Origin of the sequence: Pacificibacter marinus, from assembly GCF_900109555.1 — a bacterium.
In the GTDB taxonomy this organism is placed as follows: Bacteria; Pseudomonadota; Alphaproteobacteria; order Rhodobacterales; family Rhodobacteraceae; genus Celeribacter; species Celeribacter marinus_C.
The window spans coordinates 286859-381469 of the sequence record NZ_FNZV01000002.1 but is presented as its reverse complement, the minus strand read 5'-3'; the positions used below and the strand labels follow the sequence as shown (position 1 = coordinate 381469).

76 protein-coding genes and 2 pseudogenes (1 of these 78 running past the window's edge) are annotated in these 94611 nt (G+C 51.1%); 27 read left to right on the top strand and 51 right to left on the bottom strand.

The window, feature by feature from the left end:
- The 3 genes from BM025_RS19110 to xth all read left to right on the top strand — a co-directional run.
- Positions 1-242, top strand: a 242-nt coding sequence (locus BM025_RS19110; protein ID WP_090875188.1) for a hypothetical protein, incomplete at its 5' end; no start/stop codon positions are given.
- 147 nt (positions 243-389) lie between these two features.
- Positions 390-1577: a BaiN/RdsA family NAD(P)/FAD-dependent oxidoreductase gene (locus tag BM025_RS04950; protein WP_085847643.1), complete on the top strand. Its 1188-nt coding sequence runs from the start codon at positions 390-392 to the stop codon at positions 1575-1577.
- Between the two features lie 58 nt (positions 1578-1635).
- Positions 1636-2466: an exodeoxyribonuclease III gene (xth, locus tag BM025_RS04945; RefSeq protein WP_085847644.1), complete on the top strand. Its 831-nt coding sequence runs from the start codon at positions 1636-1638 to the stop codon at positions 2464-2466.
- A gap of 91 nt (positions 2467-2557) precedes the next feature.
- On the opposite strand, the gene der is transcribed toward xth, so the two are convergent.
- From der to BM025_RS04930, 3 genes are all read right to left on the bottom strand, one after another.
- Complete coding sequence (gene der, locus BM025_RS04940; RefSeq protein WP_085847645.1) at positions 2558-4057, bottom strand: ribosome biogenesis GTPase Der; 1500 nt, start codon at positions 4055-4057, stop codon at positions 2558-2560.
- A gap of 92 nt (positions 4058-4149) precedes the next feature.
- On the bottom strand, positions 4150-5472 hold the full coding sequence (locus tag BM025_RS04935) for a PQQ-like beta-propeller repeat protein (RefSeq protein WP_085847646.1): 1323 nt from the start codon (positions 5470-5472) through the stop codon (positions 4150-4152).
- Positions 5473-5596: 124 nt separating this feature from the next.
- The gene (locus tag BM025_RS04930) at positions 5597-6508 is read right to left on the bottom strand and encodes a hypothetical protein (RefSeq protein WP_244515471.1); all 912 of its coding nucleotides are present in this window, start codon (positions 6506-6508) and stop codon (positions 5597-5599) included.
- A 275-nt stretch (positions 6509-6783) separates the two neighbouring features.
- Between BM025_RS04930 and BM025_RS04925 the strand changes: the two genes are divergently transcribed.
- Positions 6784-7899 (top strand): efflux RND transporter periplasmic adaptor subunit, encoded by a 1116-nt coding sequence (locus BM025_RS04925; RefSeq protein ID WP_306455973.1) that lies wholly within the window; start codon positions 6784-6786, stop codon positions 7897-7899.
- Entirely contained in the window at positions 7896-11558 is a 3663-nt protein-coding gene (locus tag BM025_RS04920; RefSeq protein ID WP_085847648.1) for an efflux RND transporter permease subunit, read from the top strand. The genes BM025_RS04925 and BM025_RS04920 overlap by 4 nt, the downstream gene beginning before the upstream one ends.
- Before the next feature lie 54 nt (positions 11559-11612).
- Here the strand turns inward: BM025_RS04920 and dusA are convergent, their stop codons facing one another.
- A complete protein-coding gene (dusA, locus tag BM025_RS04915; protein ID WP_085847649.1) occupies positions 11613-12605 on the bottom strand; it encodes a tRNA dihydrouridine(20/20a) synthase DusA in 993 nt (330 codons plus the stop codon).
- A 264-nt stretch (positions 12606-12869) separates the two neighbouring features.
- Between dusA and BM025_RS19440 the strand changes: the two genes are divergently transcribed.
- On the top strand, positions 12870-13010 hold the full coding sequence (locus BM025_RS19440) for a hypothetical protein (protein ID WP_244515469.1): 141 nt from the start codon (positions 12870-12872) through the stop codon (positions 13008-13010).
- Positions 13011-13022: 12 nt separating this feature from the next.
- Entirely contained in the window at positions 13023-13292 is a 270-nt protein-coding gene (locus BM025_RS19435; protein ID WP_306455974.1) for a hypothetical protein, read from the top strand.
- 780 nt (positions 13293-14072) lie between these two features.
- Here BM025_RS19435 and BM025_RS04905 read toward each other — a convergent pair.
- A pseudogene (locus BM025_RS04905) lies at positions 14073-14555 on the bottom strand (transposase); the annotation flags it as partial.
- Between the two features lie 202 nt (positions 14556-14757).
- Between BM025_RS04905 and BM025_RS04900 the strand changes: the two are divergent.
- From BM025_RS04900 to BM025_RS04860, 9 genes and pseudogenes are all read left to right on the top strand, one after another.
- Positions 14758-15501: a FadR/GntR family transcriptional regulator gene (locus tag BM025_RS04900; protein ID WP_244515467.1), complete on the top strand. Its 744-nt coding sequence runs from the start codon at positions 14758-14760 to the stop codon at positions 15499-15501.
- Positions 15498-16649 carry an aminotransferase class I/II-fold pyridoxal phosphate-dependent enzyme gene (locus BM025_RS04895; RefSeq protein WP_085847651.1) on the top strand — a complete coding sequence of 384 codons (1152 nt, stop codon included), beginning with the start codon at positions 15498-15500 and terminating at the stop codon, positions 16647-16649. The genes BM025_RS04900 and BM025_RS04895 overlap by 4 nt, the downstream gene beginning before the upstream one ends.
- A 46-nt stretch (positions 16650-16695) precedes the next feature.
- Positions 16696-17955: an ABC transporter substrate-binding protein gene (locus BM025_RS04890; RefSeq protein WP_085847652.1), complete on the top strand. Its 1260-nt coding sequence runs from the start codon at positions 16696-16698 to the stop codon at positions 17953-17955.
- A complete protein-coding gene (locus BM025_RS04885; protein ID WP_244515465.1) occupies positions 17952-18887 on the top strand; it encodes a carbohydrate ABC transporter permease in 936 nt (311 codons plus the stop codon). Before BM025_RS04890 ends, BM025_RS04885 begins: the two co-directional genes overlap by 4 nt.
- A gap of 10 nt (positions 18888-18897) precedes the next feature.
- Positions 18898-19737: a carbohydrate ABC transporter permease gene (locus BM025_RS04880; RefSeq protein WP_090875186.1), complete on the top strand. Its 840-nt coding sequence runs from the start codon at positions 18898-18900 to the stop codon at positions 19735-19737.
- A gap of 9 nt (positions 19738-19746) precedes the next feature.
- Positions 19747-20826, top strand: a complete 1080-nt coding sequence (locus BM025_RS04875) for an ABC transporter ATP-binding protein (protein WP_085847655.1) — start codon at positions 19747-19749, stop codon at positions 20824-20826.
- A 1-nt stretch (position 20827) separates the two neighbouring features.
- Positions 20828-23215 (top strand): annotated as a pseudogene (locus BM025_RS04870) (transketolase-like TK C-terminal-containing protein).
- Positions 23216-23232: 17 nt separating this feature from the next.
- Positions 23233-24471, top strand: coding sequence for an AGE family epimerase/isomerase (locus tag BM025_RS04865; RefSeq protein WP_085847656.1), 1239 nt, complete (start codon positions 23233-23235; stop codon positions 24469-24471).
- A 659-nt stretch (positions 24472-25130) separates the two neighbouring features.
- Complete coding sequence (locus BM025_RS04860) at positions 25131-26417, top strand: GAF domain-containing sensor histidine kinase (protein WP_085847657.1); 1287 nt, start codon at positions 25131-25133, stop codon at positions 26415-26417.
- 175 nt (positions 26418-26592) lie between these two features.
- On the opposite strand, the gene BM025_RS04855 is transcribed toward BM025_RS04860, so the two are convergent.
- The 3 genes from BM025_RS04855 to BM025_RS04845 form a co-directional block, all read right to left on the bottom strand.
- Complete coding sequence (locus BM025_RS04855; RefSeq protein ID WP_085847658.1) at positions 26593-27219, bottom strand: nuclear transport factor 2 family protein; 627 nt, start codon at positions 27217-27219, stop codon at positions 26593-26595.
- A gap of 69 nt (positions 27220-27288) precedes the next feature.
- Positions 27289-28635, bottom strand: coding sequence for a sensor histidine kinase (locus tag BM025_RS04850; protein ID WP_085847659.1), 1347 nt, complete (start codon positions 28633-28635; stop codon positions 27289-27291).
- Positions 28632-29093, bottom strand: coding sequence for a putative pterin-binding protein (locus BM025_RS04845; RefSeq protein ID WP_170842118.1), 462 nt, complete (start codon positions 29091-29093; stop codon positions 28632-28634). The genes BM025_RS04850 and BM025_RS04845 overlap by 4 nt, the downstream gene beginning before the upstream one ends.
- A 702-nt stretch (positions 29094-29795) precedes the next feature.
- On the opposite strand from BM025_RS04845, the gene BM025_RS04840 reads away from it, so the two are divergent.
- Positions 29796-30212, top strand: coding sequence for a response regulator (locus tag BM025_RS04840; protein ID WP_170842117.1), 417 nt, complete (start codon positions 29796-29798; stop codon positions 30210-30212).
- Positions 30213-30272: 60 nt separating this feature from the next.
- Here the strand turns inward: BM025_RS04840 and BM025_RS04835 are convergent, their stop codons facing one another.
- Both BM025_RS04835 and BM025_RS19100 read right to left on the bottom strand, forming a co-directional pair.
- Positions 30273-30905 carry an acyl-homoserine-lactone synthase gene (locus BM025_RS04835; protein WP_244515463.1) on the bottom strand — a complete coding sequence of 211 codons (633 nt, stop codon included), beginning with the start codon at positions 30903-30905 and terminating at the stop codon, positions 30273-30275.
- A 149-nt stretch (positions 30906-31054) separates the two neighbouring features.
- Complete coding sequence (locus tag BM025_RS19100) at positions 31055-31207, bottom strand: hypothetical protein (RefSeq protein ID WP_170842116.1); 153 nt, start codon at positions 31205-31207, stop codon at positions 31055-31057.
- A 125-nt stretch (positions 31208-31332) separates the two neighbouring features.
- On the opposite strand from BM025_RS19100, the gene BM025_RS04830 reads away from it, so the two are divergent.
- Entirely contained in the window at positions 31333-32682 is a 1350-nt protein-coding gene (locus BM025_RS04830; RefSeq protein ID WP_139204531.1) for a sensor histidine kinase, read from the top strand.
- Positions 32683-32802: 120 nt separating this feature from the next.
- On the opposite strand, the gene BM025_RS04825 is transcribed toward BM025_RS04830, so the two are convergent.
- From BM025_RS04825 to chvE, 9 genes are all read right to left on the bottom strand, one after another.
- Positions 32803-34611, bottom strand: a complete 1809-nt coding sequence (locus tag BM025_RS04825; protein WP_085847663.1) for a sensor histidine kinase — start codon at positions 34609-34611, stop codon at positions 32803-32805.
- Positions 34612-35086: 475 nt separating this feature from the next.
- Complete coding sequence (gene ade / locus BM025_RS04820; RefSeq protein WP_085847664.1) at positions 35087-36796, bottom strand: adenine deaminase; 1710 nt, start codon at positions 36794-36796, stop codon at positions 35087-35089.
- A gap of 10 nt (positions 36797-36806) precedes the next feature.
- On the bottom strand, positions 36807-37787 hold the full coding sequence (locus BM025_RS04815; RefSeq protein WP_085847665.1) for an NAD(P)-dependent oxidoreductase: 981 nt from the start codon (positions 37785-37787) through the stop codon (positions 36807-36809).
- 190 nt (positions 37788-37977) lie between these two features.
- Positions 37978-38910, bottom strand: coding sequence for a Gfo/Idh/MocA family protein (locus BM025_RS04810; RefSeq protein WP_085847666.1), 933 nt, complete (start codon positions 38908-38910; stop codon positions 37978-37980).
- Positions 38911-38932: 22 nt separating this feature from the next.
- Positions 38933-40678 (bottom strand): L-arabinonate dehydratase, encoded by a 1746-nt coding sequence (gene araD, locus BM025_RS04805; RefSeq protein ID WP_085847667.1) that lies wholly within the window; start codon positions 40676-40678, stop codon positions 38933-38935.
- Positions 40679-40686: 8 nt separating this feature from the next.
- Positions 40687-41679 carry an AraD1 family protein gene (gene araD1 / locus BM025_RS04800; RefSeq protein WP_085847668.1) on the bottom strand — a complete coding sequence of 331 codons (993 nt, stop codon included), beginning with the start codon at positions 41677-41679 and terminating at the stop codon, positions 40687-40689.
- 5 nt (positions 41680-41684) lie between these two features.
- Positions 41685-42896 carry a multiple monosaccharide ABC transporter permease gene (gene mmsB, locus BM025_RS04795; RefSeq protein ID WP_085847669.1) on the bottom strand — a complete coding sequence of 404 codons (1212 nt, stop codon included), beginning with the start codon at positions 42894-42896 and terminating at the stop codon, positions 41685-41687.
- An 11-nt stretch (positions 42897-42907) separates the two neighbouring features.
- The gene (gene mmsA, locus BM025_RS04790; protein ID WP_085847670.1) at positions 42908-44425 is read right to left on the bottom strand and encodes a multiple monosaccharide ABC transporter ATP-binding protein; all 1518 of its coding nucleotides are present in this window, start codon (positions 44423-44425) and stop codon (positions 42908-42910) included.
- Between the two features lie 123 nt (positions 44426-44548).
- Complete coding sequence (gene chvE, locus BM025_RS04785; protein ID WP_085847671.1) at positions 44549-45616, bottom strand: multiple monosaccharide ABC transporter substrate-binding protein; 1068 nt, start codon at positions 45614-45616, stop codon at positions 44549-44551.
- A 253-nt stretch (positions 45617-45869) separates the two neighbouring features.
- Between chvE and BM025_RS04780 the strand changes: the two genes are divergently transcribed.
- A complete protein-coding gene (locus BM025_RS04780) occupies positions 45870-46844 on the top strand; it encodes a LysR family transcriptional regulator (RefSeq protein WP_085847672.1) in 975 nt (324 codons plus the stop codon).
- A gap of 306 nt (positions 46845-47150) precedes the next feature.
- Here BM025_RS04780 and uxuA read toward each other — a convergent pair whose 3' ends face one another.
- From uxuA to uxaC, 9 genes are all read right to left on the bottom strand, one after another.
- Positions 47151-48344: a mannonate dehydratase gene (uxuA, locus tag BM025_RS04775; protein ID WP_085847673.1), complete on the bottom strand. Its 1194-nt coding sequence runs from the start codon at positions 48342-48344 to the stop codon at positions 47151-47153.
- A complete protein-coding gene (locus BM025_RS04770) occupies positions 48337-49788 on the bottom strand; it encodes a mannitol dehydrogenase family protein (protein WP_085847974.1) in 1452 nt (483 codons plus the stop codon). Before BM025_RS04770 ends, uxuA begins: the two co-directional genes overlap by 8 nt.
- A gap of 82 nt (positions 49789-49870) precedes the next feature.
- A complete protein-coding gene (gene kduD / locus BM025_RS04765) occupies positions 49871-50614 on the bottom strand; it encodes a 2-dehydro-3-deoxy-D-gluconate 5-dehydrogenase KduD (RefSeq protein WP_085847674.1) in 744 nt (247 codons plus the stop codon).
- Positions 50615-50624: 10 nt separating this feature from the next.
- Complete coding sequence (kduI, locus tag BM025_RS04760; RefSeq protein WP_085847675.1) at positions 50625-51455, bottom strand: 5-dehydro-4-deoxy-D-glucuronate isomerase; 831 nt, start codon at positions 51453-51455, stop codon at positions 50625-50627.
- A gap of 49 nt (positions 51456-51504) precedes the next feature.
- The gene (locus tag BM025_RS04755) at positions 51505-51822 is read right to left on the bottom strand and encodes a cupin domain-containing protein (RefSeq protein ID WP_085847676.1); all 318 of its coding nucleotides are present in this window, start codon (positions 51820-51822) and stop codon (positions 51505-51507) included.
- Positions 51823-51856: 34 nt separating this feature from the next.
- Positions 51857-53137: a TRAP transporter large permease gene (locus tag BM025_RS04750; RefSeq protein ID WP_085847975.1), complete on the bottom strand. Its 1281-nt coding sequence runs from the start codon at positions 53135-53137 to the stop codon at positions 51857-51859.
- Between the two features lie 31 nt (positions 53138-53168).
- Positions 53169-53699, bottom strand: coding sequence for a TRAP transporter small permease (locus BM025_RS04745; RefSeq protein WP_085847677.1), 531 nt, complete (start codon positions 53697-53699; stop codon positions 53169-53171).
- A gap of 111 nt (positions 53700-53810) precedes the next feature.
- Positions 53811-54791: a TRAP transporter substrate-binding protein gene (locus tag BM025_RS04740; protein WP_085847678.1), complete on the bottom strand. Its 981-nt coding sequence runs from the start codon at positions 54789-54791 to the stop codon at positions 53811-53813.
- Positions 54792-54826: 35 nt separating this feature from the next.
- Positions 54827-56236, bottom strand: a complete 1410-nt coding sequence (gene uxaC, locus BM025_RS04735; protein WP_085847679.1) for a glucuronate isomerase — start codon at positions 56234-56236, stop codon at positions 54827-54829.
- 257 nt (positions 56237-56493) lie between these two features.
- Here uxaC and BM025_RS04730 point away from each other — a divergent pair, with 257 nt between their 5' ends.
- The 3 genes from BM025_RS04730 (at position 56494) to BM025_RS04720 (ending at position 60272) form a co-directional block, all read left to right on the top strand.
- On the top strand, positions 56494-57204 hold the full coding sequence (locus tag BM025_RS04730; RefSeq protein ID WP_085847680.1) for a GntR family transcriptional regulator: 711 nt from the start codon (positions 56494-56496) through the stop codon (positions 57202-57204).
- Positions 57194-58099 carry a sugar kinase gene (locus BM025_RS04725; RefSeq protein WP_085847681.1) on the top strand — a complete coding sequence of 302 codons (906 nt, stop codon included), beginning with the start codon at positions 57194-57196 and terminating at the stop codon, positions 58097-58099. Before BM025_RS04730 ends, BM025_RS04725 begins: the two co-directional genes overlap by 11 nt.
- A 154-nt stretch (positions 58100-58253) precedes the next feature.
- On the top strand, positions 58254-60272 hold the full coding sequence (locus tag BM025_RS04720) for a methyl-accepting chemotaxis protein (RefSeq protein WP_085847682.1): 2019 nt from the start codon (positions 58254-58256) through the stop codon (positions 60270-60272).
- Positions 60273-60341: 69 nt separating this feature from the next.
- Here BM025_RS04720 and BM025_RS04715 read toward each other — a convergent pair whose 3' ends face one another.
- The 3 genes from BM025_RS04715 to xylB all read right to left on the bottom strand — a co-directional run bounded on the left by BM025_RS04715 (position 60342) and on the right by xylB (position 64971).
- The gene (locus BM025_RS04715; protein WP_085847683.1) at positions 60342-61856 is read right to left on the bottom strand and encodes an aldehyde dehydrogenase (NADP(+)); all 1515 of its coding nucleotides are present in this window, start codon (positions 61854-61856) and stop codon (positions 60342-60344) included.
- Between the two features lie 374 nt (positions 61857-62230).
- On the bottom strand, positions 62231-63535 hold the full coding sequence (gene xylA, locus BM025_RS04710) for a xylose isomerase (RefSeq protein ID WP_085847684.1): 1305 nt from the start codon (positions 63533-63535) through the stop codon (positions 62231-62233).
- Positions 63532-64971, bottom strand: coding sequence for a xylulokinase (gene xylB / locus BM025_RS04705; RefSeq protein ID WP_085847685.1), 1440 nt, complete (start codon positions 64969-64971; stop codon positions 63532-63534). Before xylB ends, xylA begins: the two co-directional genes overlap by 4 nt.
- Before the next feature lie 333 nt (positions 64972-65304).
- On the opposite strand from xylB, the gene BM025_RS04700 reads away from it, so the two are divergent.
- On the top strand, positions 65305-66468 hold the full coding sequence (locus tag BM025_RS04700) for an ROK family transcriptional regulator (protein WP_244515461.1): 1164 nt from the start codon (positions 65305-65307) through the stop codon (positions 66466-66468).
- On the opposite strand, the gene BM025_RS04695 is transcribed toward BM025_RS04700, so the two are convergent.
- The 11 genes from BM025_RS04695 to BM025_RS04645 form a co-directional block, all read right to left on the bottom strand.
- Complete coding sequence (locus BM025_RS04695) at positions 66457-67308, bottom strand: TolB family protein (RefSeq protein WP_085847687.1); 852 nt, start codon at positions 67306-67308, stop codon at positions 66457-66459. The genes BM025_RS04700 and BM025_RS04695 overlap by 12 nt on opposite strands.
- Positions 67309-67332: 24 nt before the next feature.
- Positions 67333-68940: a glycoside hydrolase family 43 protein gene (locus BM025_RS04690; RefSeq protein ID WP_085847688.1), complete on the bottom strand. Its 1608-nt coding sequence runs from the start codon at positions 68938-68940 to the stop codon at positions 67333-67335.
- A complete protein-coding gene (mgrA, locus tag BM025_RS04685) occupies positions 68940-69980 on the bottom strand; it encodes an L-glyceraldehyde 3-phosphate reductase (RefSeq protein WP_085847689.1) in 1041 nt (346 codons plus the stop codon). Before mgrA ends, BM025_RS04690 begins: the two co-directional genes overlap by 1 nt.
- 168 nt (positions 69981-70148) lie before the next feature.
- Positions 70149-71288, bottom strand: coding sequence for a Gfo/Idh/MocA family protein (locus BM025_RS04680; protein WP_085847690.1), 1140 nt, complete (start codon positions 71286-71288; stop codon positions 70149-70151).
- A 21-nt stretch (positions 71289-71309) separates the two neighbouring features.
- Positions 71310-72065: a sugar phosphate isomerase/epimerase family protein gene (locus BM025_RS04675; protein WP_085847691.1), complete on the bottom strand. Its 756-nt coding sequence runs from the start codon at positions 72063-72065 to the stop codon at positions 71310-71312.
- 97 nt (positions 72066-72162) lie between these two features.
- Positions 72163-72852, bottom strand: a complete 690-nt coding sequence (locus BM025_RS04670; protein WP_085847692.1) for a D-lyxose/D-mannose family sugar isomerase — start codon at positions 72850-72852, stop codon at positions 72163-72165.
- A complete protein-coding gene (locus BM025_RS04665; RefSeq protein WP_085847693.1) occupies positions 72849-75260 on the bottom strand; it encodes a beta-mannosidase in 2412 nt (803 codons plus the stop codon). The genes BM025_RS04670 and BM025_RS04665 overlap by 4 nt, the downstream gene beginning before the upstream one ends.
- Before the next feature lie 126 nt (positions 75261-75386).
- Positions 75387-76469 (bottom strand): ABC transporter ATP-binding protein, encoded by a 1083-nt coding sequence (locus BM025_RS04660; RefSeq protein WP_085847694.1) that lies wholly within the window; start codon positions 76467-76469, stop codon positions 75387-75389.
- Positions 76470-76473: 4 nt separating this feature from the next.
- Positions 76474-77394, bottom strand: a complete 921-nt coding sequence (locus tag BM025_RS04655; RefSeq protein ID WP_085847695.1) for a carbohydrate ABC transporter permease — start codon at positions 77392-77394, stop codon at positions 76474-76476.
- Positions 77391-78320 carry a carbohydrate ABC transporter permease gene (locus BM025_RS04650; protein WP_085847696.1) on the bottom strand — a complete coding sequence of 310 codons (930 nt, stop codon included), beginning with the start codon at positions 78318-78320 and terminating at the stop codon, positions 77391-77393. The genes BM025_RS04655 and BM025_RS04650 overlap by 4 nt, the downstream gene beginning before the upstream one ends.
- 105 nt (positions 78321-78425) lie before the next feature.
- Positions 78426-79658 carry an ABC transporter substrate-binding protein gene (locus tag BM025_RS04645; protein ID WP_085847697.1) on the bottom strand — a complete coding sequence of 411 codons (1233 nt, stop codon included), beginning with the start codon at positions 79656-79658 and terminating at the stop codon, positions 78426-78428.
- Between the two features lie 319 nt (positions 79659-79977).
- Between BM025_RS04645 and BM025_RS04640 the strand changes: the two genes are divergently transcribed.
- The 3 genes from BM025_RS04640 to BM025_RS04630 all read left to right on the top strand — a co-directional run bounded on the left by BM025_RS04640 (position 79978) and on the right by BM025_RS04630 (position 83319).
- The gene (locus BM025_RS04640) at positions 79978-81021 is read left to right on the top strand and encodes a LacI family transcriptional regulator (protein WP_085847698.1); all 1044 of its coding nucleotides are present in this window, start codon (positions 79978-79980) and stop codon (positions 81019-81021) included.
- A 77-nt stretch (positions 81022-81098) separates the two neighbouring features.
- A complete protein-coding gene (locus BM025_RS04635) occupies positions 81099-82154 on the top strand; it encodes a sugar phosphate isomerase/epimerase family protein (RefSeq protein ID WP_085847699.1) in 1056 nt (351 codons plus the stop codon).
- Positions 82155-82179: 25 nt separating this feature from the next.
- Entirely contained in the window at positions 82180-83319 is a 1140-nt protein-coding gene (locus BM025_RS04630; RefSeq protein ID WP_085847700.1) for a Gfo/Idh/MocA family protein, read from the top strand.
- 81 nt (positions 83320-83400) lie between these two features.
- Here BM025_RS04630 and BM025_RS04625 read toward each other — a convergent pair whose 3' ends face one another.
- The 5 genes from BM025_RS04625 to BM025_RS04605 form a co-directional block, all read right to left on the bottom strand.
- Positions 83401-85140 carry a SulP family inorganic anion transporter gene (locus BM025_RS04625; RefSeq protein ID WP_244515458.1) on the bottom strand — a complete coding sequence of 580 codons (1740 nt, stop codon included), beginning with the start codon at positions 85138-85140 and terminating at the stop codon, positions 83401-83403.
- Positions 85141-85207: 67 nt separating this feature from the next.
- On the bottom strand, positions 85208-85624 hold the full coding sequence (locus BM025_RS04620; RefSeq protein ID WP_085847702.1) for a protein tyrosine phosphatase family protein: 417 nt from the start codon (positions 85622-85624) through the stop codon (positions 85208-85210).
- A gap of 78 nt (positions 85625-85702) precedes the next feature.
- A complete protein-coding gene (locus tag BM025_RS04615; protein WP_085847703.1) occupies positions 85703-86596 on the bottom strand; it encodes an MBL fold metallo-hydrolase in 894 nt (297 codons plus the stop codon).
- 22 nt (positions 86597-86618) lie between these two features.
- A complete protein-coding gene (locus BM025_RS04610; RefSeq protein ID WP_085847704.1) occupies positions 86619-87053 on the bottom strand; it encodes a YeeE/YedE family protein in 435 nt (144 codons plus the stop codon).
- A 1-nt stretch (position 87054) separates the two neighbouring features.
- Positions 87055-87489 carry a YeeE/YedE family protein gene (locus BM025_RS04605; protein ID WP_085847705.1) on the bottom strand — a complete coding sequence of 145 codons (435 nt, stop codon included), beginning with the start codon at positions 87487-87489 and terminating at the stop codon, positions 87055-87057.
- A gap of 466 nt (positions 87490-87955) precedes the next feature.
- Between BM025_RS04605 and BM025_RS19430 the strand changes: the two genes are divergently transcribed.
- Positions 87956-89113 carry a Hint domain-containing protein gene (locus BM025_RS19430; protein WP_244515456.1) on the top strand — a complete coding sequence of 386 codons (1158 nt, stop codon included), beginning with the start codon at positions 87956-87958 and terminating at the stop codon, positions 89111-89113.
- 28 nt (positions 89114-89141) lie between these two features.
- On the opposite strand, the gene prfB is transcribed toward BM025_RS19430, so the two are convergent.
- The 4 genes from prfB to BM025_RS04580 form a co-directional block, all read right to left on the bottom strand.
- On the bottom strand, positions 89142-90266 hold the full coding sequence (gene prfB / locus BM025_RS04595) for a peptide chain release factor 2 (protein WP_085847977.1): 1125 nt from the start codon (positions 90264-90266) through the stop codon (positions 89142-89144).
- A 183-nt stretch (positions 90267-90449) separates the two neighbouring features.
- Complete coding sequence (locus BM025_RS04590) at positions 90450-92960, bottom strand: penicillin-binding protein 1A (protein ID WP_085847706.1); 2511 nt, start codon at positions 92958-92960, stop codon at positions 90450-90452.
- 179 nt (positions 92961-93139) lie between these two features.
- Positions 93140-94375: an N-acetylmuramoyl-L-alanine amidase gene (locus BM025_RS04585; protein ID WP_085847707.1), complete on the bottom strand. Its 1236-nt coding sequence runs from the start codon at positions 94373-94375 to the stop codon at positions 93140-93142.
- 105 nt (positions 94376-94480) lie between these two features.
- Positions 94481-94611, bottom strand: partial view of a pyridoxal phosphate-dependent aminotransferase gene (locus tag BM025_RS04580; RefSeq protein ID WP_085847708.1) — the 3' portion only. It continues 1015 nt past the right edge of the window; only the last 131 of its 1146 coding nucleotides appear in the window; its start codon lies beyond the right edge, outside the window; the stop codon is at positions 94481-94483.

Genomic DNA, 94611 nt, shown 5'->3' with positions numbered 1-94611 from the left:
CACAAAACCTCAAATCTTTCGTTGAACTTGACCTTGTGCGCGCCACAACAGACGGCACCGTTGACGTGTACGAATTGACTGCAGACGGCCAAGGCAAATTGCTCGGCTCAGCACCTGTCCACGCTGGCGCGAACCAAGACCTTAAAGTCAGCTTCAAATCTTTGACAAACCAAGATGTCGTTGCTGTTTTGACAACCAACGGCGGCGTGACTGCGACACAAGCTGTCACTGTTTCTGAATAACACCTCAGACTTCAGATTTCCTCCTCCATCGAAAAGGCGGCCCTCAAGGGTCGTCTTTTTTCGTTGGGGGTTGCCCCCTAAAGGTTGGCGCACGAAACACTTGTCTCAACGCGCAATTTCATGCTTTACGGCCCTATGAGTACAGATATGCCCCTCCACTACGACACGATCATTCTAGGTGCCGGCGCCGCTGGTTTGATGTGCGCCAGCTTTGCCAGCGCCAAAGGCGGGCGTGTTTTGGTTGTCGATCATGCCAAACGCCCGGGTGATAAAATCCGTATTTCGGGCGGTGGGCGCTGCAATTTCACCAATATGTACGCAGGCCCCAATAACTTTATCAGCGGTAATAAGCATTTCGCCAAGTCAGCTTTGGCGCGCTACACCCAATGGGATTTCATCGAATTGGTCGCCAAACACGGCATCGCCTATCATGAGAAAACACTCGGGCAGTTGTTTTGCGATGGCAAAGCCACGCAGATCATCGACATGTTGCTGGCCGAATCTCGTGCGGCAGACATCGCGCTTGAGACAACGATTGATGATATCAACCATGACGGCGCTGAATTTCGTCTGATCTTATTGGGCAAACACGTCACCGCGAAAAATATTGTTGTGGCCACAGGCGGGAAATCGATTCCCAAAATGGGCGCGACAGGTGCTGGGTATCAGATTGCCAAGCAATTTGATGTGCCCGTGACTGAGACACGCGCTGGATTGGTGCCCCTCACATTCGGCCCACAAGACCTAGATTGGATTGTCCCGCTGGCAGGCACCGCGCTGGACGGCAGATTGACGGCCAATGGCACCGCATTTGACGAGGCTTTGTTGTTCACCCACCGCGGCATTTCTGGTCCTGCCGTCTTGCAGGTGTCAAATTACTGGCATGAAGGGGACGCAGTGCAAGTCAACCTTATGCCAAACACATCTATTTTCGACGCCCTGCGCAAAGAGCGTGCTGAAAACGGACGTCGCCAGATGAGCACCGCTTTGGCCACGCTTTTTCCCAAAAAACTAGCCACCACTTTGGCCGAGAAATTACAGCTTACTGGCAATTTGGCGGATCAATCTGACAAGGCCTTGCAAGAGGTGTCAGATACCCTGCACGCATTCGCCCTTAAACCCACAGGATCCGAAGGCTATCGCACCGCCGAAGTCACGCTGGGCGGGATTAATACAGACGCGCTGAGTTCGAAAACCATGGAAAGCAAGACAGTCAAAGGTTTGTATTTCATCGGCGAGGTTGTGGATGTGACAGGCTGGCTGGGCGGGTATAATTTTCAATGGGCATGGTCGTCTGCCGCCGCTTGTGGTCGTGCGATTGCAGATCAAGGCTGATCAACGCTTTCCCTCGGGTTCATCCCCGCCTAAACTGATAAAAAATCAAGGATGCGTCATGAAAATTGCCAGCTTTAACATCAACGGAATCAAGGCCCGCATTGACGCGCTGACCGATTGGCTCAAAGAATCCGATCCAGATGTGGTCGTGTTGCAAGAAATCAAATCCGTTGACGAAAATTTCCCGCGCACCCATTTCGAAGACATGGGTTATATCGTTGAAACTCATGGGCAAAAATCATTCAACGGCGTGGCTATTTTGTCAAAATTACCCCTAGAAGATATCACCCGCGGCTTGCCAAATGGCGCTGGCATGGGGCGCGATGGCGCGGATGATATTGAAGCGCGCTATATTGAAGCGACCGTGATGGGCAAAGACAAAGCGGTGCGTATTTGCGGGCTGTATTTGCCCAACGGCAACCCTGTGGATTTGAACGCGGATGGCACCCCTGTTGAAGGGTCGAAATACGATTTCAAACTCAAATGGATGAAACGATTGCACGATCGCGCTGCTGAATTGTTTGCGCTGGAAGAGCCGTTTTTGATGGCGGGGGATTTCAACCTTATTCCACAAGCTGAAGACGCCAAACGCCCCGATGTGTGGCGCAAAGATGCGCTGTTTCGCCTTGAAAGCCGTAAAGTGTTTCGCAGGTTGATGGATTTGGGTTTTACCGATGCTCTGCGTGTCACAAACAGTGCCGAAGAAACCTATACGTTTTGGGATTATCAAGCGGGTGCGTTTGATCGCAATGACGGTATTCGCATCGATCATTTTCTGTTGTCGCCACAAGCCGCTGACACGCTGCAAGACTGTCAAATCGACGCTTATGCGCGTGCCAAAGAAAAACCATCAGATCATGTGCCTATTTGGGTTGATCTGGATCTTTAAACCGTAAATCTAGTGATTTTACGGCCTACGGGTTCTACGATAAAAAACGGCGCGTCCCATCTCAGGACGCGCCGTTTTTATTTAGTCGAATTCAATCAGATCTACGGCGCTTTTTCTCATCTGCGCGGGGTTTACCCAAGTGTTTACGCAGGCGAGATGGCACAGATTTGGTTTTATTCTTATAAGGGTTCGCGTCAGATTGATCACGGAAATACAACCGAATGGGTGTTCCCGGCATATCAAAATCGATCCGCAATCCATTGATAAGATAGCGCTTGTAGCTATCGTTCAATTTATCAGCGTAAGAACACATCACCACGAAACCAGGCGGGCGTGTTTTGGCTTGGGTCATGTAACGCAAACGAATACGGCGGCCACCCGGTGCGGGCGGAGGGTGCGCTTCGGTCATTGCTTTGAGCCAAGAGTTCAAACGTGCGGTTGGCACGCGGCGGTTCCAAATTTCATGCGCTTTCAAAATGGCTTCTTGTAGCTTGTCCAAGTTTTTGCCGGTTTTGGCAGAAACGGTCACAAGCTGTGCACCTTTGAGCTGCGGCAGCAAGCGTGCAAATTCTTCACGCAGTAATTTGGCTTTGTTGGACTTATCGCCCTCTTCGTCCCATTTGTTCACGGCAATGACCACAGCACGGCCTTCGCGTTCGGCCAAATCGGCGATGCGCAGATCTTGCTGTTCAAACGGGATGGAGACATCAAGCAAAACAACCACGACTTCGGCGAATTTCACCGCGCGCAGGCCATCAGACACAGACAGCTTTTCAAGTTTTTCTTGGATCTTGGCTTTTTTACGCATCCCAGCGGTGTCAAACACACGCACGGGGGTGTCGTTCCAATTCATCGTCACAGAGATACTGTCGCGCGTGATGCCCGCCTCAGGGCCCGTGAGCAGACGTTCTTCGCCCAGAAGTTTATTGATCAGCGTTGATTTGCCCGCATTTGGGCGACCGACGACAGCGATCTGCAGTGGCTTTTCAAAGGTAAAATCACGTGACCCACCCAAAGTCTCGCCATCTTCATCGAAATCTTCGTCGGTGAGAATAACATCGGTTTCAGGCGTGTCACGTTTGGCGCGCTCTTCGAATTCTTCTGAGATAGGCAAAAGCATATCATACAGATCAGACATGCCTTCGCCGTGTTCTGCAGACAGGCGCACAGGTTCGCCCAGACCAAGCGAATAGGCTTCTAAGAACCCAGATTCGCCAGCGTGGCCTTCGGCTTTGTTCACGCCCAAAATGACGCGCGCAGATTTACGGCGCAGGATGTCAGCAAACACTTCATCCGCAGGCAAAATACCAGCGCGACCATCCACCAAGAACAAACAAACATCAGCCATGCCAACAGCGCGCTCAGTGAGCGCCCGCATACGGCCCTGAAGGCTTTCATCGGTTGCTTCTTCCAGACCGGCAGTGTCGATCACGGTAAAGGGCATGCCTTGCAATTTGGCTTCGCCTTCGCGCAGATCGCGGGTCACGCCAGGTTGGTCGTCAACCAACGCAAGACGGCGTCCAACCAAACGGTTGAACAGGGTCGATTTGCCCACATTGGGTCGGCCGACAATGGCAAGTGTAAAACTCATGGGTGATCCCGCTTTTCATCTCAAGTCGCCCCGATACACCCAAAGCACCTTTGGGGTAAAGGGGCAAAGCTCATACAGCTCTATCAGGTCGCCTATTGAAGGGCGACCAAAGCCCCAGTTTCAAGCAAAACATACATGATACCGCCCACCACAATCGGATCAGCTGCAGCGCCCGCAGGCAAGGTCACTTGATCGGTCAAAGAACCAGACGTTGGGGCAAAGCCGCGCAACATGCCATCAGACGACGCGACCCAAAGCTTGCCGCCCGCAGCCACAGGGCCGTAGTGAGCAAAGACAGCTTTGTGTTTGCGAGGTTTGTCAGCGGTGAACAAAGGCAACTGCTGCCCCCAAATGCGTTCCCCTGTGGATGCAGACAATCGCACCAATTGTGCCCGGTCCGTGACAATAAACACAGAGCCACCAACAACGGACGCAGGGCTATAAGCCCCTTCACGTGCTGTCCAGCGACGTTCACCTGAGTCCATATCAAAGGCTGCAAAGCGACCCGCTTGGTTGCCCATATAAGCGGTATTGCCCACGATCACAGGATCAGAGGTGATATCAGAAACGTTCGCATAGACGACGCCCGCGCGTTGCCCTGCAAGCGATGCGGACCAAAGCCGCGTGCCGCCTTTGCGAAACAACCCGTACACATCGCCAGAGGCGAAAGGCACAACAGCCAAACGATCATTCACCGCAGGCGCAGGGGCCCCAACGCGCGATGCAATGGTTTCAGGGCCTGAAATTTGCCATTTGACCAATCCTGTAGACACATCAATTGCCCAAAGTTGAGAATCGCCAGCAACAGCATAAACAAGCCCGTTGTGTGCCGTCAGACCAGAGGCACCAGCGGCCTCAATCCGTTGACGCCAGCGTTCTGTCCCACTGGCAAGATCAAGCGCAACAATGTCACCGTAAGCCGTGGCCGCCAGCAGGGTCGTGCCAGAAATCGCCAAAGACCCGCCAGAGGCATCGCCTTTTTTCTCAGAGACGGGCGTCAAATCGCGGGTCCAAACCAGCGCGCCGGTTGTGGCAGACACCACAGAAACAGACGAACCAGCGTCATAGGCCGCGACCAGTCCTTGGGCTGCGACAGGTGGGGAAGTTATGCGCAGTTTACGCGTGTTTCCTTGGCCAATCGGCGCGGACCATGCCAAGCTTGGCGCAGATGCGGTAAAACGGTTATGCCCTGAAGCGTGCGAAGCAGCCCCGCCCGTGTTGGTCCAGTTGGCGCGTGCCACCTGTGTGCCCAAAGAAATTGGCGCAGATTTATTTGGCTGAACGATATCGCTGGCAGCAACGCCGCCGCGCAGGTCCAAACGTTCCCCGGGCAAAATCACCTCTTTGGCGCCGGAACATGCCGACAAACCAACCGCTAAAAGAAAAATCCCTGCTCTACCAGCCTGCGCGATCATGAGATGATCCCCTCATCAAAAGTCATTTACCTTGCGTGCTCTTCGTATGAGACGCTCGACTGAACCAAGCACAGTCGCATTCGGACCCTGAACTGTTTCAGAGCCCCGTTTTTTACAGTGCCGTTTATTGTGGCGCGGTATCGGCCCCAAGTGCAACTATCATTTGCAAGCTTCGGCGGCGCAATGCCTCTGTGGCTTCAACGTCTTGTGAAATCGCACGCAACCCATCAACCGCGGCTTCTATATCGCCCATCTCAACTTGAGCTGTGGCGATTTGTTCTTCGGCCAGCAAACGATACGGCGCGCCGGGTGAGGCGATACCAGCCAACTGCGTGATACGGTCTTCGGGCGTGATCTCTTTCGCCCCGATCATGGCTGTTTTCAAAATGGCCAAATCGCGGTAAATCGCATCCAAAGTTGCATCCACAGTATAAGGTGCCAGTGCAGTGATCGCAGCTTTTGAATCGCCTGCGGCATGCAATTCACCCGCACGGATCATATCCGCAACGATGCGCGCTGAACCGGTGATTCCAGCAGAACCCAGAGCTTCGGCACGGGCCAGTGCTTCGTCACCACTTGCCAAGGCTGCGGTGATCGCATCGCCATTGGCCTGTGCAATAGCTTGGGCTTTGGATTTGGACCACTCATTGTAAGACGCGCCGCCCACAATCGCCACAACACCCACGACAGCGATCCAACCATACCGACGCAAAACGGCGTAAAGTTTGTCGCGCTTGACCTCTTCGGTCACCTCGTCGATGAAACTGTCTGTATCGCTCATATTTGCCCCCAGATCGGTTTTGTCTTGGATCGATGCGCTCAATTGCAGACCGCATGCCTGTGTTTCTCTTTGCGCCACTCTTAGCCTGAACCGCAAAGCCTTGCCAAGAGCAACTGACATCTTGCGTGAGCCAAAGGGGCAATCGAGGCCAAATACTGGCGTCACACGGGATTGCAGCCTTTTATCTTTGACGGACCGCACCCCCTTTACCCAAGCGTCATAGCCGCCACATTTAAAAAAATGTTCGTTTTTCACTCAGAACATCACATATTTTTGGCCAACCAATGCGTACACGCTATATATCGTACGAAATGATATCGTGCCCCCTTGTAATAAAGGGACGGCCTTTCTAAATGGAACACAATGTTAATCCTATTAAGATTGACGCAAAGCCTAGATAAACACTGCCTCATAAAGACACGATCCATGCGATGAACGACACAATTTGTCATCACATGAGGACACGTAAAACAAAACCGGACGGCACATAGCCCGCCAGACCAACGGACACAATATAGACCATGCGCATCATGTCTCTCATCATCGCCTTACTTGTCAGTGTGGCTCTGTATTTCTTTATCTTCGAACGCGACAGATTGACGGGTGGCTCACAATCAGATGCCACAGAGCAAACCATTTCCGCCTCTGAATCTGACGCTGAATTTACCCCCCCCGGTCTGGCAGCTCCAGCAACAAAAGATGCAATTTCGGTTGTGGCGGTGCATTCCAAAGCCCGCGAACTGGACAGCGCAGTGGTGCTACGCGGCGAAACTCAGGCCGCGCGCCAAGTGCAAGTCTCAGCGCAAACTGGCGGGCAAGTCATTTCAGACCCTTTGCGCAAAGGCGCTTATGTCAAACAAGACCAATTGTTGTGTCAGTTGGACCCCGGCACGCGCGCTGCAACTTTGGCCCAAGCCCGTGCAAGTCTGGCCGAAGCTGACGTTGGCTTGAACAATGCGCAAAGACTGTCCGAAGGCGGCTATGCGGCAACCACCCGAGTGCTCTCTGCGGAAGCGGCGTTGGAAAATGCCCGCGCAAGCGTCGCCCAAGCGCAAAAAGACATCGACAGATTGCAAATCACCGCGCCTTTTGCGGGGCTGCTGGAAACAGACACCGCCGAATTTGGCACCACGCTGCAATCTGGATCTGAATGTGCAACAGTCATTCAACTTGACCCCATCAAACTTGTCGGCTTTGCGCCTGAAACCGAAGTCAACAAAATCGAAGTCGGGGCTTTGGCTGGCGCGCGATTGATATCGGGCAAAACTGTCTCGGGCCGCGTCACGTTTTTGTCGCGCTCGGCAGACCCCGCCACACGCACTTTTCGCGTTGAAATCGAAGTGCCCAACACAGACTTTAGCATCCGCGATGGTCAAACCGTTGAAATCGGCATCTCATCAGCAGGGCGCTTAGCGCATCTGGTGCCACAGTCAGCTTTGACGCTCAACAACGATGGGGTGATCGGCCTGCGCACAGTGACTGCAGATCATCTGGTCGCATTCATGCCCATCGAAGTGATCCGCGACACGCAAGACGGCATTTGGGTGGCTGGCCTGCCCGAACAGGCCGACATCATCACAGTTGGGCAAGAATACGTGCGTGAAGGTGTCGCCGTCGATCCGCATTTTAAGGAGACGTCTCAATGACTGGGATCGTCGACTGGGCCGGTGAACGCGCCCGCATGATCATGGCGTTTATCGCGCTCACGCTTGTGCTTGGGACCGCCGCCTATATCAGCCTGCCCAAAGAGGGCGAACCTGACATTGAAATCCCTGCCCTATTTGTGTCCGTTCCCTTTCCTGGAATTTCCGCTGAAGACAGCGAACGGCTTTTGGTTAAGCCGATGGAAACCGAAATGTCGGATCTGGACGGTCTGGATGTAATGTCGGGCACCGCTGCCGAAGGCTATGCAGGTCTGGCCTTGCAGTTTGAATTTGGCTGGGACAAAAGCCAAATCATGGCCGACGTTCGGGACCGGATGACGCGTGTCGAAGGTAAATTCCCCGATGGGGCCGACAATTACTCGATCAACGAAATCAACTTTTCTGAATTTCCCATTCTGATTGTCAATCTAACGGGCGAAGTGCCCGAACGCACCTTGGTACAATACGCCAAAAAACTGCAAGACAGACTTGAGGGACTTGAGCCCATTCTCAGCGCTCAGCTCACAGGCAATCGCGATGAAATGCTTGAGGTCACAATCGATCCCTTGCGACTCGAAGCCTATAACGTCACAGCCGCCGAATTGATCCAAGTTGTGACGCAAAACAACCAATTGGTTGCTGCGGGCGAAGTGACCACCCCAACAGGCACATTTTCTGTCAAAATTCCCGCGTCCTTTGATGATCAACGCGATGTGATGGGGCTGCCAGTCAAAGTGAATGGCGACCGTGTTATCACGCTGGGCGATCTGGCGTCTATCCATTTGACCTTTGAAGATCGCGAAGGCACCGCGCGCTTTAACGGTGTCGACAGTGTTGCGCTGCAAGTCGTCAAACGCAAAGGTTTTCCGATCATTGATACTGTTGATCTGATCAAAACCGAAGTCGGTGCCGAAGTCGCCACATGGCCGCAAACCTTGCAAAACGCTATCAATGTGGGCACCTCAAACGATCAATCCACACAGGTCGCGTCGATGGTCAGCCAGCTTGAAGGCTCGGTTTTGACCGCCATTGCACTGGTGATGATCGTGGTTTTGGCATCGCTTGGCATTCGATCTGCGCTGTTGGTTGGCTTTGCCATTCCAACTTCATTCTTGCTCTGTTTCATTCTGTTGGGCCTTATGGGGATCACCATTTCCAACATCGTTATGTTCGGCCTGATTTTGGCCGTGGGCATGTTGGTGGATGGCGCGATTGTGGTGGTGGAATACGCCGACCGCAAAATGGACGAAGGCCACGGCCCGATGGCCGCCTTTGTTGAAGCCGCTAAACGTATGTTTTGGCCGATTGTGTCCTCAACCGCGACCACGCTTTGTGCCTTTTTGCCGATGCTATTTTGGCCCGGTGTTGCGGGCCAATTCATGGGCATGCTGCCTGTCACCATCATTTTCGTACTGTCTGCGTCTTTAATCGTCGCACTGATTTATCTGCCTGTTATGGGCGGTGTGTCGGGCCGTATTTCACGCCTGTTTGATCGCAGTTCTGCGTTTCTCAAAGCGCGTCTGCCATGGTTTGTGCGCGCCATTTTGGTCGTGCCGTCGACCTATTTGGTCTTCATATCCCTGCGCCAAATGATGAACCCGGGTTACTTGTTTGGCGGCACAGCACCAGACGGCCCCGTCGGATTGATCCTAGGGGGCGTGCTGTTCTTGATCGGGTCGTCCCTGTCCGGCATCACCTTGGCCGCGGTCGCACGAGACAAGAAAGAAAAGAAAATCAACGCGGGCTACAAACGCTCTGCTTTTGGCTGGTTCACCTATGCGATTGCTGGCAACCCCGTCATGCCAGTCGTCACCATCGCGGCAGTAATCTTTGCCGTCGTCAGCATTTTCGGATATTACGGGGCCAACAACAAAGGCGTCGAATTCTTTGCCGACACAGAACCCGAACAAGCCATCGTATACGTGCAGGCGCGGGGCAACCTATCGCTTGATGAAAAAGACGCTTTGGTGCGCCAAGCCGAAGACATCGTGCTCACCCAAGTCGGGGTCGACAACGCCTTTGCCTTTGCTGGCTCAGGTGGCCTGAACGCAAACACCGGCGGTGGCGAAGGCCCCCGTGACACCATCGGCCAAATCCAAGTCGAACTGATCCCATGGGATCAACGCCCAACGGTGACCGAAGACGGGTTCTTGTTTTTTGAAAACACCCATGTCTCTGAGCAATACAACGGCACTTTGGTTTTGGAACAACTGCAAGAGCGGCTTGACCAAATCCCTGGCATCTTTGTTGAAATTTTTGCCCTGTCCGGCGGACCTGCGTCAGCCAAACCAGTGCATTTGCGCTTGATGGGCGATGATTTCGCAACGCTGGAAACCGCCACACAAATCGTGCGGGAAAAATTTGACACCACCAAGGCCTTGACCGATATCGAAGACACCCGCCCCCTGCCCGGCATCGACTGGCAAATCAATGTAGATGTCGCAAAAGCGGGCCGTTATGGCGCGGATGTGGCCACAGTGGGGGCCATGGTGCAACTGGTCACACGCGGGATCACGCTGGACACAATGCGCGTGCCATCGTCTGACGAAGAAATCGACATTCGCGTGCGTTTACCGGAAAAAGACCGCGTAATGTCCACTTTGGACAGTCTAAAAGTACGCACATCAGGCGGGCTGGTGCCGTTGTCCAATTTCATCACACGCGAACCGGTGGCGAAATTGGCGCAAATCGATCGCATCGACCAAAAGCGCTACTATGATGTGAAAGCGGGCGTTGATTCTGACCTAGAAACCGAAGACGGCATCACAATCACCCCCTCAGAACGCATCGAAACTCTGACCGAATGGCTCGATACCGAAACCCCTTTGCCCGAAGGCATCACATGGGAATGGACCGGTGACGACGAAGAGCAACGCGAGACAGGTGCCTTTTTGGGCAAGGCGTTTGGCGCAGCTCTGGCTTTGATGTTCATCATTTTGCTGGCGCAGTTCAATTCGTTTTACAACTCGGTTTTGGTGCTTATGGCCGTGGTGATGTCAGTCGCGGGGGTTCTTGTGGGCCTCTTGGTGATGGACATGACATTCGGCATGATCATGACGGGCACAGGCATCGTGGCATTGGCGGGAATTGTGGTGAACAACAACATTGTTTTGATCGACACCTATCAAGAATACTCGCGCTTTATGCCGCGCATTGATGCCATCGTGCGCACCGCAGAAGACCGCATTCGTCCGGTACTTTTGACCACGATCACAACCATGGCGGGTCTGACACCGATGATGTTTGGACTATCACTGGACTTTATCAGTGGTGGCTATTCGATCAATTCGCCGACGGCTGCCTTTTGGACAAACCTTGCCACAGCTGTGGTGTTTGGGCTTGGGATTGCGACAGTTTTGACGTTGATCTTTACCCCCGCCATGCTGGCCTTGCGGGTTTGGGCTTGGGTCATTTTGCGCTATATCTTCATGCGTCTTGCCGCGATGGCTGGCCGACAAGGCCAGACCGCCCGCGACTTTACTTTGGCGCGCGAAGCCAAGCGCGCGCGTAGTCCCGAATTTGTATGGGGCCTTGAAATGGAACCCTTTGCGCAAAGCGACAGCGAACAAGACGGCGATCTGCCCGAGACGTCGACCAAAGCGGAAACGACAAACCCAGCCGTAAGCAAAGACAAAACCTCAAACATTCGCGCCGCAGAATAAAGAAACCGCCCCCAACCAGAAATCGGGGGCGGTTCTCCATAGCTATTATTGTTTTTAAACGGCTTCGACGGCTTTAAGCGCCTCATGTACCAAAGCAAAATCAGCGCCCTCACGTGGGGCTCCTTCTGACAAAATGCGCCTCCAGCGCCGCGCACCCGGTTGGCCCGCAAACAGACCAAGCATATGTCGTGTGACCTGTCCAAGCTTGCCACCACCACTCAGATGGCGCTCGATATATTCTTGCATAGCAAAGACAATTTCCGCACGGCTCAGCGGGGTACGCGTATCGCCGTAAATCAAAGCATCAGCATTGCCCAAAATGTCATACGGCTGATAATAGGCCGCGCGCCCCACCATAACACCGTCCATTACGTCAAGCTGTTCAAGCATTGCTTCCTCGGTCGCAATCCCGCCATTGATCGACAGATGCAAATCGGGAAAAGCACGTTTCATCGCATGTACCAGATCATAATCCAGCGGCGGAATATCGCGATTTTCCTTTGGCGACAGCCCTTGCAACCATGCCTTGCGCGCATGAATGGTCAGCCGCGTCACGCCAGCAGATTGCATCTTTGTTAGGAAATCCGGCAGGATATCTTCGGCAACTTGATCATCCACGCCGATACGACATTTCACTGTCACATCGACGGAAGACACTGCGCGCATTGCGCTAACACAACGCGCCACAAGATCAGGATCTCTCATCAAAATCGCGCCAAAAGCGCCCGATTGCACCCGATCAGAGGGGCAGCCGACATTGAGGTTCACCTCGTCATAGCCCTCATCGCAACACATCTTTGTCGCTTCTGCCAATTCAACAGGATCAGAGCCACCAAGCTGCACCGCCACAGGGTGTTCTTGGTTTGAGAACGTCAACAAATGCCGCGCACCGCCGCGTACCAAAGCAGGTGCTGTAACCATTTCTGTGTACAAAAGAGCATGATGTGACATCAATCTGTGGAAGGTCCGGCAATGTCGATCTGTCCAATCCATCATGGGTGCAACGGACAGGCGTGACGCATTGCAAGCTGTTGATTTGTTTTTCATATTTACAATATCACATCCTTATCAGTCACTCGCAACAGAGCTTATTTTCGCTTATTTCTGCCCATTAAATGCTATTTGAACAGCTTGAGTTGTTCAAAAGCAAGATGAGTTGTCCAGATGGCGCAGATACAAAAACGAACCCTAAAGAATGGCTCAATATCATATGTTGCAAAGATTGCCATTCGAAAGAATGGTAAATGAGCCTACCGTGAAGCACGCTCTTTTGACAAACTTGCAACAGCTAAAAATTGACATGCAAAGCGCATGAAAGAAATCAACACCGCAGATTTTGAAGACTTATCAAAAAAGCGCGACACTGAAACTCTTTCTAAAGTGATAGACCTGTATATAGCACAGAGCGTCAAAGAGATCGGTCGCATGCTGGTCAAGGATCACCAGTTTTAGGCGATCATCAAATTGCCGTCGGGCGTGTTCCGCCCCGATGCGGGCGTGTCCTGCGCCATCGTGATCTTTACCAAAACCAACAGCAGCGGCACCGAAAACGTCTGGCTTTATGACATGGCCGAGGATGGCTATAAGCTGGATGATAAACGCACACCGAAGCTGGGCATTTTCGCCGCAGGATTAACCTTTGGATGTGATGTAGTTCAGTTCAGTAATCCAGTCCTGCAACTCGGTTTCTTTATTACCAAAGGGGACGACAAACTGTTGTGGGCGTCCATTTGAGTCTATGATGTGAAATCGCAACGAGTTTTGCGTGTTGCTGCTGGCTGTCGATGACAACTTACCAGAGCTGTTCTGGCTTGTGTTGATCGTAGTCGATGTTTTCGTTAGGTGTTCGAAGCGTTGCACCATTGAAAGCGGCACAGCCTCGACATTCCACTTCGTTTTTGCACCATACTGAAACGGCATGCGGGAATTTGAATCCAGCGCATAAAAAGCGAAATTAGATACCAAGCCGCCAAGCTCGAGAACTTGTGTAGGAGACGAAGCAAAATCATCGTTCAACACACGCAGATAATTCTTTCGAATAGACGTTATTAAAATTGAGGATGAAATAGAAAAGAGAACTATACACACAGCATACCCGATGAGTAACAAGACAGCACATAAAATAGCCCAAACTAAGACGATGAATAAAGCCTAATTGCAAATGCATCTGGTCCTGCATTAAATAATTCACGCTTGGCGTTATGGATGCAAAAACCGATACCCCCTAAGCTGGCAACAATGTTGGTGAGCCAATATAGACGTCGCATGATTACTGTGGCCGCTGGCAAAGGTACGTGAACGTGCTCAATGGTATCAACATCGGGCATGAAGTATTCCCCACCATTCTGACCCAATCCATCTTCGCGAAGAGCTTTCGTTCCAGATTAAATTTTTTGTTCGAAATTATTCGACATTTACACTTCCTCAAATAATACAGGATTTCGCTGTCACGCCTGATTATTAAAAACGACTTCAAATGGCTTTTCTATGACAAGATTCACCAAAGCGATTCTTTTCTATAGAGTTCTGTTTATTGGCGTCCGCTTCGATCAAACCGGCATCTGCCGCAAGCCGCTGGCCGCTTACCAAACCATCTGCAATGCACCGCACGACGGTCTTTTCGAACAGATGCCGCAGCAGTTTGCTTTCCCGAAAACGCCCATGCCTATTCTTGGAAAAGGTCGAATGATTTGACACTGGATCAGACAAGTCGTGGTGGAAAAACCAGTGGTACGCGAGGTTCAGATGCACCTCTTCGCACAGCCGACGTTCAGACCTGAAGCCAAAGCAATAACCCACCAACAGCATGCGGATCAGCAGCTCAGGATCGATGGAGGGACGACCGGTGTGGCTTTAGAAGTCCGCGAGATACTGGCTAATGTCGCCCAAATCCACAAACCGGTCAATCGAGCGTAGCAGGTGGACTTGAGACACATGATCTTCAAGCGAGAATTCATAAAACAACGCGCCTTGCGCCTCTTGCTTCGGTCCCATCATCGCCAATCCCCCTGCACTCACAGGTAAATTGAATCAGTTCCAGGCACTGTCTCATCATATTTTCTGCTTCCGCCTGTCAACTTTTTGACAGGTGAATTTTTCAATGTATTGTTTTTATTATATATTTAATGTCATACATTATGTTGATTATGTATGACATTAAATATAGCATTTAGAAAATAACTATTTGGAAAGAAGAAGAGTGAGCAAAGTTTCCGCTTCAAAAATTAAGCCCATAGACGCCGAAATGCTTGAACACCTTGTCGCGTCGGAAAACGGCAGAGATGTCCTTGAGGCACTGACGCTGATGATCGAACGCGCCGGTCTTGGCATTGGTGACAGGCTTCCACCAGAGATCGAGATCGCGAAAAAACTCAATGTTGGGCGTTCGAAAGTACGTGAGGCGCTTATTGCATGGCAAAATATGGGAATTGTGACCCGCAATAAGAAAGCTGGAACGCGCCTTGCTGCTGAAGTCTCATCCAATGATCTTCACATGCCATTGACGTTGAAACTGGAAGCCGAAAGCCTTTTGAGAACCCACGCTGTGCGTCGCCCACTTGAAATTGAAGTCGTCAGGGTTGCTTGCCGAAACGTGACCGAACAACAGGGCCGTGTGATTTTGGCGCGCGCAACAGAGCTGATAGCGGTTTATGAGGCCGGTGAAGACTGGCGCACGGCAGACCATGGTTTTCACATCACAATTTATGAAGCCTCAGGGAATCCTCTGTTTGAGCAATTAATCCGGCAAATCCAAGACGGGTTCAACGCCATCTACGAGGCCCCTTTTGGGCGTGCCCACCTAGGACAAGCGACGATCCCGTTACACCTGCCGCTTGCCAAAGCAATCGTTGCTGGCGAAGTCAAAATCGCAATCGCGTATATGGAGCAAATTATGGACATGGTCGAAGCCGAAGTGCGTGAAGTCATGGAGGAGCAGTCATGATGAATGACCAGAACATTTCCACGTTGATGGCCGAAGTTTTGTCAGACTCAAGTGGGGCAATCACGCCGCCAATCGTACAGACTTCGCTTTTCTCATTTGACACCTACAAAGACTTTGAAGATCGCATGGCTGGTCGCACAAACCAAGCGATCTACACACGAATTCAAAACCCGACAGTCGCTGCATTTGAGGGGCTGATGGCGAAGGCGGAACACGGCGAAGCCGCCGTTGGGTTTGCGTCAGGAATTGCTGCGATTTCGTCAACTCTGCTCGCATTCCTAAAGCCAGGGGATCGCATTGCCTGCGTTGAACATGTTTATCCCGATACCTACCGGTTTATGGAACGCATTTTGCGCCCTTTCGGTGTAGAGATCAGCTATCACTCAGCAGCAGAATTTGAGAACAATGAAGATCTATTAGCGGGTGTGGGAATTGCTTTTCTTGAGAGCCCCAGTTCGGTCATTTTCACCCCACTAAACCTTCCAAAAGTTGCGCAGCTTGCAAAGCGGCACGGCACGCTCACGATGATCGACAATTCATGGGCAAGCCCCGTCTTTCAACGCCCCTTAACTCTCGGTATCGACATCGTCATCCACTCGGCATCGAAATATATCTCGGGTCATTCGGATACGGTTGCGGGCGTCGTGGTATCATCCCAACCCCACATCGCCCGCATCCGTGATCTGACCTTATCGCTTTTGGGCGCAAAGCTTGCACCTTTTGAGGCCTTTCTGCTGACCCGAGGATTGCGCACTTTAAATGCCCGCATGATGCAGCATCAGGCAACGGCGAACCTGTTTGTCGATCGCTTGGCCGCAGTGCCGCAAGTCGTAAAAATCAATAGCCCAGGTGCAAATGAAGTGCCCGGACTGACTGGGCGAAGTGGACTTATATCCATTGAGTTTAACGATAATGTCGACATTCCAAAGTTTTGTGATGCACTGAAGCATTTCAGACTGGGCGTCAGCTGGGGCGGCTTTGAAAGCCTAATCCTACCAGCCCGCGTCGGGCTCGCACAGGCTGGCGAGAAAAACTCGATGCAAGCATTTGGCGTCTCACCCAACTTGGTTCGTATGAGCCTTGGGTTGGAAGATGCAGAAGATCTTTGGGCGGATTTCATGTCCGCCTTAAGCCAAAGCGCGACCTGAAAGGGTAAAAAGACGCTTCATTACAAAACAACGGAGGAAGACAAAAATGAAGAAATTATTAACAGGCGTAAGTGCCGCTGTCATGATGATGGCAAGTGCGTCTTATGCGGAAACAACGCTTAAATTGGTGGAGGTAATCACCAGCCCTGAGCGCACCGAAGTTCTGCAAGGCATGGTTACTCAATTTGAAGCCGACAACCCCGATGTGACGGTCGAAATCGTCAGCTTGCCATGGGGCCAAGCATTCGAAAAATTGGCAACTATGGTTGCGGGTGGCGACATCCCTGACGTGGTTGAAATGCCCGACGTGTGGCAGGCGCTTTATGCCGGAGCTGGCCAGTTGGCCAGCCTGACAAATCACGTTGCCGGATGGGAACATGGTGCTACTTTGACCGATAAGACCATCGCAATGGGAAGCCAAGCAGGCGATCTATACATGATCCCATATGGTTTCTATTTGCGAGCAATGTTCTACAATAAAAAACTGTTGGCTGAAGCTGGTATTGAAAATCCACCTACAACGATGGAAGAGTTTATGGCTGCATCTGCCGCAGTTTCCGAACTTGACGGCAAATACGGCTATTGTTTGCGCGGCGGCCCTGGCGGTACCAACGGCTGGATCATGTTTGCTGCAACGATGAATGGCTCGAATGAGTTCTTCACAGAAGATGGTGTCAGCCGCATCAACGAGCCAGGCTCCGTTGAGGGCATCCAGTTCATGATTGATATGTATCAAAACGGCAATGCCCCTCGTGATAGTGTCAACTGGGGCTTTAACGAAATTGTGGCTGGCTTCTATTCCGGCACCTGTGCGTTCTTGGATCAAGATCCAGATGCATTGATAGCGATTTCCGAGCGCATGCCTGCCGACGATTTTGCGGTGATCCCGATGCCCGTTGGTCCATCGGGCAAGGCATTCCCAACAATCGGATTTGCAGGCTGGTCCATCTTTAACTCGACCGAGCATGAAGACGAAGCCTTTGACCTTGTCGCGGCCCTTTCCTCACCTGAGGCGAATTCGGTTTGGGCACAACGCGTTGGCGTTATTCCGATCCACAAGGGCGCAGACCAAGATCCGTTTTTCCAGACCGAGCAGTTCAAAGGTTGGTTTGATACGCTAAACGGAGAGCAATACGAGCCAACGACAATGCCCACCTATCTTGAGCAATGGGGCTATTTTGCGAGCAGCGTTCTTCTTGAAACAAGCCAAGAAGCATTGCTAGGGCAGCGCACAGCACAAGACGTCGCCGACGAATGGGCGGAATTGCTCACAGACGAGTATGCAAATTGGCAGGCAAATCAGTGACCGATCGCACTTCCAAAAGTATTTTGCCCGGGGGAACCCGGGCACGACGCTCGCTCTATTGGCAGTATTTGGTTGAGCCCTACCTCTATCTGTCGCCAGCTATTTTCCTGATCGGCATAGTCATGATGATCCCGCTGATTATCGGTATCTCATATTCATTCCAGTCCATTGAGCTGCTCAAGCCATTCGACACCGGTTGGGTTGGTTTGGAAAACTATCAAAAGCTCTGGTCTGATCGTAAATTCTGGCTCGCTCTCGAAAACACATTTTGGTGGACGTTCTGGTCAATCAGTTTCCAGTTTCTGCTGGGTTTAGGCCTTGCGATGCTCCTGACCACCCAATTTTACGGTAAAAAGTTATTTCAGGCGCTCGTATTTCTACCTTGGGCCGTTCCGACTTTTTTATCAGCGCTGACATGGGCATGGCTCTTTAATCCCGTTATCGGCCCGCTTCCGCACTGGATGGCGAGCCTTGGAATATTGTCAGAACCCTATAACATCATGGGCGACCCCAATCTTGCAATGTGGGGGCCGATCGTTGCCAACATCTGGTTTGGTGTCCCGTTTTTTGCCATCACTCTCTTAGCCGCACTACAGTCTATTCCTAACGATATGTACGAAGCGGCCGAAATCGATGGCGCGTCTGCATGGCAGGTTTTTACCAAGATTACGCTGCCATTTCTTGCCCCGATGATTGCCATAACGGTGATGTTGCGCACGATTTGGATCGCTAACTTTGCGGACCTTATTTATGTGATGACAGGCGGTGGACCGGCGAACTCGACCCAAATTGTCAGTTCTTATATTTTCACGACCGCATTCCGTAAACTCGATTTCGGATACGCATCAGCAATCGCCGTCGCCCTACTCTTTATTCTCCTGACCTACGCGGTTTTCCTACTTTGGCTTCGTAAGAAGCTGGTCAAGACTTGAGGCTGATATCATGACAGTTGCACGCTCGAAACCCATCCTAACGGCTGGTAAATATGCCGCTTTACTTGCCTATTTGACCTTTGCGCTCTTCCCTCTTTATTGGTTGTTAAAAATCGCGATCACACCGGATCAATTGATTTTCTCGGAAGGCACCACTCTTTGGCCGTCTTCCCTAACGCTCGATAACTTCCGGACAGTTCTGTTTCAGACTGATTTCTTGTATTATTTCGGAAACTCTCTTTATGTGTCCTTGGGGACCGCGGCTGCGACAACGTTGATAGCGGCAGGCGCCGGCTACGCCTTTTCACGGTTCGATTTTGGTGGCAAAAAAATCATTATCGCCATCATGTTGATAACCCAAATGTTTCCACTGCTGATGATCATCGCGCCCATTTACAAAATGGTGGCGTCGCTAGGGTTGCTCAATTCCCTCACGTCTTTGATCGTCGTTTATACGGCGTTTAACATCCCATTCGCGACCTTCCTGATGCAGTCATTTTTTGACGGCATCCCAAAGGACTTGGAAGAAGCCGCGATGATGGATGGCTGCTCGCGGTTCCAAGCACTACGTAAAGTTATTTTTCCACTTACCTTGCCCGGACTTGGCGCCACGCTCGGCTTTGTCTTCACGGCTGCTTGGTCAGAATTGCTATTTGCTCTCATGCTCATCTCAAAGAACGAGGCCATGACTTTCCCAGTTGGTTTGCTGACCTTCGTGTCAAAATTTTCGGTCGATTGGGGACAAATGATGGCGGCAGGTGTGCTGGCGCTCATTCCAAGTTGTCTCTTCTTCATCTTCATTCAACGCTACTTGGTGCAAGGACTGACGTCCGGCGCCGTCAAAGGATAGGGGACCATTATGGCGCGTATAGAACTCAAAGACGTCGTGAAATGCTACGGGACTGTCGAAGTGCTGCGGGACATTAACCTCGATATAAAAGACGGCGAATTCATCGTGCTCGTCGGGCCATCCGGGTGTGGAAAATCAACACTATTGCGGATGATTGCAGGGCTAGAACCCATATCCCAAGGCGATTTCCTGATTGGTGGAGAGCGCATGAACGATGTGCGGCCGCGTGACCGTGACATCGCGATGGTGTTCCAGTCTTACGCACTTTATCCGCACATGGATGTGGCAAGGAACATGGGATTTTCGATGGAAATTCGCAAAGATCCTGCCAACGAACGGATGTCTCGCGTCAAGCAGGCAGCAGACACTCTTGGTCTGACTGCGCTGACGGAGCGCCTGCCAAAAGCGCTTTCGGGTGGCCAACGCCAACGTGTCGCAATGGGCCGTGCCATTATTCGCGACCCGCGCGCGTTTTTGTTTGACGAACCATTGTCCAACTTAGATGCATCACTGCGCGTCGAGATGCGCCTTGAGATTGCGCGGTTGCACCAAAAACTGGGTGCGACGATGATCTACGTCACCCACGATCAGGTTGAGGCCTTGACGCTCGCAGACCGCATTGTTGTGCTCAATGGCGGTGATATTCAACAAGTTGGAAGCCCGCTCGAGTTATATGAAAGGCCTGCCAACAAGTTCGTTGCCCAATTTATTGGATCGCCAACTATGAACGTTGTGTCCGTTACTGGCGGCAAGAATAAGGTCACGACCGCGGATGGCGTTGCCATCGCGCTACCGCATCTCAAGGGTACTGAACGCGCCGTAGAGATGGGTATTCGCCCTGAGCATATCGATGTCGTCGATGTAAATGCAGGGCATTTGATCGGCATTGCAGACGTCGTTGAGCATCTTGGATCTGACACCAATATCTATGTCGATGTTGAAGGCCTTGGCCCGATTTTGGTGCGCAAACACGGAAACATCCCAGCAAAAACTGGCGACCGATTGGGGCTACGTATTCAGTCTGAAAATGCACATGCCTTTGCGGCGGACGGTGTCGCTCTGCGGCAAACCAATACAAACGAGGCCTGAAATGACACGCAAGACTGAAATCCGTCGCGCCCTGGAAGCAAAGACCCTTTGGCTATCGTCGTGGATGATCCACAACGCAAACAACATCCGCGAAAAGGGGCGCATCAAAGTGGGCGGCCACCAAGCGTCGTCTGCCTCAATGAATGCAATTCTAAACGCTTTGTATTTTGATGTGCTGCGACCAGAGGACCGTGTGGCCGTCAAACCGCATGCCAGCCCTGTGTTTCACGCAATCCAATACTTGTTGGGCAATCAATCACTTCAGCAACTGCAAGATTTTCGCGGGTTTGGTGGGGCGCAGCCCTACCCTTCGCGAACAAAGGACTGCGATGACGTGGACTTTTCGACGGGTTCAGTTGGCATGGGTGTGGCGATGACCGCATTTGCAAGTATGACACAAGATTATCTCGCAGGTCATGGTTGGCTGAAAGGCCCAAAGGGGCGGATGATCGCACTTGTAGGTGATGCCGAGTTGGATGAAGGCAATATTTATGAGGCGCTTCTTGAGGGCGCCAAGCACGATTTGCGCAATTGCTGGTGGGTGATTGATTATAACCGGCAGTCACTTGACGGGGTTGTAACTCAAGGTTTGAATGCACGGTTCCGCGACATCTTTGTAGCTTGCGGTTGGGATGTCATTGAACTCAAGTACGGCACGCTTATGCAAGCCGCGTTTAAAAAGCCGGGAGGTCTGCAACTGCGCGCTTGGATCGATGGCTGTGATAACGGGCTTTACTCAGCACTTACGTTTAAAGGAGGAGCCGCATGGCGCGCCCGATTGGAAGCGGATTTTGTGGGCGACAACGAAGCATTGGCGCTTGTGGCTGACCATGACGACATAGCGCTTGCTCAACTGATGAGCAACTTAGCTGGGCATGACGCGGCTTTGATGGCGAAAACGATGAATGCCATCAGTCACGACCGCCCCGTTTGTTTCATTTGCTATACAGTTAAAGGCCATGGGTTGCCGCTTGCTGGTCATAAGGACAACCACGCTGGCATCATGACAAGCAGTCAAATTGAAAGTTTGCGCTCTGACATGGGCATTTCGGCTGGGGACGAATGGGAACATTTTGCGGGCATCAACATACCCAAATCCGAAATGCGTGACTTTCTTGAATCCAATCAGTTTAACGCGCGTGGGTATCGACGGTTTACTGCGCCAGCAATTCCAATATCCGAGCCCTTTACCCCTCGCATCAAATCCAATGCCTCCACGCAAGAGGCTTTCGGGCAGATATTGGCTGCAATTGCGGCAGATGCTCCTGAACTGGCAGAGCGGATCGTGACAACATCGCCAGACGTATCGGTTTCCACAAATCTTGGCCCTTGGATTAACAAAACGGGATTATTCGCAAAGACCGACCAGCCCGACGTGTTTCGTGATGAGGCAATCCCCTCAACCCAAAAATGACAACGAAACAAAGCAGGGCGGCATATCGAATTAGGCATCGCCGAAAATAACTTATTCACATTCCTTGGCGCACTTGGTCTTTCGCATTCTCTTTTTGGACAGCGCCTTTTGCCAGTTGGAACGGTCTATGACCCGTTCATATGTCGCGGCCTCGATGCACTGAATTATGCCTGCTATCAGGACGCGCGGTTTATGCTTGCTGCCACGCCATCTGGCGTCACGCTCAGCCATGAAGGCGGAGCGCATCAATCAATATCGACGCCACTGATCGGTATGGCGCAGGATGGATTGGCCACGTTTGAACCGTCCTTTGCGGATGAACTGGATGTGATCATGCGCTGGGGTTTTGACTATATGCAACGCACTGGCTCATCGACGCAGACAGAAGAAAACTGGTTGCGCGATGAAAAAGGCGGATCACTCTATTTACGTTTATCCACTTTGCCGCAGGAACAACCCGAGCGCACAATGACGGATTCATTGGCGCAAGATATCATCGCAGGTGGTTACTGGCTACGTCCGCTAACTGCCTCCACAAGTGTCATCATCGCCTATACGGGTGTCGTCGCTCCCGAAGCCATTTCCGCTGCGGGACTATTGGCAGAGGACATGCGCGACGTCGCAGTTCTTGCAGTTACATCATCGGATCGGCTCAATGCGGGTTGGCAAGCGGCAGAACGCGCACGGCAACGTGGCGACACGACGGCGCAGTCTCATATTGAGGCTCTCCTCATGTCTGTGTCTCGCGACGCAGGTCTGGTTACGATTACCGATGGCCACCCTGCTGGACTAAGCTGGTTGGGCGGCGTCACGGGGCATCGTACTAAATCTCTCGGCGTCGAGCATTTCGGTCAAGCGGGGACGATCGAAGACATTTACCACCTTCACGGCTTGGATGCGAACGCGATCATGCATGCCGCGCGTGCGTTACTTCCCGGGCGTGGTGCTCGCTATCTCTCGCCGCTCGCCGGATGATCATGAAAGGAAACAAAATGAATGTAACGACCTCCCCTGGCCCGCAAAACTATTCAGGCTTTTGGATCGACCATGCAGACCATCGCACTTGGCTTGCACGACAGGCAGATCAGCAACTCGCATTTTTCGCGCATAGCCTGCAAGCCGATGCTGGGTTTGCAACACTTGACCATTCGGGCATTCCCCTCGCCAACAAAACGCAAGAACTGCATACAACAACACGGCTGGTTCATTCGTACGCCCTTGCCAAAATTTGGGGGCACCCTGACGCGGACAAAGTGATCGAACAGGGTATGTCTTATCTGTCCGACCATCACCACGACTCGTTTTTTGGCGGCTACATTTGGGCGCTAAACGATGGTGAAATGGTCGACGACCGTAAGCTCGCTTATGGGCATATGTTTGTTCTTTTAGCCGCGGCAAGCGCGAAGCAATCCGGCCACCCGACAGCCGACGCGATGCTCAAAAATACAAGCAAGGTTCTGGATCAGCATTTTTGGGAGGAAGACACTGGGCTGTTTTGCGATGAGCTAAACCGAGACTGGACCCCATTTTCTACATATCGCGGCATGAACGCAAATATGCATGCAAGTGAAGCGCTTTTGACGGCTTATGAAGCAACAGGAGACGAAATATACTTAGATCGTGCTGGCCGCATCTTAGATTTTTTCATTAACAAAATTGCGCCGCAAAATGATTGGCGTTTGCCAGAGCATTACACTGAAAACTGGGACATTGACCATGATTATGCAGGAGACCCGATGTTCCGCCCCGCGGGCACGACACCCGGGCATTCATTTGAATTGGGACGACTATTGTTGCAACACTGGGACCTAAAAGGTCGTCCGCCATGTGACGCTCCATTAAAGGCACGACACCTTATCGAACGCGCCCTACATGACGCGTCACTGCCAGATGGCGGACTTGCATACACACTTAAATTTGGCGGTGACGTTGACGTTTCTGCACGCTTTTGGTGGCCAGTTACCGAAGCCATTGGCGCAATCGCTGCACTAATTAAGTTAGAGCGCCGTGAAGCCGATGAAATCTGGTATCGTAAATTATGGACGTTTGCGAATGCCAACTTCATTGATCACACGCATGGTGGTTGGTTCCCTGAAATTGACAATGCAGGCAATGCTACAAGTACAATTTTTGCTGGAAAACCTGATATATATCACGCGTTACAGGCGTGCTTGTTTCCGCTGACACCAGGCTTATCGAGGCATTCAGACGACCTGAAACATATGCGCTAAAAGCACTTAAGAAATCACTTTTTCCCTCGGTGCGATCTGGTTGTTGTCAGGCCGTATTTTGGTTTGTTCTACGTCAACGAATGCGGCGCCGGGGATCGCTAGTCGGTATTTATGATCTAGGACTTACTGTATTTGGTGATGGTTTTCTTCAATGCCTCGACACACAAAATGGCCCCCATTGTGTTAGGCAAAGCAAAAGCTGCGGCGCTGCGACGAACAGGCGTGTAGCATTTCAGGCCATTGATTTAATCGACATATAACTCAAACCACTTCCTTATCAGTCACGTTTAGCATAGATCATTTTTGCTTGTTCTTGTTATTCACCGCTATTTTGGCACGCAAAGCGTTTGACAAAAATCAGCACTACGAGCTTTGAAGACACACCTAAAATGCATGATGTATTTCAAGTTTTGGTGGCTAAATTTTATCTTTCAGAAAAAAGTTAAGCCATAAAGTTAATTTATTCACAAACATTCCAAATCATTGCATAATACAAAGAACAATAAACGTTTAGGGCTAAAGGCTGGGCACACTACGTTCTAGAAAACGCGATTTTTCAGTCTATTTCAGAACCATACAGACGGTTAACATGCTGCGTGGGACTTGTTCCCAAGGCCGATACTGCAGCTTTCTTAATTTAAGTAGGAGAGGGAGATTATATGAGAGTTCCAATCCCCACGAATGAAGCTGAACGGCTGTCTTTTCTTCAAAACTTACGGCTCGATCTTTCGCATCCTATCGATGAAATTCAAGGGCTATGCGAAGTGGCATCAAACTTGGCCGACGCGCCTATCGCATTGGTCAGTCTCATTGATGAAACGCAGCAAAATTTTCTGGCAAGCATCGGCGTTGGGGATTTGCGCCAAACCGACAGAGAAATTGCCATGTGTGCGCATGCAATTATGGGCAGCCAACAGTTTGAGGTGCCAGATGCACTGCTCGACGAGAGATTTTCTGACAATCCATTCGTCGTCGACGCGCCAAATATTAGATCCTATTTAGGGACAGTTTTAGAACCCGAACCCGAAATGCGACTTGGCACACTGTGCGTTCTGGATATCAAACCCAAAGTTTACTCCGATGAAGTAAAGTTGTCTCTTTCAAAGATCGGAAAAGCAATCACAGCTCTGTTGATATCGCACCGAGAAAAGTTAGATTTAGTTGAACATTCAAGAGAACTTGAAGCCCGAAATCTCGAATTGGGTGAGATGACGTCATCTTTGCAAAGTTCAATGGAAAAAGTCATCGCGGCAGAAAGAGCCAAAAGTGAATTTCTGGCAATTGTCAGCCATGAACTTCGCACCCCTCTAACCTCGATCAAAGGCGCGCTCGGCTTGATGAAGGGCAACGCAATAAATGCCGACGTAGAGAAAACACAACGTTTAATCAATATCGCTTACGAAAATAGCGAACGGCTTCTGAATTTGATCGGCGATATCCTAACTCTTCAAAAAGAGAATTTCAGCAGCCCCAAAGCCGTACTTAACCCTGTTGATCTCGCCACCTTGATCAAATCATCGGCTATAGCATACCAAGATTATGCTGCGGATCGAGCCGTAAAATTGTCGGTATCAGGTGTTGAGCAACCTTGTTTTGTGAATGGTGATAAAACGCAATTGGATCAGGTCATCGCAAATATGCTATCCAACGCATTCAAATTTTCAAAGCCAAATGGCAACGTCGAAATCGGTTTGCACTGCTTGGACACAGGCCCACAGATCACGGTAAAAGATGATGGCGCAGGCATTCCAGAAGGGTCCAAGGCAAAGGTTTTTGGCCTGTTCTCACAAGTGGACAGCTCTGACACCCGTTCGCAGGCTGGGTCCGGGCTAGGCATGCACATTTGCCAGAAAATCCTCGAACAGCACAATGCTACCATAGACTATGAAAGCGTGCTTGGCGCTGGCACAACCTTCAAAGTCAAATTTCCTCCGCGCAGGATTTAGTCATAACCATTTCAATGTCACAGACCCAAGACCCAAGGGGCTCCATATTGTCGAGAACGCAATGACGCTTTAATCCGAGACATCGACAATAGGTATCACTGCACGCCCCACATAAAACAGGCGAACAACGCATCTGCATTGCTCGCCTGAAAATCTACAGGATATGAGGGTACGTTTAGGTTGGTGGACAGCTGTTGACCGGCGCGGATTTGGCAATTGGGAAACATGTTTCCCATTCTTCGGTTCTGGGTGGCCAAGGGGTTAGCATTTTAGGATCTTCCTCAAGCGTAAGGACACCAAGAGCTTGCAAATCCTTTACGCGACCATCTAAGTATTCCTTGAGAATAGCGCCCTGCCCGTCAACGATCGTGGCGACCCAGACGTCGTTTACAACTTGGCGATTGCCTCTTTGGAATGTCCGAAATTGCACTTCTGCAGCCACTCGGCCCGTTTCTGTGTCAATGTAAAATGCGTCTTCTGGGAAATAAAAGCTGGTGTCAGTCGCCTGATTACAGAACAAATCCAGATCGGCCAACATCGCATCAAGTCCCGTAACCGTCGTTGTCGGGTATGAGAAAATCACGTCATCATGAAACGATGAAGTCATGTATTCGGGTTCACAAGTGGTCCACGCCGCGGCGAAATCAAATATAACTTTTTGCATTTCCGCACGGGGCGTTCCGTCTGCCTCAACGGTCCCCGCAAAGGTGACACCGGGGCGAACCTCGTCTGCAAATACCAATTGGGGCGTGGCCATTGCCAGAACAGCAAAACTAGCGATCAGGGTCGAGGAAACGTTCATGTCTTTAACCTTTTTTCGTCTTGAAAGAATGCAAGCCGAAAAGAGGTTCGGCATATGCAGCTTACTCATTTAGGATTCTAATGGAAGGTCAAAATAGAACGTCGTCCCTTTTCCTAAAACGCTATCATACCAAACCGTACCACCATGTGCGTCAACGATAGATTTGACAATTGAAAGCCCTAGGCCGGTGCCTCCGCGCTCCCTAGCGTCAGACGAATCAACTTGTTGAAAACGTTCAAAAAGTCGCTCGCCTGCGGATTCAGGAATCCCTCTACCTTGATCTTTTACACTTATAACAGCGCGGTCTTGAACCCGCTCCAAGCCTATAACAACTTGGGTGCCCGCGTTAGAAAATTTAGCTGCATTTGAGATCAAATTGGCTAAGACCTGCCCCAATCTTTGGCGGTCTCCTCGCACAGATAGTTTGGGCAAATTGGCGTTTAAAGACAACTCTACATTGAAGGTCTCGACATACGGTTTATTACTTTCAACCTGTTCAGTTAGAAAGGATGCTAAATCCATTTCATCGGCATGAAAATTCATACTTCCTGACGACAATTTTTCAGCATTCAGTAAGTCTGAAATCAAAACGCCAAGCTGCTTGGCATTGCGCGACGCGATCTGAATGGGCTTTTTAAACGCTTCAGGAACCTCACCATAAGCGCCCGACCCCATGAGCGAAATGGCCCCACTGATCGACGTTAAAGGGGTACGGAGTTCATGATTAACGGCAGCAATAAATTCCGATTTAGCCAGATTGGCAGCCTCTGCGGCAATTAAAAGCTCATCTTTTTCCGCAAGTTGATTTCTGGCTGCGACAGCATCCAATCGCAGTAACAAAATCAAAGCCAGTGCCGTCAGCCCAATGGCAACCCCAATCGCTACATTCTCACCAGAAATACGGAGCAATGCTTCACGCCACTCTCGTGTTTCATTCGATGAGGCCTGCAGGACGTCAAGTGCCAATCCATGAATGTCGCGGTTCAAAATATTGAAGTCATTGATCATACTGTGGATCGATGCAGGACTCGCCGTATCAATGTTCATCACAAGCTGCTCGTACTGTAGCAGTTTAACTTGCAGCAGATTAATGACCGATGTGTCGACCTGATACTCTAACAATTTATCAGCGACTTCCCCACGATTTGCCCCGCTAACACGGCTCCAAAGAATGTCGAACCTCAGGTTCGCATTTTCAAAGGTCCCCAAACCCAATTCATAGCTGGCGATGGCGATCTGGAACTCTTGAACGTCGCGCTCAATTGCCGTCACGAACCAGATCGGCCCCGTTGACGAGCTATCACCCACTTGTAAAATCTGAGTACGCAAGCCCACGAGGCTAAGGGTTGCGGCAATTAATCCTGCAATCGCAAAGCCAAAAAGAACCAGCTTGAGCTGGAAAGCGCGTGGTTTCATTCCGCAATGATTTCCTCAAGCTGCCAAATAATCCGACCTTTATAGATTGAATCCTCTAGCTTGGGGTCCGACGAAATTGGGTACATAACCCACAATGGTCCCTTTTCGCGCACGGACATGGGCGCGCCGTCCATCTGGGTTGCAATGATGACATCAAATTCAAGCGCATCCGATACGGGAAACGAAATTTCGTAATCATTAATGGCGACCATTCGAACCATCTCATCATCAAGCAAATTCGAAGACGAAAGCACATCCCTTAAAAGAGGCCCTGAAAACACACTAGAGCCATCAATGAACGCATTCTTCGTCGCGTATTCTACTTGAGGCAAAGCCTGAAGTGCAGCGAGATCGTACTCTAACGAACTGTCATCATTTGAGACAGTCAAAACAGTTTGTGCGGCAACTGGTAAGGCAAAGGCTGCAAATGTAGCAGCATAAAAAGCAGTTCGTATCATATTCAATGGCCCCTTATTTGGTCGACCTTTCAACATCAAGTGTAACCACAATCAAGTGAATTCGACCATATTGTTCTCAAGATAAAAGTCTATTAAGGAGGAAACATGACAATTATGAGGCGCATTTCCGGTAAAAGTGGCACACTCCGCTATGTAGCGTCCGAATTGACCTTTACCGATGTCACTCTTTTCCTGCGCAGTCAGGCCACCAAAACCAAGATATTGTTGGCCCTAAAACCAAAAAAGGCTTCGGTATATAGGTGAACCAACCACTCTAGGGGCTGCAACGTTTAATCAGAAAAACTGCTGACATTTATCTGTACTGATCAAGAACCGACTACGTGCCGTGACTTTTGCACAGTAACTTGCCCCTACTCCCGTCAGAGCCATAGCCGCATTGATCCAATCGGACCAAGCTATTGATTTCATGAATAAAATCACAAGACATACCGCAGCGCAGATTACGTCGATTGAAATACAAACCAAAGACCAACCTGTCCGCTTCCGTCCTATTGTTAACCTTTTGTTAGCATAATTACGCCACAAACTTAGATCATAAAAACGGAACATTAAGTTGTCCAAATTTGCTCTCGTCTTGTCTGCGTACATCATAGATGTAACAGCTTCGATGTTCCGTAAATGATCAGAATTCAGTTCCAGCTTGGACATCATTTTCTTAGTGAGCAAAAGGAAAAAGCTCTCATGGCGAACGCTGCACCATTAATTCTGCACATCGAAGATGAACAGGACATTCAGGAAACCACCAAGCGCGCTTTAGATGCGATCGGTGGTCTATCGATTGTTCAATGCAGCTCTGGTTGTCAGGCTCTTGAAGTCGTTGCAAAGTACGCTCCGGATTTGTTCCTACTCGATGTGACTATGCCGAAATTAGACGGTATCGAAACACTTCGGCGCTTACGCGAGATCCCCGGATTTGATCAAACACCTGCCATTTTTATGACTGAAAAAGTTACGCATGAAGATCAGGAAATGTTCATGAATTGCGGCACATATTCAATCATCAAAAAACCGCTGGACCCAACAACTGTGGCTTCGGAAATCGTTGACGTTTGGACAAATGCGTTTCAGGCTAGAGTTGCAAATCCACAAAGGCACTAGAGTAACAAAACATGTTTTGTCACTTGGAGTGATACTTTTCACGTCATGTGTTTGATGTGATCAAGCTACACCATCGACCACGTTCATTAACGCTGCTTGCACCCTATCACCATCAATGATTTTAACCGGGCCCATCTCTGTCGCAGTCATGCCAATGCGCTTCAACCAGCGCTTAAATACCGCCGGAACAATACCAATAATATGAGTGGCCCCTACACTGCGTGCTGCGGCAGCCATTTCAAGCATCAAGCTGCTTTGAACTTGCATACGCAGCTCTGTTGGCACGGCTTCTGTCAAAAATAGCCGCGTTGCTTCCCAGATTTCTTTATCAACAGGGGCCGTTTCATCAAGCATGTCGGCAGGCAAACCTGGAAGCAGACCAAGCTGCGCATCTCTTAACATATAGCTGTGATTACCGCATTGCGCCGTTGTCGGTGAAATGCGGGCACCGCCCAAGACTGTGCCGTTGCCTTGCAGAACAATCCACCGCGCAAGTGGCGTGTCATATTGATCGAACTCCATGCCATCGGTTTCTGGCAACTGCCATCCTTTTTCAATGATGAACACGTCACGCCGGCCGCGCAAATAGCGAGAGTAAAGATCGCCATATTCGTGAAAGTTACGCACCGAAAGCGTTGTCGCCTCAATTTCAAACGGACTATCCACTGGCAGTTCTGCTTCTAGCTGTGGCACCTTCACAGTCTCGGGCTCAGCTTCGCGTGGCGTTTTCGATCCCGAACCAAAAGCAAAGAAAGGCCGCCTGATAGATGACGGCTCTTTACAATCAAACTCGTGCTGCGGAAGCAGCTTGGGAAAGGCTCGTTTGGCCTTTTTGCTTTCAATCACTTGGTAGCCTGCTCATGCTCGCGGCCTGCGGTCCGCACTTCTTTTTTATTATATAGATCAACACTAATTTGCCGCATCATTGACCATGATTTTGCCTCAATCAACCTATTTAAGTAATCAAAGGCAAAGTTTATTGCATCATTGATCATGATTTCGTCCCAATCAAAGGGTCTAGTCAAGGTCGGCGTTGGATCAAACGAAGATGGCGATTCAAAATGAATAACCGCGGTTACATTTTAGGCGCCGAATGAAATGATGAGAGATAGATGTGTACGTGCCGTTTAGAAAATTAACCGCGATGTGTGACGCTGACGTCGACATCCTTGCCCAGAAACTACGTGACTATAGTCAACTTGGGATTTCCTTGGTGTGGCAACGTCAGGTGATTTTTTTGGCCGCTCTTGGCTTAGCCGCATTCTATTACGATATAGTGTTGGCCGGTGTGGTTTTGGCGATGATCCTCTCGTCAGAATTATTCGACTTCTATTTGTTTCGCCGCATTCTGCGTTGCCAGACGTTCGATGTGCGCAAGGTGCGTCAGTTTCATATATTGATAGCCATCAGCACTCTCATAAGTGCGTCCGTGATCATCACATATGCGATCTGGATCGCCACCCTGCAGGGGCCGATCCCGCACTTTATGCCGCTATTTTTCTTGTTTGCTGCGGCTCTTTTTGCGTCAATGAACAACCACCAATTGCCGTCGGCCTTGTTCTTGCGGCTCGCGTGTTATGGTTTAGCATTTCTGTTCATCCCTGTTCGAGACATTGTTATTACGGGCGCGCCGCTTCATTCAGAACTTTGGGCGCAACTCTTTACCAGTATCTTTGTGCTGTTTTTCATCGTCGAATGCTCACGGATTTATCAGCACTTTTATAAGTCTCAATTGTCCCAACTCAGAAATCTGCGCAATGAACACGAAAAATCCAAAATTGCATATAAGGCCAAAACTGAATTTCTATCGACGATGAGTCATGAGCTTCGAACACCTTTGACAGTCATTAAGGGCGCGGTCGATATCGTGGCGTCAGGAAAAGTGGGTGAAATACCCGAAAAAGCCGAAGCTCTTTTGCAGGCAGCGCAACGCAACAGTGAACGTCTTCTCGGTTTGATAAACGAAATTCTTGATCTGCAAGACATCGAAACAGAAGCGATGCTGTTTGACTTTCAGGACATCAAGCTGTGGCATGCCGTCGAGGATGCCATTTCTAACAACAATCCTTACGCTGCGAAGCTAGACGTCACATTCGTGGCGACACCGCCCAGAAATGATGTCGTGGTATCCGTTGACAAAAAGCGCTTGGGCCAAGTGTTCTCGAATGTACTGTCGAATGCAGCCAAATATTCACCTGTGGGAAGTAATGTTTTCGTATCTATGGAAACGGATGGCGACACCGCTCGCGTGCTCTTTAACGATAGTGGTATGGGGCTTTCACCAGATAACTATGACACGGTTTTCGACCCCTTCACGCAAGTCGACTCTTCGGACACGCGAAAAATCGGCGGCACGGGTCTAGGTATGAACATCTCAAAACGCATAATGGAAACGCTGGGCGGCGAGATCGCATACAGCAAGAACGATGGCCTAGGGACAACATTCATCGTGGAACTTCCCTGCATCTGATGTGACGTTGGATACCCACGGGCAATCCTGTGGCGCACGGATTAATGACGCAGCACGTGATCAATACGCCCACTCTTGTGAATGACGCCCTATCTTGCAACAATCATAACCTGAAACGTCTTATGTCGCCTGTCCCAAATCGCCTTGGGGCGAAAGCGGTATGTCGATGTAGAACGTCGTGCCGGTGCCAATGTGGCTTTCATATGAAATAGAACCATCCATATGCTCGATCAGAAGCTTGGCAATATTCATCCCAAGGCCGGACCCACCAGACGCCTTGGACGAGGAACTCGGGACTTGGTTGAAACGCCCGAAAACTTGATCCTCGTTGCCTTGTGGAATGCCAATTCCACTATCTTTAATTGAAAACCTCAAATTCGAGCCAACCACATGCGTTGAGCATTCGACATGTCCTCCTTCTGGAGAAAACTTAACGGCATTCGAAATTACATTCCCAACGACCTGCTTCAACCGATGAATATCGGCGCGCAACGGCCAACTCTTGCCATCTGAAATGATGTCCAGCTTAATATTTTCTTTCGAGGCATAGGCATCGTATTCCTCGATAATGTCCTGCAAGAATTCTTGTGAGTTTAAATCCTGCAACTTAAGATTGATTTCTTTGAGATCGATTTTTTGAAGATCAAGAACATCATCTATGAGCTTCAACAACCTAAGACTGTTTCTTTGAGCGATGGTCAGCACGTTTTTCAAAGGGTCGCTAACCTCGCCTAAGGCCCCGTGAAGCGCCAAATCCAATCCTCCTTTGACCGATGTCATAGGGGTGCGCAATTCGTGGCTGATCATTGCAAGAAATTGGGACTTCGCGTGGTTTGCGGCTTCCGCATGTGCCACCGCCTCACGCAGGACTTCAGCCGAGCGTTCCCTTTCCGTGATATCCATCAGTGAAACGGACCACCCCAGCAGATTATTTTTAGTCTGGATTGGGCTTTCAATTGGCAGGGTCCGCAAATCGAAAACACGCCCCCCCAGCCGGATAGCCTCTGCACAGTTCAGTTCGCCGGTCTCTCTGAATTCCTGCAATCTCGGACCAATTATTTCTAAGTGATCCACAGTGTCGCCATTTTTCGGCATCTGTGTGCCAAATAACAATTTTGCCGCAGAATTTGCACCGGCAAACTTACCACCTGCATCCATGATGATCACAGGGTCTTGTGTGGCATAGAATAAAAGGTTTCGCCCTTGGGCTTCCGTATCCATCATCGAGTTGTTCAAAATCAACCAACTGAATGCCATGAGAGCCACAGCAAACATGAATGGTGTCGGATCAAGCCCGAAAAGCGCCATCCCCCAACCGACATAAGCGATATTGGCCACCAATGGAGTCGCCGTGATGATGAACAGGACCCCCAAAAAAGGCCGGACGCTCTTTTTAGCTTTGAAAAAGGCATAGATGAGCACGCTCAAGGCGCTCATGACAAAGAGGTATAGGAACGCGGCGACAACGTAAAAGAAAGGACCATGGTCATATACAACGAATGCTTTGCCCCCAGTGTCCACAAGCTGGGTATCCACGCCATAAATAAGATGCGTCTGGCCATTTGTGGTGGCAACGATGCTCACTATTGTGGGCACAATAATATACAACATCAAGCGGAACGGCTTACGCGCTTGATTGGTGTTCATCGTATAGTCGAACAAGAAAAACGCCCAAGCCATCGGAAGTAACACAATCCCAGGCCACGCGGCCAAAGACCACAACATCTTGCATGGTAGCCCATGTGAGCTCAAATCAATGACGACCGTAAAAAACCACCAAAGCATCCCCGAGAATGCGACGATAAACGCAGGCTTTCCAGCAAAGTTATTGTTCCGTGCGACCCACACCGCAACAAATGCACAGACGACCCAAAGTGCTCCGACAGAGGCAGAGGCAAGGCTGAATTCAAAATTCGTAAAGCAGGTCATGGTTGATTCAACAATCGGGGTGTGGCCGCAAAGCTATGTAGAGGGAATATCATATCGACATTGACTGGAATTGGCGCTAGCGACCGTTCACTTTGCATAAATTTACTGCATCCTTGTGTTTTCGGCCTAACGGCAATGACAGAACGCTACAATGCGAAGCCATTGTAAACAAGATTATATACCCTCCATGACGGTACAAATCAGACCAGAGTGTTCACCATCTCCCGACCATCGATCACACTCAATGGGGCCTATTGCTAAAACAAGGTTTCAATTATGCGTTGGTGTTTGTTTCATTTGGCTTGCTATTCAAAACTCATGCCTGCCTTAAAAATAAGACTAAATCAGCTTGCCTCGGAACCTTTTACAGCCCCTGAAGTTTGAGCTTTAATCACATGAATTTAAACAGATTTATAGCGGAGACGCCCCCAAAACAACGCAAAAAACACACAACATTTCATGACATCACAGCCACCTAGCTGATGATTTCAAATTTATGCACATCCACCATGCCACGATCAGTGATTTTAAGCGCGGGGATAACCGGCAATGCCAAAAAGGCCAGCTGCAAAAACGGCTCTTCCAATGTCACCCCAAGCGTTTTTGCCGCAGCTCGCAAATCAACAAGCGTATCGCGCACCACCTCAAACGGCTCAAGACTCATCAATCCTGCCACGGGCAAAGCCAATTCAGCAAGGATTTGACCGTCTTTGACCACGACAAACCCACCTTCGATTTCACTCATGCGATTGGCGGCCAGTGCCATATCATCATAGTCCACACCGACGCAGGCAATGTTGTGATGATCGTGGCAAACAGTCGACGCAATCGCCCCCGCTTGCAGTCCGAAGCCTTTAACAAATCCGCTGGCGATATTGCCATTTTTGCCATGTCGTTCAATCACGGTGATCCGCGTTAAATCGCGTTTGGGATCGGGCTTTTTATCACCATCCTCAATTGGGATCACCTCGTGCAGGTGCTCGGTGATGATCTTGCCTTCGAGAATGCCAATAACATCTGTCTCTTCACGATTGCCGGTGGTGCGGAAACTTTGCGCACTCACACGGGGCGCTTGAACAGAATTTCTGGCCACTGGAGCGATCTCCAAACGGGCCTCAAAATTCTTATGCGTCACCTCAACACCACCGCAGAACACTTTGGAAGCATTGCAGTTTTCTAAATTATCGATCACCACAATATCCGCGCGCTTGCTTGGCGCAATCATGCCGCGATCTTTCAAACCGAAAGCTTCAGCGGCTGACAGACTTGCCGCGCGGTACACCGCCAAAGGCGAACAACCAAGCGCGATCAGTGTGCGGATCATATAGTCCAAATGGCCGTGTTCACCGATATCCAAAGGATTGCGATCATCCGTACATAAGCACATGTAAGCCGAAGTGATATCCGTCAAAAGCGGCTGCAACGCGTGCATATCTTTAGACACAGATCCTTCGCGAATTAACACCCGCATTCCTTTGCGCAGCTTTTCACGCGCCTCTTCAAACGTTGTGGCCTCGTGTTCGGTCCGAATACCTGCGGCGATATAGGCGTTAAGATCGCGCCCTGACAGCTGTGGACAATGGCCGTCAATATGCTGATCTTCGAACAGTTTGATCTTGGCCATGGCTTGCGGATCGCGCAACATCACCCCCGGGTAATTCATGAATTCGGCCAGCCCAATGGACGACGGATGCCCCATAACCTGTTTCAAATCATCGGCCAACAATTCAGCCCCCGCCGTTTCCATATGGGTTGACGGCACACAGGACGATAATTGCACGCGAATGTCCATCAGCGTGTGCTCGGATGCCTCTTGGAAATAGCGAATACCATCAAGCCCGATCACATTGGCAATCTCATGCGGATCACAGATCGCAGTTGTGACACCGCGCGGCGTCACACAGCGGTCAAATTCGAACGGTGTGACCAACGAACTCTCAATATGAAGATGCGTGTCAATAAACCCCGGCACAAGGATTTGTCCTGTGACATCAATCTCTTGCTTGCCCGTATAGGTTTCAAACACTCCCGCGATACGATCACCGCAAATCGCCACATCCCCTGTGATCAATTCCCCTGTCATCAGATCAAAAATACGCCCGCCTTTTAGCACGATATCCGCAATCTCATCACCTTTGGCTTGGGCAATTCGTGTTTCAAGATTACTCGTTTTCACATCGTTCATAAAGACACTCCTAAATCGTAACAGCCGGCACACATTCCGTGTCAGTTTCTAATCCCATCGCGGCGCGGTCAGCGTCGCGGGCAGGTACAAGCCACACCACACGCGCGCCCTTGTCGCGTTCAGATTGGGCCAATTTACGTTGATCTGACAACCGCCAATCTGCTGTGCCGCGATCTTTGCCTACGACAACGCGATCAGCATCGCGGCGGGCCAGTTCCAAAATTGACGTAAAACTTTCATCGGAAACAATGATCAAATCGGCCTCTTGCAAACGTTGCACGGCGCGCAATGTCATCAAATCTGGCTCAGTGGTACTGACACACACCAACGAAATTTGCCCAACGTCCGCATCATCCGGTGCGCCGCCATTTTGGATCGCGGCTTTGATCAATTCAGCAGCTTCGCGCCCTGCCCCGCGCGCAAACAAACGGCGTGGTTTTCCATCATAAACCCAGCGCCAAAATGCACGGCGTTTGTCTTTGTGCACCTGTTGGGCCGCAGCGCTGCGCAACCGCCCTCCCAGAGCAACCAGATCGCCAAGGTTCGGTTCAAGCACTTGTTCCAAATGCGTTTTTATCTGCCGCGCCAGTACAGGGGCCGCGCCTTCGGTGCCGATCGCAACGACCAAAGGGTCGCGGTCCACAAGGCTGGGTGTATTGGCTTCGCACAGGTGCGGCTGATCAACGACATTGACCAAAGCACCAGCTTCGCGCACCAAGGCATGGATCGATGCATCTATCCCCGGACACCCAGTGCCAACAAAGGTCAAAGCCACGCCTTTAAAGAGGTCTGGCGTAATGGCACCTTTTTTGTGAAACGCACGTTTCTCATCGACAAGCGCTTGTAATTCGACGTCTAATTCCGGTGCGACAAAGGTGATCCGCGCTTCGGATTTCAACATCAGGCGCGCTTTTTGCGCCGCGGTTTCACCGCCGCCCACAATCACCACATCGCGATCTGCCATCCGCAGAAACATCGGGAAAAATTTCATTTGTGCTGTCTCTTTTGAAGCGCTTTTAGAAGTGTTCTCAGATCATTTGTTAAATGTGATCTAGGACCACGCAGCAAAAGACAAGGGGGCGCTCCGAAAAACGCCCCTCTTTTATATCTTTGCAAAACAATGTGGCACACAGGTAAAAGCGGCTTAAACCGCTCTTAGCTCGCAGTTAAGCGGTAAAATTTTACCAATCGAACGCTTTGACAACATTACGTTTGCCCAAAGTCAGCGCGTCGGACACATGCAGCATTGGACGCAGATCGACATCGGATGCCGCGTCAGCAACCAGTCGCGCCATATTGGCGTAAAGGTTCGGGTATTCCCCAGACAGGCCATCTTCTGCGCCTGTTTGGACCACACCATCAATCAACAACACGCCACCACCGTTTTTCAACGTCAAAACGCCAGCATCGGTCACAGCTTCGATTTGCCAAACATCATCGCCGGAATGATCCCAATTCATATCCGCCGTCACAGTTCCGCCATGGGGATGATAAAAATCAAGCTGTGCAGAAATTGGCGTATCGCGGTTTTCGGGAAAGTCCAAAACCGATGACTTCAAGTGGATCGGATCGGGCAAAATTTCGGTCACAATCGACAGCGCATTGATACCCGGATCAAAAACGCCCATGCCGCCCGCTTCGAACACCCAATCTTGGTTTGGATGCCATTTGCGCACGTCTTCGTGCCACGTCACAGTAAAGCTTTTGATGGTTTTACCCACCAGCCACGCTTTCGCAGCTTTAACAAAGGCAGCTTCGCGCGAATGCCAAGTTGCATACAGCGTCAAACCCGCTTTGGTCGCCAAATCAGCCAAGGTATGCACCTCGGACAATGTGGCCCCCGGAGGTTTTTCAAGCATCACATGACGACCCGCTGCAATCGCAGCTTGGGCATAGGCAAAACGTGGCACTGGCGGCATGCACAATGACACGACTTCGACCTCGGGGTGCGCTTTTAGCATCTCATCCATGTCGGTGAAATTTGGCACACCATCCACAACGGTGTTACGTGATACGGCTGCGGAAAGTTCCCATTCCGAAGATGCATTGAGCGCGGGGATGTGTTGATCGACGGCGATTTTACCGACACCGACCAAAGCTATTTTACGTGGCATAATAAGTCCTTAGTCGTGTAAATTAGTGGCTGTCTTTACCAACGGCATTGCCGCGGCAGCCCTTAAGAAAATCAAGATCCGCGCCGGTGTCAGCCCCTTCAACATGGGCATTGTGCAAGAAGGCATAGCCTGATGTTGGTGCATCATTGAGGGGCTTCCATGCTGCAAGACGTGCCGCCATTTCTGCATCAGAAATATCAACACGCAACACGCGGTTCGCCACATCCATCTCGATTATATCGCCGTTTCGAACGACAGCCAAAGGTCCGCCAGCCGCCGCTTCGGGTGAGGTGTGCAAGACAACCGTGCCATAAGCGGTGCCCGACATGCGCGCGTCAGAAATGCGCACCATATCGGTGATGCCCTTTTTCAAAACCTTAGGGGGCAACCCCATGTTGCCCACTTCGGCCATGCCGGGGTACCCTTTGGGACCACAGTTTTTCATCACCATCACGCAGGTTTCATCGATGTCCAAATCTGGGTCTTCGATCTTGGCTTTGTAGTCGTCAATGTCTTCAAAAACCACCGCGCGCCCTGTGTGTTTGAGCAGATGTGGCGACGCCGCAGACGGTTTAAGCACCGCGCCTTTGGGGGCCAAGTTGCCGCGTAACACCGCGATACCGCCTTGTTGAGTCAGCGCAAGTTCGAGTGGCAAAATCACATCTTCGTTGTAGTTTTCAACGTCTTTGACTTCATCCCAAATGGTTTCGCCCGAGACCGTGATGCAGTCTTTGTTCAACTGACCGCCCTCGCCCAAACGTTTGAGCACAACAGGCAGACCACCCGCATAAAAGAACTCTTCCATCAGGTACTTACCAGATGGCATCAGGTTCACAATCGTAGCAACATCACGGCCGCAGCGATCCCAATCGTCCAAGGTGAAATCAACTTCAACACGACCTGCCATAGCAAGCAAATGCACAACCGCGTTGGTCGATCCACCGATAGCACCATTGGTGCGCACTGCGTTTTCGAACGCTTCTTTGGTCATGATATCAGATGGTTTCAAATCGTCTTTGACCATTTGCACGATACGGCGACCAGATTGTTGCGCAATCACGCGGCGACGGGAATCGACCGCAGGAATGGCCGCATTGCCCGACAAAGCCATGCCCAAAGCTTCGGCCATAGACGCCATCGTCGACGCAGTGCCCATGGTGTTACATGTGCCCGTTGAGCGTGACATGCCCTGTTCGGCTTCCAAGAATTCCTCTTGGGTCATCTCGCCGGCTTTCACCGCCTCGGAGAATTTCCAAAGGTGCGTACCAGACCCGACACGTTCGCCTTTAAACTGACCATTCAACATAGGTCCGCCAGTCACAACGATAGATGGAATGTCGCAAGACGCCGCAGCCATCATCAAGGACGGTGTTGTTTTATCGCAGCCGACCAAAAGCACAGCACCATCAATAGGTTGCCCGCGAATGGTTTCTTCAATAGACAGCGCCGCCAAGTTGCGAAACATCATCGCGGTGGGACGAAATGTGTTTTCAGAGGCGGAAAACACGGGCACTTCTACAGGAAAACCACCCGCTTCCCAGATGCCCGCTTTGACCTTTTCGGCCAACTCTTTCATGTGGCTGCCATTGCACGGCGTCAGTTCTGACCACGTGTTGAGAATACCAATAATGGGCCGCCCATCGAACAGATCATGCGGGTAGCCTTGGTTTTTCATCCAACCACGGTGGTAAATTGTATCGCGTGAATTGCCGCCATACCAAGATTGCGACCGAAGTTTGCGGGGCCAAGAAGCGGGTTTGAACGTCATCGGATACCTTACAAAACGTTTACAGTGACTGTGCCAGACACAGCCGGTTTTTGAACCAAAGGATTGCGCAGCGGCAGACCAAAACCAGGGGCTTCGATTTCAAAAACATCACCATCTTGTGGGGCAATGCTATCAGCAAACGACAGGGTAGCTGTGCCAAAAAAGTGGACGTGCAATTCGCCAGGCTGGCGGAAAATATCGTATTTGAAATGGTGATGCTCAAGATTTGCCAAAGTGTGAGACATGTTGTCTTCGCCTGACAAGAATGGTTTTTCCCAAACAACAGCACCATCGCGAAGGATGCGTGACATGCCTTGAATATCGCGGGGCAGATCGCCGATCAGCATTTCAGGCCCAAAGGACGCAGGGCGCAGTTTGGAGTGCGCAAGCCACAAATAGTTTCCACGCTCAGTGATGTGATCGGAAAACTCGTTGGACAGAGCAAACCCAACACGGAACGGTGTGCCATCTGAAGAAATCACATAGATTCCCGCGACTTCTGGCTCTTCACCTGCATCTTCGGCAAAGCTTGGTGACACCAATGGCGCCCCTGCTGCAACTGCTTGCGATCCGTTGCCTTTGTAGAACCATTCAGGCTGTGCCCCGACGGTGCCCGCTGCGGGTTTTCCTGTCTCAAGACCCATCTGAAACATTTTCATAGAGTCTGTGATAGGCGCATCGACGTCTTTTTTGGCGTGCATTGAATTGCGCGTTGAAGCCGACCCCAGATGGGTCAGCCCCGTGCCTGTCAAATGACAGCTAGATGGGGCTTCATGGTGGATCGGCAACATCATCCGGCCCTCGGAATAGGCCGCATTCAGATCAATTGCCGCGCCAAACCCGTGAGCATGGATCACCTCAGCCAAAGATTTACCCGCTTCAGCAGCTTCCATTGCAAGATCATAAGTCGAGGTTGCATTTTTAACAGCGTAGGCTTCAGACCCGTCGCGGGCCACAACAGTGACAGTTCCGTCAGCATTTTTAACTTGTGACAATAGCATTGTGATCACCCTTGTTTTTGTTTGTTGTAGACGTCAAAGAACACAGCTGCGAGCAGCACGAGACCTTTGATAACTTGTTGATAATCAATACCAATACCCAAAATAGACATGCCGTTGTTCATCACACCCATGATGAAAGCACCGACCACAGCCCCGATAATTTTACCAGAGCCACCAGACATAGACGCCCCGCCGATAAACACCGCTGCAATCACATCAAGTTCAAGCGCAAAGCCCGCTTTCGGAGTGGCAGAATTCAAACGCGCGGCAAAGATCAACCCCGCCAGCGCGGCCATAACACCCATGTTCACAAAGGCGATAAAGGTCAGGCGTTCAGTTTTGATACCAGACAGTTTTGCCGCTTTTTCATTGCCGCCAAGCGCATAAATGCGGCGACCAATGACTGTGCGCTCCGTGATAAAGGCGTAGATGGCAATCAAAATAGCCATGGTGACAAGCACGTTTGGCACACCACGGAACGTGGACAGTTTGAACATCAAGAACACAAGTGCGCCAGAAACGATCACATTACGCACCCAGAACAAGCTGTTGGGTTCGCTGTCGATGCCGTATTCTGCGTCGCGGCTGCGTTTTTTCACCCCCATCACAACCACACCAATAGCGGCCACAATACCAAGCGCCAAAGACAGCACATTGAATTTACGCGCGCCAACCATTTCAGCCAAACCAGCGCCCCAAGCAGCGGGGAAGATGTCAGGCACAAAGCCCGTGGACAGCACTTGGAATTCTTTGGGGAACGGGCCGATGGATTGACCTTCGAGCAACCAAAGCGTCAGGCCGCGAAACACCAACATGCCCGCCAGCGTCACGATGAATGGGGGGATGCGCCAAAAGGCAACGAAATAGCCCTGCGCCGCGCCGATGATACCACCTGCGACCAAACACACTGCAATTGCGATTGGCACAGGAACGTCATTGCTGACGATCATCACGGCAGCCAAGGCACCGACAAAGCCCATGACAGAGCCGACAGACAGGTCGATATGACCCGCCACGATCACCAACAACATGCCCAAGGCCATGATGATGATATAGCTGTTTTGCAGCAAAAGGTTGGTGAGATTCACAGGGCGCAACAAGATGCCGCCCGTGGCGATTTGAAAGATTGCCATGATGGCAATCAGCGCGAAAAGCAGACCAAAGTCGCGCATGTGCGCAACCAGATGGGCCTTAACCGAGTTTGTATGTTTGTCCATTTGGCCTGTCCTTATTCCGTGACGATGAGCGACATGATGCGCTCTTGGCTGGCGTCTTTGGCGGCCAATTCACCGACCAAAGCGCCCTCGTTCATAACGTAGATGCGATCACACATGCCCAGCAATTCCGGCATTTCAGAAGAGATCATTACAACCCCTTTGCCATCTGCGGACAGATCATTGATGATCGAATAGATTTCGTATTTAGCCCCAACATCGATACCGCGTGTCGGCTCGTCGAGGATCAAAACTTCGGGACCTGTGAACAGCCATTTGGCCAAAACAACCTTTTGTTGGTTGCCGCCCGACAGATTTCCAACTTTTTGGAACACGCTTGGCGTGCGGGTTTTAAGCGCTTCGCGGTACTCTTCGGCCACTTTGGTTTCCGAGTTCGCATTCAATACGCCCGCTTTGGACACGCCGTCCAAATTGGCCAATGTGGTATTAAACTGGATGGTTTCATCCAAGATCAAACCCAAAGATTTGCGGTCTTCGGTCACATAAGCAAGCCCCGCATCAATGGCGCGATCCACCCGAGACACGTCTGCGACTGTACCGTGCAATTTCACTGTACCTGATATTTTGCGACCATAGGATTTTCCGAAAATCGACATGGCAAGCTCTGTGCGACCTGATCCCATCAAACCCGCGATGCCGACAACTTCGCCCGCTCGCACGTTAAAGGAAATGTCTTTGATCACTTGGCGCTCACTGTGCTCAGGGTGCCAAACGTTCCAGTTTTCGACCTCAAGCAACATTTCGCCAGCGCGGGGCTCACGGGCAGGATAGCGATCCGACATATCGCGGCCAACCATGTCGCGCACTATCTCATCCTCGGACACACCGTTAGAGGCGTCGATAGTCGACACAGACATGCCATCACGAATGACGGTAACAGTATCAGCGACAAATCCGACTTCGTTCAGCTTGTGCGAGATAATAATCGAGGTGACGCCTTGGGATTTCAGCTCAAGCATCAAGTCGAGTAATTTTTTGGAATCATTCTCTTGCAGCGCCGCAGTAGGTTCATCCAAGATCAGCAATTTCACGTCCTTGGACAGCGCTTTGGCGATTTCCACCAACTGCTGCTTGCCCACGCCAAGACTGTCGATGCGCGTTGTCGGCGCTTCACTCAATCCGACTTTGGCCAGCAATTTTTCAGTATGCTGGTTGGCTTCGTGCCAATTGATCACGCCGCCTTTGGCCGTTTCATTCCCTAAAAAGATGTTTTCAGCGATGGACAATTCAGGCACCAAAGCAAGTTCTTGGTGAATGATGATAATGCCTTGATCTTCGCTTTCGCGGATATTCTTAAACGTCGCAAGTGCGCCTTCGAAATGGATTTCTCCATCATAGGTTCCAGCTGGATAGACGCCTGACAAAACCTTCATCAGTGTCGATTTTCCCGCGCCATTTTCACCGCAAATTGCGTGAATTTCGCCCCGTTCCACGACAAGGTTCACCTGATCGAGCGCTTTCACGCCGGGGAACTCCTTGGTGATGGTGCGCATTTCTAAAAGTGTGCTCATGGATTGCCCTTTTCAAAGGATCTGGGGAGGACCAGCGCCTTTGTTTCTCTTGCCCTAAAAACGTGAGGCAAATACCGCTCGCCCCGACAAGGGACGAGCGGATTTAGAATTCAAACCAATATCCTACTTGATTTGGTCCATTGTGTAGTAGCCGGATCCGATGAGGATTTCTTCCCAGTTGGATGCGTCAACCGCAACAGGCTCCAACAGGTAGGATGGAACAACTTTCACACCATTGTCGTATGTGGATGTGTCGTTGATCTCTGGCTCGCTGCCACCAAGAACGGCGTCAACCATGCCCACAGTCACTTTTGCAAGCTCACGTGTGTCTTTAAAGATGGTTGAGTACTGTTCGCCTGCAAGGATAGATTTCACAGACTGAACTTCAGCATCTTGACCAGAAACGATTGGCATTTTCAAATCGCCAGAACCGTAACCGACACCTTTGAGAGATGACAAGATACCGATGGACAGGCCATCGTAGGGTGCAAGCACGCCGTGAACTTCTTTGTCAGTGTAGTTGGCGGACAAGATGTTATCCATACGCGCCTGTGCAACTGCACCATCCCAACGCAATGTGCCGACTTTATCCATGCCCATTTGACCGGATTGAACAACGACAGTGCCCGCATCGATCAATGGCTGAAGCACAGACATCGCACCATCGTAGAAGAAGTACGCGTTGTTGTCGTCAGGTGAACCACCAAACAATTCAACGTTGTAAGGGCCTTCGCCGAAACGCTGCTCAAGACCACCTACAAGAGAAGACGCTTGTTGAACGCCAACTTTGAAGTTGTCGAATGTCGCGTAGTAATCAACGTCGCCAGAATCTTTGATCAAGCGGTCGTATGCGATCACTTTCACACCAGCAGCAGCAGCATTTTCCAAAGCGTTGGACAATGTTGTGCCATCGATGGATGCAATCACCAGCGCGTCAACGCCTTTGGTGACCATATTTTCGATCTGTGCGAGTTGGTTTGGAATGTCGTCTTCTGCGTATTGCAGATCAGCGGTGTAACCGGCAGCTTCCAGTTCTTTCACCATGTTGTCGCCGTCAGCGATCCAGCGTGCTGAAGATTTTGTTGGCATAGAAATACCCACAAGACCGTCCGCAAACGCGGCTGTCAGACCAGCTGTTAGGCTCAAGCTTGAAACGGCCGCAGCAAGGGCCAGTGTTTTAGTCAATTTCATGTGTCATCCTCCCAGATGCAATGCATGTACCATCACGATGTCCGTCATTTTGTGACCTTCACCCGATGTGCGTCAAACTTCGACGCAGGCGTCTGTGAAACGCCTCGGCTCATAAGAGACATATATAACATCACCGTCAAATTATATTTTGTGATATTAGTATACCATTTACGCTATGTATAAATATCCCTAAGGTCAACCAACGCCACTTAAATACAGCCCACCGGCAGACCTCAAGAGGACCGATAAAAACATGGAACGATTGCTGCAAAAAGGACTAAAAATCAGCCACCTACGCCTTGCCGATGCATTAGCACGCGAAGGGCAATTGTCCAGCGCTGCCCTCAAAATGGGCATAGCCCAACCGGCGGCATCACGGCTGGCATCAGAAGCAGAACGCATCATTGGAGCGCCGCTATACAGTCGTGCGGGCAGAGGCATCGAATTGACCCCCGAAGGCTTGGCCCTCGCACGGCGTGCCACGCGGATTCTACGCGAAATCCAAGATGCTGATCGTGAGATTGATGAGCTTAAATCAGGTCTGTCAGGCCGGGTTTGCATCGGGTCAGTTACAGGCCCCGCCATCGAGCACGTGTTGCCTGCCCTGCGCCAAGCGCGGATTGCCTTGCCCAATGTGCAGATCGAAATTGAGGTCGGCACATCTGATACGCTTGGCCCGATGTTGCTGGACGGACAGATCGACTTTTCGTTGGCCAGATTGCCCACGGGCCAAGATGCGTCAGCCTTTCATATGACAGTGTTTGGTAAAGAGCCGCTCAGCCTTGTGGCACGCAAAAACCATCCAGTGTTTCGCCATGAAAACTATGCCAAAAACATCCCTGTTCCGATAGAAGACCTGCTGAACTATGACTGGGTGATGCCAAACACAGGCGCGATTTTGCGCAACACAGTGACGCAAGCTTTGGCGCGCAAAGGGCATCCTTCGCCTGAGCGTATTCTCAGCACATCGTCGTTTTTACTGGTGCTTGCCACCATTTCTCAAACCAATGCGATCGCGCCGATTGCCACCTCTGTTGCGCAAAGCTTTACAGTGGGCCACGATTCCAATGAACAAGACACGGGCGCTTTGGTTCAAATCATCGACACGGATGTCGTGTTTGAAATCGAAGACTATGGGCTTATGACCCGCGCGGGCAGCACGCTCACCCCTGCAGCACAGTCCGTTTTGCAACTTCTACGCAATGGGATTGGACTGTCTGAATCCTAACACGCTGCGACAGTTGCCCCTAAAAGTCAAAAGTCACCCATAGAATTTGACGGCCAGCGGCGCGCATCATTGGACAGATATCTTTGAGATCATCCTCTACAATATCTTTGCGCATGTAATAATCTGCCGCCCCATAACGACACCGCCCGCGTCTCTTCATAGGCATGCGCACATGGGCGAACCGCCATCCGCTTATTGATTAAAATTACGGGATAAAGCACTGCGCGAATGCGATTTATTATCGTGATAAAACCTAAAAAGCGCGCCCAATTCGGACGCGCCTCTCATGTTTTTACTGTTCTAATCTTAACTGAATTGAACGTTTTTATGCGACAAGGCTTTGATCACGCCACGCATTTCCGCCAAGCCGCGCAATCGCCCGACCAACGGATAACCGGGATGCGCGCCTGCGCCTACGTCTGTCAGAATTTCATGCCCATGATCAGGGCGCCAAACGATATCACAATCGCGGCGCCCTGTGTTACGGCGCGCCGTTTCTTCGCCCAAAAGCACCGACACCAATTCAACCATATCTGTGTCGCCTTCAAGGTGCGCGGCTTCTTCAAAGGAGCCGTCCGCATCTTTGGACACATTGCGCAAATGGGCAAAATGGATGCGGTCAGAAAATCTGCGCGCAATCGCAGGAACGTCATTCGCGGGGTTCGCGCCCAAAGATCCAGCGCAAAGCGTTAAACCATTTTCAACAGCCTTTTGCTGATCAAAAATCCAAGCGATATCTTCAGCATTAGACACAACACGCGGCAGGCCAAAGATGTCACGCGGCGGATCATCAGGATGCACAGCAAAGCGCATGCCCAAATCTTGGGCTGCGGGAATAACCTCAGCAAGAAAACGCGCATAATTGTCACGAATTTCATCACGACCAATGCCGTTATACAGCTTGAGCGCCTCTTTCATCGATGCCACATCATAGCGATCATACGCCCCAGGAAGCCCCGCCATAATCGCGGCAATCAGAGCTTCGCGATCAGTCTCGGAAGATGCATCAAACCATGCTTTGGCCTTGGTGATGATCTCGGGGGTGAAATCTTGTCCCGCCCCTTCGCGTTCAAGCATAAACATCTCAAGCGCACAGATTTGTACCTGTTCAAAACGCAACGATGTACCACCATTCTTGACAGGTTGATCCAGCCGCGTGCGGGTCCAATCAATCAACGGCATGAAATTATAGCAAATTGTCGTTAGCCCTTGAGCCGCCAAATTGGCCATAGATTGACGGTAATTTGCGAACAACTCGGACAAATCGCCCTCGCCACGCTTAATGCGTTCGTGGATCGGCAAACTTTCAACCACATGCCACTTCTGATCATGCCCCGCATCGGCAATCATCTTTTGACGCGCAGCAATCGCGTCCGTGGTCCAGACTTCGCCATACGGGATTTCATGCAGCGCATTGACGATGCCAAGCGCGCCAGTTTGGGCAATTTGACCCAGTTCAATCTTGTCGAGTGGTCCGTACCAGCGCCAGCTCTCAATCATTGTAAATCTCCACCATTTTACGCGCCCCTTGCGTCACAAGACCCTCATAAGCGGCTGTGACAGCGGCAACGAATTGCGTATTATTTTGCAAAGACATAGGGAAAATTCCCGTGACAGCAAGCAAAGCTTGTACCTTTTGTTCATTCGTTTCAGCAGCGTTGCAAAGTGCTTTCAAATGCTGCGCCATTGGGTCACGCACATCGATTGGCGCGCCAGTTTCGTCGACACCACCCACATAGCGCATCCATGCAGCCACAGCTAAAATGAGACCCGACATAGACCGACCAGCCGCAAGACCGTTTTCAAGTTGCGTTAAAATTCGTTGCGGCAACTTTTGCGATCCATCCATCGCAATCTGCCACGTCAAATGGCGGATCGACGGGTTTTCATATCGTGCAAACAGTGCGTCGGCATACGCCTGTAGATCCACGCCTTGCGGCGGCGTCAAACCGGGGATAATTTCATTGGTCCACAGCGACTTCACGAATGCGGCATACGCAGGCTGCGCCACTGTATCGGAAATGGTTTCTAAGCCCCCCAAGTATCCCAAATAAGCCAGACTTGAATGGGTGCCATTGAGACAACGCAATTTCATATCTTCAAAAGCAGTTACGTTATCAACGAGTTGCACACCAACAGCCCCCAAGTCAGGGCGCAGGTCGTCAACGAAATCATCTTCAATAACCCATTGACGAAACGGTTCCATCATCACAGGCGAGGCATCATATTTGCCGATCAAAGCGCCCAAAGCATCGATATCCTCAGGCTTGGTCGCGGGCACAATACGGTCCACCATGGTACAAGGGAATTTGACTTCTGCTGCGATCCAAGTGGCCAAATCCGCGCTCAAAAGTCCCGCCAATTCAAGCACAACACCACGCACAACGCGACCATTGTCTGGCAGGTTATCACAGGTCATCACAGTGAAAGGACGCAAACCAGCGGCACGACGGGCTTCCAAAGCGCGGACCAAAAACCCAAGCGCTGAGGCTGGGTTCGCAGGATCGCTTAGGTCTTGGACAATATCAGGATGGTTTTGCAACAATTTGCCCGTGGATGGTTCATGGCAATAGCCCTTTTCGGTGACCGTAAGCGTGACGATTTTCACGGCCTCGTCGATCATCGCATCCAAAACAGCCGCAGGGTTTTCGGGGACAACCAACACATTCTGCACAATCTCAACGTGGTGCGGAATTGGTCCTGTGGGGGCAAGTTCCAACGCGGTGTAAACACAGTCTTGCGGGGCAAGTTTGTCGCGTTGACCAGAGGATTTCAGCGACACCCCGATGATGCCCCAATCGCCGCCAGATTTTTCCATCGCTTGTGCCACATAAATCGCAGCATGAGCGCGGTAAAAGGCACCGAGGCCAAGATGGACGATACCAACAGCCGGTTTGGGGGCCTGAGATCGGCTGATCCGAGGCAGGGAATGCGTTTGTGTCATAGTGTCTGTATCCTTGGCCGAAAATGGTATCGTTTTATCAAATTGGACGCGCGAGATCTTATCCCGCGCGTCGCATATAAGGTCAGCGCGCCAGCCAACCTCCATCAACGTTCAAAACAGCGCCCGTGACATATTTCGCGGCCTTGGATGCAAGATATGCAGCCGTGCCGCCAATGTCTTCTGCATCGCCCCAACGGCCCGCTGGAATGCGCGCCAAAATGGCGTCGTTGCGCACGGGATCGTTGCGCAATGCTTCGGTGTTATTGGTGGAAATATACCCCGGAGCGATTGCATTGACGGTGATGCCCGCAGCGGCCCATTCGTTGGCTAAAATTTTCGTGATCCCAGCAACAGCATGTTTTGAGGCGGTGTAGGCAGGCACGCGAATGCCGCCTTGGAACGACAACAAAGATGCGATGTTGATGATCGATCCCGTGCCGCCAACGGCCATCAATTCTTTGCCAAACGCCTGACAGGTAAAGAACAATGCCTTTTGGTTGACATCCATCACCGCGTCCCAGTCTTCTTCGGAATAGTTGACTGAATCTTCGCGGCGGATGATGCCCGCATTGTTGACGAGGATCGAAATCCCCTGCCCTTTGAACACCTCTTTGGCGGCCATAGGGTCGGCGAAATCAAGGATCAGGCTTTCACCTGTGCCCCCGTTTTTCACAATCATTGCGACAGTGTCAGCACAGGTGCGACGCCCTGCGCAAATCACATGCGCGCCTTGGCCTGCAAGCGACACAGCAATGGCTTGGCCGATGCCTGTGTTGGCGCCAGTGACCAGTGCTTTGCGCCCTTTGAGAGAGAAAAGATCAGACATCAAAGCCCCCTTAGCGCAGTTCTGCAGCTTGAACGAAATCCATGTCGGTGTAGTCGACATTGTCGCCCGCCATCGCCCAGATAAAGGTGTATTCACCAATACCAGCGCCCGAATGGATAGACCATGTTGGCGAAATGATGGCTTCTTCATCGGCCACAAACAGGTGACGTGTCTCTGTCGGTTCGCCCATCAGATGCAACACGCGGGACTCTTCCGCCATACCCCAATAGAGATAAGCTTCCATACGGCGGTCATGCACGTGGGCAGGCATGGTGTTCCAAACGGAGCCCTCTTCGAGCGATGTGTAGCCCAAAACCAACTGGCAGCTTTCCATCACCAACGGGTGGATGAACATCTTGATGGTGCGTTTGTTTGACGTTGCCGCCTCGCCCATTTCGACCTTTTTGGCGTCTTCCACAGTGATCAACCGCGAGGCGTGCGTGTGATGCGCGGGGCACGACGTGATGTAGAAACGCCCCTGCCCTTTGAACGTCACAGGACCTGAGCCCATGCCAAGGTACAAAACATCGCCCTTGTTCATCGCATAGGTTTCGCCGGCAGCTTCAACCGTGCCCGCGTCACCGATGTTGACGATGCCCATTTCGCGGCGCTCAAGGAAAGTCGCAGTGCGGGTTTCGTCGACTTTATCCAGCGTCAAAGATCCGCCAGCAGGCACAGCGCCCCCAACCGTGAAACGATCGTAATGCGTGTAGACAAGGCGAATTTCGCCATCTGCAAACATGCCTTGGGCCAAAAAGTTGTCGCGCAACGTTTGGGTGTCCATGCCTTTGGCGTGGTCTGGATGAACCGCGTGGCGGGTTTCAACGTTCAGTTTGGTCATATCAATACTTTCTCAATCGTTTAAAGGGCAGCTGGCGTCGCGCCTGTCGTTACAAAAAATCGTCGCGGCGCGGCGTGAATGTATCAACTAGTCTACCAGTTTCATGACAGGTGCAACCATGTACAGCATTTGACGGAATAACAAAGCTGTCACCTGCTTTGACATCGAATTTTTCACCATCAATGGAAAAGGTAAAAGCACCGCTTTCCACGTAAGTGGATTGGATGTGCGGATGCGAGTGCAACGCACCCTCTCCGTCTTTTTCAAAGGAAAAGGAGACCACCATCAGATTTTCATTTTCCGACAAAACTTGGCGGCGCACAAAAGCGTCAACTTGGACTTCGGGGAATGTACGAACATGGGACATAGTAGTGGTCTCCTTTAGGTTATATATCAGTGTATTAGTGGAACAAAGACGGCAGCCAGAGCGACAGAACCGGAATATACGTCACCAATAAAAGCGTAAAGACTGAGGCAAAGTAGAACGGCCAAATCGTGCGCACGGCGTCCCAAATCGGAATGTTGCCGACAGCACAGCCGACAAATAACACAGAGCCAACAGGCGGCGTACACAACCCGATACCAAGGTTCAAAATCATCACGATCCCGAACTGCACAGGGTCAACACCAAAGGCCATCGCCACAGGCAAAAAGATCGGCGTGGTGATAACAATCAGCGGCGACATATCCATGAATGTGCCCAAGAACAGCAACAAAACGTTGATCAAAAGCAAGATCACGATTGGGTTGTCTGACACGCTTTGCATGAAGTCGACCATATGAGCAGGCACTTTGAGAAAGGCCAAAAGCCAGCCGAAAGACGCCGCACAACCGATGACCAAAAGCACCATAGCGGTGGTCCGCACAGCGCCTTTGACAGCAAGAACAAAGTCATTGAACGTCATGGATCGATACATAAAAAAGGTCACAGCCATTGCATAAACAACCGCCACACACGACGATTCAGATGCTGTAAACACGCCTGAGCGCACCCCGCCAAAGATGATCGCGACCAAAATCAGACCCGGCAAAGCAGAGACAATCAAGGTCAAAACCATGCGTCCGCCTGGAAAGGCTTCGGTTGGATACCCACGACGACGGGCAACAATGTAGGCCGCCAGCATCAAAGATAGCGCCAAGATAAGCCCCGGAATGATACCTGCTGTGAACAAATCAGCGATAGAAATACGCCCACCCGCCGAGATCGAATAGATGATCAAGTTGTGCGACGGCGGCAACATTAGCGCGATGATCGACGAGGTCACAGTCACGTTGACCGCGTAATCGGCGTCATAGCCACGCTTGACCATTTGCGGCACCATAAGCCCGCCGATGGCCGACGTATCAGCCGCAGCAGAGCCGGAAATCCCACCGAACAGCACGGACGCCAAGATGTTAACTTGCCCCAAGCCGCCTTTGAAATGGCCAACAGCAGCGCCCGCCAGCGCGACAAGACGCCGTGCAATGTCACCGCGCACCATCAATTCACCCGCAAAGATAAAGAACGGGATGGCCATCAGTGAAAACACCGACACACCGGAATTGAGCCGCTGAAAGACAACGACGGGTGGCAAACCTAAATACAAAACGGTGGCGAAAGACGACACGCCCAAACAAAACGCAACGGGCGTTCCGATCAAAAGCAACACAGTGAATGTGCCAAACAGAACCCAAAGCTCCATGCCTGGGCCAATTAAATCAGCGAAACCCATATCAGCGGTCCTCCAAAGGAAGTTCAGTTTCGCCAAAACGTGCGGTCACCATGCCGCATGAGCGGCGCAAAATACGCTCAATAGAAAACAAAACCATAAGGACCCCGCCCATGATGATGGACACAAAAGCCCAACCGCCTGAAATGCCGATGTTTGGGATTGTCGATTGCCATGTTTTCTCGGCCAACTGGGCGCCGTAGACAATCATACCAATGCCAAATCCGGTGATCACAATGTCAGAGATCGTGTGCAGCACATCTTTGACGCGCTTGGGCAAAACATACAAAAGCACATCAAACGATAGGTGATACCCCTCGCGCGTGCCCACGGCTGCGCCAAGAAAAATAAACCACCCCATGATCAAAACAGACCAGCTTTCGGTCCATGTCGGGGTATTGTTGAGCACGAAACGCCCAAACACTTGATAGGCGATAAAGACGGTCATCAAAACCAATCCCAGCCCTGCGAGCCAAAGCGACGTGCGGGCCAGAATGGCCATCACACGTGCGACTTTTTTCATAAATTGTTGCATATCCCCGCCCCTGGGTTGGCGGATCGGCTTTACATCACACGGACGGGATGAAGCCGATCTTTTTATTGAAAAAGCGTTTGCGACATATGCCGCAAACGCCAAGATCTAAGCTTATTCAGTCGCTTGGATACGTGTTACCAAATCTTTGAGTTTGTCAGTTGTGACGTATTTCTCATAGACAGGCACCATAGCTTCGATGAACGGTGTTTTGTCGATATCAGTGATGATTTCAACACCAGCCGCACGCACTTTGGCTTCAGATACTTTTTCACGCTCAGCCCAAAGGTCGCGCATCACAGGCACAGACGCTTTTGCAGCGGCGCGCACTGCCATTTGATCATCAGCGGACAATTTGTCGTAAGATGATTTGGACATCACCAAAACTTCTGGCACGATGAGGTGTTGGTCGAGTGTGTAGTAACCAGCAACTTCATAGTGGCCTGAAGATTCAAACGAAGGCCAGTTGTTTTCCGCACCGTCGATCACGCCAGTTTGGATAGATGAGTACACTTCGCCGTATGGCATTGGTGTCGCGTTCGCGCCAACAGCAGAGACCATATCAACGAACAAATCAGACTGCATCACGCGGAATTTTAGACCTTCGAGGTCTGCCATTTTGGTGATGGGGCGTTCTTTATTGTAGAAAGACCGTGATCCGCCATCATAGAACGCCAAACCGACAAGATCGTGCGCTTCAAAAGCTGCCAAAATCTCTGCGCCAATAGGCCCGTCCATTACGTTGTGCATGTGCTCAACAGACCGGAAGATGTAAGGCAAAGATGGGATCTTTGTTTCTTCGATGATGTTGTTGAATGGCCCCAAAGAGACGCGGTTAAGGTCGATCACGCCGAACTGAGTTTGCTCGATGGTGTCTTTTTCTTGGCCGAGCTGCGCAGAGTGGAACACTTCAACACAAAGCTTGTCACCTGTGGCTTTTGCCAACTCAGCGCCCATGACTTTAACAGCTTCCACTGTTGGGTACCCGTCTGGGTGTGTGTCGGATGAACGCAATGTCACCTCACATGCTGTTGCGGACACTGCAGAGGCTGCAATCAATGCGATGGCTGCCGTAAAGGATTTCAAATGGGTCATGTCGTCTCCTCCCTGAAGACTAAAGATAAACCGGATCAAAGCTTGTATGCTTTTTTGACCAAGTTGTAGGTGAGGTCTTGTGCAACCTCGTGAGCCTCGTTCACATTCAACCGCCCTGTGGCGACCAAAGTGGCGAGATATCCAGCGTCCACACGGCGCGCCACATCATGGCGGGCTGGAATGGAGCAGAATGCGCGGGTGTCGTCATTAAAGCCGACAGTGTTGTAAAATCCGGCGGTTTCCGTGGTGTTTTCGCGGAACCGTTTCATGCCTTCAAAGCTGTCATGGAACCACCAAGGCGGCCCCAGACGCAGCGCAGGATACACGCCCGCCAGCGGCGCAAGTTCGCGACTTTGCGTGGTTTCATCGAGCATAAACAAGATCACAGTCAGATCACGTTCCATACCAACTGCGTTCAACAAGGGTTTCAAATTGTTTACAAATTCAGTCTTTGACGGAATATCAAATCCCTTATCGCGACCGAACTGTGCCATCATCGGCGCAGAGTGATTGCGGTGCGATCCAGCATGTATTTGCAACGTCAAACCATCGTCCAAAGACATGCGCGCCATTTCGGTCAACATGTGTCCACGAAAGGCGTCGGCCTCATCCGCAGTACAGGTGCCTTTGAGCGCCTTTTGGAACAACTCATTCGCCACTTGGGGGCTGAAATCTTCGGTCCGCGCGGTTGGATGACCATGATCAGAAGACGTGACACCGCCAACCTGTTTGAAATACGCGCGACGTGCACGGTGGGCATTTAGATACCCCTGCCACGTCGCTGTATTTTCGCCAGTCAAAGCGCCAAGCTGGGCGATGTTATCTGTAAAGCCTTCGAATTCAGGATCAATCACATTGTCAGGGCGATAAGCGGAAATGACTTTGCCATTCCAATCGCTCTCAGCAATGGTTTTGTGATGTTTCAGATCATCCAAAGCCATCTCTGTCGTCGACAGGGCTTCGATATTAAACCGGTCATACAAAGCACGGGGCTTGAACGCATCGGTTTTCAGACACGCGTCGATGTGATCGTAAATCTCGCCCGCGGTCTCGCCGTTCAATGGTGTCTTGATACCAAAGGTTTCTTGAAAGGCATGGTTTAGCCAAATGTAGGATGGCGTGGCCCGCAAGAGGTAGAGGTTCTCAGCAAACACTTGCCAGATTTTGCGCGGGTCCTGTTCTGTCTCGCCACCATCAGCGCGCGGCACGCCAAGCGTGGCCAAGTCTATGCCCTGCGAACAGAACATCCGAAACACATAGTGGTCTGGCGTGACAAACAAACGCGCAGGATCGGGAAAGTTTTCGTTCAACGCAAACCAAGACGGATCGGTGTGCCCATGCGGTGAGATGATTGGCAAATCTTTGATGCCATCGTAAATCTCACGCGTCAAAGCGCGCGTACGATCCTCAACTGGAAACAAACGATTTTGGTCGAGTAACGGCATACGATTCCCCCTGCACCCCATAGATTTGTTCAGTCATTCGAAAGCATTACTGACTGCACACTCAGGGGTATCCTTCCCTCTAGTAATCTAATATGCTAGTTAGTAATTCGTGTCAACGCAGCTTCACACCTGTGAAGCACAATTACGCATTAGGCCCGAATACGCATTGGGCTGGGTGGCGGTGCGACCACCAAGGATTGCACTAAGACGTGAATGTCGCGCATATAGGTCAAGCAAGAGACGCCAAGGAGAGACAGATGGGACACGATCTAAAACTGCAAACGCTTACACAAGACCGCCCGCCCTCTGTCACCGATGTCGTGTATGGGCAACTTTATGACAGCATCGTGGGCCTGCACATGCCCCCCGGAACAAAGATGTCCGAGGCGGATGTCGCGAAAAAACTCGGCGTGTCACGTCAACCTGTGCGCGATGCGTTTTACCGTCTCAGCCAACAGGGTTTCTTACTGATCCGCCCCCAACGCGCCACGGTTGTAACGAAAATCTCTACTGCAGCAGTCCACAAGGCGCGCTTTATTCGCACCGCCTTGGAACTTGAAACCACTTGCACCGCGATGAAAAAGGCGACGCCTGCAGATATCGCCCGCCTTGAAGATAACCTTGAGAAACAAAAGAGCGCCATCTCGGATGAAAATCGCGAAAGATTTCATGAGTTGGATGATGCCTTTCACGCCCAATTGTGCGCGATTGCGGGCCATCCAGAAGTGTGGACCCTGATCAAAGACAACAAGGCCCATATGGACCGCGTGCGGTATTTGTCCCTCGATAGAGAGGGATCTCAGATTGCCTTTGATGAACATGTAGAAATCCTCAAGGCTATGAAATCAAAAGATAAGAACCATGTTATAGAACTGATGCGCGCCCATTTGAATCGCATTGCGAAATCAATCAACACGATACATGCCGCACATACAGAATTTTTCGAAGAGGACGATCATGAAAACTAAAAGACTTTTGACGATTGGCGAATGCATGGTCGAAATGGCGCCAGACGGGCATGGGAAATATTCCATGAATTTCGCGGGCGATACTCTTAATACCGCATGGTACGCCAAGCGCTGCCTTGCAGGGCTCGACGATTATTCTGTCGGTTATCTCACAGCCGTGGGCACCGATAGTATTTCACAAAAGATGCTTGATTTCTTGTCGGAATCTGGCGTTGACAGCACATATGTCAGCCATACCCCCGACCGCACCCTTGGTCTTTATATGATCCAACTGGACAATGGCGAACGCTCTTTTGCCTATTGGCGTGACACCTCGGCGGCGAAACTTTTGGCTGCAGACCCAAGCACGCTTGATACCGCTTTTTCCGGCGACCAAATCTTGCTGTTCTCAGGGATCACACTGGCGATTTTGTCACCTGAGCATCGTCAAAATTTGATCGATGCTTTGGCACGGGCCCGCGCACAGGGCGCGCAAGTTGTCTTTGACACCAATATCCGCCCTCGCCTTTGGGAAAACCCAAATATCACCAAAGAATGGTTGTCAAAAGCGGCCTCTATCGCTGATGTCATGCTGCCATCTTTTGACGAAGAAGAAGACATGTTTGGCGATGCTAAACCGCAAGACACAGCCCTGCGGTATCGCGATCTTGGCGCACACACTGTTATTGTGAAAAATGGCGCACATGAAATGTATGCATGGTCGCAAGGCGAAGGTGGGATTTCAATTTCCCCCGATCCAGTCACCCCAGTCGATAGCACTGCGGCCGGCGACAGCTTCAACGCGGGCTATATCACGGCGCGTATGCAAGGTGCCAACCTCGAAGAGGCTTTGCGCGCAGGCATGATGCTGTCAGCGCAAGTGGTGCAACATCGCGGAGCCCTCGTTGCGCTCTAACCGTTGCTTGCACATCTAAGCTCACGCACAAATATAATGTGTGGGCTTAGGCTCTGTTTGCGTCCCCAAATTGAGCATATGCGAAAAATAATTTGTCGTTAAATAATTTATTAGAACTCTTGGTTCAATACTGCCTCAAACTTACGAGGTAGACATGTTCCATTTTCGAAATCCAAAGCGCGATACAGACACATCCTTAGCCACGTTAGCAGCCGCAGATGCAGCCCTTGCAATGATTTGGTTCGATTTAGATGCAACAATCACAAACGCAAACCAGAATTTTTGCCAAGCCATGGGCTATGATGCCAGTGAAGTCATCGGGCAAAAGCACGCCATGTTCGTGTCACCCAAAGAGGCGAAAAGCGCTAGCTACTTAGCGTTCTGGGATAGTTTGCGGGGCGGACAGACACAGCAAAAAACCTTTGCGCGCTTACATAAAAATGGATCAGTCGTCTATATTGAGGCCTCGTATATTCCGCTCAAAGACCAAAATGATAAAGTCACAGGTGTGATCAAAATCGCATCGAACGTCACTGAAAAAACCCTCAGTTCCAATCTGAATCGGGCGATGGCCGAAGCTGTGTCACGGTCAACGGCAGTGATTGAATTCACGATGAATGGCGAAATTTTAACCGCCAATGACAATTTTCTAAACGCTCTTGGGTACACTCTTGATGATATCAAAGGTGAACATCACAAAATCTTTATGCCAAAGAACGAAGCCAACACAGCCGAATACGCAGAATTTTGGCAAAAACTGCAAAGCGGAGAATTCATCGCAGGTGAATTTATTCGCAAGGCCAAAGATGGCTCCGATGTCTTTATCCAAGCCAGCTATAATGTGATTTTAGATCCACAAGGCAAACCAGAGCGCGTGATGAAAACCGCCATTGATATCACAAGTCAGCGCACTGCGGTCAATGACCTAACAGGCCAGATGAATGCCATCCACCGCGTTCAAGCTGTGATTGAATTCACCCCCGATGGTACAATTCTCACGGCCAATGACAATTTTCTAGACGCCCTCGATTACACGCTTGAAGACATTAAAGGCCGTCATCACTCTATGTTTGTGCGCGAAAACGAGCGCAACACAGAAGAATACACACAGTTCTGGGACATGCTCAATGCTGGTGAATTCATCGACTCTGAGTTCGTTCGTGTAACCAAAACGGGTAAAGAAATTTGGATTCAAGCCACCTACAATCCAATTTTTGACACCCACGGCAAAGTCTACAAAATCGTTAAATTTGCAGCAGATGTGACACTTTTCAAGACATCTATCATCGACATAAATGCTGCCATTACAGAGCTCAGCCGCGGCAATCTTGCAACCAGCTTGCCAGATGAGATGCCCGGCGAACTCGAAGCTTTGCGCACAAATTTCAATTCCTCACTTGGACGTCTTGCGGCGCTCATCCAACAAATCACTCTTGGTATCGACAACATACAAAGTGAAGTAGATGGGATTGCAGCAGCATCCGAGGACTTAGGGCACAGAACAGAAAGCCAAGCGGCTTCATTGATCGAAACGGCATCAGCCATAACACAGCTCAGTTCATCAGTAGAAAACTCTGCTGAAGGTGCCAAAACAGCCGCCAAAGCTGTGTCGCGTGCCCGCGAACGTTCAGGTGAAGGTCGCGAAGTAGTGGAACAAACCATCACTGCAATGACCGATATTTCGCACAGTTCTGAAGAAATTTCAAAAATCACGTCAGTCATTGACGATATTGCGTTTCAGACCAATCTGCTAGCCTTGAACGCTGGGGTTGAAGCAGCACGTGCGGGCGAAAGTGGTCGCGGATTTGCCGTCGTTGCATCCGAAGTTCGCGCACTGGCACAACGATCTTCAGAAGCCGCCCGCGAAATCGCAAATCTGATTGAAACCTCATCGAACCAAGTTAAATCAGGTGTCGCATTGGTCCATGAATCGGGGACAGCACTCAAAGAAATTGAAACACTCGTGTCGCAAGTCGATGGTCTTGTACAAAACATATCCAGTTCGTCCCAAGAGCAAGCCACCGGCCTAGCTGAAATCAACAAAGCCGTGGACCAACTTGATCAGGTCACTCAGCAAAATGCGGCGATGTTTGAAGAAAGTTCTGCCGCAGTGACTATGTTGAAAAATCAAGCACAGAACTTACACCGCGAGACCAATCAATTTAGCACGTAATAGCTGTATACTGACATATAGTTGCCAGAGAACAGATACCGCGCCACATGGCGCGGTATCTTAAATCACTTAAGCAATATCTGTCGGCAAGACCGACGCAGGGATATTTTGGTAGCTCACAGGGCGCAAAAAGCGACGGATTGACAAGGTGCCAACGGACGTTGCTCCAAAGTTGGTCGAGGCAGGGTATGGTCCACCGTGAACCATCGTATCACAAACCTCGACACCCGTTGGAAAACCATTTGCCAAAACACGGCCCGCTTTGCGTTCCAAAATCGGAAGCAAGGCACGTGCCTCATCTGCATCCTCATCATCAAGATGAAGCGTGCAAGTGAGCTGGCCTTTCAAAGACATTGCAACTTGGCGCATTTCGTCCATGTCTTTGACCCGAACGATCAAACCAAGAGGGCCAAAGACCTCTTCGCCAAGCACTTCATTTTTCAACCATTCTTTGCCAGTCGTTGCAAACAAATATGGCGCGGCTTCACGCAAATCACAGGTTGAGGTCAACAATTCTTGTACACCAGTGGTACCAGAAATCTGAGCGCTGCCTGAACGGTAAGCTTTGGCAATGCCATCTGTCAGCATGGTTTGTGGGCCAACTGATGAAAGCGATTTTGTTGCCACGTCAGTAAAAGTGTCTGCATCAGGCCCATCTAGCACAATACAAATTCCTGGGTTTGTGCAAAATTGCCCTGCGCCCATTGTCAAAGATCCAGCCCACCCAGCGGCAATCTCGGACCCGCGATTGGCCAATGCTGCAGGCATAAAGAACATAGGGTTCACCGAACCAAGTTCCCCAAAGAATGGGATTGGCTCAGGACGTTGAGCACATAGATCAAACAAAGCGCGACCACCACCGAGTGAACCAGTAAACCCAACAGCTTTGATCAATGGATGTTGAACCAAAGCAGCCCCAACTTCGCGGTTGCCGCCTTGAATGAAAGAGAACACCCCAGGATGTAGGTCGCAAGATTTGATTGCGGCATGAATTGCCTCAGCAACAATTTCACCTGTTCCAGGATGAGCCGAGTGACCTTTGACCACCACAGGACAGCCCGCAGCTAATGCCGCAGCAGTGTCACCACCAGCAGTTGAAAATGCGAGTGGGAAATTAGATGCTCCAAAAACAGCAACTGGCCCGATAGGGCGCTGCATCATCCGAATGTCAGGGCGCGGCATGGGTGCGCGATCTGGCAAAGCTTTGTCATATCTGCGATCCAGATAGTCCCCAGCCAAAATGTGAGATGCGAACAAACGCAACTGACCTGTAGTGCGGCCACGTTCACCTTGTAAACGTCCGGTTGGCAGACCTGTTTCTTCTGACCCGATTTGAGTAATGGCATCTGCCCGTGCTTCGATTTCATCGGCAATTGCCGTCAGAAATGCAGCGCGTTCTTCACGGCTGGAATAACCAAAACTCCAAAATGCATCCTCTGCGGCACGTGCCGCTTGCCCAACCAAATCCGGTGTTCCGACACTAAAATTGTGAGGGTCTCCAGTTGCGGGCTCTGACGCAAAAACGTCTTGAGTTCCGATCCATTCGCCACAAATGAGATGTTTTCCATGGGGTGTGAATGTCATGAGACTTCCTTTTTTGCCACTGTTGAAGTGCGCAGGTTAAATCACAAGAGATCTATTTTTGTCGACCAAGATCTCGTTCGCAAGTGCTATGAAAGGGCGCGTATGTCACGCCCTTCATTAATCATACTAATTGAGCCTCTTGCGCCAAAATGCAACCCCGATGGCGTGATTTGTGAACGCCAATATCAATTTTTAGGCCAAGCTCTCAATATCTCAATCCAGACTGTGCCTTGCACACCCATATGACACATTCTCGAGCCGTCATTTGAAAGCTTGACCAAGTGCAAATTACCACGGCTCTCAAAACCTGATTGCACGCTTTATTAAAGTGCCCCTATCACATCACACCCTCAAAAACCTGTAAGCTAAGCGGTTTAAACATATGTGCTCACAAGATTTTCAAGACGTTCCTGACGTCCTGAGCGAGGCACGGGATTGATATTTTGGGTCAACACATGCCGTTGAATGCCTTCCAATGTACCATCTTGCAGCATCTCTTGGTTGGCTGGCAGATCCCAATCGGCATAACGTTCCGCCCGCGCTTGTTCGAGTGTGCCATCCTCAAACATTTTTGCCGCAGCTTTGAACCCCCGAGCACAAATATCCATCGCGCCGACATGTGACAAAATCAAATCCCCAGAATCAAGAGATTGACGGCGCAAACGCGCATCAAAATTGGTGCCGCCTTTGGTCAAACCACCCGATTTGATCACTTCATAATAGGCCAACGCCGTTTCTGGCACGTTATTTGGGAACTGGTCCGTGTCCCAACCAGATTGATAATCATTGCGATTCATATCGATTGAACCGAGCATATCAAGCGATCCAGCCAACGCCAATTCATGTTCAAATGAATGCCCAGCCAAAATCGCGTGACCTTGTTCAAGGTTCATTTTTACTTCGTTTTCAAGACCATACCGCTTAAGGAATCCATAGACTGTGGCCACATCAAAATCATATTGATGCTTTGACGGCTCTTGTGGTTTAGGTTCGATCAAGATTTGCCCGTCCCAGCCCATCTTGTGTTTGTAATTCACCACCATTTCCAACATCCGCGCAGCTTGGTCTGCTTCACGCGATAAGTTGGTGTTCAACAAGGTTTCATACCCTTCGCGCCCGCCCCAAAGCACATAGTTTTCCCCGCCAAGCTTGATCGTCGCATCCATGCACGATTTGATCGTGGCGGCAGAATAGGCAAACACATCAGGATCAGGGTTGGTCGCAGCGCCAGACATAAAGCGGCGATGTGTGAACAGATTGGCTGTGCCCCACAACAGTTTCGTGTTGGACGTTTCCATTTTACCGGCAAAGTAATCGACGATCTCTTCAAGATTGCGTTGATTTTCCGCATATGTCGCCCCTTCAGGGCGCACATCCAGATCGTGAAAACAAAAGAACGGTGCGTTTAAAATATCAAACATTTCAAAAGCGACATCGGCCTTAAGCTTAGCGTTTTCCATCCCACCATCAAACCACGGACGTTCAAACGTACGTCCGCCAAATGGATCACCGCCCTCATAGGCAAAGCTGTGCCAATAGGCGATCCCAAAGCGCAGATGATCTTCCATCCGCTTGCCAAGCACAATTTCGTCAGGGTTGTAGTGTTTGAAAGCAAACTCATTTGTGCTGTTTGCGCCCTCGAATTTAATCTGGGGAATGTCTTTGAAAAAAGTGCTCATGTCAGGTCCTTTACGGCAGCTTGGCCCGCTTTGAACCGGGCAAAGCCAGCATCAAACGCGGATATAAGAGATGGATTTGGATCAATCGTTGCGTGAATTTGAGGCGCTGAAGCCAGCTCAGCTCCCCCGCCTGACGCGGCCATTTGACCAAGCCGCGCAGCCCCGAAGGCCCCGCCAAAATCACCAGAAACAGGCAAGTCAACAGATGTTCCCAGCGCAGTTGCGATGGCTTCGACCCAGTATTTTGATTGTGATCCGCCACCGACGGCCAAAAGTCGATCAATTTTAGTGCCCGTTTTGGCCAAAGCATCACGGCAATCACGAATGGCATATGTCACCCCTTCAAGCACTGCGCGCGTACCGGCTGCGGTGTCTGTGGCATGCTCAAGACCAGTAAAGGCCCCGCGAATGCTGGCCGAATTCAACGGCGTACGTTCACCGCCCAAATAGGGTAAAAACTGTGTTTTTGTCGGAGCTTGCAATGCGCCAAGCTGCGACGTGAGCGCAGCGGCATCTTGCCCTACAAAACGGCCATACCAGTTCAAAGCATCGGTCGCTGACAAGATCACGCCCATCTGGTGCCACGTGTTGGGCACAGCATGACAAAACGTATGTACTGCTGTGTCGGCATCGGGTTGGTAACCATCATTGGCTGCAAATAATACACCAGATGTTCCCAAAGAAACAAAGGCTTGCCCCGCTTTAACCACACCGACACCAACGGCAGACGCGGCATTATCACCGCCCCCGCCAGCAATAACGCAAGAGGCTTGGACACCCCATTTTTGCGCCAAAGCGGTTCGCAATTGGCCTGAAACTTCAGAGCCTTCGACAAGGCGCGGCATGTGATCGCGTGACATATCTGTGGCCGCGAGCAAGGCGTCTGACCAATCGCGCGCGCCTGTGTCGAGCCAACTGGTGCCCGCAGCATCCGACATTTCGGCGACATAATCACCTGTCAGGTACAAACGCAGGTAATCTTTGGGCAATAGAACCTTGGCCATTTTTTTGAAAATATCGGGTTCGTGCGCTTTAACCCATGCCAATTTAGGAGCTGTAAAACCGGGGAAAACAATGTTGCCGGTGAGCGCACGGAACTGTGGATCGGCATCTAAAGTGGCAGCCTCGGACGCGCTGCGAGTGTCATTCCACAAAATACAGGGGCGTAGCACCGTATCCTCAGCATCCAAAAGCACAGCGCCATGCATGTGGCCCGACAAACCAATCGCCTGCACAGCGCTTAGATCAATCTTGGTTTTCAAGGTTTGCATGATGGTGTCCGTCGCGGCGATCCATGCCGCTGGATTTTGCTCGGACCAGCCATCAAATGGGCGTTCATTGGTCAATGACACATGCGCCTCTGCCAAAATAATTTGGTCATCGTCCATCACAATGCCCTTAAGACCTGAAGTCCCGAGATCCAAACCTATGTACATTATGTTCTCCCTGCGCGGTTCTGAATTTGTTGCATGCAGCGCACCGCATGCAGATTGGCACGATGTCGAATCGCGCTTTGCATGCCGAAAGTGGCGCAATTTATTTTAACTGTCAAAATAAATAAGTCCGAAAGCTTGTGACATCTTGAAAGAATACTTAACCTCTTCCAATACCCACAATAAAAATGCCACTCTACACTACGGGTCCATCCGCTTATTTACGATAAAAATGAAAGAATATTGACCGTGCCTTCAAGTCTGCCAACACACCATAGTATGGACAAGGACGGATGCGGCCCGACCCTAACGAGACACGTTCAACCGAACAAGCCATTGAAAAGGCGCGTCTTTGATCTGGTGCGGGCGCGCGGCACAATCGCACGCGTGGATGTGGCCCGTACGCTCGACATTTCACCCGCCACAGTGACATCCACATCGGCCGATTTAATAGCACGCGGATTTATCGAAGAAACAGTTGTGCAACGCCAAGAGGCCAACACAGGGCGCGGACGTCCGCCCACTGGATTAAAGGTCACTGGATCAGCAGGCTATGTGATTGGCATCAAAATATCAGACCAGTTCAATTCAGCAGTCATTTTGGATTTATCTGGCACAAAGATTGACACCGTTTCACTGGCCACACACCGCGCACCGCGCACCGCGCGTGACATCATCCAAGAAACAGGCGCGCTGATTGACGCTGCTCTGCACGCCACAGGATTGGAAAAAGACGCAATCACGGCGATTGCCGTCGGCCTGCCAGGCATGGTCGATTTTGATGCTGGGCGTTTGATTTGGTGCCCATTTATAAAGGAACGCGACATTGCGCTGCGCGACATGTTGCAAGACGCATTTGGCTACCCCGTGCGCATCGACAACGATGCCAATCTGCTGACTTTGGCCGAGTTGTGGTTTGGCGCAGGGCGTGAGCGCGACAACTTTGCCGTGGTGTCCATCGAGCACGGTGTTGGCATGGGATTGGTGATCAATCACGAAATGCAACGCGGCGGCATTGGGCTTGGGATGGAGCTGGGTCATAGCAAAGTACAACTGGATGGCGCGCTGTGCAGATGTGGTCGACGCGGATGTCTTGAGGCCTATATCGCCGATTATGCTTTGGTGCGCGAAGCATCGACCGTGCTTCAAACCCCACACGGGAGCGAGACAACAAGCGATATGATCGAGACGTTGTTTGCACGCGCACAAACTGGCGATGCCGCAGCGCGTGCTATTTTTTCCAAAGCGGGCAGATACTTAGCCATGGGACTGGCCAATATTGTGACGTTATTTGACCCTGCGTTGATCTTGCTGTCAGGCGAACGTTTACGGTTTGACTATCTGTATGCCGATGAAGTTTTAGCCGAGATGCAGCGCCTAACAAGCGAGCAAGGCCGCGCACCAACACCGGTAGAAATCCACGCTTGGGGTGATTTAATCTGGGCGCAGGGCGCAGCAGCTTTGGCATTAGAGCACGCCACCGAAATTTTAATCGACTAGCCCGCGCGCGTATTCCACATAGGCAAAGGCCACGCCATCTGGCGACCAAGACGGTACATTAATCGTACCTTGCCCGCCAAACAAAGACACCAGCGTTTCGGGTGTCTCGCCTTTGCCTTTAAACAAACGCAACTCGACGTCTTTGCCCGCAGGATGGCCTTGGGTGCCTTCGGGATATGCAAGGTAGACGATTTTATCGCCCTCAGGCGCGGGGTGCGGGAACCAATTCACACGCTCATCATTGGTCATTTGTTCGGCATCGGAGCCATCAACACGCACCCGCCAAATGTCAGAAGACCCATTTCCCGAGCGCTCGGAATTGAACCAAATCCATTGTCCATCAGGGGTGTAATCAGGGCCATCATAGTGATGTGCGCTTTGGGTCACGCAAGTTTCCGCGCCCCCTTCAATCGCGATTGTGTAAATGCCAAAAACGCCATCGCGCACAGCCGTATAGGTCAGCGTTTTGCCATCAGGCGACACACCGTGCCACCAAGACGGGCTGTTGGACGTCACGCGTTGTGGGTCGGGGTCGTCATCGCCAAGGTTCTGCGTCCAGATGACAGACCCTTGGCCATAAGTGTGATCGGAAAAGATCAACGTTTCGCCGTCCGGCGTGATGCCGTGATCATTGTTGAGCTTGATACACAGGCCTGTGTCAATTTCCCACAGCTCAGGATTTTCCAGATCGACCCAAAACAGACTGCCATCCCCATTAACGATCAAAGCATCGCCTTCGGGCGTCCAATTTGGGGCCTCGATGTGCATATCCGTTTCCAAAACGGGGAACGCGCGCGCCTCTTCAAAATCATACACCATTATGCGAGAGGTCCAGCTCATCTGATCGTCCTTTAAACGCCGCCTTTAAGGGTGAGGCGTATATGAGAAATGGGAAAACAGTGCTTCGCGCCCCTGCCCCGTGATGTCCATCGCATACATGCCAACAAAGCCCCCCGTAAAGGACCCATGTTCGCCAAAGCCCGCCTCATCCGAGATAAGCGTGGCGTCCAAAGTGCCGCCGATGGGGGTCCAATCGCTATCATTCATGCGCCATGAGAACTGCAAATCGGCATGATCCACATTGGCCCGCATCTGGACAGGTCCATCAGGAATGGCAACAGCATCGCCGTGCCACGTCAGTTCATTGTCGGCAAAGTCGCCAAGACAAGACACAACGCGCAAACAGCGACCAATATCAGGCTCATAACAGACCAAAAGCTTGTGGAATTTATGGCGATTGTAGTAATGCGTCAGCCCAGCTGCTTGCTGATAAGTATCAGGTTCGAAAGACACTTCTGTCTGAACTTCAAACACGAAGTGTTCTTGGCGGCGCGCCACCAAAGCGTTTTCAAACCAAGAGCCAAAGCTCTCGCGCCCAATAACATGCAGGCCATTGTCGACCCGAAACAGGCGTTCAGGATGTGGATGACGCAACCACTGAAAATCGCTTGGCAGCTCAGTGCCTTTGAACTGGGTTTCACGTTTTTTTGGCACGCGAGATACTACATCTTTGAGCCCTGTCAGTTCAGCGCGCGGTACCAAACCGCCAGTCTCTAGATACAGCCAATCGTCTTTCCAAACGCCGCGCTCAATCCCCGTTTCACGCCCCATCGGGCAGAAAAATTGGCCCGAACCACGTTTTTGAATGGGCCGCCCCATAAGAAACGTATGATAAATTTCACCCTCAGGTGTTTCAACATATTGACCATGCCCCGTGCGTTGAATGGGGCTGGTCGTCAAAGGCGTATCTTTGGTGGTGACCACGTGTAAATCGGGGTGATCCTCATAAGGGCCCCAGATGGATTTGGACCGCGCAAGGCTGACCGCGTGGCCATACCCAGTGCCGCCCTCAGCCGTGGTCATGTAGTAATATTCGTTTCGTTTGAACACATGTGGTGCTTCGGTCAAACCATGAGGCGTTCCCGGGTAAACGTTTGTAACTGGCCCTGTCAGGCCGTGCTCAGGCGACCATTCTTGCATCAAAATCCCATCGAAAGACGAGTGCTTGGGATTGCCACCAGTGCCTGCGCCCCGATGGTTCCACTGCATGTTCATAAAGTATTTTTTGCCATCGGCGTCGTGAAACAATGACGGATCAAACCCAGACGAATTCACATACCAAGGATCGCACCAATCGCCATCAATTGTGTCGCAAGCGGTGATGTAATTATGCGCATCTTTGAACTTACCATTGAAGCGTTTTACATCGGTATAGACCAGATAAAACTTGTCACCATCATGGGACAAACAGGGAGCCCAGACACCGCAACTGTCTGGATTCCCTCGCATATCAAGCAAAGCCGCTCGATTAAGAGGACGCGCAACCAGATCCCAATTCACCAAGTCCTTTGAATGAAAAATCTGTACCCCAGGGTACCATTCAAAGGTCGATGTGGCGATGTAATAGTCATCGCCAACCCGCAAAAATGAAGGGTCCGGGTTAAACCCCGGCAGGATCGGGTTGCGGATCATTAGATGGCCCCTTTGTTCTCTGACGACAGTGCCCAAAGGTTGATTTGCTCTTCATCTGCGTATTCGTCGATCAAATCCAACTCTTCTGTTGTGAACTCAAGATTGGCGACAGCGCCAACACAATCGGTCACTTGGCTGGGTTTGGATGCGCCGATCAAAGCGGTTGTGATCCCGCCATTGCGTAGAACCCATGCGATAGCCATTTGTGCCAGTGTTTGCCCGCGCTGTTTTGCCAGATCGTTAAGCTTATTGAGGTTCGCGATGGCCCGCTCTGACACCATGCTTGGGTTCAAGGATTTGCCTTGCGTTGCGCGCGACCCTTCAGGAATGCCGCCCAGATATTTGTTGGTTAACATGCCTTGTGCGAGGGGCGTAAACGCGATTGATCCAACACCCAACTCTTGCAGAGCATCTTTCAGCCCATCGTGTTCCACCCAACGGTTGAGCATATTGTAGCTTGGCTGATGAATAACGCAGGGCGTGCCAAGGTCGTTCAAAATGGCCACAGCTTGGCGTGTGCGTTCGGTGTTGTAGCTGGAAATCCCAACGTAAAGCGCTTTGCCTTGACGCACGATGCTGTCCAAAGCGCCCATGGTTTCTTCCAAAGGCGTGTCGGGATCAAAGCGGTGCGAATAGAAAATATCGACGTAATCCAAGCCCATACGTTTGAGCGATGCATCACAAGACGACATCAGATATTTGCGTGATCCCCATTCGCCGTAGGGGCCATCCCACATGCGATAGCCCGCTTTGGATGAGATAATCATCTCATCACGGTAGCCCGCAAAGTCGGTTTTCAAAATCTCCCCAAAGGCAGATTCAGCAGCGCCCGGGCGCGGGCCATAGTTGTTGGCCAGATCGAAATGGGTGATACCTGCGTCGAATGCGGTGTGCAAAATATCGCGTTTGGTTTGGTGTGGCGTGTCATCACCAAAGTTGTGCCAAAGACCCAAAGATACCGCGGGTAATTTCAATCCTGAATTGCCGCAGCGACGGTATTTCATTGTCTCGTAACGATTTTCAGCGGGGGTATAAGTCATGACATTCTCCAAAAATAACGGAAGGCACAGCCCTCCTCGGCTGCACGATCCCAGTGCCTTGGTGGGCATGATGCGCAGTAAAACACGGAAAAAACCAGTGTCATGCCTGCATGCCCCTTGAGCACAAATGTGGAGGGCGCACCAACGCCGCGCCACTCCGTTGTCAATTTAGCCAAGCAGTTTCGCGGCCTCTTGTGGTGTCACGGCGGCCGGGCGCTCGCAGGTTGTTGTCATCTCGACAAAACGCCCCTCTGCGCCAGATTTCAACACGCCCGTCATCACCTCAACCGCATGCAGCGCCAATTCTAATGAACAGCGATGCGGACGGTTTTCAACAATCGCTTGGGCCATATCAGCCAACCCTGCGGTGCGGTAATTGGCGCGATCCACGCCTTGCCCATCCACTTGGTTGTTGATGCCAAAAGGGTGCTCTGGCTGCTTGAGTTCCTTGATCTCTTTGTCGATGCCCGAGATTTCCACAAGTCCGCCAAAGAAGTTCGGATCAGGCACAAAGATTGATCCTTGGGTGCCGTAAAGTTCCATGTTGGCATGGCGATGCGCCCAAACATCCCAAGACGTGGACAGCGTGATCGTGGCGCCAGAGACGAACTCAAGCAAAGCGTGAATGTTTGTCGGCGTCTCAACAGGGATTTTTTCACCAGCGCGCGGCCCCGGCGTGGTGATTGTGCGTGTGTCAGACGCCGCAGACGTGAGCGCCACAACCCGTTTCACAGGGCCAAGCAATTGAACCAGATTGGTCACGTAATACGGCCCTAAATCCAACATCGGACCGCCGCCTTCGACAAAGAAAAAGTCGGGATTTGGGTGCCACATTTCCATACCGGGGGACATCACATGCGCTGTGCCTGCGGTGATTGTGCCAACTTTCCCTGCATCTATGGCCGCACGCGCCGCTTGATGCGCGCCGCCCATCCACGTGTCTGGCGCAGAGCCAACCCGCAAGCCGGTTTTTGCACAAATACTGCGCAACTCTTCGCCCTCATCCAAAGTCAAAACAAATGGCTTTTCGGAATAGGCGTGTTTGCCCGCATTCAAAATTTGTTTTGTCACCCCGAAATGCGCCGCAGGAATGGTCAGATTAAGCACCAAATCGATGTCATCGGCAGCCAAAAGATCATCAACAGACAGGGCGCGCACACCCTCATATTCGCCAGCGCGCGCGGTGGCTGCATCCATATTCAAATCCGCGACTGCGCGTATGTCTAGCGCCCCAAAATTAGGGGCAAGATCTAAGTAAGAGGTCGAAATATTTCCACATCCAATGATGCCAACACCAAGCTTTTTCATAAAAACTCTCTTTCTTAAACTCTAAAATTTACGTGCATTTTCAATGGAAACTGCGGCAAATCGTTTGTGATCTGATGGGTTGTCATGTTCCATCACAAACAGATTGGCTGAGGTATATTCACGCACACAGGCCATGATTGCAGGCCAATCCATCGTGCCTGTGCCCGCGTCGGCCCAGCCGTCTTCTGATGTTTTTTCACCTGCTGGCGCGATGTCTTTAACATGAACAGCCGTGATCCGTTTTCCATAGCGTTTGATCACTTCGATCGGGTCTTTGCCCCCGCGCACAACCCAAGCAATATCTAGTTCGAATTTCAATGTTGGACCACCTTCGGCAATCAAGTCTTGGGGCAGTTCGCCCGAAGTCAAATCGTTGAATTCAAAATCATGGTTGTGCCACCCAAAGATCAATCCTTTGGCGACAAGAGGCGCGCCTGCTTTTTCCAAACGCGCCCCAAAAGCACGCCATCCTGCAGCGTCGGTAGGACGGTCTTCTGGCATCAAAAAGGGCACATAAACGTGTTCGATATTCAAAGCGCCACAAATGGCCAGAACCCGATCAGGATCATTTTCAACCATATCAAGTGAAAAGTGGCCGGATTTCATATGAAGTCCTGCTGCTTTGAGATTGGCTTTCAGTGCATCGATCCCGTCAAGTTCGTTGTAAAATGCGCCGTATCCTTCGCATTCGGCGTAGCCAAGCTCACCGATCATCGCGATGGTTTCGTCATTGCCCCAGTTGCGTGAACTGTAAAGTTGGTATGAAAAATTGGTCATGTCTGTCTCTCCCTTACGTTCCCATTGTGTTGTGAACGCTCATTTATCATCGCAACCAGCGCACCAACTTCCGGTGCGTGGTTGCCAAAAAACGGTGTTATGTCAGCCAAGTGTCATAGTCGGACACCAGCAGATGTTTTGGATGTGCATCCTCGACGATGTTCGAAAATCGGCCGATTGGATCGCTAAAAATATTGTCTGTGCGGTCGTCATTGACGTTGCTCACTTCGCCGATCAAAACCTTGCCGCCCTCGCCCCAAAAGGCATGCCAATGATGCGGTTCAAGCGTGACGCTTTCGCCGGGGGCCAGTGCAAGATGTTCGCCAGCTTTAAGCGTACGCCATTGTCCATCTGTCAGCACTTTCACAGGCGCTTGATCATCGATCGCACCATCACTGGTGGCCGTGAACAATTCGATAACCAAAGTTGCCCCGCCACGGTTGATAATATCTTCGGTCTTTTTGATATGACGGTGCATGGGCGAGATTTGATTTTCGTTCGAAATCAACATCTTTTCAGCGTAAAGCATGCCCATTCCAGCCGATACATTGGCATCAGATCCATTGCGTACCGTGAACAAAAACAGGCCTAAATCTTCAAAATGACCCTGCCCATAATCGGTAATATCCCAGCCCATCATGTGGTCGCGGATCATCGTGCCGTCTGCGGAAATATGGGCCTTGAATGCCTCGGGCGACAGGTAGGCAAAGGGGGGCATGATGAACCCGAAAGAGCGCATAAACGCGTCCGATTCAGTCAAGATGTCATTAATATCAGAACGCTTCATTGGGTTTCTCCGTAGGTCGCGGAATGCAAATCACGCAGGGTGAGTGTTGGAACCGCGCCTGCCTGTTCAGGTGTAAATGTAACGGTCAGAGGTTTTTCAGCCAAAAGCGTAAAGGCATTTTGGCTAAACCGCCCAGCCACATCAGCCTCTAAACTGACATAAAGGCCCAAGCCTTTGGCGGTCAGCGTCACTTCCGTCACGCCGTCTTTTTGCATCGTTTTCATGTCGATTTGAGGTGGTAAAAGATCCATGGATTTCCACGGCAGCGGTGCATAAATATCATTGCCAGACAGGGGCGTGCCCATCAGGTCATCCCCCGCATCCCATTCAAAATAAAGCACTTCATCCGCGTTCAAAACCGAAGACTGCAATCGCAATGCCTCTACAGCGCTTGCGTTTTCTACATTGACAGTGAAATGATCAAGGGCGCGCGTTTGCCCCGTCATATCCAGCGCAAAAATTCGCAGATCGACAGTGCGGTCCTCAGCCAGATCAGAGGTTACAGTGAAAACCACATCATCTTTATCTGGCGCTATGGCGACCAAAACTGGGGCGTAAAAGTCTTTGGCCATGTGGTGCAAAAGCTTCCAATTCCCACCATAATCAAGGCTCGACCACGACGCACAAGGCCATGTATCGTTAAGCTGCCAGATCAACGTGCCCATGCAATGGGGTTTGAGCGAGCGCCACCACGACACGGCAGTTTTGATCGCAAGGCCTTGCTGTACTTGGCTCAAATACACGAAATTTGGGAAATCCACGGGAAAGCGAAAATAGCGAAACATCGTCGCCGCAATGCGTTCATTGCCACCCTCATTTTTCTGGTGACTTTCCAAAACGGGGGCTGAAATGTTGCGGTCTTCGGCCGCGACGAATGTCTCGATGATCTGGTTGGACGGGTAGCTTTGAAAGCCAAATTCCGAACAAAACCGCGGGCGAATATCGCGGTAGTGATCAAAGTCTTTATTTTCATGCCACACAGACCAAAAATGCATATCGCCAGAGCTGTCATCATGCCACGCATCGCCAAAATCAAGTGGCCCCGCAGAAGGCGACGAGGGCCACCAAATAGCGTTGGGATGCGTTTCAAACAGCGCCTTTTCAAGCGTGCGATTCAAGCGATCATACATCACCAAATAGGTGTCACGGTTCTTGATGCTCTCGTCGTACCACGTCAAAGCGCCGATCAATTCATTGTCGCCACACCAAACGGCCAATGACGCGTGGTGGTGCAAACGTTGCACGTTTTCACGCACTTCAGCGTCGACATTTTGCAAGAATGCATCATCACAAGGGTATAAATTGCAGGCAAACATGAAGTCTTGCCAAACCATCAGCCCCATTTCATCACACAGATCATAGAACCATGTCGGCTCGTACCGCCCACCGCCCCAAATACGGATCATGTTCATGTTGGCATCGACCGCCGATTGCAGCAGTTTTTCCACCTCAGCGCGATTAATTTTGCCAGACAAAGCATCAGCGGGAATCCAATTGGCCCCTTTGGCAAACACATCGCGTCCATTGACGCGGAATTTAAACCCAACACCCGCATCGTCTTTTTCGGTGATCAGTTCCATTTTACGCAACCCGATACGACGCTCGTGAGTGTCTTCATCAAGACGCACTTGCAAATCATAAAGCGGTTGCATGCCCTGCCCCGCAGGCCACCAAAGTTCTGGATGCTCGACGCTAAACACGGCACGCGCAACGCCCTGTTCGATTTTCGGCGTCTGACTGCGCCCGCCAAAACGCATCTCAACCGTGTTGCCATCAGCGGCGTTTTGAACATGGGCAGCGACATGCAAAGTTGCTGCGCCGCTGGCATCAAACTCTTGGTCAATCATGATATGCCCCACGCGCGGCTGGGCTTTGGCGACAAGATACACCTGCCCCGTCACACCAAAAGGTGCCAGCGCGATGTTCCAATCCCAGCCAAAATCACACGCAGGTTTACGCAGCATATTGCCGTTCGGAATGGGACAATTGAACGAGTTAGGAATAGAATAGCGCTGCGCCTCTTGGCGGGCCGCGCCCTCGGATACCACCGAATGAAAGTTCAATTTCAGCGTGTTGTCACCGATTTTAGCCTGTTTGGACACATCCGCACGCCATGTTCGAAAACTGTTGTCCGCCTGTAAAACCGTTTTGCCATTCAGCACAACGTCAACAACCCCGTCCAACCCCTCAAGCACCAGTTCTTGCATCGTGTCTTGCAGGGTGAATGTTGTTGTGGCGGTCCAGTCGCGCGCGCAAATCCAACGCAGATCATATTCGTTGCGCCCCCAATAAGGGTCCGCGATTTTACCCGCAGTTTGCAGTGCGCTAATGCCATCAAACGGCAAGGTTACAGGCACGCTATAGGTGCCGCAATCATCGCGCAAAAGCCAGTTGTCGTTGAGACGCATGGAGAAGTATCCTTTGGGTAGAAAATTAGTAATGCATTGGAACATACCCAAAAGGGCACACCCCAAAGTAAGGCACAAAATGAGACCCCAAGACCGTGATCAAAAGGCGCTCTTAGGGCTGATAAATCAAAGGCGCTCTTCGCTGACTTTGTCGAACATAGACGCATGAGCGGGATCAAACGAAACCCCGAACGTGTCGCCCATTTTCACAGTAGATGTGCCATCCATCCGAATGCGAAACGGCGCGCCTGCAACATGGGTCCAGACCAAAGTATCTGCCCCCATAGGTTCAACAATTTCAGCAATCACATCGATTTGCACAGGACCATCCCCGCCGACAATAACATTTTCAGGTCGGATGCCAAACCAAGCAAGCCCGCCTAATTTGCCCGTTGGCGTGAACTCGTAGCCTTTGAGATCAATAGACAAATTGCCCGCTGTAAAGACGCCACTGTCCACGGTGCCTTCAAAGAAATTCATCGCGGGCGAGCCGATAAAATCAGCCACATATTTGTTCACAGGGCGATTGTAGATTTCTTTCGGGCTGGCGAGCTGTTGGATCAAACCGTCTTTCATAATCGCGATACGGTCTGCCAAAGTCAGAGCTTCGACTTGATCATGGGTGACATAAATCATGGTGTTTTTTAGTTGCTGGTGCAGTTGTTTCAACTCGACCCGCAAATCTGTGCGCAGCTTGGCGTCCAAGTTCGACAAGGGTTCATCAAACAAAAACACATCCACATCCCGCACCAAGGCACGGCCAATGGCAACACGTTGACGTTGCCCGCCAGACAAAGCGCCCGGTTTGCGGTCGAGCAGTTCTTCCATTTGCAAAATTTCGGCGGCGCGCGCGACCCGTTTTTCGATCTCGGCCTTCGGCACTTTTGCGTTTTTCAAACCAAAGGTCAGATTGCCGCGCACCGTCATCTGCGGATAGAGCGCATAAGATTGAAACACCATGCCAATGCCGCGATCAGATGGCTCGGCCCACGTTACATTTGTACCACCAATGTGAATTTGCCCGCCAGAGACTTCTAAAAGACCTGCGATGCAATTGAGCAACGTGGATTTCCCGCAACCTGACGCGCCCAAGAGCACGATAAATTCGCCAGAAGCGATATCGAGGTTAAGGTCTTTGAGCACTTTGACAGCGCCAAAATTCAGATCAAGATTTTTGATAGAAACGGATGGATTTTCGATGACTGTCATAGTCTTAGCCTTTCACAGCGCCGGCTGCGATGCCGCGAACGAACAGCTTGCCGGAGATGAAATAGATAACGAGAGGCACAAGGCCAGTGAGCAAAGTGGCCGCCATATTGACGTTGTATTCTTTGACCCCTTGCACGGAATTTACGATATTATTGAGTTGCACCGTCATCGGATAAATCGCGGGTTTGGTGTAGACGACGCCAAACAAGAAATCATTCCAAATACCCGTGACCTGAATGATCATAGAGACCACGAAAATGGGCAAAGACATGGGCAACATGATCTTAAAGAAAATGGCCCAAAACCCAGCGCCATCAACGCGAGCCGCTTTGAACAGTTCTTGTGGGATGCTTGAGAAATAGTTTCGGAATAACAATGTGTTGATCGGCATACCAAAAATCATATGCACCAAAACCAGCCCACCAAGCGACCCCATAAGGCCCAGTTCACGCAAGATGATCACGATTGGATACAGCATGATTTGGTAGGGAATAAAGGCACCCAAAAGCAAGATGTTAAAGAACACTTCTGAACCTTTGAACTTCCACATCGATAGGCCGTACCCAGATACGGACGCCACGGTGATCGACAGTAAAACGGATGGGATCAAGATACGCACAGAGTTCCAAAACCCGCGCGAAAGCCCGTCACAATTGATGCCCGTACAGGCCTCTGACCACGCTTTCACCCAAGGTTGAAACGTGATTTCGGCGGGGGGCGAAAAGATGTTGCCCATGCGGACTTCGGCCATGTCTTTGAGCGATGTCACGATCATCACCCAGAGCGGCAAAAGGTAGTACAAAGACATGACAATCAGCGTGCCATAGATGAACAAATTGGCCCCAGAAAAAGCGCGCTTTGGCTTGGGGCCTTTGGGGCCTTGCAGCTGCGCATCTGCGGTTGTGAGGTGTGAGACTCTGGTCATTGGTCTTTCTTGCCCCCGAATTGAAGATAAACATATGGGATGAGAATGATGACAACCATCACCAACATCATCGTCGAGGCAGCGAACCCTTGGCCCAAATTTTGGCGCCCAAAGAGCGTGTCATAAACGTATTTTGCGGGCACTTCCGATGAAATCCCCGGCCCACCAGAGGTCTGAGCGACCACCAAGTCATAAACTTTGACAATACCAGAGGCGATCAACACGAGGGCCGTCACAAACACGGGTTTCATCATCGGAATAATCACCACAAGATAGGTTTTCACCGTGCCGATCCCATCCACTTTGGTGGCTTTCCAGATGTCTTCATCAATGCCACGCAAACCTGCAAGCATGATGCACATGATCAGCCCCGTGCCCTGCCAAAGCCCCGCGATTAAGATGCCGTAAATCACGATGTCGGAATTATAGAGTGGGTCAAAAGTAAAGCTTTCCCACCCCAGTCCACGCACGATGGATTGCACCCCAAATTCAGGGTTCAAAATCCATTGCCACACAAGCCCCGTCACCACGAACGACAACGCAAATGGGTATAAAAAGATGGTGCGAAAGGTGTTTTCAAATCGAATTTTACGATCCAGCAAGGCAGCCAAGAGAAACCCTATAACCAAAGTGAAAACCAACGAACACAGTCCGTAAATAAACAGGTTTTCGACAGAGATCAGCCATCGCCGCGAACTCCACAGGCGCTCGTATTGATCAAACCCCACAAAGTCGAGTTTTGGCAAAAGCTTGGAATTGGTAAACGAATGAACAATCGTCCAGCCCGAACAACCGATAAAGATGACCGTCGCAGTCAAAATCATCGGAATGGCCGCGATCTTTGAACTTAGGTTTTTGAATATCTTGATCGGCGGCTTGGCATACTCGCGCCGCGCGTGATCAACACCGTGATCCGTAACTGCCATGGCAGAAACACCCCCCTATTGCGGGCTGACTGGTCTGTGCCAGTTCAGCCCAAAACTGAAAGATCTGGCCGCGCGTGACGCGGGCCAGATCAAGAATGCACGGGATCAATCAGCGTCAGCAATGATGCCAGCGTATTCCGCTTGCGCATCTGCCGCTGACATATCGGAGGACCAGAACTCAGTCATAAGGTCTTCGATTTGACCGGACGTGTCAGGGGAAAGCGCCATGTCGCCAGATGGCATAATGTTGCCAGACTCCAAGATCGCGAGACCTTTTTTCATACAGTCATTGGCGGCAGCCAAATCAACGTCACCGCGCACTGGCAAAGAGCCTTTTCTCAAGTTGAATTCAACCTGAACCTCTTTTGACAACATCAAAGCTGCCAATTCTTTTTGGGCTGCTTCGACTTCAGGATCGTCTTGTTTTGGGAAATAAAACGCATCGCCCGCAGTGTCGATCACAGCATTTACACCCAAGCCTGGAAGACATGTGTAATCGGTGCCCGCAACTTTTTCGGCAACAGCAAATTCGCCTTGCGCCCAGTCACCCATGATTTGCCCGCCAGCTTTGCCTTCAATCACCATAGCTGTCGCTTGGTTCCAATCTTGTACGTTGGTCTTTTTCGAATATTCGCGGGCAGCAGCAGCCGCGTCAAACACTTTTGCATAGGCTTCGCCGCCTGCAACGTCAGCGTCTTTTGCAATGTTCACAGCTTTCCAAGCGTCTTGACCTGCGATGGCAATGGCAAGAACGCCAAATGCACCAGAAGACTGCCAAGCCTGTCCACCCATCGCGAGCGGCACAATACCTGCCGCATCAAGTGCAGGCATAGCGGCAACATATTCATCCCAGTTTGCTGGAACGTCTACGCCGATGTCAGCAAAAGCAGAGTTGGACAACCACAACCACTGCCAAGAATGGATATTCACAGGCGCACAGTAAATGCGACCATCAAGCGTACAGGCGTCCAGCAATGATGACGGGTGAACCACGTCTTTCCAACCTTCGGCTTCTGCAACATCGGTGAGATCAAGCATAAGGCCGGCCTCAACAAGCTCTTGCGCTTGGCGGCCGTGGTTGAATTGTGTGGCGCCCATAGGATCGCCACCCAGAATGCGGGACACCATGATGGGACGCGCCGTGCTGCCGCCGCCGGCAATCGCACCGTCGACCCAATTGTGTTCGGTTTTCTCGTTAAATGCTTTGGCAAACTGGGTCACAGCAGCGGCTTCACCGCCAGATGTCCACCAGTGTGTGACTTCAAGATCTACAGCATGCGCAGTCGTTGCTGCGGCGCAAAGAGCTGTTGCGCTCAAAAGTGCTTTGGTCAGTTTCATGTTGGTCGTCCTCCCTTGTTTCGAAAACGTTACAGGATCACCTATAACGTTATAGATTTGCAAAAAGCCTAGATTCGGGGGCTTAGCATCTCTACAGTCATGAGTATGTCAGCAGATTTGAAAGGCACAAAGGAAAAAAAATCAAAATCGTTTTCTTGGCTTTTTTTACTGTACGCACGACATGTTACCGCTATCAAATACAGACCAACAATACGCAAAAACAAACTGCGACACGACAAAACAAGCGACGGCTGGCGCGAATCACTCGCAATAGGATGACTGCGACAACACGCCTCTACTATGGCAATAAGGATGGGATATGACTTCATCAGAAGATGACAAAATCGGGCTACGCGCAGGCGAACGTCCGACACTGAAAACCATATCCCGCATCACGGGGCTTGCCGTTGCGACGGTCAGTCGTGCGTTAAACGATGCCCATGATATTTCGCAAGACACCAAAAAGCGCGTCAAAGCCTGTGCGGATTCCATCGGATACCTGCCCAACAGAGCTGGGGTGCGCCTGCGGACAGGGAAAACCAATGTGATTTCGCTGGTGCTGTCGACCGAACACGACATGATGAACCACACCGCGCAACTCATTTCATCCGTCGCGGGCGCACTGCGCACAACCCCCTATCATCTGATCGTCACACCGTTTTATCCCGATGAAGACCCCATGCGGCCCATCAGGTACATCGTCGAAAATAGATCTGCCGATGCGTTGATCATCAACCAAACAGAACCAAAAGATGCACGCGTTGAATACCTGATCAAACGTGGATTTCCCTTTAGCACCCATGGGCGCACCAACAGTCCGATTGCCCACCCCTATGCCGACTTTAACAACTTTAAATTCGGCACCATCGGGATGGAGGCACTGGCGCGACGCGGGCGAAAATGCGTTTTGGTGCTGCCCCCGCCAGCCTATCAAAACTATGGGCGCGAAGTGTTGGACAGCACCAAACAAGCCGCAGAACGGTTGGGAATACGCCGTCTCGTGCTGCAAGACGTGGCATCCGATAGCCCTGCGCAAGATATCGAAATAGCCGTACGCGGGGTGTTGACCACACACCCTGAAATCGACGGTTTCTTTTGTGCGTCCACAACCTCGACCATGGTTGTGGTCGATGTAGCTGAAACGATGGGGCATAAAATTGGCGACACGATGGATGTGTTTTCAAAAGAAGCGATCCCGTTTTTACGTCGCTTTCGGCGTGAGATTTTAGCAGTGCATGAAGACGTCCGGCACACAGGCACAAGCCTTGCACAGGCTGTGATTCAGGCGATTGAAACACCGAATGCTCCGCCGCTTCAAGTGCTCGATACGCCCACGTTCGATGATCCACTACAGGGTTCATAAACCCTGATATCACATTGAAACCACATATATTATCTTGAGTACACAAGCACGAATTACACTTTGGGAGGAAACAACATATGGCAACGACACTGAAAGGTCCGGGGATTTTTCTGGCGCAGTTTGCAGGGGCACATGCGCCCTTTGATACACTGGAAAACATCACCAAATGGGCCGCGGGGCTTGGCTACAAAGGCGTGCAAATTCCAACGTTTGTGACCCATTTGTTTGATCTCGATAAAGCGTTTGAAAGCGATGCCTATATAGATGAGGTCAAAGGGATTTGTGCCGATGCAGGCGTGCAAATCACTGAGTTGTCCACCCATTTGCAAGGACAACTTGTGGCCGTAAATCCCGCCTATGATGTATCTTTTGATGCCTTCGCGCCTGCCCATGTGCATGGAAATCCAAAAGCCCGCCAAGCGTGGGCCGTAGATCAAATGATGAAAGCTGCGGTTGTCTCGCGCAAATTTGGGTTGAACAATTCCGTGTCGTTTACAGGCTCTTTGGCCTTTCCATATCTTTACCCTTGGCCACAGCGCCCTGAAGGCTTGATCGAAGAAACTTTTGCAGAATTGGGCCGTCGCTGGACCCCCATTTTAAATGCCTACGAAGACCAAGGGGTCAACATTGGCTACGAAATCCACCCTGGCGAAGACGTGTTTGATGGTGCCACATTCGAGATGTTTGTCGATGCCGTTGGCGGGCATGAACGCGCCCAGATTAACTATGATCCATCACATTTCTTGCTGCAGCAAATGGATTATCTAGCCTTTATTGACCTCTACCACGACCGCATTTGCGCCTATCACGTGAAAGATGCCGAGTTTAATCCAGATGGCCGCCAAGGCGTTTACTCAGGCTATCAATCTTGGATCAACCGCGCCGCACGGTTTCGATCTTTGGGCGATGGTCAGGTCGATTTCAAAGCTATTTTCTCAAAATTAGCCCAATATAATTACGACTCTTGGGCGGTTTTGGAATGGGAATGCTGCTTGAAATCACCAGAGCAAGGTGCGGCAGAAGGCGCGCCTTTTATCGCCCAACACATCATTGAAACGACGGACAAAGCCTTTGATGATTTTGCAGGTGGTGCTGTCGATAAGGCCACACTCAACAAAATTCTTGGGCTCTAACACTGTCTCTTTAGGAATTGATAACATGACACAAAAACTCAAATTGGGCATGGTTGGCGGCGGACGTGGTGCCTTTATTGGTGCGGTGCACCGGATTGCCGCACGCATCGATGACGAATGGGATTTGGTTGCGGGGGCACTGTCGTCCGACCCAGACCGTGCCGCAGCATCCGCCGCAGATTTAGGGATCGACGCCACGCGATCTTATGCCTCATACGCCGACATGGCCAAATCAGAGGCCGCGCGCGCCGACGGCATTGACGCGGTTGCGATTGTGACGCCAAATCACATGCACGCTGGCCCCGCGATTGCGTTTCTTGAGGCTGGCATTCACGTGATTTGCGATAAACCTTTGTCCGCAACCATGGAAGATGCGCTTAAAATCGAAGACGCGGTCAAACGTACTGGCAAGTTGTTCATCTTAACCCACAATTACACGGGTTACCCCATGATGCGCCAAGCCCGCGAGATGATCGCAAACGGCGAGCTTGGTGATCTGCGCATGGTGCATGTGGAATATGTGCAAGATTGGCTGACCGAAGCGGCTGATCCAAACAACAAACAAGCCGATTGGCGCACGGACCCAGCGCGGTCTGGCGCGGGGGGCTGTGTTGGCGACATTGGCACCCACGCGTTCAACCTTGCCAGCTATGTCACTGGTTTGGAAACGCAAAAGCTTGCAGCCGATCTGACAGCGTTTGTGCCGGATCGCCGTGTGGACGACAATGTTGAGGTGATGTTGCGCTTTAAAGGCGGGGCCAAAGGCATGCTTTGGGCGTCACAAATTGCGGTTGGCAATGAAAACGCGCTGCGCTTGCGGGTTTTTGGCACCAAAGGCGGCATTGAATGGGATCAAGAGACACCCAATCAAATGACATTTACCCGCTTTGGAGAACCCAAACAAATCTACACCCGTGGCGGCGCTGCTGCCGCTGGTGCAGGCTTGCGCAACTTGCGCACACCAGGGGGCCACCCTGAGGGGTATTTAGAAGCCTTTGCAACGATTTACGCGGAAGCTGCCCAGATCATTCAAGTCAAAAAAGATGGCATAGGCGTACCAGATGGCGTGCATACGCCGGATATCTCAGACGGCATTCTTGGGATGAAATTCATCGCAGCGTGTATCGACAGCTCAAACAACGACACAGCTTGGGTCAGTTTGTAAAAAGCACCCTACGACAGAAAAAAGCAGCCCCACCAATTGGAGGGGCTGCTTTTATTTTGTACGTTAAACACTCAAAGCCTGTTAGCTTACGGCGACATCCGGCAGCTCAAGTGCTTTGATTGCCGCGAATTGCGACAAGAACACCTGCCCTGTCAAAGCTTGCAAGAAATGCGATTTTTGCAAGCGATCCATCACGGGCCCTTTGACCTCAGACAGATGCAGTAAAATGCCCATATCTTTTAGACGCAGATTAATCGCTTCAAGACTTTCCAACGCGGAATGATCGATCTCATTCACAGCAGGGCACATCAAAATGATATGTTTGATCTCATCGCAATCGGCGACACGGTCATAAATGTAGTCTTCCAAAAACCGTGCATTGGCAAAATATAGGCTTTCATCCACGCGAATGGTCACCACATGCGGCGCGGTCAGAACATCGTGCCGTTTGATGTTTCTAAAATGCTCAGTGCCCGGCACCAGTCCCACTTCGGCAATATGCGGCCGCGATGTTTTATAAAGATGCAGACCAATCGACAAAATAACCCCAGCCGATACGCCCGTTTCCACGCCAAGCCCAAGCGTCAGCAGGATGGTAGCCAAAACAGCCGCAAAATCTGCTTTGCTATAGGCCCAAGTCCCGCGCAAGATTGAAAAATCAACCAGAGACAACACCGCGACAATGATTGTCGCCGCCAAAGTGGCAATCGGCAAAAAGTATAAAAGCGGTGTCAAAAACAGCGCCGCAAGCGCAATGCCTATGGCTGTAAAGGCCCCTGCAGCCGGTGTTTCTGCCCCTGCATCAAAGTTCACAACAGAACGTGCAAACCCGCCAGTGACAGGATATCCGCCAGAAATCGCAGCAGCAATATTTGATGCGCCCAAGCCGATAAGCTCTTGATCTGGAACGATCCTTTGGCGACGTTTGGCAGCCAGAGTTTGAGCAACAGAGACAGATTCAACGAACCCAATGATTGAAATCAAGACCGCTGAGCCAAAAAGCTGTGCCCAAATTTCACCTGAAAACACGGGCAACGTTAAAGGGGGCAATCCGCGTGGCACTTCGCCAACGATTTTCACCCCATGTTCGGACAATCCAAATGCAAAAGACGCAAGCGTCGTCACGACCACAGCAACCACAGGGCCAGCTTTTGCTGAGATATCTGCCATGCGTGGCTTCAAACCTATGCCGATCAAAAATGGCTTAAGTCCCTTACGCACCCAAAACAAAAATGCGGTCGCAGACACGCCAATGATCAACGTGATAACATTTAGCTGCCCCAAATTGCCAAGGATCGATTGGATCGTTTCAAACAACGTATGCCCCGACGCAGAGACACCCAAAATATGTTTAAGCTGCGATGTCGCGATCAGAATGCCAGAGGCAGTGATGAAGCCCGCAATCACTGGGTGGCTGAGAAAATTGGCCAGAAAACCAAGTCGAAACAGCCCCATAGCGAGCAAAATCAGACCAGATAGAAACGCAAGCGTGATGGCCGCCAGCGCGTATTCAGCCGTGCCTTGTAACGCCATATTGCCGACAGAGGCGGCAGTCATCAATGACACAACAGCCACGGGCCCCACAGCCAAAGCCCGAGAGGTGCCAAAAATGGCATAGGCGACAAGCGGCAAAATAGACGCATAAAGCCCCATTTCAGCCGGCAATCCCGCAAGCAAAGCATACGCCAAAGACTGCGGGATCAACATGATTGTCACGATCAAAGCCGCGACTCCATCATTGGTGAAGGTGTCGCGATTGTAGCGTGATCCCCATTCTAAAATGGGGAAGTATCGGCGCACTGCGTTGAGGTCAAAAGACATATCGGCGCTCATCCTTAAGTTTAAAAAATTGGCAAGAGCAATCAATCACGCAGCTAGATGTGCGCGCTTAGCGTCCTGCGAGATATGCGGCCATGCCGCTTAAATCATAGCCACCAGCAGCGGCTTGAGCGATGATATCTTGCGCGTCTAAAATACCTGCCTGAGACAAAGCCCAAAGCGTGCAAGAGCGCGTGCCAGAGCGGCAATAGGCATAAAAGGGCCCATCAAGCTCGGTCATAACTGTGCGCATCTCATCAGCCATTTCTTCGGTGAACTGGCCGGGATAAATCGGCAGATAACGAAAGTTCAAGCCCGCAGCTTTTGCAGCCGCTTCAAGCGCAGTAGATTGCAGCGCCTCTTCGACTTCTTCATCAGGACGGTTGCAAATCAGCGTCTTAAAGCCGCGCTCGGCCAAGGTACTAACCTCTTGCGGTAAAATTTGACCACTGACGGTGAGTTGGTCGTTTATGACATTGAAATCCATGACGCATTTTCCTTGATCTGTGTTGAACCGCCCTGCCCTAAATTTGTTGGGCAAAGCGGGATGTGTGTACGATCGGGATTATTTCAGACCGTTCACAGGTACCTTTAGGAAAGTTTTGCCATCCTTATCGGCTGGGGGCAATTCCCCACCGCGCATATTCACCTGCAAAGAGGGAATAATCAGCCGCGGCATCTCTAATTGGGCGTCGCGCGCTTCGCGAAACTTAACAAAGTCCTCTTTGGTCTTGCCTGCACCCACATGGATATTGTGTTCTTTTTCGGCACCCACAGTGGTTTCCCATTCGATATCGCGGCCATTTGGACCGTAATCGTGGCACATGAACAGACGCATATCATCGGGCAAAGCCAGAACTTTTTGAATGCTGTCGTACAGCGTCGCGGCGTCCCCACCAGGGAAATCAGCGCGCGCAGAGCCGCCATCAGGCATAAACAACGTGTCGCCCGTAAAGGTCGCGTTGCCCACGGTGTGCGTCATACAGGCCGGCGTGTGGCCGGGGGTGTGCATGGTGAAACATTCCATACCGCCAATTTTATATGTATCGCCATCCTTGAACAGCCGATCAAATTGCGACCCGTCGCGTTGGAATTCGGTGCCCTCATTGAACACTTTGCCAAACACGTCTTGTACCATGGTGATGTTTTCACCGATGCCGATTTTACCGCCAAGTTTGCTTTGAATATAGGGCGCGCCAGACAGGTGATCTGCGTGCACATGGGTTTCCAAAAGCCATTCAAGTTTTAGGTCTTGGGCTTTGATATACGCGATGATTTCATCCGCACTTTCATACGAAATGTGGCCAGCGGCGTAGTCAATGTCCATGACACTGTCCACGACGGCGCAAGATTTTGAATCTGGGTCTTTGACCACATAAGAAATGGTCCAAGTAGCAGGGTCGAAAAACGCTTTCACTTCAGGAGTCAAAGACATGTTAACAGGGTATGAGTGTGTCATAGGATCGCCTTTCGTGTGTGTATCAGGCCGCTGAACGCTGCGCGGACCGTTTCATTAAAAGTTTTGCCGTCAAAATCCCTACGACAAGCGCCGCGAAAAAGATGAAGACATTTATATTGCCTGTCCCAAGGGCTGGCAGTGCGCCACCGGGGCAAAAGCCCGCGATGCCCCAGCCAATGCCAAACACAGCCGCCCCACCAAGCAGGCGGGCATCAAGTTTGCGATTGGTCGGCACATTGAACCGTGGTTCGAACACAGGCGTGTCCCAGCGGCCAAAGACAAAGCGGTAGCCGATAAATGCAGTGATCACAGCGCCGCCCATAACAAAGGCCAAAGACGGGTCCCACGTGCCAGCAACGTCAAAAAAGTTCACCACTTTGGCTGGATTGGCCATGCCGCCAAATGAGATTCCAAGACCAAACATCAGGCCGATCAAGTATGTCAAAACATGTTTCATATTAGATGCCTCCCAAAACGTGGCGCACGATGTACACCGTGATGCCTGTGGTGATCATAAACGTAATGGTCGCGGCAATAGACCGAGGGCTGAGCCGCGCCATGCCGCACACACCGTGACCAGAGGTACAACCAGAACCATAAGTGACCCCGATCCCGACAATGAATCCGCCAATGATAAGCGCCACACGTGACACAGGCACGTCAACTGCAGGCATCACGCCTGTGATGAGCATGTAAAGCGTCGGGCCTGTGACCATGCCCGCCAAAATGGCGGCACGCCACATCCAATCTTTCGCGCCGTTTGGTTGTAAAAAGCCAGCCAAAATACCAGTCGCGCCAAAAACGCGCCCTTGCAAGGCCATCAGTAAAACAGCTGAGCCACCAATCAGCAAACCGCCGATCAAAGAGGCCCATGGGGTGAATTCCGTTATCATTGTGCGTTTCCTTACATTCTTATGCTGAGCTTTTGCAACGCAGCCGCTATCTTGACACCCTTTGTAAACACAACATCCAAAACTGTCTGTGAGTTAGTCACATAAAATTTCAAAAAGTGAATATGAAGCGGATCACCGACAGGGACGCTATAAGTTGCAGATGACTCTGTTGATCAGGTCACGCCCCCCCCCAAAGCGCTATGAAAACAAGGAAACCAAACTGTACGGTACCCTCAACCCTTAAAAATCGTGCCCAAAGCGCAACAATTCCGCTACGTCATCTTACATTGCACCTGCCATCAAGCCCGTCCGCCAGATTGAAAACACATTTGCAGTGACCTATATAAGGCTAAGGATTTAACCATGTGCATCGGTCCGTGGACCAAGTTGTTTGTCTGCGGGTGCGCATATCTAGTTCGTTACGAGGCTCTAATTTTCCTCGTGTTTGTAGTGGTAGTGCCAAATCATGTCGAGTTATTCGATCAACCTGTACAGTCTTTCCGACGCGACGACGAATATCTCGAATATTCTGACAGCCCAAACCAATGGCGCGCAGTGGGATGACAATCAGTGGTCTCGGCCGACATTGACGGTCAATACTGGCGCAACGGCAACCCATGTAACAGTAAACGACACAGATAGTGGATCGGCGGCGGACACGCTTGATGATGACAGCACCAACCAAGTGCTCACTGCACCGCTTACTATTGGTTCGACCACCTATGCGACTGGCACAGAGTTGCAAAACGAATACGAAGTCACACTCGTTGATGCGGACACAGGCATCTTCTACCGGGTCGTGGCCATTTCCGTACGAGAATATTCTAGATGGGGCAACTACACCGATAACATCATCGGCTTTACCTTTGAAGGCGATGTGCCTGATGAAGGTGTCACGCTCAGCTACCCCGGCAGCTATAACCGATGGGGTCGATGGGTTCCCGATTACAACAACAACTATGATGCTGATTATCAATCCATGGTGCCCTGCTTTACCAAAGGCACATTGATTGACACCGCACAGGGGCCGCGCGCCGTTGAAACGCTCAAAGTGGGTGATTTGGTGGTCACTGCAGATCACGGCGTTGCACCGTTGCGCTGGATCGGATCACGGCGCTTGCAAGCCGACCTCTTGAACACCGCACCGCAGATGTTGCCAATCCGGATCACCAAAGGCGCTTTGGGGCCAGATATTCCTGCGCAAGATCTGCTTGTCTCGCCACAACACCGGATGCTGGTGCGCTCTCGCATCGCAGAACGTATGGCTGGCACACACGAAGTATTGGTGGCCGCAAAGCATCTTTTGTCCCTGCCCGGCGTAGAAATTGATCGTAATGTGACCGAAGTCACCTATCTGCATCTCGTCTTTGATCAGCATGAAATCATCTTTGCACAAGGCGCAGCCACAGAGTCGCTCTACACTGGCGAACAAGCACTCAAAGCCATCTCGTCTGAGGCCCGTCAAGAAATTTGGGCGCTATTTCCGAGCTTACTGACAGATCCAGAGGCGCCAAAACCTGCGCGCCAAATTTTCGCAGGCAAACTGGGCCGAAAACTGGCTTTTCGTCATTTGAAAAATAACAAGGCACTCGTTGCAGCGCCAGAAAAACGGCGTTTTCATTAACGTACAGGCGGATCAAACGCGCCTTTGCTTAGTCGCCTTGCGCATCCGCGCGTGATTTGCCTGAAACATTTTGCGCCAAAGTGGCGGCCATCAAGCCATCAAGATCACCGTCCAGCACACCTTTGGTGTCTGAGGTTTCGAAATTGGTGCGCAGGTCTTTAACCATCTGGTATGGCTGCAAAACATAAGACCGAATTTGGTTGCCCCACCCCGCATCGCCCGCGTTTTCATGCACTTCGTTAACCATAGCTGACCGTTTATCCAGCTCGATTTGGTACAAACGAGATTTCAACGCTTTCATGGCAATATCGCGGTTTTGGTGCTGTGATTTCTCGGATGACGTCACAACAATACCTGTCGGCGCGTGGGTGATCCGCACGGCGGAATCCGTGGTGTTCACGTGCTGACCGCCAGCGCCCGAAGAGCGATATGTATCGATACGAATGTCAGACGGGTTCACTTCAATCTCGATGTTGTCATCCACCACGGGATAAACTTTGACCGAAGTGAAAGACGTGTGGCGCTTGGCTGCGGAATCGAACGGCGAAATACGTACCAAACGGTGGACGCCGCTTTCGGATTTCAGCCAGCCATAAGCATTGTGGCCTGAAATTTTATAAGCGGCAGATTTGATGCCCGCCTCTTCGCCCGCACTTTCAGATTGCAACTCGACTTTGTAGCCTTTTTTCTCAGCCCACCGCACATACATGCGCGCCAACATAGACGCCCAATCGCAAGACTCTGTGCCGCCCGCGCCTGAGTTGATCTCAAGAAACGTGTCGTTGCCGTCGGCTTCGCCGTCCAGCAGTGCTTCCAATTCTTTTTCAGCGGCTTTAATTTCTAGCGCCAAAATCGCTTGCTCGGCTTCGGTGACAACCTCTTGGTCATCTTCCATTTCGCCAAGCTCGATCATATCGATGTTGTCTTGCATCTCTTGCGCGATGCTTTTGGCCATGTCGACCGCATCCATCAACATCTGACGATCTCGCATCAGTTGTTGCGCCCGCTCAGGATCGTCCCACAAAGTCGGGTCTTCGATCATCGCCGCGAATTCTTCCAAACGATGCGGCGCGGTGTCCCAGTCGAGACGCTGTTTGAGCAGCTCAACGGATTTTTCGATCTTCGTCACAGAGTTTTGAATTTCGGCGCGCACGTGCATCTACCTTATAATTTCAGGCCAAAAGGCCGCATCGGAATTGGGGAACACATTTACGAGCGCGGCACAGTAGACACAAGGGATTTCCCCCAATTTGGCCGCAAACCCGCAAGGTCTTTTCAAAGCCGCGCCCCAAAGCACGGCTTTTCAATGCATATTTTTTAGCAAAGCATAGTCGCGTCAATACAAACCGCCAGAAGACAGCGAATTGATGGTCGCCTTTTTGGGCACTTTAATCACACGACCTGCACCGGTTTGGACATCACGCGTGCCACTGCCACCTTGTTCATCGGGGGTGAAAAGAGGCAAATCTGATCCCATGGCAAAACCACCATCAAAGGCCAACCCAAAGACGGGTTCTTCGCCATCGCGGAAATATTCAGCCACAACATTTTCACCAGACGCATCATCCGCCAAACGTGCGCCAGTGAACCGGTCGATCTTGATAAATCGCCCGCCCGGAGGCACGCGGAACTTACCAGAGCCGTATTTTGCAACAGCTTTTTGCATGAATTCGTTGAACACAGGACCACAGAACCCACCACCAGATGCGCCCGGCATGGAACGTGGCGTGTCGTATCCAATGTAACACCCAGCGACGATATTTGACGTAAAACCAACAAACCAAGCATCTTTGCCATCATTTGTCGTACCGGTTTTACCCGCCACAGGCACAGGCAAATTCACGCGCCCAGCTGCGGTCCCGCGACTGACAACCCCCTGCATCATCGAGGTTAATTGATAAGCCGTAATCGCATTCATCACTCTTTCACGATTGGAAACAATCGTCGGGGCAAACCCCGCCTCAAGAGCAAGCAGATCACATTCATTACACTCGCGCTGATCGTGGCTGTAAATCGTCTTGCCCCAACGGTCTTGAACGCGGTCTACAAGGGTCGGTTCCACCCGTTCACCGCCATTGGCAAACATCGCATAGGCAGCGACCATTTTGAACAATGTAGTTTCTTCAGCCCCCAAAGACGACGCTAAAAATTGCCCCATCTGGTCATAAACACCAAAGCGTTCAGCGTAGCTTGCAACGACATCCATGCCGACCTCTTGGGCCAAACGAATGGTCATCAAGTTCCGCGATTGTTCGATCCCTGTGCGCAATGGCGTTGGTCCGTAAAAGCGGCGAGAAGCATTTTTAGGGCGCCAAACCCCTTGCGGTGTGTTGATTTCAATAGGCGCATCCACAATGATTGTCGCGGGTGTGAACCCTGAATCAAGCGCGGCGGCATAGACAAACGGCTTAAATGATGACCCCGGTTGGCGCGTGGCCTGTGTTGCACGATTGAACACCGAATGTTGGTAGGAAAATCCACCCTGCATCGCGATCACGCGGCCCGTGTTGACGTCCATCGCCATAAAGCCACCTTGGACCTGTGGCACTTGGCGCAGCGTCCAGCGAATGAAATCACCAGTTCCGTTATCGCCCGACGTCATCTGACGTAAATGAACCACATCCCCACGGGTGAAATTGTCTTTGAACGCGCCTTTGATCCAACCGATATCTTTGCGCGGCACAGACACTTCGCCGATGGTTTCCACCATAACGGTCATCGATTGATCGTCGATTTGGTCAACCGCGCCAACATACCATTTGCTGCCCAGCGTCACATCGCGCGCAACGTTTACGTCGGCCAAAGCCGCTTCCCATGTGCCACCGTCAAGTGCGGCAACATCAATGGTTTTGCCCGTTCCACGCCAGCGCCCGCCATCACGGTCCAACGTTTCAAGACGCCCTTGCAACGCATGTGCCGCTTGGGTTTGCAACTCGGGATCAATGGTGGCGCGAATGGACAGCCCGCCTTCGAAAAATTCTTCTTCGCCAAAATCTTTGGACAACTGGCGGCGAATTTCATCGGTGAAATAATCACGTGGCGGCAAAGCAGCACGGTAACTTTCGTAATCGCCGTTTTGCACCGATTTGATCGGTGTTGCGACGGCCCTGTCATATTGCTCTTTCGAAATATAGCCATTGTCGAACATTAGGCTCAACGCGACATTGTTGCGTCGGGCCAAAGCATCATCGTAGTTTTTCACAGGATGATAGGAATACGGCGCTTTGGGGTGAATCGCGAGAAAGGCGGCCTCTTCGATCGTCAGTTCACTTAGGGATTTGTTGAAATAGGTCTGCGCAGCGGCAGTGACGCCGAAAGAGCGCGCGCCAAGATCGATTTCATTCAAATAAAGCGCCAAAATATCATCTTTTGACAGTGTCTTTTCCAGCCGTGCCGCCAAAATGATCTCTTTAATTTTACGTTCGGCAGAGCGATCAGAAGACAGCAGGAAGTTTTTCATCACCTGTTGGGTGATCGTCGACGCACCACGACACCGCGCCCCTTGGAAACACTGCACAGCCGCTTTCAAAATCCCAACAGGATCATACCCTTTGTGGGAATAGAAATTCTTATCCTCGACCGAAATAAACGCGTATTTCACCAGATCTGGAATTTCATCTGCAGGGGTGTACAGGCGGCGTTCGCGGGCAAACTCGTCAATGATCCGACCTTCACTGGAATAAATCCGGCTCAGGGTTGGCGGAGTGTATTGCGCCAAAGCTTCGTGATCGGGCAAATCACGGCCATACATCCAAAAGATGCCGCCGATGACTGCAGCGCCCAAAAAGGCCGCTGTCGTGATCCACGAAAAAATAGTCCCAAAAAAGGAAAAAATAAACCGAGCCAAAGTGAGAGCCTTCCCGCCAGTGATCGCACGAGTCGCCCCCTGCGTTTATCGTATCTACTTATACGTCGCAGGCGCGAGGGTCAAAACCAACACGCAAGATTGTAAGCACAATTGCGCCATCCAAGCGGGGAATTTCACATGCCGTCGCGCAAATTGGGCGGTGATTTGACATATGGCACTTACTGCCGTGTCATTTGAGCAATCTCACGCTCTTCATCGACCCATGTAGACAGCGCATCACGGATGGCCTGTGCCGCCTTTTGACGCCATACGGGGTCAATCAAATTGGCACGATCCTTGGGGGATGATAAAAACCCGACCTCAAGCAAAACCGACGGTACATCTGCGGATTTCAACACTGAAAACCCCGCTTCCATCCGAGGGCGCGTGTGCATTTCAATCGTTTTTTGCAAACGCGACACCAAAGCATCTGCCAAGCGGTTTGTGCGCGGTTTCGTTTCAGTGCGCGCCATGTCCAACAACACAGCCGCGATCACATCATCTTGGTCGCTCAAATCAATGCCCGCCAAAAGATCAGCCCGATCATGGCGCTCGGCCAGTTTCAAAGATGCTTCATCTGACGCGCGGTCAGCCAATGTATACACGGTTGCCCCATCGGCTTGGCCTTCGGAAATGGCATCTGCGTGCAACGATAAAAACACATCGGCAGCCACAGCGCGCGCAATGGAAATACGGGTTTCAAGCGGCACAAAGGTATCATCGTTGCGGGTCAAAACCACGTCAAACCCACCTGCACGCACCAACACATCGCGCAGCTCTTGCGCAAAGGATAGCATCAAATCGGATTCGCGCTGACCATCGCGTTCAGCCCCCGGATCAATGCCACCATGCCCCGGATCAAGCACGATCCGCAAAGGACCAGTGCCAATCGGGGTGCGCGCTACGGGCCCGAGTTCAACCCGATCACCAGCAAGCGCAAATTGCGCTGTCTCAGGCACGCCAGAGGTTTGGGCAAAGCGATCTTCGGTCACAGGATCAAGGCTAAGATGCAGTGTCGCGCCTTCATCTGTGCGCAGCATTTGCGCGGCTTCAATGGCCACAGGTTCAGCCAAATCCAGCACCATACGCGACCATCCGGGGCGAAACCCGCCCACTCTGACGGCTGTTACAACGGTCGTTTGATCAAATCCAATGGGGTTAAATCCGGTCCAATCGACCTCGGCGAAATCGACAACCATGCGCAAAGGGTCTGTCAGGGTGAAAATCCTGTACGGCACGGGCTGACTTAACGTTAACGTCATCGTCGCGCCATTGCCACGATCCACAACCCGAGAGCTCGCGCCACCGACCTGTGCCAATGCGACAAATTCGTCTTGGGCAACTAGGTTTTGCGGGATGAAAGCCCCGCACACGCCAAGCGTGGCCGCGATTAAACAGACCTTGGAAAACTGCATTTTTACCTCATCTAGACCTTATGTTTGGTCCTTATGAGTACAACTGTAACAAGCCAAGGCTGTGATTTCCAGCACAGATGCGCCTGTCCTTCAGACTGAAACGCTCTAGCCTCTGCGCGCGTGCATGAAATCTCCCAGACGTTTGAGGCCCTCGATAATATCATCTGTGGCGCGTGCGTATGAAAACCGCAACGTTTGTCCGCCGCGTTGTTTGTCAAAATCCAACCCTGGCGTAA

What these genes read in the sequence shown, in the direction of transcription:
- BM025_RS04950 (WP_085847643.1), top strand. Translation starts at nt 390, where the DNA reads ATGCCCCTCCACTACGACACGATCATTCTAGGTGCCGGCGCCGCTGGT.
- xth (WP_085847644.1), top strand. Translation starts at nt 1,636, where the DNA reads ATGAAAATTGCCAGCTTTAACATCAACGGAATCAAGGCCCGCATTGAC.
- der (WP_085847645.1), bottom strand. Translation starts at nt 4,057, where the DNA reads ATGAGTTTTACACTTGCCATTGTCGGCCGACCCAATGTGGGCAAATCG.
- BM025_RS04935 (WP_085847646.1), bottom strand. Translation starts at nt 5,472, where the DNA reads ATGATCGCGCAGGCTGGTAGAGCAGGGATTTTTCTTTTAGCGGTTGGT.
- BM025_RS04925 (WP_306455973.1), top strand. Translation starts at nt 6,784, where the DNA reads ATGTCTCTCATCATCGCCTTACTTGTCAGTGTGGCTCTGTATTTCTTT.
- BM025_RS04920 (WP_085847648.1), top strand. Translation starts at nt 7,896, where the DNA reads ATGACTGGGATCGTCGACTGGGCCGGTGAACGCGCCCGCATGATCATG.
- dusA (WP_085847649.1), bottom strand. Translation starts at nt 12,605, where the DNA reads ATGAAAAACAAATCAACAGCTTGCAATGCGTCACGCCTGTCCGTTGCA.
- BM025_RS19440 (WP_244515469.1), top strand. Translation starts at nt 12,870, where the DNA reads ATGAAAGAAATCAACACCGCAGATTTTGAAGACTTATCAAAAAAGCGC.
- BM025_RS04895 (WP_085847651.1), top strand. Translation starts at nt 15,498, where the DNA reads ATGATGAATGACCAGAACATTTCCACGTTGATGGCCGAAGTTTTGTCA.
- BM025_RS04890 (WP_085847652.1), top strand. Translation starts at nt 16,696, where the DNA reads ATGAAGAAATTATTAACAGGCGTAAGTGCCGCTGTCATGATGATGGCA.
- BM025_RS04880 (WP_090875186.1), top strand. Translation starts at nt 18,898, where the DNA reads ATGACAGTTGCACGCTCGAAACCCATCCTAACGGCTGGTAAATATGCC.
- BM025_RS04875 (WP_085847655.1), top strand. Translation starts at nt 19,747, where the DNA reads ATGGCGCGTATAGAACTCAAAGACGTCGTGAAATGCTACGGGACTGTC.
- BM025_RS04865 (WP_085847656.1), top strand. Translation starts at nt 23,233, where the DNA reads ATGAATGTAACGACCTCCCCTGGCCCGCAAAACTATTCAGGCTTTTGG.
- BM025_RS04860 (WP_085847657.1), top strand. Translation starts at nt 25,131, where the DNA reads ATGAGAGTTCCAATCCCCACGAATGAAGCTGAACGGCTGTCTTTTCTT.
- BM025_RS04855 (WP_085847658.1), bottom strand. Translation starts at nt 27,219, where the DNA reads ATGAACGTTTCCTCGACCCTGATCGCTAGTTTTGCTGTTCTGGCAATG.
- BM025_RS04850 (WP_085847659.1), bottom strand. Translation starts at nt 28,635, where the DNA reads ATGAAACCACGCGCTTTCCAGCTCAAGCTGGTTCTTTTTGGCTTTGCG.
- BM025_RS04845 (WP_170842118.1), bottom strand. Translation starts at nt 29,093, where the DNA reads ATGATACGAACTGCTTTTTATGCTGCTACATTTGCAGCCTTTGCCTTA.
- BM025_RS04840 (WP_170842117.1), top strand. Translation starts at nt 29,796, where the DNA reads ATGGCGAACGCTGCACCATTAATTCTGCACATCGAAGATGAACAGGAC.
- BM025_RS19100 (WP_170842116.1), bottom strand. Translation starts at nt 31,207, where the DNA reads ATGATCAATGATGCAATAAACTTTGCCTTTGATTACTTAAATAGGTTG.
- BM025_RS04825 (WP_085847663.1), bottom strand. Translation starts at nt 34,611, where the DNA reads ATGACCTGCTTTACGAATTTTGAATTCAGCCTTGCCTCTGCCTCTGTC.
- ade (WP_085847664.1), bottom strand. Translation starts at nt 36,796, where the DNA reads ATGAACGATGTGAAAACGAGTAATCTTGAAACACGAATTGCCCAAGCC.
- BM025_RS04815 (WP_085847665.1), bottom strand. Translation starts at nt 37,787, where the DNA reads ATGAAATTTTTCCCGATGTTTCTGCGGATGGCAGATCGCGATGTGGTG.
- BM025_RS04810 (WP_085847666.1), bottom strand. Translation starts at nt 38,910, where the DNA reads ATGCCACGTAAAATAGCTTTGGTCGGTGTCGGTAAAATCGCCGTCGAT.
- araD (WP_085847667.1), bottom strand. Translation starts at nt 40,678, where the DNA reads ATGACGTTCAAACCCGCTTCTTGGCCCCGCAAACTTCGGTCGCAATCT.
- araD1 (WP_085847668.1), bottom strand. Translation starts at nt 41,679, where the DNA reads ATGCTATTGTCACAAGTTAAAAATGCTGACGGAACTGTCACTGTTGTG.
- mmsB (WP_085847669.1), bottom strand. Translation starts at nt 42,896, where the DNA reads ATGGACAAACATACAAACTCGGTTAAGGCCCATCTGGTTGCGCACATG.
- mmsA (WP_085847670.1), bottom strand. Translation starts at nt 44,425, where the DNA reads ATGAGCACACTTTTAGAAATGCGCACCATCACCAAGGAGTTCCCCGGC.
- chvE (WP_085847671.1), bottom strand. Translation starts at nt 45,616, where the DNA reads ATGAAATTGACTAAAACACTGGCCCTTGCTGCGGCCGTTTCAAGCTTG.
- BM025_RS04780 (WP_085847672.1), top strand. Translation starts at nt 45,870, where the DNA reads ATGGAACGATTGCTGCAAAAAGGACTAAAAATCAGCCACCTACGCCTT.
- uxuA (WP_085847673.1), bottom strand. Translation starts at nt 48,344, where the DNA reads ATGATTGAGAGCTGGCGCTGGTACGGACCACTCGACAAGATTGAACTG.
- BM025_RS04770 (WP_085847974.1), bottom strand. Translation starts at nt 49,788, where the DNA reads ATGACACAAACGCATTCCCTGCCTCGGATCAGCCGATCTCAGGCCCCC.
- kduD (WP_085847674.1), bottom strand. Translation starts at nt 50,614, where the DNA reads ATGTCTGATCTTTTCTCTCTCAAAGGGCGCAAAGCACTGGTCACTGGC.
- kduI (WP_085847675.1), bottom strand. Translation starts at nt 51,455, where the DNA reads ATGACCAAACTGAACGTTGAAACCCGCCACGCGGTTCATCCAGACCAC.
- BM025_RS04755 (WP_085847676.1), bottom strand. Translation starts at nt 51,822, where the DNA reads ATGTCCCATGTTCGTACATTCCCCGAAGTCCAAGTTGACGCTTTTGTG.
- BM025_RS04750 (WP_085847975.1), bottom strand. Translation starts at nt 53,137, where the DNA reads ATGGAGCTTTGGGTTCTGTTTGGCACATTCACTGTGTTGCTTTTGATC.
- BM025_RS04745 (WP_085847677.1), bottom strand. Translation starts at nt 53,699, where the DNA reads ATGCAACAATTTATGAAAAAAGTCGCACGTGTGATGGCCATTCTGGCC.
- BM025_RS04740 (WP_085847678.1), bottom strand. Translation starts at nt 54,791, where the DNA reads ATGACCCATTTGAAATCCTTTACGGCAGCCATCGCATTGATTGCAGCC.
- uxaC (WP_085847679.1), bottom strand. Translation starts at nt 56,236, where the DNA reads ATGCCGTTACTCGACCAAAATCGTTTGTTTCCAGTTGAGGATCGTACG.
- BM025_RS04730 (WP_085847680.1), top strand. Translation starts at nt 56,494, where the DNA reads ATGGGACACGATCTAAAACTGCAAACGCTTACACAAGACCGCCCGCCC.
- BM025_RS04725 (WP_085847681.1), top strand. Translation starts at nt 57,194, where the DNA reads ATGAAAACTAAAAGACTTTTGACGATTGGCGAATGCATGGTCGAAATG.
- BM025_RS04720 (WP_085847682.1), top strand. Translation starts at nt 58,254, where the DNA reads ATGTTCCATTTTCGAAATCCAAAGCGCGATACAGACACATCCTTAGCC.
- BM025_RS04715 (WP_085847683.1), bottom strand. Translation starts at nt 61,856, where the DNA reads ATGACATTCACACCCCATGGAAAACATCTCATTTGTGGCGAATGGATC.
- xylA (WP_085847684.1), bottom strand. Translation starts at nt 63,535, where the DNA reads ATGAGCACTTTTTTCAAAGACATTCCCCAGATTAAATTCGAGGGCGCA.
- xylB (WP_085847685.1), bottom strand. Translation starts at nt 64,971, where the DNA reads ATGTACATAGGTTTGGATCTCGGGACTTCAGGTCTTAAGGGCATTGTG.
- BM025_RS04695 (WP_085847687.1), bottom strand. Translation starts at nt 67,308, where the DNA reads ATGAGCTGGACCTCTCGCATAATGGTGTATGATTTTGAAGAGGCGCGC.
- BM025_RS04690 (WP_085847688.1), bottom strand. Translation starts at nt 68,940, where the DNA reads ATGATCCGCAACCCGATCCTGCCGGGGTTTAACCCGGACCCTTCATTT.
- mgrA (WP_085847689.1), bottom strand. Translation starts at nt 69,980, where the DNA reads ATGACTTATACCCCCGCTGAAAATCGTTACGAGACAATGAAATACCGT.
- BM025_RS04680 (WP_085847690.1), bottom strand. Translation starts at nt 71,288, where the DNA reads ATGAAAAAGCTTGGTGTTGGCATCATTGGATGTGGAAATATTTCGACC.
- BM025_RS04675 (WP_085847691.1), bottom strand. Translation starts at nt 72,065, where the DNA reads ATGACCAATTTTTCATACCAACTTTACAGTTCACGCAACTGGGGCAAT.
- BM025_RS04670 (WP_085847692.1), bottom strand. Translation starts at nt 72,852, where the DNA reads ATGAAGCGTTCTGATATTAATGACATCTTGACTGAATCGGACGCGTTT.
- BM025_RS04665 (WP_085847693.1), bottom strand. Translation starts at nt 75,260, where the DNA reads ATGCGTCTCAACGACAACTGGCTTTTGCGCGATGATTGCGGCACCTAT.
- BM025_RS04660 (WP_085847694.1), bottom strand. Translation starts at nt 76,469, where the DNA reads ATGACAGTCATCGAAAATCCATCCGTTTCTATCAAAAATCTTGATCTG.
- BM025_RS04655 (WP_085847695.1), bottom strand. Translation starts at nt 77,394, where the DNA reads ATGACCAGAGTCTCACACCTCACAACCGCAGATGCGCAGCTGCAAGGC.
- BM025_RS04650 (WP_085847696.1), bottom strand. Translation starts at nt 78,320, where the DNA reads ATGGCAGTTACGGATCACGGTGTTGATCACGCGCGGCGCGAGTATGCC.
- BM025_RS04645 (WP_085847697.1), bottom strand. Translation starts at nt 79,658, where the DNA reads ATGAAACTGACCAAAGCACTTTTGAGCGCAACAGCTCTTTGCGCCGCA.
- BM025_RS04640 (WP_085847698.1), top strand. Translation starts at nt 79,978, where the DNA reads ATGACTTCATCAGAAGATGACAAAATCGGGCTACGCGCAGGCGAACGT.
- BM025_RS04635 (WP_085847699.1), top strand. Translation starts at nt 81,099, where the DNA reads ATGGCAACGACACTGAAAGGTCCGGGGATTTTTCTGGCGCAGTTTGCA.
- BM025_RS04630 (WP_085847700.1), top strand. Translation starts at nt 82,180, where the DNA reads ATGACACAAAAACTCAAATTGGGCATGGTTGGCGGCGGACGTGGTGCC.
- BM025_RS04625 (WP_244515458.1), bottom strand. Translation starts at nt 85,140, where the DNA reads ATGTCTTTTGACCTCAACGCAGTGCGCCGATACTTCCCCATTTTAGAA.
- BM025_RS04620 (WP_085847702.1), bottom strand. Translation starts at nt 85,624, where the DNA reads ATGGATTTCAATGTCATAAACGACCAACTCACCGTCAGTGGTCAAATT.
- BM025_RS04615 (WP_085847703.1), bottom strand. Translation starts at nt 86,596, where the DNA reads ATGACACACTCATACCCTGTTAACATGTCTTTGACTCCTGAAGTGAAA.
- BM025_RS04610 (WP_085847704.1), bottom strand. Translation starts at nt 87,053, where the DNA reads ATGAAACATGTTTTGACATACTTGATCGGCCTGATGTTTGGTCTTGGA.
- BM025_RS04605 (WP_085847705.1), bottom strand. Translation starts at nt 87,489, where the DNA reads ATGATAACGGAATTCACCCCATGGGCCTCTTTGATCGGCGGTTTGCTG.
- BM025_RS19430 (WP_244515456.1), top strand. Translation starts at nt 87,956, where the DNA reads ATGTCGAGTTATTCGATCAACCTGTACAGTCTTTCCGACGCGACGACG.
- BM025_RS04585 (WP_085847707.1), bottom strand. Translation starts at nt 94,375, where the DNA reads ATGCAGTTTTCCAAGGTCTGTTTAATCGCGGCCACGCTTGGCGTGTGC.